A 115,343-nucleotide genomic window follows, 5' to 3' on the forward strand; every position below is an offset into this window, starting at 1 on the left:
GCGAACATGGACGAGAATTGTATTTCTTATCATCTCTTGCTTACTGCTTTTCGTGATCTCAGGATTTGTGTATGAGTGGATTGCATCCAAAAAGGATAAATCACAATACCCACCTCCGGGGGAATTGGTCGATGCCGGGGGCTATCGACTTCATATTCGTAAACTCGGTAACGGCTCTCCAACAATATTGCTTGAATCAGGGAGCGGGGAAAGTAGCCTGTCATGGAGAGATATTCCCGAAAAACTGTCATCATTCGCCACTGTTGTATCCTATGACCGGGCAGGCTATGCCTGGAGCGAGGAGGCTACTACTCCACGAACCGGGGAAAACATCGTTCGAGAGCTTCATGTCGCCTTAAAAAACGCAGACATCCAAGCTCCTTATATTCTGGTAGGCCATTCCCTTGGAGGGATGTACTCAAGACTGTACGCGCAGACATACAAAGACGAAGTGGCAGGATTGGTTCTAGTGGATGCCAGGCCTGAGAATGACGCTCGCCGGACAAATGAGATCTATGCCAAGGAACGGCCTAAGGTCAATCCCTCCCCGCTAATATCCATTCTCCTAGAAAAGTCAGGGGCTTTTCGCCTGTTTCCCAATTTAATGCTAACGGGTCGGGTCGAATATCAAGATAGAAAATCTTTTGTGAATATTGTCGCTTCCTCTAAATACTTTCGATCTGTTGCTGAGGAGGGTGATCTAGCGAGCACTACCGAAGATGCCATACGGGGACAGCATCTGGGTAACCTCCCTGTACGTGTAATTGCCCGGGGCATTCAACAAGATTTGACTCAGTTCGGTATTAGTAAACGCGGAAATGATCAGATCGAACAAAGCTGGCAAATGGGACAGCGCGAGATGCTTAACATCTCTACAAACAGCAAATTTATTGTTGCCAAGAAAAGCGAGCATATGATCATCCATGATCAACCGGAGCTTGTCATCCAAGTCATCCGTGAACTCATCACCGACACAAGACACTTTCAGTCAACCATCTCTAAAGCATACACAAATCATTAGGGACTTTATATGTTAAGGACAACATAAAAAAACAAAAGACGCCCGAGTTCCTTCTATATAAAGGAATCCGGGCGTCTTTGCTGCCTAACACTTATTATGCTTGATTGAGCTTAGGATAAAATGGGCTTGTTTTTAGGTAAGGTCTCTGTGACCTTGCCAAGTATCTGTCTCAGTACTTTAGCATTTTCCCCGACAAAACCGGAATCAAGCAACACATCATGCGTTCCGATGACTTCGTATTCTTTGTATTGGCCAAGTGTCGCCTGTTGCCATAACAATTTATCTAATGATGTATCCGGACCAATACTATCATCTTCTGCAATCAGAGCATGGATATTCGCATGAACTTCACCTGCGTTAATAAGCTCATCGCGGTAGGTAGAGTAAACCAGCATTTTATCCATGACTCGCTCCCTGTCCGCTGGATCTGCGAGGAATGCTTTGTACTGCTCTCTAATGCTGTCCAGCACCGTCTCGACAATCTCTTCAAGCTCCTCTGGTGTCGATTCATCCTTGGACATCTTTCTCATAGCATCTACCATAATAATGTCGCCAACATGGTGACCTCGGATTTCCATGGCTTTAGCTACCTCGAAAGCGAGATTTCCCCCAAGTGAGTATCCCAGGAATACATATGGGCCCTCTGCTTGAATATCCACGATGGCATCGATGTATCGATCCAGCATATCTTGACCCTGGAAACGGTCGCCGATAAATTCCATCCCGTATACCTCGCAAAGCCCATCCAGCTCCTTGGCCATCTCATAGTACCCCAGAGAGTGACCTACCCGAGGAGGGAAGCAAAATACTTTAAGCGTTCCTTTCCCTGGGAAGTGGATAATTTCCATTTCTTGTTCATCGGCAGCAGTTGTTGCCTGCAGCTTGAAAATTTCATGCGCCATTTCTTCCACAGTCGGCAGATTAAACACGGTCTGGAGTGGGAGATGGACGCCCATATTAGACGAAATCCTTTGGATCAAGCCCAATACTTTCAGGGAATGGCCCCCAAGGTCGAAGAAATGATCTTTGATCCCGATTTCCTGTACGCCGAGCACCTCGGACCAAATCTGAGCGAGCTCTACTTCTGTTTGCGTACGTGGCGCGATATACTCCGCCGTGCTCCGCAGAAGGGTTTCTGGTGCCGGTAGCGCTTTGCGATCCAATTTGCCATTCGGATTCAGCGGCATTTGTGCGAGCTGTACGAAAGCAGATGGAATCATATAGCTTGGCAGCTCGCTGCCCAGTGCCTCGCGTAGAACGCCGGCTGCGAGCCCTTCCTCGGCCACAAAGTATGCGCAAAGCTGAGTACTTCCGCTGGAGTCAGCCAGTGCTAGAACAACCGCTTCCTGCACCGACGGCACCCTCAGAATTTGTGCTTCCACTTCTCCCAGCTCAATGCGGTAACCGCGGATTTTTACCTGGTGATCGATCCGTCCCAAATACTCAATATTCCCGTCTGGCAACCACCGAGCCAAATCGCCTGTTCGGTAAATCCGTTCTCCCGGTTTGTACGGATGAGGAATGAACTTCTCTGCCGTCAGTTCCGGCTGATTGAAGTACCCCCTTGCTACCCCTTCGCCTGCAATGCAGAGTTCTCCCGGTATCCCCACAGGTGATACCTGAGAAGCGCTGTCCATCATCCATACTTGGACGTTAGCGTACGGTTTGCCGATAGGCACATGCGTTAGAGCTGCGGTCTCAGGACTCGTTGTATATCGAGTCGCATATACAGCCGCTTCCGTAGGACCGTAGATGTTTTCCAGTACTGCGTAAGGAGACACTTTATAGTACTCTTCCACAAGTTTGGCAGGCAGCGTCTCGCCGCAGGCAAACAGGTATTTCAGAGTAAGGAATCCTTGGGTGCCGCTTTCTTTCAAGTATTGAACGAGCACACTTAGCATCGACGGCACCAAATTGAGATGCGTAATACGGTTCGTATCCACGGCCTCTAGCAGTGCCATCGGGTCTTTGTCCACGCCTTGTGGCAGGATCACGAGAGTCCCTTGTCCAAAGAACCAGCAGAACAACTCCGGCACGGAGAAGTCAAAGGTGAATGTCGTTTTGAGCAGGAAACGGTCGCCTGCCAACATCGGATATTCAGCTTCCAACTGACTCAGCGTATGGACGGCAGCGCGATGTTCAATCATTACGCCCTTCGGCTTGCCGGTTGAACCTGACGTGTAGATGATATAAGCCAGATGCTCCGGCCCCGCAATTGGCTCCAGATTCGAGCTATCCGCATGATACGCCTGCGGATCATCAAGTGTCAGGATCGTGCCGGTGAACGGAAAACGATCTTTGAGATGGTTCTTCGTCAGTAGAAGCTTCGCTCCCGAATCCTCCAGCATGTGGCGAATACGATCTTCCGGGAACTCCGGATCAATCGGTACATAGGCCCCGCCAGCTTTTAGAATGGCATGAATGCCGATGATCATATCAAGCGAACGCTCGACCATGATGCCGACTGGTTGATCCGGTCTGACCCCTTGGGCACGCAGCGTACGTGCAAGGCGGTTCGCCTGCTGATGAAGTTCTCCATAGGTAAGCTCCGTTTCACCGTAAATAAGTGCTGTACGATCCGGTGTGAGCGCTGCTTTTTCCTCAAATATACCGTGAAGGGTCTGCTCACGCGGATAAGGAGCTGCTGTATCGCCCCACACCTCTATAATCTGCGATTTCTCTTCTGGCGTAATCAGCTCCAGCTCATCGATACGGATAGCAGGTTGAACAGCAACGCTTGTCAGAATTCTCGTCAAGTGTCCTTGAATCCGTTCCACGCTCTCCCGATCATAGACGCGGGCATTGTAACGGTACAAGAACTCCAGATTACGACCCGGCAGCACAATGAGGTTAAAATCATAATTCGTCTGTTCAAACATCTGAACATCCGTAATTTTGTATTCAGCCTCTTCACTGGCAATTTTCTCTTCCAAATGCTCTTCTACTGGGTAATTTTCGAACACCATAATATGAGAAATCAAATCTTGCTTTTGTTCGCTCTGTGCTTGAATCTCATAGAGCGGATAGGAATCATAAGCATGTCCTGCCAAATATAATTCCTGCTGTCTTTTCATCACATGGGAGAACGAATCGCTTCCCTCTGCCTGAACCCGAACCGGAACTGTATTAATGAAGAGACCGATCATGCTTTCGATACCCGGAATCTCGGCAGGTCTTCCCGATACCACACTTCCGAAGACGATATCCTGGCTTCTATTGTAGCGCTGCAACACGATTCCCCAGGCTGCTTGCATCAGCGTATTCATCGTCACCTGATGCTGCTTGGCCACCTGTTCCAGGCGATCGGTCAGTTCCGCATCCAACGTGAATACCAGTTTCTCCGACATGTAGGCTTCCGCTTTTGCCGATGGCTGTGTGATGGCCTGCGGCAGCTTCGTCTGCTGCTCGTATCCTTCCAGGTACCCTCTCCAGTAAGAGGATGCCTCTTCCTCGCCTTGCTTCTCCAACCATTGAATATACTGGCTGTACGATACAGCTGAAGGAAGCTCAGGTTCCCTTTGCTCACGCAGAACCCCGTACGTCTCAAACACTTCCTGGAGCACAAGCGGCATACACCATCCATCCAATATGATGTGATGAGAACTCCACAACAGATGGTAATGCTCTTTTGCAGTCCGTAGAATAGCAACACGCAGCAAGGCTTCATTCGTAAGATCAAAACCTCTCGCTTTGTCTTGTTCCATATAAGCTGCAAGACGCGCTTCTATTTCACCGGATTCCAGCTCATGCAAATCCTCGTATGCGAAATCGCATGCTCTTTCTTTGAACACAATCTGTATAGGGAAATCGCCCCATCCAGCATGGAAATTTGTTCTCAATATGGCATGCCGTTTCATCAGATGCTGTAAGCTGCGTTTGAAATCCTCAGGATAGAACACTCCCTGAATTTCAAATGTGGCCTGCTCAAAGTAGACCTCTGAATGAGGCTCCAGCAAGCTGTGGAACAACATTCCTTTTTGCATCGGTGTCAGTTTATACATATTTTCAATACTGCCGATATGTCGTGTCTGGTCTTCTAACTCCTCGATTTTTTCCAAGCTGATATCTTTGAGGAGTACATCGCTTGGTGTAAGTTCTGTTCTTTCCTTACTTACGCAATGTCCAATGACTTCACTGAGACGGTTCTTCAGAATGCCAACAAACTTAGCCACGGACTCCCCGTGGAACTGATGACGGTTATAGCTAACCGAAAGTTGAAGCTGTCCTTCGGCAATCAGTCCATTAATGTTCAACGCCTGATGCTGCACCATCTGCTCACTGACCTCAGGTCCTACTGAGTAAGGCGATACTTCCATCGTCCCTCCTGCAAGATCCTGGTCGAACTGTCCCAAGTAGTTGAAGGTAATCTCCGGTTCAGCCGAGAAGGAGGAGACATCGGAACCGTCGCTTAAATATTTCAAAATACCATATCCGACACCTTTGTTCGGGATACGACGCAAGCCTTCCTTGACGTGCTTGATTCTGGCGCCGATCTCCAATTCCCCTCCCATCTCAAGGGCGACAGGGTATTGACTTGTAAACCAGCCTATTGTACGAGTAATATCCAGTTCCGGCACAACAGGCTCCCGCCCATGTCCCTCCAGAAGGATGCCTACACGTTCGATTCCCGTCCACTCGTGAACAGCCATACCCAGAGCCGTCAGGAGTAGATCGTTGACCTCCGTATTGTAAGTGCGGTTCGCTTCTTTCAGGAATTGCTCTGTCTCTTCTGGTGACCAGCTCACCGTGACAGCCTCACTGTCTTTGATGAGAAGAGCGCCGTCTACCTTGTCTTTGGGAAGAGGGACAAAGCCATCTCCCTCTACCTCTGCCCAATAGCTGAGTTCTTGTTTAGCCGCCGGGCTGTTTGCAAATTGTGCGATTCCCTCAACCCATGCACGGTACGAATCCGTCTTCTGTGGAAGCTTGACCGCTTCTCCACGTACTGCCTGCTCGTAGCCTTCCTGCAGGTCCTCAAAGAGAATACGCCAGGATACGCCATCCACAGCCAGATGATGAATAACGATTAACAGATGTTCGCCTTCCGCACAGCGGAACAGACCCAGTTTAAAGAGAGGTCCATCCTCCAGAGAGATGCTGCGCTGAATGGCTTCCGCACCTGCTTCTATCGCTGAAGCCGGATCTGTTTCAGCCCGCAGGTCATGGATTTGGAGACTATAGAGTTCTCCCTCACCCACACTCCGGTTCCAGGCCTCGAACCCCTGCTCTCCTTGGCGGAGCACCAGTCGTAAAGCATCATGATGCTCTGCAATTTTCCAAACAACCTCGGCGAGCGCATCGGTATTGAAGCCATCCCGTCGGTACAACATGACCGACTGATTAAAGTGATGCAGATCCATAGACTGTTCATGGAAGAATCTGTGCTGGGCAGGCCCCAGTCTTACCACTCCGTGTACCTCGCTTTGATCCGCAATTCGACTGACCACACTAACGCGCTGTGCCAACTCTGCAATTGTCGGATAACCGAACAAATCCTTCATTTCAAGCTTATAGCCTGCTTGGAGAAGCCTTGAGGATACTTGAATGGATTTGATCGAGTCACCTCCAAGCTCAAAGAAATTATCATGTATGCCGACAAGCGGCACGCCGAGTACACCTTGCCAGATTGAAGCCAAAATGTTCTCCACATCCGTCCGCGGAGCGGTAAAGTCTGCTCCCGCCTTTATACCCGAGTTCGGTTCAGGCAGTGCCTTGCGATCCAGCTTGCCATTCGGTGTCAGAGGCATCACGTCCAGTTGGACGAAGTAAGACGGAATCATGTATGCAGGCAGTCCGGCAGACAGTTCGTTTCTCAGCTCGCTGACAGACATTTCGCGATCCGCTACGAAGTAAGCACACAGCGATTTCTGCCCATTAGCATCTGCCCACGCAACAACGAGAGCTTCCTCGACAAGTGGAATGTCCAGCAGCTTGGCCTCAATCTCACCAAGCTCAATACGATAGCCCCGTATTTTAACTTGATGGTCAATGCGTCCAATGTACTCAATGTCTCCATTAGGAAGGCGACGAGCCAAATCCCCGGTGCGGTACATATTTCCTTCCGAAGCGAATGGATTTCTAATGAATTTATCTGCGGTAAGATCAGGACGGTTCAGATATCCACGGGCTACCCCGTCCCCGGCGATGTACATTTCGCCCTCCACGCCTAACGGTACGAGACGAAGCTGATCATCCAGAATATGGATGTATATATTATCTGCCGACAATCCAATCGGTACAGATTCACGCGTATCCTTCGCAGGATTGTACAGGTGAATCATGCACCCAACGACTGTTTCGGTTGGTCCATATTCATTGTAGATTTTGATGTTGCCGCCAAAGAGATCTGTGATGGTTTTCGATAAATGTGTGGTCAGATTTTCTCCGCCCACAATGAGTTGCTGAATACGACTTTCCGCTGGAATGGTCATGTCTTTTATCAGACTGAGATGCGTTGGCGTCAGCTTGAGAATATCGACCGCATTTTCCCGCAAAATATGCTGAACAACCTCCGCTTTATCTATACCATCATAAATCCGTACTATTCCTCCGTTTATTAACGGAGTAAACATTGATGTCATCGTCAAGTCAAACGAAATGGATGAGTACAGCGGGAAATCGGTTGGCTCACCGGCACAATAGACCTTATTGGCCCACCAGATGTAGTTCACGATCCCTTTGTGGTTAATCATGGTTCCCTTCGGATTCCCTGTTGTACCCGAGGTATAGATTAAGTACACCAGATCGTTTCCTCCCACAGGAATATTGGGATTATCCACCTCGGTTCCATAGATGTGCGGCGAATCCAACTCCATAACCGTTCCCTCAAAAGAGGCCAACTCCGTCAGGTGGCTCTGTGTGAGCAGAATTTCAGCGCCAGAATCCTTCAGAATATACTGAATCCGCTCCTGCGGATATTCAGGATCAATAGGTACATAGGCTCCGCCCGCTTTGAGCACACCCATGATGGCGACAAGCAGCTCTACAGACCGATCTGCCAACAGACCTACCACTTGTTCACTCCGTAGTCCTTGGTCTATCAAGGTGGAAGCTAGTCTGTTCGCCTGCTCGTTCAGCTCCCGATACGTGATCTGAGTGTCCCCGTTTACAGCCGCAATCTTATCAGGCGTACGGACAACCTGTTCTTCAAACAAGGTATGCAGACCCTGATCACTTGGATAGGTATGGGCCTTGCCGCCCCAGTCAAGCAGATTCATCCGTTCCTCAGATGTTACAATCTCCAGTTCCTGTATCGTTGCCTGCGGACGAGCAGCCACCTGATCGAGCATCTGCAACAAGTGTCCTCCGATTCGTGCAATGCTTTCTTGCTCGTAAACCGAAGCATTATAGCGAATGCAAACCTTGATGTCTTCGCCTGGAATTACAACCAGGTTAAAGTCATAGTTAGTTTGTTCAAACATGGTGAAGTTGGCGACTTCGAGATTGTCCTCCGTTTGATTCCCCGATTGCTCCACCTGCTTGTCGAGCGGGTAATTTTCAAAGATCATAATATGAGAAATCAGGTCCTGCTTTTGGGTTGCTTTCCCCTGAATCTCATACAGTGGATAGGTGTCGTAGGCACGACCAGCCAATGACTGTGCCTGTGTACGCTTCATCACCTCGACAAAGGCTTCGTCTTTGGATGACTGTACACGGATAGGTACTGTATTAATGAACAGACCCACCATATTTTCGATCCCTGCAATCTCAGCAGGTCTACCCGACACAACGCCGCCGAAAACGACATCCGAGCTGGCATTATAACGTTGAAGAATCAGTCCCCAAGCTGTCTGCATGAGTGTGTTGACAGTCACGTGATTGCGCTTCGCGACAACATCCATTTTACCGGTCAAGGATGCACCCAGATGGAGAACATGCTCATTCAGAACATAGCCCGCCTCTTTGGCTTGAGATTTCGTCTTGCCTTCCGGCAATACGGTGTTCCCATCATAGTCTTCGAGGTATTGGCTCCAGTACGTTGAAGCTTCTTGATCATCCTGTGCATCAAGCCACTCGATATAACGACTATAGGGCTGAGCTGGCGGCAGGACAGGCTGTATTTGCTGTTTCTTGGCAGAATAATAATCGAACAGCTCCTGTGTAATGATCGGGATACACCAGCCATCCATGACAATATGGTGGAAGCTCCACAATACAAGGTAGCTTTGATCCTTCTGCAAAACGGTCACTCGCATCAGCGGATCTTCTGACAAGCTGAATCCCTTAACCATATCTTCAGCCGTGTAAGCCTTGATCCTTGCTTCTAGTTCCTGCATAGATGCGTCGCGCAAATCTACGTAGTGCAGAGGGATTAATCGTTGCTTAAAGACAACTTGCAGCGGTACATCAGCAATGTTGTTGTAAAAGCCGGTACGTAGTATGGCATGTCGTTGCACCAAAGCCTGGAAGCTCTCGAAGAAGGTATCTACATCGAAGCTGCCACGCAGCTCAAACGTTGCCTGTTCGAAGTATGAAGAGGAGCCCGGCTCCAGCAGGCTGTGAAACAGCATTCCCTTCTGCATTGGCGTTAGCTTGTACACATCCTCAATCTCTCCGATGTGAGCCGTCTGCGCCGTGAGTCGATCAAGCTGCTCCAATGTTAATCCTTGGAACAGAACATCACTTGGTGTAAGCTGTGAACGCTCCTGAGCCACACAATGACGGATGACCTCACTAAGGCTTGACTGTAATAATTCAGCAAAATGGCTCACCGTCTCCTTACGATACTGCCTGCTGCTGTACGTAATCGTCAGGGATAGCTGGCCTTCGGCAATCATGCCATTCACATCCAGAGCATATTGCTGAGGTGTGAGATCACTGAGCGCCTTACCAACTGAATGTGTGGATAGGCTAAGAGCATTACCCTCCAAATCCTGATCAAACTGCCCAAGATAATTGAAGGAAATCTCCGGCTCTACGCCGAATCCGACACTTTTCTCCGGTGCCATATACTTCAGAAGACCGTAGCCGATTCCTTTGTGCGGAACCTCTCGCAAATTCTCCTTGATGCGCTTGATTCGCGCAGATACTTCCTGTTTGCCTTGCAGGTTCAGCAGAACCGGATACTGGGTTGTGAACCAACCCACGGTACGGGTAATATCCAGGTCTGGTACGATCATTTCCCGTCCATGCCCTTCAAGATTGACCAAAATCTGCTCCATGCCTGTCCAGCGCTGAATGGCTGCCCCCAGAGCAGTCAAGAGCAAGTCGTTCGTCTCCGTATGATACGCCCGGTTCGCTTGTCGCAACAGCAGGTCAGTTTCTTGCGTAGACCACGTTACCGTAACCGATTCAGTATCCCGAATGGTGCCCGGCTTCTGATCCTCATCCTTCGGTAGTGGGGCCAGAATCGCCTCCTCAATCAGCTGCCAGTATGCACGCTCCTTGTCCAGAGCAGGCCCTGCTGCATACTTCGTCGCTTGCTCAGACCATACAAGATACGAATCGGTCTTTTGTGGAAGGACGATTGCTTGTCCATTCAATGCCTGCTCGTACCCCGCTGCAATGTCCTCAAACAGGATGCGCCAGGATACGCCGTCAACCAAGAGGTGATGAATGACAATCAACAAATGATCGCCATCGTCACAATGGAACAGGCCTAGCTTGAACAGTGGGCCACCTTCCAAGTCAAAGCTTGCCTGAATAGCATCGGCTTGGGCCTGAACCGCAGCTGTCTGGTCTTTTTCCTGCCTCATATCGGCAATGTCCAATGTGTAGAGTTCGCCTTCGTCCGTTCCCCGGTTCCAAGCTGCGTATCCAGCTTCTGTAGGCCGGAAAACCATGCGCAGCGCGTCATGATGGATCGCGATTTGGTCCATTGTCAACCGGAGTGCAGCCTCATCAAAGCCGTCTTTCCGATAGAGCATGACGGCATGATTATAATGGTGCGGCTCCGCTGTATGACGTTCAAAGAACCAACGCTGAATTGGCATTAACTCTGCTGCACCTTTAATTTCGCCCTGTTCCGCTGTTCGTCCGGCTGCCTGAAGATACGGGCTTAGCTCGGCAATTGTCGGATATTTAAAGAGATCCTTCATCTCTAATTTATATCCAGCTTGGAACAATCTCGAGGACACTTGGATCGCCTTGATGGAGTCACCACCCAGATCGAAGAAATGATCATGGATGCCGACCTGCTGCGCTCCCAGCACACCTTGCCATACGGAAGCCAAAGCTTCCTCAGCCTTCGTCCTTGGCGGTTCATAAACCGCTCCAGTCTGCACATTGGCCTCTGGAGCCGGAAGCGCTTTGCGATCCAGCTTGCCATTGGGTGTCAAAGGCATCTGTTCCAATTGCATAAAGTAAGATGGAATCATATAAGTCGGCAGTTCGGCAGCCAAAGCTTTTCTCAACTCGCCTACCGTCAGCATCTGATCGGCAGTGAAGTAGCCGACAAGCACTTTTTGTCCACTTCCATCCTCCCGGGCGAGCACAACGGCCTCCCTTACAGATGGAGCATGAAGTAGCTTCGCTTCCACTTCGCCCAGCTCGATACGGTAACCACGGATTTTAACCTGATGGTCAATCCGTCCCAAATACTCCATGCTGCCATCCGGCAACCAACGTGCCAAGTCACCTGAGCGGTACATGCGCTCGCCCGCTTCAAACGGATGAGCGACAAACTTCTCTTCCGTCAATTCCGGTCGGTTCAGATAACCTCGCGCCAGACCTACGCCCGCCACATAGAGTTCACCTGGAATGCCAATCGGCTGTGGACGAAGTTGTTCATCCAAAATGTACGCTCGCAGCGTCGGAATCGTGGTGCCGATATTGCTGCGGCCCTGTTCAATCTCCAGCTCTGTAATTTCCTTGTATGTTACATGCACGGTCGTTTCAGTAATGCCGTACATATTGATGAGCTGCACTTGCGGATACTTCATTCTCCAGTCCTTCAGCAGGGCCGGGGCTAGTGCCTCTCCACCGAAGATAATCATGCGGAGGCTCAGTTCTGCCGCCTGATGACCGAGCTCTTCCTGTAGCAACTGATAGAAGTACGTCGGTGTCTGGTTCAAAACGGTAACCTTCTGATCCTTAAGCAATTGCAAGAAACGATCTGGACTCTTCGCGGTAAGCGATGGAACGATGACCAACCGTCCTCCGTTCAGCAATGCTCCGTACATTTCCCATACAGAGAAGTCAAAACAGAATGAATGGAACAGTGTCCACGTATCCTGAGGACCAAAGTCAAACATATTTTTATCATTAAAGAGCAAGCGAACTACATTTTTATGCTCGATCAGCGTTCCCTTTGGCTTGCCTGTCGTGCCCGATGTGTAGATGACGTAGGCAAGATGCTCCGATCCGGCTGCAGGCTGCAGGTTTGAGACATCTTCCTTATAGGAAGCCGTTTTATCCAGACTTACGATGTCCCCAGCGAAGGAGACACGTTGCTCCAGATGCGCTTGTGTCAGCAGTAGCTTGGCTCCCGAGTCCTCAAGCATAAAGCGAATGCGGTCCTCTGGATATTCAGGGTCTACAGGGACATAGGCTCCGCCTGCCTTCAAGATGGCTAAAATCCCGACCACCATTTCAAGGGACCGATCCGCCATGATTCCAACCAAACCGTCTGGTTGTAAACCACGTTCCCTCAGCGTTCGGGCAAGTCCATTGGCCCGCTCGTTCAGCTCGCTGTAGGACAGGGCTGCATCTTCACATACGACTGCCACTGCATTCGGAGTACGTGCAGCCTGTTCCTCGAACAGCGCATGGATCGTCTTGTCACGAGGATAATCTGCCTTGGCTTCGTCCGGCGCTTTCATAAGCCTTGATTTTTCCTGAGGTGTCACGATATCAAGGGATGACAACGGCATTCCCGGATTGGCAATAGCCTCCCGAATAAGCTGTACAAAGTGGCCTGCCATCCGCTCAGCAGTCTCTTGCTTGTAGATCGCAGTCGCGTACTCAAGCGTGCAGTTCAATGCCCCGTCTACTTCACTCACGGTCAGCGTGAGATCGAACTTGGCAGCCGGATGTACATTATCGTAAGGAGTGAAGCGCAATCCTTCTATTTCTTGTTCTCCCTGCTCGATATTTTGCAGGACAAACATGGTATCAAATAGCGGGTTACGGCTCAAATCACGCTGAAGCTCCAGCTTTTCTACCAGCTCCTCGAACGGGTAATCCTGGTTTTCATAGGCCCGCAGCGCTGTTTCCCTCACTTCCTGCAGATAAGCCTCGAAAGGCTTTTCTCCTTCTGGATAAGTACGAAGTGCCACTGTGCCGACGAACATACCGATGAGGCCTTCGAGTGTCGCATGGGATCTTCCTGCCACAGGTGAACCGACAATGACATCTTCCTGACCTGTGTACTTGTGCAAGAGCGCTGTATAGGCTGCCAGCAGTACCATGAACAGAGTGGAACCCGTTCGGGTAGCCAGCTCCTGAAGTGAAGCACTCAGAGAAGATTCAATTTGGAAGTCGATTCGATCGCCCGCAAAGCTTCGCACCGCAGGACGAACTTCATCTCCTGGTAAATCCAGCACTGGCAAGCTTCCGCGGAAGGCATCTAGCCAGTAAGCTTCCTGGGCCTTAAGACGCTCGCTTCCGAGCTGCTCTTGCTGCCATACAGCATAGTCTGTGTACTGGATCTGTAGTTCAGGGAATACGTCCTCCTCTTGGTAGAAGCGGAGAAACTCTTCTATGAGAATATTCATAGAAACCCCATCTGAGACAATATGATGCATGTCAAACAATAGTAAATGGCGCTCATGTGCAATTCGAATGAGGCCAACCCGCAGCAATGGAGCTACACCTAGATCGAAAGGACGGACAAACTGCTGAAGGGTAGCTCCTGCCTCTTCCTCGCTCAACTCCGCATATTCCACAGTAAACGGGACATCCGTCAGGAGCTGCTGTACAGGTTCACCGTTCACGGTCACAAAACGAGTACGCAGCGAACCATGACGATGAATCAGACGACGGAATGCCTGCTCCAGCCGTTCCCGATCTAAAGCTCCCTCAACCGTAAGGATACCCGGCATATTGTAGCTCAGCTCTCCACCTTCCAGCTGACTTAGAATAAACAGTCGCTTTTGAGCCGAGGACAATGGGTAATGCTCTCTCGCTCCCACTGTAAGAATTTCTTCGAAATTCAGCGGTGTATAGCCCTCAATGGCACGAGCCAATCCTTCAATAGTAGGAGACTCGAACACTTCTCTGAGACTAATCTCGCGATTCATTTCCTTGCGAATTCGTGAGACTAACAGGGCTGCACGCAGTGAATGACCTCCAAAATGGAAGAAATTATCCTTCAATCCCGCGCTCTCTACACCCAGCACCTCTTGCCAGATTTCGGCTAATTGGATTTCCAAAGGTGTCCTTGGAGCCTCCGATGAAGCCGCTACCCATCCACGCTCGCCTTGCAGCGCTTTTCGATCGATTTTTCCGTTCGACGTGAGAGGCATATCCTCCAGTTGTATGAAGCGGGAAGGGATCATATATCCAGGTAACATCTCCGACAGGACGGCCCGAAGCTCGGATACCTCAAGTTTCTGAGCAGCTAAGAAATAAGCGACTAGATCTTTGTAGCCGTCATCGCCCTCTACAGCCATGGCCACGACTTCCTGAACGGACGGCACTCTGAGCATCTGTGCTTCTACCTCGCCTAGCTCGATACGGTAGCCACGGATTTTGACTTGATGATCTATTCGACCTAAGTACTCGATGGTTCCATTCGGTAACCAGCGAACCAGGTCACCCGTCCGATACATACGCTCTCCTGGAGCAAACGGATTGTCTACGAATTTCTCATCCATTAATTCAGGCTGGTTATGATACCCCCGTGCTAATCCGATACTCGAAATGCATAGTTCTCCAGCTACACCGACAGGTTGCAATCTAAAATGGTCATCCAAGATGTACACACTATGGTTAGCAATAGGTCGTCCAATAGATACAGTATCCGTTGCTTCCTCACTGTCCGGCGGGACAGACCAGATTGTGGTGCATACGGAGTCCTCCGTTGGGCCATAGCCATTAGAGTAACGTACATGCTTCCTCCACTCTTCGATCAACTCGACCGATGCGGCCGATCCAGCGGTTAGCAGGCACCGCAGTGTTGGCAAACGCTCTGGATCAAGGTGGATAGCGTAAGCGGGTGGCAAAGTCGCTACCGTAATTCCCTTATCGTTCATGAATTGCTCGAACAGGGCATGATCTAAAATATCTTGTGTAGAAGGGATGCACAGAACACCCCCGTGGCTCAGCGCCGTTAAAATTTCCGAAACCGATGCATCAAACGACAGGCTTGCAAACTGGACGATCCGATCCTGCGGTGTAACTTCGAAGTGTGCCCCATATACGTCTGAAAGATTTGATAGTCCCCGATGCTCGACTAATACGCCCTTAGGCTGACCCGTCGTACCTGAAGTATAGATCACGTAAGCTAGGTCATCCGGGCCAGCAGTATCCTCCAAATTCGAGGTGTCGGCATCATAGGTCGATGATTCATCCAGCAGCAAAACATTTTCCGTCCATCCGAGATGCTCCAAGAGATGGGCCTGTGTAAGGATTAGCTTCGCCCCGGAATCTTCAAGCATGTAACTGATTCGTTCTTTCGGATATTCTGGGTCGATTGGAACATAGGCACCCCCGGCTTTCATAATGCCGTAGATCCCAACGATCATTTCGAGCGACCGTTCAGCAATCAGTCCCACCAGATCTCCCGTCTTGATTCCCTGCGTACGGAGCCTTCTTGCCAGCCCATTGGCTTTTGCATTGAGCTCGGCATAGGTCAGACTCTCGTCCTCGAACCAAATGGCAGTCGCATCCGGCGTTCGTCCCGCCTGTTCCTCCAACAGCCCGTGGAACGTGTTACAGTGCTCGTAAATGCCTTTCGTATTTCCCCATACGTTCAGAATCTGTTCTCTCTCCTGCGGCGTGACTAATTCTAGAGCATCCACGGAAATAGCAGGGTTCTCTACAATTTGCTCCATAAGGTGAACCAGATGGCCCTTGATTTGCCCAATTGTCACTTGGTCATAAACAAGTGCATTGTACTGGAACAGCAATCTCATCTCTTCGCCAGGGAGGACAATTAAATTAAAATCATAATTCGTTTGCTCAAGAAGCTCCGCCTCCTCAATCTCAAAGGCAGCCTCGCCACCACCCAGACGCTCTACCTCCTCCTCCACAGGATAGTTCTCAAACACCATAATATGGGAGATTAGATCCTGCTTCTGATCCGTCTGAGCCTGAATCTCAAACAACGGGTAGGTGTCATACATATGAGAAGCCATATATTGTTCCTGCTGCTGCTTCATCAGAACGGTGAAGGGGAGATTCTCCTCTGTCTTCACACGAACGGGAATCGTATTGATGAACAAACCGATCATCCGGTCAATGCCCGGAATTTCTGCTGGTCTGCCTGATACTACGCTTCCATACACAACATCCCGGCTACCGTTATAGCGTTGAAGCGCAATGCCCCAGAGGGACTGCAGCAATATATTCATCGTGACATGAGCATCCCTGGCCACCTTTTCAAGGCGCTCAGTCAGTTCCCTGCTGAGAGGATAATTCAGCTTTTCTGCTACATAGCCTTCTCCCTTACTTGCTCCACCGACTTGAGGTAACAGCGTCTGCTGCTCGTAACCGGCCAGATATCGGCTCCAATAGTTGGACGCAGCTCCTTCATCCTGCTGTTCCAGCCATTCGATATATCGACTGTACGGATGGACCTCTGCCAGCTGCGGCTCTCTTCCTTCCAGGAGGGCAAAATAGTGTTCAAATACCTCCTGCGTAATTAACGGAACACACCAGCCATCCATGACGATGTGGTGAAAGCTCCATAAGAGACGGAAGCTCTCTTCATCTGTTTGTAAAATTGATACACGAAGAAGCTCGTCTTCAGCTAGGTTGAAGCCCTGTGCTTTGTCCTTCGCACCAAATGTCTTCAGGTAAGCTTCGCGCTGCGATGCATTCATCTCCCGCAGGTCTTCGTACACCAATTTAGCGCCTCTGTGCCGAAATACAACCTGTAAAGGCTCGCTGCTCCATCCGCTGTAAAAGTTCGTGCGCAGGATGGCATGACGCTCCACCACTGCATCCAGACTGTGTCCGAAGGCGGTCGGATCAAAGCTACCCTTAAAGTCAAAGGCAGCCTGCTCAAAATAAGCACCTGTATGCGGCTCAAACATATCATGGAACAGCATGCCCTTCTGCATCGGCGTCAGACTATATACATTCTCAATATCGCCTATGTGGCTGGTCTGCTTAGAAAGCTCCTCCAGATCGACAATGCTTAGACCCTTCGCAAGCACGTCACTTGGTGTCAATACGGTTTTTTCTTGGGTTACGCAATGCTGGAGAAGCCCCCGCAGGCTTTCTTCAATATATCCAGCGAGCTGTTCCATCGTAGATGACTTATACTGATTTCCGTTATAAGTAATCGTCAGAGTCAGGGCTCCGTCCGTCACCATGCCATTGATATCTAGCGTATAGGCCGGTTCCTCCAACAAGCTTTGGGCGCTTCCGGTCGGATAAGGAGAAATCTGCAACGAGCTTCCTTGCAAATCCTGATCAAATTGCCCCAAATAGTTAAAAGAAATCTCAGGCTGCAAGCCGAAGCTGTCTTCATCCAACTGACTTGCCATCGTTTTAAGCAACCCGTAGCCAATACCTTTGTTCGGAATTCGGCGCAGCCCTTCTTTCACTGACTTGATCAAGGAGGCCACTTCCGGGTTATCCCCCAAGTCTAAAATCACCGGATATTGACTTGTAAACCAGCCTACGGTACGGGTGATGTCGATATTCGGTATAATCGGCTCACGACCGTGTCCTTCCAGATTCACAGCAACCTTTCCGATGCCAGACCATTTGGATACCGCCATGCCCAGAGCAGTCAATAGCAGATCATTCGTCTCTGTTTGATAAGCACGATGGGCTTTTCTCAACAATTGGTCGGTTTCTTCTAGAGTCCATTGTGCTGTTACTACTTTGCTATCCTGTAAAAGAAGGCTTTCCACAGCCTCATCCTTCGGCAACTGTTCAAGTGGCTGATTCTCCAGCTCTCTCCAATACGCCCGATGAGTCTCCATTTCAGGACCTTCCGAATAACGAGCAAGGGCGCCTCCCCAGTCACGGAAGGAATCCGTCTTCTGCGGGAATGTCAGCGTCTGTCCTTGAATCACCTGCTCATAGCCTGCTGCAATATCCTCGAACAAAATCCGCCAGGATACTCCGTCCACCACCAAATGGTGGATCACGATCAGAAGATGGTCTCCATCCTGACAATGGAAAAGTCCTAACTTCAGCAGCGGACCTTCTGCCAGATTGATACTGCGCTGAATGTCATCCGACAGCGATGTAATGGCTGCAGCCGGATCGGATTCATTCCGTAAATCAGCGGTGAACAGGCTATAAAGCTCTCCTTCTTCAAGATCACGATTCCAAGCTTCGTATCCATGCTCTGTCTGACGGAAAACCATGCGAAGGGCGTCATGATGCTCAGCGAGTTTTCTTAGTACCTGATGCAAGGCCTTTTCCTCAAACCCTTGTTCACGATACAGCATAACCGCTTGATTGAAGTGATGAGGCTCTGCCTGCTTCCGTCCAAAGAACCACTGTTGGACTGGAGTCAGGCGAGTCGCTCCACGCACAACTCCCTGTTCAGCCATATGCACAGCCGTTTGTATTTCCGCGCCTAGCTCGGCAATGGTTGGCGATTTGAACAGCTGCTTCATCTCTAACCGATAGCCGGCCTGCAGTAACCGTGACGACACCTGAATGGCCTTGATGGAGTCTCCGCCCAATTCAAAGAAATTGTCATGGATACCCACCTGTTCGGCACCCAGTACCCCTTGCCAGACAGATGCCAAAGCTTCTTCAGCCGGTGTACGAGGAGCTGTATACTTCCGTCCTGTATGCGCGCCTACTTGAGGAGCCGGCAGAGACCTGCGGTCCACTTTTCCGTTTGATGTTAATGGCATACGGTCCATCTGGATAAAGTAGGATGGAATCATATAACCCGGAAGTACCTGCGATAGGGAAAGACGTACTTCGCCTGCCGTGAGCGTACGATCCGCCACATAATAAGCGCAAAGCTGCTTCTCTCCAAGCTCATCCGCTCGAACGACCACTACGGCGTCGATTACTGACTCCACCTTGGCCAGTTGGGCCTCGATTTCAGGGAGTTCGATACGGTAACCACGTATTTTGACCTGCTCATCAATTCTTCCTTTAAACTCCAAATTACCATCTGGAAGCCAGCGTACCAAATCCCCAGTTCGGTAGCAGGGTTCTCCGTCCTTCACAGGACTAGGAACAAATTTCTCTGCTGTGAGATCAGGACGATTGAGATATCCGCGTGCTACACCTTCACCGCCGACAATGAGTTCACCCCAAGCACCAATAGGCTGTAATTGCAGCGATCCATTGACCACATAAGCGGTCGAATTACTAATTGGGCGACCAATCGGTACGACCCCTTCGGCACGACCCAGAATCTTGTAGGTGGTGGAGAAGGTCGTATTCTCTGTCGGACCATAGCCATTGATAGGGACAAGATCAGGATTAGCCTCGATTACACGGTTCATATGAGATATGGACAGTACGTCACCGCCGACCAGCAATGTTTTTAGCCCTTTGAACAGGTACTCATCCTGCAGGGAAAGCTGATTGAAAAGCGGTGAAGTAAGCCACATTGTTGTAATCCCGTACTTGGTAATGGCCGCTTTGAGCCTATCGGCAATCAGGATATCGTCGTTCTCCACGAAATAGAGCTGCCCACCGTTGAGCAACGCTCCCCATATTTCGAATGTAGAAGCATCAAAGGCCACGGCTCCTGTTTGCAAAATTCGTGTGGATTCATTCAGCTCCACATAGTTGGTCTCTTTGACCAGACGGACCACGTTCCGGTGTTCAACCATAACGCCCTTCGGTCTACCCGTCGTACCCGATGTATAGATGACATAAGCAAGCCCCTGCGATCCCTGAACCGTCTCCGGCTGGGCAGATTCAGCAGCATAGGCCTCTTCACTGCTAAGATCGACAATCGGTATACCATAGTCTACACTTATAAGCTCGCCCTTTTGCACCAATAATAGCTTGGCGTCGGAATCATTAAGCATATAACGAACCCGATCTTCCGGGTAATCAGGATCAATCGGCACATAGGCTCCACCTGCCTGAAGCACCGCGAGCATACCAATGACCATCTCAATGCTTCGTCCGCCCATCACGGCCACAGGCTGCTCCCTCAACGTTCCCAAACGACGCAGTGTTTGGGCCAGTTGGCTCGCCTTGTTTTCCAATTCAAGGTACGTTAGCTGGACATCGCCGAATACAAGCGCCGTCTGCTCTGGTGTACGCTTGACTTGTTCTGCGAACAGCTCATGAATGGTCTTGTCCCTTGGATAAGGAGCCGATGTCGCGTTAAATACTTCAACGATCTGTACTTTCTCCTCCGGTGTGATCATTTCTATCTCGGCCAGTTGCAACTGAGGATTGGCCGAGACTGCGTGCAGAATCCGGAGCAAGTGCGTTGCAAGTCGCTCTACACTTTCACGCCGATATAAAGCCGTACTATACTCGAGGCCAAAGGCTAATTTTGATCCCTTCTCCTCTACATTGAGGGACAGGTCAAATTTGGCCGTGACAGTGTCCATCAAGTAAGGAGTAAAGTGCACTCCGTCCATATCCTGCTCTTCCTGCTCGGTATTTTGTAATACCAATAAGGTGTCAAAGAGCGGATTGCGGCTGACATCACGTCCTACGCCCAGCTTTTCGACCAATTTTTCAAAAGGGTAATCCTGGTGCTCAAACGCCTTGAGCGCCGTTTCCTTGATTTCCAGAAGATAATCCTGAAAGGTTTTATCTCCTGCCGGATAGCTGCGCAAGGCCAGTGTGTTGACAAACATTCCGATGATGCCCTCAAGCTCAGCCTGCGGTCTTCCGGCTACTGGGGAACCTACGACGATGTCCTCTTGTCCTGTATATTTGTGCAGCAGTACCGAATAAGCGGCCAGCAATACCATATACAGTGTAGTACCTGTACGGGATGCAAGCTCTTGTATCGCCTTATTTCCAGACTCATCCAATGTAAAATCAATTCGGCTACCCTCGAAGCTCCGAACCGAAGGTCGTTGGAAGTCTGTAGGCAAATCCAGTACCGGCAACTCTCCTTCAAAAGATTGCAGCCAATATTTCTCAAGATCTTGCCATTGATTCTCTGACTGTTCCCGTTGCCATACGGCATAGTCCTTGTATTGGATGTGCAGTTCTGGTAGCTGTTCTCCTTGATACAAATGAGTAAGTTCCTGTATCAATATTTGAATAGAAACCCCATCTGAAATAATGTGATGCATATCAAACAGCAACAGATGACGCTCCTCCTGGAGCTTCACCAAGCTAACACGCAGTAATGGAGCCTGGCTCAGATCAAAGGCACGAATAAAGCTGTGAATGAGCGTATCCGTCTCCTCCACCGAAGCCTCTGTGTAGTTCAACGCGAACGGCACATTCCTATGCACACGCTGAACAAGCTCTCCATCCTGCATATAAAAGCCGGTTCTCAGGGATTCATGACGCTGGATCAGTGCCTGGAACGCGGACTCCAGCCGCGTGCGATCCAACGGTCCATCCACTGTGAAGACCCCTGGCATATTGTAGCTAAGCTCTCCCCCATTCATCTGTCTCAGCACGTATAAGCGCTTTTGCGCTGAGGATACTGGGTAAGCTTCGCTTTTCGCTGCCTGTGGGATAGTTTGGTACATGGTCGGAATGTGTTTTTTCACAAGTTGCGCCAAGGATTCGACCGTAGGTGACTGAAACACCTCACGCAGCGAAATGCTACATCCCAATTCTTTGTGAATCCGTGAAACGAGCACTGTTGCCCGCAAAGAGTGACCACCAATTTCAAAGAAATTATCTCTGACACCGACGCGGGCAACTCCCAATATATCTTGCCAGATGAGTACCATCTGAGCTTCCACAGCAGTTCTCGGAGCTAAATAAGCCTCGCCGGATTGTACGCTGCTTTCAGGAGCCGGCAACGCACGGCGATCCAGTTTGCCATTTGGCGTAAGCGGCATTTGCTCCAGTCGGACAAAATAAGAAGGGATCATGTAAGCGGGGAGTTCCGCCGCCAGCTGAGACCGTAATTCCCCCGGCGAAAGATCACTGGAGGCTACATAGTAGGCGCACAGCAATTTTTGGCCCTGTTCGTCTTCCCGTGCCAGGACAATCGTTTCCCGCACGTTAGGAGCCTTGAGAATTTGGGCTTCTACCTCGCCAAGCTCAATTCGGTAGCCGCGAATTTTGACCTGATGGTCGATCCGCCCCAAATATTCAATATTGCCATCAGGCAACCAACGAGCAAGATCCCCAGTTCGGTACAGCCGCTCTCCCGCCCGATACGGATGCTCAACGAATTTCTCAGACGTCAAATCCGGCCGATTCAAATACCCACGGGCAAGACCGTCCCCTGCAATGTATAGCTCTCCCGGAACCCCAACAGGCTGCAGCCGTCTTTGCTCATCGAGAATATAAGCGCTAAGTGTGGGGATCGTTCTGCCAATATTGCTTTTCCCCGCTTCAATCTCATGTTCCGTGATTTCCTTATAGGTGACATGGACCGTTGTTTCCGTAATTCCGTACATATTAATCAGCTGCACATCAGGATACTTGACCCGCCAGTTTCTCAGAAGAGATGGACTTAAGGCCTCTCCACCAAAAATGATTTTTCTAAGGCCAAGCTCTGTCGAAGAGTGCGTTAACTCTTCCTGTAGCACCTGATAAAAATACGTCGGCGTCTGATTTAAAATGGTGACTTGGTTGTCTTTCAACAACTCCAGGAAAGATGCTGGGCTCTTGGCTGTGAGAGATGGAACAATCACCAATTTCCCTCCGTAAAGAAGCGCTCCGTACATCTCCCAAACGGAGAAATCGAAGCAGAACGAATGGAATAGCGTCCACGTGTCCTGAGAGTTGAAATCAAATAAATTTTTATCGTTAAAGAGCAGTCGAACTACATTTTTGTGTTCAATCAGCGTACCCTTCGGCTTGCCGGTCGTACCCGATGTGTAGATAACATAGGCTAGATGGCTTGGTCCCGAAATACTCTCCAGATTGGAAGCATCTCCTGTATACGTTGTAGCTTCGTCCAAACTCACAAGCTTTCCGTCAAAAGTGGTGCTCTCCCATAGATGACTTTGGGTGAGCAACAGACGGACCCCTGAATCTTCCAGCATATAATGGATACGTTCTTCGGGATAATCAGGGTCAATCGGTACATAGGCACCACCTGCTTTCAAAATGGCCAACATCCCGATGACCATCTCCAAGGAACGATCAGCCATAATCCCTACGAGCGTATCTGCTCCTACTCCCTCGGAGCGCAAATATCTCGCAAGCTGGTTAGCCTGCTCGTTTAGAGCTAGGTATGTAATGCTCTGCTCGTCCATCTGAACGGCTACGTGATCTGGCGTGCGCTCGGCTTGTTCCTCGAATAAGCCATGGATGGTCTTCTCACGTGGATAGTCGACTGCAGCGCCTTCCGAAAGAGCCAAAATGGATTGCTCTTCTGGTTCACCCAATAAGTTTACCTCTGCGATAGAAAGCTGAGGTGAATGAATGATCTGCTCGGCGATCGTAAGCAACTGGGAAACCATGTCCTTAACTTCACTGCGTTCAAACAGCTCCGTCCGATAATCGACATCCAGTACCAGTTCGCCTTCATCCAGGATCTCCACAATATGAAGCACGAAATCGTTCACTTCGTCCCCGCAGAAATCATAATCCGTCAAAATGCGCACATCATCCAAATCAACCCAATTGATAAGACGATATTCCATTGAAACGCCAAAAAGCCGCTGAATATCCTTGTTACCATGCATTTCTCTAAGATCCTGAATTAACTGATTGTATGGATACTTCTGATGCCGCAGGACTGACATCTGATCTCTGGCTACATCCTGCAGAAAGCTCAACACATCCATATCCTTTTTGACGTATGTTCTGGCAGCAGCGGTACTGACGAACATACCTATCTTTTGCTTCTCTTTTTTGTTCCCCCGGTTAGCGAACGAAGTGCCAATCACCACATCCGGCTGATTCGTCATTTTGTGTATGTAGATATACATCGCACCCATGAAGAACTGGAACAAAGAAATTCTGTTCTGTTGGCAAAATGCTTGCAGCTCGTGATATAGCACTTCTGGTACGGTAAAATGCTCCCGAACGGCGTGGGTGCTTAAAGATAACGGATTATATGACTTCCAACCCGTAAGCTCAGGCAAATCAGAAAATTTATCCAACCAGTATGCCTTATCCTTTTGGTATCTGTCAGAAAGTTCGTATGCATTCTCATCAGCAATATATTGAATATACGAGCAATCATCGCCCAGCTTCGGTTCATTTCCTTGAATTAACTCCATGTAAAATGCTGTAAGCTGATTGCCATAGACCACCATTGATATTCCGTCAGAAATAATATGGTGCATCTTGATATTAATCCAATACTCTTCCTCGCTAATCTTCACAATTAAAAACTGGAAGAGCTCAGAATCCAGCAGGGGCAAAGGTTTGCTTTTGTGTTGCTCAAGTAAGGCTTCCACCTCAGATACACTTTCATAGTGGCTAAGATCCAGACACTCCAGCTGTCTCTCTTCATAAGGAACGACGTACTGCTGAGGCACTCCATCCACTGAGGTAATACGGATGCGGAACGCATCATACTGTTTGATAATCAAATTAATGGACTGCATAAAGGCAGCAATATTGATGTGCCCCTTCATCTTAGCTGTACCGGAAAGCTGTGACACTGACGTATCTGGGTAGAGTAATTCGGTATACCATATACGCTTCTGCGCATTTGTTAAATCATATAATTGCATGTCATTCATCTCATTCACTCCTATTCCATGATGTGAATATCCTCCCGCTGCACCTGGCAGTCAGGAGGACAAAAGGACAGTTTAACGTGCGCTTCCACCCCGTCATTGATCCAGTGAAACAATTTCTTCCGCCTCAACCACCAATCGATCGCCTACGGAAGCCCGACCGCTTCCAAGAATATAGCCCCGCCGACGCTTGATCACTTCAAAATAGAGATCAATTCGGTCCCCAGGCTTGGCCAAGCTGTGGAATCGAATTCCATTGAGGTTAGTCAGGTATGAAATGCCTTTTTTATCAATCGCAGCGAATGCCGCTAATTGTGCAAGCGACTCCACAATCAACATAGGAGGCATGTATGGATTAGTGTCTGTAATGAACCACTCACTCCAGGTGACAAGCTTGTATCCCTTCGCCCATTGCGACGTTTCGTACCCGGTCACGCCATCCAACAGAAGAAATGGGTACCGGTGCGGAAGCACATCCGGGATATGGATTAGCTCTTCGCTCACAGGCTTATTCCCCTTCCCACTTGCGAACAGCAAGGCAGACGTTGTGCCCTCCGAAACCAAACGAATTGCTAATCGCCGCGCGGACCTCGCGTTCCTGATATACATGCGGCACAAAATTCAATTCAGGAGCTTCAGGATTGTCGCAATTGAGTGTTGGTGGTACTTTGCTGTGAATCATGCTCTGCACAGTCGCAATTAATTCGACTGCCCCTGCACCGCCCATTAAATGGCCAGTCATGGATTTAATAGACGATATCGCCAAATGGGGGGCATGCTCCCCGAATACTTTTTGAATAGCGTTAATCTCCATACGATCATTAAATGGCGTACTCGTACCGTGGGCATTGACATAGTCGATTTCCTGCGGTGTCAAGCCGCCATCCTGCAGTGCGATGTTGATCGCTTCTGCCGGACCGGAGCCAGAGGGATCTGGAGCCGTGATATGATACGCATCAGTTGTGCATCCGTAACCCACAACTTCGGCCAGAATGGTGGCTCCGCGGTTCAAAGCATACTCCAACTCCTCCAGCACCAAGACTCCTGCTCCTCCACCGATGACGAATCCATCGCGATCCACATCAAACGGACGACTGGCCTTCTGTGGCTCTTCATTACGTCTGGAGAGAGCATGGATATTCGCAAAAGATGCCAGATCAAGCTGACTAAAATTGGCTTCTGCTCCACCAGCAACCACAACATCAGCCGTGCCGTACTGAATCGTACGTAATGCCTCACCAATGGCATTACTTCCTGTGGCACAAGCCGTAACCACAGCAAAAGAAGGCCCCTTTGCTCCAATAGCAATGGAGATTTCACCAGGTGCTGAATTAATCATCATCGAGGAAACAAAATAAGGAGAAACTCTTTTGGGACCAAGCTTTGTTAATTTCCCATAGTTCTCCTCTATAACGTCGAGGCCGCCTGCTCCAGAGCCGACAATAACCCCCACGCGACTTGCATTCCGCTCATCAATCACCAATTTTGATTGCTCCACTGCCTGCCGGGCAGCCGCCAAAGCAAACTGAGTGAACTGTGCGACTTTATTAGCTTCCTTCTTGCTCATATATTGCAATGGGTCAAAGCCCGTAACCTGTGCACCGATCTTTGTCGGAATGTCCGCTGTATCGAAAGCAGTGACAGGTCCGATTCCGCTTTTTCCTTCCAACAGTGAATTCCAGAAATCCGTAAGATTAAGCCCGACCGGCGTTACGACTCCCTGTCCAGTCACTACAACACGTCTTCTCACTGTATCCACGTCCTTCGTTGAAATTAATTCTTGGAAGCCTGTTGCTCGTAGAGAGGAAAGTCGCCATACACATGACTGATTTTTTCATGCACATCCGCAAGATCAGCATATACCTCGACGACCACAAGCTTGTTCTCCTGATACTTTTGCCAAGCAAGCTGAAGCTGTTCCCGTGCCTCTCCCTTACTCCGAATTGCAAGGCTTTCCACAAACTCATACTGGGGAATTTGAATTCCTGTCTTGGCCGCCTCAGAAACAAACGGGAGGGACTGCCCTGTGAGATGTTTATAATTCATCTGATTCTGCAACCAACCATAGCCACCATTATTGAGTACGATATAGATTAACGGTATTTGATACTCCACCGCCGTCATAAAATCCGAACAGAAGAGATTGAACGCACCGTCACCTACGAGTGCTACTACTGGACGTTGTGTTGCCACGCTTGCTCCCAGAGCAGCCGCCGCACCGAATCCAAGACTCGTTTGATCACTAGGAACAATCGAAAGAGAACCGTGGGCAAAGCGAAAATATGGATAAAAATAGGACCACATATCCTGCAATCCATTCTCCTGAAGAAGCACCAGATTTTCAGGGAACTCCGTCTGAATCATGTCCAACAGCTCAGGAACGTGGATTCCAGGGGTCTTTTTCAGCTCTTCCAAATAAATAGCCCTGTGAGAAAAAGCCTCCTGTTTACAGCTCCTAATCGTTTCAAGCCACATTCCATCAGGCTCCTGCCCGCGCCGTTCAAGCCACTGCTCCACCGCTGCATATCCATCACCAAGCACCTTGATACCCCTGTACTCGTGTGAAAAATCTTCCAGATTTACATTGACTTGAATCAAAGGTGTATCCTGTAGCAAAATATCCCACTCAAAAGTAGCCGTTTCTTCCAATCGACTGCCCAGTGTGATTACCACATCAGATTCCTTCCAGATTTGTCTTAGGCTGAGATCCGTATAGAGTCCCGCAACACCACAGAAGAGTTCGTGGTCTTCATCAACTACACCCCGTCCCGAGGCGGTTGCGAACAAGGCCGCTCCATGTTGGTTAGCAAACCGCTCAATCACATCACCTGTACCTGACTTCATTCCGCCTCCGACTAGAATGAGTGGTCTGCGGGCATTCTCAATAATTCCCCACGATGCATCCAACTCCCGACGAGACGGAGAGCACGACAGCTTTTCTGGTGGGGTAAACTGAAGCCCTGTTGGCACAGGCTGGTCCATCAGGTTTTCAGGGAGTTCGATATAGACAGGACCCGGTGCTCCATTGATAGCCAAAAAGGCAGCCCGCTCCATCGCCCATACAAGCCGATCCACATGCTCCACACGATAAGCCCATTTTACGAGCGGCTTTACGAGTGAGATTTGATCCGCTTCCTGAAAGGATCGGGTACCCAGCTTGTCTCCTCCAGTGCCGAGCGCCAAAAGTAAAAGCGGAGCGCCCAGGTTCTTTGCTTCCAGTAGCCCTGTAAGTGTATTACTGAGTGCAGGGCCTTTTCCGACAACACATACGGACATCTGGTTGGTTGTGAGTGCATAACCTGCTGCCATGAACACAGCATTGCGTTGATCCTTGCACAGAATAAAATCCATACCGGATGAGGGGAGTGACGATACGATTTTGAGATCATCACTTGGTAATCCAAAGAGATGCTGAACCCCAGCCGATTTTAAGTAGCCAATGATGGCATCCCAAGGGAACAAACTCGCAGTCATACCAAACTCCTCTTTTCCGACAAATATTCTGCGACAATTTCTGAAATCAAGATCGGCTTCGAAATGAGCTTAAAATCGTAAAAAATATAGTTCGACATCGTGCCATAGCCACCAAAAGGCTTATTGCCTTGATCCACATCCTCAAGCGTCTGATTAATGGTCAGCGTGTGCTTCTTTCGCAGAACGTCCGCCAGGTGACTAGACCCGTATAAGCTGCAACCCATTGCTCGTTCACTGAAATAACTGGAGGAAATACGCTTGATCAGCTGCTCGTCGTCTCGGTAGCTAACCACGTTGAAGACCGGTGAAAAATACTCAATAATCTCCAAATCCTGATCTAGCTCGCTATATACAACCGTTGGCTCCATCTTTTTCGTACGGAAATCAATGCCACCGCCGTAGATAATAAACTTATCGTTCGTATTAAAATATTCAGAAACCGAGTTCAGCGCATCTTTATAGAAAATAGGGGAATAGTTTGCGTTCGGATCATCGTTGGCTCCAAACACAAGTTGGTCAAGCCGTTGAATCAGCAGATCTTTGAAATGCTCACTCACCTCTTGATGTACCAGAATGATGTCGGGTCCCAGGCAGTCCTGTCCTGAGTTGAACAGTCTCATTCGGATTACATCGGTAACCGCCAGTTCCAGATCGGCATCGGGTCCGATGACGAAAGGATTGATCCCTTGTCCATAGAAGATGTAGAGTTGGTCTTTTCGGATTTGTTTTTTGATCTTCTCCGCATTGACATAGCTCCCGGTGAACACCACAATATCAGCTGGCATAACCGAATTTTCCATAAAAACCCTTTGACTGACCTTACGAATATAGATGGGTAATCCGTGTACAGCCTGAAGCTTTTCATGCAGCATGTTGACGTACTCGTTTACGTGAGAAGAAGGGCGAAAGTCTATATTTTCAACGTACAGGGACGGAATCAGGAGGTATAATGCATAAGAGTACAAAATGACGTTGGAAGGCATAAATACAGCCATAGATCGTTGCCAGCTTGGCTGATAGGTCTGCACTTCTTGCAAAGCACCTTGAAGTGTGAGGATTGTGGAATCAATTTCTGCATTGGCAGCCCGATAGGATGAAAATTGTGTGAGAATATCCATCACTTCCTGCCGATTTTCAATCAAATAATTGAGGCACTTCAGGATCGATTCATGCCTTTCCAAAAACAGCGTGTTTTCTGCCAGCTCCGGATTCATACTCATGGCACATTCTCCCTTTCTCTCATTAAATTTTGGTAAAATTTTTCATTATGCTTTGCGAGAAGCAACTTTCTGCAGGGCGGTGCTCTCCATCTCCAGCCGATCTACTTTTCCATTGCGATTTAAAGGAAAATGGGCGAGCGGAAGCAAAAGATCGGGGAACATGTAGGAAGGAAGTACCCGATTCATCTCTTTGCGGAGCACAGGTAAAACCTGCGAGGATTCGCTTTCGATGAATGCAACCAGCAATGTCCCTTTAGCCTCATCCTCCAAGGTGATCACGCAGGATCGGTAACCAAGCGAACCAATCCGGTCCTCAATATAGACCGGAGATACCATGTAGCCCATCCGGTTGACCGTCTTACCGCTGCGACCAATAACATACAGCATTCCGTCATCCAGATAGCCCAGATCCCCCGTCTTGAACCAGCCGTCCTGTAGAACGGATTGCGTCAGGTCTGGACGATTTAGATAACCTTCCATGCATCCAGCACTGCGTATCCACACTTCGCCTACGATACCGTCCGCCTGCTGGTTGCCTGTAGAATCTAGTATTTTCAGATCCACACCAGGTAAGGGTAGGCCACAACCCTTCGGACACTCTAGCGTCCCCAGCGTAACGTTGCCCAGTTCAGAAAGGCCGTAACCATTCAGCAGAGGCTGTCCAAATATGTTGTTAAATTTCTCTTCGAGGTCTTGGGTAAGTGGGGAACCGCCTACGCACCACATGCGCACCGGAGCTTCCTTGACCATTTCCAGTTGTTCGGGTTTTCGGTTTAGCATACGCAACAAGGTGTAAAAAGCAGAGGGGTTAGCGTCTACGACCGTCGCCCGGTCTTTCGTAATACTTGCAATGACGCTCCAGAGGTTTTTGGGATTGCAGATGATGAGAGAACATGAGGTTAACCACCAGGAGAAGATAAGTGAGATTCCATAAAAATGAGAGAAAGGCACAACGGGGAGCATATGGTCAGACGGTAGGTAGTTCATGGCGTGTATGGAATGCCTGATATTCTCCATAAAAGCTGAACCAGCTTTCACGATCCCCTTGGGTTTTCCCGTCGTACCTGAAGAATACAGAATGAGCGCATCTGGCCTCTCGCACCACTTGTTAAAGTTGAGGGCTTCAAGCTTTGGCTCTCCCACCCAATCCGGGTGTACTGCTTCTTCTTGAATCAGATCTTGAATCAGAATAACGAGAGCATAAGGAAGTTCTAGATCGGAATCCGTAAGGATGCAACAGGCACCCGCTTCATCATAGATTTGGGCCACCTCATCGAGCACAGTCTGCTCGTCCACCACAGTCACCGAAACAGCGATATTGCACAGGGAAAACAGAGACACAACAAACCAATAGGAATTGGCCGCTTTCAGAATCACTCTACCGTCTTCGGGAATTCCTCTGAGCGTCAACATCCGGGAGAAGATCGTAACGTCTCGCTCCAGACGCTCCCTAGTCATAATTCCTTCAGGTGAGATAATACGGCAATCCGTATGCGTAATAAGCACAACGTTCCCTCCTTACATCCCCGTAATATGGTATCCAGCATCTACATGGATAACTTCACCCGTAATGCCTCTCGATAAATGGGAAAATAGGAATAACGCCGTATCTCCGACTTCCGACGTATCAACCGTCTTGCGTAGGGGCGTAGTTTCTTCAATATGTTTGAGCATTGTGTTAAAATCTTTAATGCCATAGGCAGCCAAGGTCCGTATCGGACCAGCGGAAATCGCATTTACACGAATGCCATATGTGCCCAGATCATTCGACAGATAGCGCATGCTGGCTTCCAGTGAAGCCTTCGCCACACCCATAACGTTGTAATTTTTGATCGCTCGTTCTGCGCCAATATACGTCATGGTGACGATACTTCCACCCTCTGTCATCAGTGGGTATACTCGACGGGAGACAGCAGCCAGAGAATAGGCACTGATTTCTTGTGCAACGGCGAATCCCTCACGAGAAGTGTCAACGAACAAGCCATCCAAATCCTCAGCCTTAGCATAGGCGACACTGTGAAAATAACCATGCAACACGCCTACTTTTTCTTTTAGAAAATCCGCCAATGCATCAAGCTCTTCATTGCTTTGAACATTACAAGGACAGACCAGTGCTCCCGGAATGGTTTCAACGAGCTTTAGTACCCGCTCTGCAACCCTCTCATTTTCGTAAGTAAAAATGAGCTGTGCTCCTTCAGCAGCTAAAGATTGAGCTGTCCCCCAGGCAATACTCCTGTTATTAGCCACGCCCATAATCAAAATGTTCTTACCGCTCAGTAGTACTGCCACAGAAACCACCTTTCTTTTTTTACATTTTTAAACAAAATAACAACTTAACTGCGTATGTCTACATTTATAGACATATGTAATCTTTCCTGGAATATTATCGCGTTAATTGCCAAACTTGGATAGGCGACGTTTTAGGCAAATCACAAAATTTATTTTAAAATTTGTGTAACACATCATGCATGCTTTCTGTCATCTCACAAAAAATAGTTGTTTGCTTCTGTTGGTCTGTGTTCAAATCGAAAGGAATACATGGGTGTGAAAAAAGGTAGCGAGGTAAAATAAGATGACTGTCAAAGCGAGTTGAACATAAAATCCTCATATTTTTGTAAATATTTACATTACGACAACGGACTCACCCCACTACCGGAAGTAACCACTTCATTTTCACCAACAATGAGTCTTCCGATTTGAACATCCTGAGTGACCAAGCCAGATTGTATCTAATCTAAGTGTAAAGCCTTAACCTCTATAGACTACGCTTTTGTTTTTTGGGAGCTAAAGTATAGCTAAAGGAGACAACAAAGTCGATTGCCAGAACGATCGCCCATGTTTGCATAATGCCCTCCAAAGACACCGTACGCTGCGGATCATCAACATACACAATGATGGCGAGCAACAAAGCATTACCAATAGCCCAGCCCAAAAGGTGAAGCAACCAACCTATCCGTTCCTCTTTTGCATGAGCAGCACCATACTTGCGTTCAGGCTTGGGTCCCTTACCAAACCAATGGGAGAACCGTACATCCGCCCACTTAATTAACCTATGACCAAATGCTACTGTAATACCAAAATAACAGGCCGCCAAGCCAGTAGCAGTCGTAATCTCCATGCCACTTTTCACCGTGATGAACACCGCAATCAGTAACAGGATATCAATAATGGGGGTAAATAGTAAAAGAAGACCGCCTAATTTCTTCAAGCCAAACATATACCTTGCGATCAAGCCTGCAACAACAAAAACCCAAAATAAAACTTCAGCACTAATAATAAATAAATACATAATAGATGATTCCTTTCAAATTAGAAATTGGTATTCACCTCAACTATCCCCCTTTCATGCCCACTATCATACAATATTATACATAATATTCCTAGTATTTTGTCTATAATTACATAAAAGGAAACAAATAGCCGTTTTTTTCTGAGAAAAACAGTATCTGTTCAGCCCATTTTGTCTTGTTCTCAAAATGGGCATTTTTCATGATATGCTCCCCATAAAGGATTATGATGATCTGAAATGAAAAAAGATGTACCTATGCTAATCAGCACGGGTACATCTTTTTTTACAGATACACTATCCAATTACAATATGCCCTTCGGGACGACGGTACAATGTCTTGGTCGAGCGTGGACGAATAGCATAGGCAATCGTAAGAGGACCAATCCGACCAATAAACATAGTCACACAAATAATCAGCTTGCCTGCGTCAGACAATCCGGGTGTCACTCCTACAGACAGCCCTACCGTTCCGATTGCGGAAGCAGCCTCAAATGCAAGGGAGAGAAATGGGGCATCCTCCGTCATTAAGAGCAGTATAACCACAATCGAGAATATAAATAGGGCCAGTACAATAATGGTCAGCGCCCGCATCATGATATCTTTGGGGACCCTATGGCGGAAAAACACAATTTCCTTCTGTCCTCGCATGACGGCGATTAGCGCACCAACCATAAGCAGAAACGTAGTCGTTTTAATTCCTCCTCCAGTGGAGCCCGGAGAAGCACCGATAATCATCAGCAACATAATAAAAAACTGACTTGCCTGCCTTAGCCCGCTGATATCGACTGTGCTCGTACCTGATGATCTCGTGGAGACCGATTGAAAGACAGCTCCATATACTTTGCCTTCCCAGTTCAGCGCGCCCAAGGTTCGTGCATTGGTAAATTCAAAAACAAATAAAACCAGCGCACCAATCACAATGAGCACTCCCGACACGCTTAGCACCATTTTGGAGTGTAGAGACAGTCTCCGGGTACGGCGAAAATCGAACAGATCGCTAAGTACAAGGAAACCCAAGCCTCCTGATATAACGAGCACAGATGCAATCATATTGAAAACAAAATCTCCAGCGTACTGTTGGAAGCTAGTCCCGAACAAATCGAATCCCCCGTTATTAAAGAGGGATACGGAATGGAATATTCCATAATATATCGCTTGTCCGACAGGCATCTCTCGCATCCACCGCAAAGCTAAGACGACGGCAGCTATCGCCTCAATGGTAAAAGAAAAGATCAACACCTTGCGAATAATACGCACGATCCCTTCCATGCTATCGGCATTAATAGCCTCTTTAAGCAGCAACCGATCCTTTAACGATAATCGCCGCCCCAACAACAGCGCAAACAAGGTCGCTAAGGTCATAAACCCCAACCCGCCTAGCTGCATCAGCACCAGAATGACGGTTTCGCCAAACATCGTATACGTTGAATCGACGTCAACAACGACCAGTCCTGTGACACAAGCGGCTGAGACGGACGTAAAAAGCGAATCAATCCAATGCGGAGCATGTCCACTATGATTGGCAACAGGAAGCATCAGTAACAAAGTACCTAATGCAATAATCAATAAATATCCGATGACCAATATAAAAGGAGGCGATGCGAACCGACTAAGCTTGACGCTGCGTTTCATTAGAGTATTCTCTCCATCCGTTCTTATGAAAAAGAGGAACAAGACACGGGAAGCCCGGCTGATCCTCTATATTCATAATGTTATGTTATTCTACTGTACGGTTACGCATATGCGGGAAAAGCAGCACATCGCGAATGGAAGGCGCATCTGTCAGCAACATGACCAAACGATCGATGCCGATGCCCAGTCCGCCTGTTGGCGGCATACCGTATTCCAAGGCGCGGATAAAGTCATCATCCATTTCATGTGCCTCGTCGTTACCGTGCTCACGTTCCAGCAATTGTGCTTCAAAACGTTGGCGCTGATCGATTGGATCATTCAGCTCAGTGAACGCATTCGCATGCTCACGAGCGACTACGAACAGCTCGAAGCGATCCGTAAAGCGTGGATCTTGTTCGTTTTTCTTGGCCAACGGCGAGATTTCAACTGGATGTCCCGTAATAAAGGTCGGCTGAATGAGCGTTTCCTCTACAAACTGCTCAAAGAATGCATTCAGGATATGACCAAATGTCATATGCGGCTCAACCGGAACCTTATGCTCTTTCGCAAGGCGATGAGCTTCTTCATTACTCATCTGCACGCTAAAGTCTACGCCTGTTACTTCTTTTACAGCATCGACCATGGAAACTCTGCGCCATTGCGGCGTCAGATCCACTTCCTGGCCTTGATATTGAATGTGCTGTGTGCCCAGTACTTCCTGCGCAATATGTGCAACCATGTTTTCCGTCAATTGCATGATATCTTTATAATCAGCATACGCTTCATACAGCTCAATCATCGTAAACTCAGGGTTATGGCGGGTCGAAATACCTTCATTACGGTAAACACGCCCGATCTCATATACTTTCTCCATTCCGCCGACAATTAGTCGTTTCAAATGGAGTTCAATAGCAATACGCATATAGAGCTGCATGTCCAATGCATTATGGTGCGTAACAAATGGCTTCGCTGCCGCCCCGCCAGCAATGGAATGCAATGTTGGAGTTTCAACTTCCAAATAGCCGAGCGAATCGAGATAACGACGCATGGATTGAATAATGCGGGACCGTGTAATGAACGTTTTTTGTACTTCAGGGTTCATAACCAGATCGACATACCGCTGACGGTAACGCAATTCAACATCCTTCAGACCATGATATTTCTCCGGTAATGGATACAAGGATTTGGACAAGACCTCAATATCCAGCACTTTGATTGTCGTTTCGCCTGTCTTGGTCTTAAAAAGCACACCCTTAACACCAACAATATCGCCCAGATCCAAAATACCAAATGCTTTATATTTGGATTCGGGTACCGTGTCTTGACGAACATAAATTTGAATACGTCCACTCAGATCCTGTATATGAGCAAAGCTGGCTTTTCCCATAACACGTTTAGCCATAATACGGCCTGCTATGCTAACTTCAATATTCTTTTCTTCCAGTTCTTCCTTAGTCAAACTGTCATACTTGCTCAGTAGTACGCCCGCTTCAGCCGTGCGTATGTATTTGCGTCCAAAAGGATCAATGCCCAATGAGCGAAGCTCGTCCAATTTGGCACGACGAATTTGCAATAATTCACTTAATTCCTCGCGATTTTCTTGTGTTTCCTGGTTAGTAGTTTCATCCGACATGGTGCTAAATCAGCTCCTTCAATATGAATAGACGGGCCGGGGTCCGTCCGGGTGTAGAGAAAAAAAGCTTCCACAAGGAAGCTTTTACATTAAATTCCAAAGTCCGTGTCTTATTTCTTGATATCCACGATTTTATATTGAATAACGCCTGCTGGAACGGTGACATCCACAACAGTTCCCTTTTTCTTACCGAGAATTGCCTTGCCAACCGGACTTTCATTCGAAATCTTATTCTGTAGCGGGTCGGATTCGGCAGAGCCTACGATAGCATACTCTGTAATATCTCCGAATTCCAAATCTTCAACGGTTACAGTTGCGCCTACTCCCACAACATCGGTGTCAATTTCATCACTATTGATAATGCGGGCATTGCGTAGCATCTTTTCCAACGTAATTACACGGCCTTCAATAAAGGCCTGTTCATTCTTCGCATCCTCATATTCGGAGTTTTCACTAATATCTCCGTATCCGATGGCTACCTTAATCCGTTCAGCCACTTCGCGGCGTTTGACAGACTTTAAGTTCTCAAGCTCATCTTCGAGCTTTCTAAGACCTTCCTGTGTCAGAATGACTTCTTTATCGCTCATCTTAACCGATTCTCCTGTCATGGGAAAAGTTTAAAAGTGCATCGGAATGCACGCTTTCAAAACATAATATGCCACTCTGAGGGAATGAGAACATTTCCTGCTGTTGTCTTGAGAGCTGCACACAATTTGTAGCATACATCAAGATTTTATACTGAACGATTATAGGGCAAGCAATTGGAAAAGTCAATCGCGTGCGCAGGCCGGAACAGTTTCCTTATTGCGCAACAGCAGCAGGAGAAGCAGCGCTTGTAGAAGGCTCATCGTTTTCTACCATGTGCAATTGAGATACAAATTGCTCCAAAATATGTACCATATCATCGCGCTTTGTTTCTTCCATAATGACATCCTTAATACGTGCAGAACCTTTAAACCCCTTGAGGTACCAAGCCAGATGCTTGCGCATTTCACGGACAGCTACCGCTTCACCCTTCAATGCAACCAGACGATCCATATGCAGAATGGCAATGCGGATTTTTTCTTCCGGTGCAGGATCGGGCAACAGCTCACCTGTTTGCAAGTACTCAATCGTACGGTAGAGCATCCATGGATTCCCCAGAGCACCGCGTCCGATCATAACGCCATCACAATTGGTCAAATCCAGCATACGGCGGGCATCTTCCGGTGATGCCACATCACCGTTTCCAATTACAGGAATGGAAACTGCTTCTTTAACTTCTTTTATAATATCCCAATTCGCATGTCCCGTATACAGTTGCTCCCGTGTACGGCCATGTACGCTGACGGCCTGACCTCCGGCACGTTCAACAGCGCGAGCGTTCTCTACGGCATAAATATGCTCGCTATCCCAACCAATACGCATTTTCACGGTAACCGGCTTGCTTACTGATTCCACTACCGCCGATACCATTTCATAAATCTTGTTTGGATCGAGCAGCCAACGAGCACCTGCATCACATTTGGTCACTTTGGGAACTGGGCAGCCCATATTGATGTCAATAATATCTGCATTCGTTTCCTGATCTACGACCTTCGCTGCTTCCACCAAAGATTCGCGGTCTCCCCCGAAAATTTGCAAGCTAAGCGGCTTCTCACGCTCATCTACAAACAGCATCTCGCGCGTACGCTTGTTGCCGTGAATGATCGCCTTATCACTAACCATTTCTGCGCACACCAGACCTGTACCGAATTCCTTGGCGATCAGGCGAAAAGCAGGGTTACACACGCCTGCCATCGGAGCCAGAACGACTTGATTTTTCATTTCAATATCGCCGATTTTCAACATATCTGTTCACCCCTTTATTCTTTCTTTTGTATCGTCACTTATCGTCATTCCGTCAGTTCCCGGACTTCAATTTCTAGCGTTTGGGCGATGATGTTCAGCATGTCTGGGTCTACTGTACGATTGCCTCGCTCCACAGCACCTAATACAGTCAAAGATATACCAGTACGTTCTGCCAACTCCTGCTGTGTGAACCCTTTTAGCTTCCGAAAGGCGCGGAGTCGTTGCGCCAGCTGCATGTTTTCCAAAGCTGTATGCCGTCCTTTCCATCCACAGAATTCAATGCAGTATGCACGATACTGTACAGACCGGACGGATCTTGGTTCGGAACGATATCAGCCAAAGGAACCAGCACAAAAGCACGCTCCAACATACGAGGGTGGGGAAGCTCCAAATCCGGTGTAGCCAGTTGCGCCGCTTCCATCCATAACAAATCCAGATCAATGGTTCGTGGCCCATTAGGAATATGTCTTACTCTCCCCAGACGACTCTCCACCTCCAGCATATATACCAGAAGCTCCTCTGGAGCAAGTGTTGTAGATACGGCTACCGTCATGTTCAAAAAAGAAGGTTGATCCAGATACCCAACAGGCTCTGTTTCGTACAGGCTGGAGCACCGAAGCACCCGTATACCCGGATGTTCGTCCAGCACCGTAATGGCTTCATACAGGGTATGCTCGCGCTCCCCCAAATTAGCCCCTAAAGCAATATAAGCCTCTGATGCCTCAGAGGTCGAATGTGCATTCATGTATCGTTCCTACTTTCTTGCGCGATAAAGCTCAACCGTCACGCCCTGAAAATGAATATCAAACGGCGGATGCGGCTTTGTGACTTTTACAGTCAGTGCATTGACACTAGTATAAGTGTCCAGTAGGGAAGATGCAATACGTTCGCCCAAAGCTTCAATCAATTGGTAAGATTCCTTTTCTACAATATCTTTAACGGTGTAATGCACCTCGGCGTAATTAACCGTTTTGTCCAAAGCATCCTGTTCACCTGCTTCACGCAGATCAAGCTCCAGTTCCAAATCAATGTAGAAACGCTGTCCCAGCTTACGTTCCTCTGGAAAAACGCCATGATATCCGTAATACTCCATACGATGCAAAACCATTTTATCCATCGTGGGTAGACCCCCTGTTTTTTATTAGATTTTTCTAAATAAGCTCAACTAAAGGTGTTATACGCGGCGCCACTTCGCGGCGGATGGTGCTTACCATCGCCACCGCCCCCAGATTTCTTGAATAAAACCTATAACCAAGGTAGAAATCCGGGGAAGTGATGCTTCCGAAGCGAGCTTTCCTACGGAAAGCTTTTAAAGCGACCGCTCTGCTTGTACAGCACCATTCTGCCTACTCCGTTTCAATGTGTATTTTTCGAGTTTAACTTATATAATAAATTTTTTCTAAAAATACAGTGACTTTATGCTGGTGGTAGCGTAATGAAGGATTTGAATTCGGAGAAGCGAAGCGCTCGCCTTTGCAACGGGATTCTAACAGTCATATGTTTACCAATTCAAAAGAATCCCGTTGCAACAGCGATCGTAGGATCAAATCATTCGTGGAGCGTCTACCAACCACCATAACTCAGTGCATTTTTAGACCCGTACACCATCGCATCACACATACGTACGGTGCGCTTGATTTGCGCAACATCGTGTACACGCACAATTTGGCACCCTTGAGCAATGCCAAAAGCAACAGTAGCCGCCGTGCCCTCCACCACATCATTCACAGGCAAATCCAGTGCTGTACGAATAAATCTTTTGCGTGACGTAGCCAATAACAGCGGAAAGCCCAGCTGACTCAATGTATCGAGAGAAGTCATGGCATGAATATTTTCATCGTAATCCTTGGCAAAACCGATACCTGGGTCTAAAATGATCTGTTCCTCACGTACCCCCGCATCCAGCGCTAATCGGATACTTTCTTTTAAATCGGACAGCATATCAGAAACCAAATCACTATAGTTACGGTCATGACGATTATGCATCAAAATGACCGGGCAATCGAATTCCGAAGCTACACGCGCCATATCGGGGTCTGCCTTAAACCCCCACACATCATTAATGATATGTGCGCCAGCCTCAAGTGCCTGTCTGGCTACCTCGGCTTTGTAAGTATCTACAGATAACGGAATGTGCGGTGCGATACGATGGATGGCCTGGACGACCGGAATGACCCGAGCCAGTTCCTCTTCCACACCTACCGGATCATGACCCGGGCGAGTAGACTCCCCACCAATGTCAATGATATCGGCTCCATCTTCCACCAGCTTCAATGCATGTAAAACAGCAATCTCGGGACTATAATGTAATCCTCCATCGGAAAATGAATCTGGGGTCACATTCAGTATACCCATGATCTGTGTGGAATGTCCGAGCGTAAGCTCGGCATCTCCCATTCGGTAACTACGTTGATAAAGGGTCGGTATGTTCACTTGATCCCTGCTTTCTGTCTATAATCGTGCAACAGCAAAGCTGTTATGGACCTGGGCTGCGTCAAGGAAACCGATAAATGGTTCGCTGCTCCTCCCGGCTCCAACAACAAATCCACGGGCCGTATTTCTTGTATAGAGTTGGTCATAAAAATTTCATCAGCCTGTTTCAGATCGTCCCAGCGGTACAGGCCTTGCTCACAAGGAATGTCTCGCAGATGCGCCAGCTCCAAAATGAACTCACGCGTAATGCCTGGCAGAATCCCTGTAGACAAGTCAGGGGTATACAACGTATTGTTCCGCACAAAGAACAGATTGCTGACCATTCCTTCTGCCAGAAAACCATCCGCCGTAAGCATCATTCCTTCAGCCTTATAACGGACAGCCTCGGCATACTGCTGAAGTTCCCGCTTTGCAAGAATATTATTCATATAATGGAGCGACTTTAAGCGAACCTCACCCTCTGGAGTGTTTCTGGGAGTTCGCAACAACTGAAGTGCCGATGAGGAAGTGGATTGACCGGTTTGTGTATTGGTAGAGGGCAACGTTTTAGCGAACAGAATATGATTAGGACGCGTATAGTTCCCCGTCGGCAATCCTAGCACCTCTTCGCCCGCTGATACAGTGTAACGGATATAGGCTTCATCCAGTCCATTCGCCACCATCAGATGTTGGATGTGTCTCGTAAGTTGCTCCTCATCCGGTTGAAAAGGAATGCCGAGCATTCGGCAACCTTCCTGCAGTCGATGCAGATGCCGATCCAGCAAGAATGGGACACCCTTGTAGGTGCGGAATGTTTCAAACAAACCCATTCCGTATAAAAAGCCGTGATCACTTACGTGAATCACGGCTTTTTCGGCTTCCGTGAGGACGCCATTGACTCCGATATATTTCATGAATCAGACGCCTACCTTGCGTTTTAGGAAATTGCGTAACAGTTGATGCCCATAATCCGTAATAATGGATTCTGGATGGAACTGAACTCCTTCTACGGCAAATTCTTTATGCCGCAAACCCATAATTTCACCTTCTGCGGTTTCAGCGGTAATCTCTAGACATTCAGGCAGACTCTCGCGCTCCACCAGCAATGAGTGATACCGGGTTGCTGTGAACGGAGAAGGCAAACCTTCAAATACTGACGTATTGTGATGAAGAATCGGTGATGTTTTACCGTGCATGAGTCGTTCAGCCCGGATAACCTTACCGCCGAAAGCCTGTCCAATGGCCTGGTGGCCGAGGCAAACGCCAAAAATCGGAATGCGACCTTTAAAATGGCTGATCACATCCAGTGATATCCCTGCCTCATTCGGCGTGCAGGGGCCCGGCGAGATCAAAATATGCTCTGGTGCCAGCTCTTCTATGCCTTTCACATCAATCTCATCGTTCCGTTTTACGGTTACTTCTTCGCCAAGTTCACCCAAATATTGAACAAGATTGTACGTAAACGAATCATAATTATCAATCACCAAAATCATACGACTCACCCTCCTGTGATACCGCCTCTGCTCAGAGCGGCTTCTTCTTCACCACATTGTACCGCCTTCATGACAGCTCTAGCCTTGTTCCGACATTCCCGGTATTCCCTGTACGGCTCTGAATCGATGACGATCCCCGCACCTGTCTGTAAATAGGCAGTGCTGCCTTTAACAGCTAATGTTCTTATTATAATATTTAATTCCATATTGCCGTTATAGTCAATCCATCCAAGGGACCCTGTATAAGGCCCCCGACGAACGGGCTCTAATTCTTCAATAATTTCCATGGTGCGCACCTTGGGTGCCCCGGTAATGGTTCCGCCTGGAAAGATAGCAGCAATTACATCTATAGCTGTACGACCTGGGGCTAATTTTCCCTCAACCTGAGAAACCAGGTGCATAACGTGCGAATAATATTCGACCGTCAGCAGTTCAGGCACATGCACCGATCCGTATTCGGCAATCCGTCCGATATCGTTACGCTCCAGATCGACGAGCATAATATGCTCGGCGCGTTCTTTTTCGCTTGATAGAAGCTCTGCTGCCATAGCGGCATCTTCATCCGGTGTTAGCCCTCTTCTTCTCGTACCTGCAATAGGTCGGGCGCTCACACGTCCATTCTCCAGCTTCACCAACAATTCCGGCGAGCCACTAACGATCCGTAAATCTGGCATACGCAGCATACCCATATAAGGGGAAGGATTCAGCAGACGAAGCCATTCATATATATTTTCAGGGGGGGCTGTAAGCGCACGTTGCTGACGAATCGACAAATTAACCTGGAACACATCCCCTTGGGCAATGTATTCCTGCACACGTTTCACGGCTTGTTCAAAATCCTGTTGGTTGAATGCCGCTGTCCAGCCTTCAGATTCAAGATGAGCGGCCTCTAACCCTTCTTCGGCGAGCCTAGCACAACGACGAGGGTACGCAGGATCAATCTCTCCTGCATTTATGATGTTATTCCACTGAGTCAGCATACGTTCTGCACGTTGGGCAGCTTCCGCGTAATGCTCGCAAAGTATAGGATTCGGCCCATCCAGCATAGCATGATTGGTCAAATCGGTATTATTGCTGACTTTATCGGAATGCGCAGGAGCGGGCATATGAACAGCACAATATATGCAGGATTTCTCGTGATCATAAATCCATAGCTCATCCACCCGCATCCATACATAATCAGGTATGCCCGTATCGTCTGCAGCTTGAGATGGCAAACGCTCCAACGAGCGAGCTACATCGTAGCCAAGATAACCCGCAAATCCTCCAGAGAAAAAAGGCATGCCAGGTACACGCGGCGCACGGTAAGGAGCGGTCCAGTTGCTCATGACTTTCAAAGGTTTACCATGCATTTCTCCATGTTTCCCGCTTTGCAAATCAGTCCAAACTGCATGTTCTCCCTTGCCCTCCAATATAGCAACCGGATTTAAGGCCAGATAGGTGTACCTCCCACCTTTAGCGCTCTCCAGCAAAAAGGCATATGGAGACGAATCCTCCCAAGCCTTTTGCCACGATGACGGTAGACCCCCCACGGGTAATGAGTACTCAGCAATATAGGGAAGTATGCTCCAGCCTTCCTCCTGCCAAACCTGCCACTGCGCCTCCGTCACTCTAGCTGTCGATTTCATCCGTGTGTGCTTCCCCTTCCCTACTTTTCAATAAGTCTATATTCTCTCCTTAAAAAGAAACCCCCACCCCCCTGCAACAGGGAAATGAGGGAATCCTTACGTATAGTATACACAATTACGACATAATTACAGCTCGAAATTGTATAGTGGTGTACTCAGGTAACGTTCTCCATTACTTGGAACAATGACAACGATCCGTTTACCCTTGCCCAATTGCTTAGCAAGTTTCAAAGCCGCATGAACAGCCGCGCCAGATGAAATACCGGACAAAATGCCCTCTTCCTTGGCCACTCTACGTGCTACCTCGAAAGCTTCATCGTTTTCTACATGAATAATTTCATCATAGATATCACGGTTTAAAATTTCAGGAATAAAGTTGGCACCCAGCCCTTGAATCTTGTGGGGTCCTGGCTTACCGCCTGCTAACAGCGGGGAAGAGGCAGGCTCTACAGCCACAACTTTAATATCAGGGAATTCTTTCTTAAGCACTTCTCCGGCACCAGAAATGGTTCCACCAGTACCTATTCCCGCTATAAAAGCGTCCAGAGTTCCGCCAATGGAACGAATGGCTTCCACAATCTCAGGACCGGTCGTTTCACGGTGAATTTTGATATTAGCTTTGTTTTTGAACTGCTCAGCAGCAAAATATTCCGGATTTTCACTCAGCAATTCTTCCATTTTCTTAACGGACCCGTTCATGCCTTCTGATCCTGGTGTTAACACAAGTTCGGCTCCATAAGCACGCAACAAATTACGACGCTCTATGCTCATCGTTTCTGGCATAACGATTACTGCCTTATAGCCCTTCGCAGCAGCAACCATAGCCAAGCCGATTCCTGTATTACCGCTAGTTGCTTCAATAATCGTACCGCCTGGCTTAAGCAAACCTTCACGTTCAGCTTCTTCTACCATGCTAATCGCAATACGATCTTTTACACTGGAGCCTGGGTTCTGATATTCCAGTTTCAAATAAATTTCGGCGCTATCTTCCGGTACGATCCGGTTGAGCCGAACGAGGGGAGTTTCCCCGATAAGTTCGGTGATGTTATTAACAACTTTAGCCATGATAATTCCTCCCTGACTGTAGATGATATATTAAAAATTGCGAAATCATATTGTAGATCAATCTTAGTCAATCACTTTAATTTTGTACCGTTCATTTAATTTCCGATAAAAATAGTGGGTTTTATACGCTAATCATAACAATCTTCAATTCCAATGTCAATACGAGTGAGTAAGCCGCGATGCTGTCAACCCGCGTTATCAGCATCGTGCTTCCTTCAAACCAATATTCTTTCACTACGTTACAAAGCAGCAGAGGATGCATCTTTTCCAGATAAAATACGCGCTCCATATTTATCACGTAGACTCTTCTCGACCTCTTCCAAAGGAGCGGCCTGTGCAAGCGCAAGAGATCGGCGAATTTGCTGCCGGATCTGCTGCTTATCCGGAGAACTCTTCAACCGGACATCCTGTACATAAATGACAGCATAGCCATCGTTAACAGAGATCGGACCTGCAACATCCCCGGAGCTTAGCTCTCTCGCCGCCTTCATGATCGCCTCCGGTTGCAATGGATCATTTTCATCCACCCATCCCAACTGCCCGCTACTATCCTTGCCAAAGGGCTTACCTGAGTACTCTTGAATCAGCACATCGAAGCTCTCCCCCTGCTTGACCCGATCTAGCAACGCTTCTGCTTCCTCCGCATTATCCACATAAAGAGCTGCCAATTGGATCTGCTTACCGAAGGCAAATTCCTCAGGGTGCTGTTCCCAATACTCGTCAATCTCAGCTTCCTGAACTTGAATACCCTGCGTGGCTATTTTCTCCAAACCAATCCGGTATTCCGCTTCATTCCGCAAGTCAACCGGATCTAAGCCAAACTGTCGCTGCATTTCATCAAAGTAGGCATGATCTGAGTCATACCCTTTACTATCCTGCTCCAGCACCTGCTGTAAATCCTCTTGGGTGATCTTGATACCAAGACGCTTGGTTTCAGCCTGCACGGCTTTACGATTCAACATTTGCAGCAGCGTATTGGTTCCATATCGCTTTTTCAGTTCCGCTACCCACTGTTCCTCCGATATGCCTTCCTGACCCATCTCCGCCACAGTATGATCGCCGTCATCCTTGCTTACATCACCCGGCTTTGACAGCCCCCGAAGCATGATAAGACCACCCAAGGCGGCGACGCTAACGGTCAGAATAATGACAGCTGTCCATAATCCTTTTTCCCGTGTAGTCATCGCTTGCACCGCCCATCCGGTTAGGATTTGGCTTGATCTAACAGATTTTGCAATTCATCCTTATTAAACTGATAAGCCTCATTACAAAAGTGACATACGACCTCAGCCTGTCCTTCTTCCTCAATTAACTGCTCTAATTCGCTTTCTCCCAAACTGATCAATGTTTTTTCCACGCGCTCACGTGAACACTCACATTGAAAATGGATATCCAATTCATCGAGAATCCGAACGTCCGGCAGCATCCAGCGCAGCATTTCATCAAGTTCCAACCCTTGATCCAGCAAAGCAGTAACGGGTGGAATGGAGCTGACTGCATTTTCGATCGCAGTAATCTCATCATCATTCAAGCCTGGAAGCAACTGAATAATAAATCCACCAGCCACAATAACCGAGTTATCAGTATCTACCAGCACACCCAAGCCCACCGCTGACGGGGTCTGTTCCGATTTGGCAAAATAATAGGTAAAGTCCTCACCCAGTTCACCGGAAATAATCGGAGTACTGCCGCGATACGGTTCTTTTAACCCCAAATCCTTGATGATATGAATGAACCCCTCTGTACCTACGGCACCCGCTACATCCAGTTTGCCCATACTATTGCTTGGCAAATGCACATGCGGTTCAGTAACATAACCTCGCACTTCTCCTACAGCATTGGCATCAACGATGATTTGCCCAATCGGTCCATCACCTTTAACTTGAATGGTCAATCGCTCTTTGCCTTTTAGCATAGAACCCATAATGGCACCTGCTGTGAGGGTTCGCCCCAAAGCAGCGGTAGCCGTTGGATACGTATCATGTCTTCTCCGCAATTCCTCTACCAATTGAGTTGTCCGAACAGCAAAAGCTCTAACCCTCCCATCCATGGCTGTGCCACGAATAAGTCGATCCTGCTTATTTTCCATAATGATATCCTCCCCTATTCACCAGGACAGCTATGCTGCTTATTTTCGTTAGTATTGCTCATCATTGAAGCATAATTTCCTACTATATAAACAACCTGCATCTACAGATCACGCGAATTGTTCAAAAACGTAACATATTTCAGTATAGACGAAAAACGCCGCTAATCCAAACCGATAAGATCATTCGGTTGGACTCAGCGGCAGCTTATATCCACTTTTTTATTCGGCGTTACGTTGGTAAATGATGCGTAATCCTTCGAGCGTCAACATCGGCAACACTTTCTGAATGCTCTCTGTCTCTGATGCGATTAGCTCTGCAAGACCTCCGGTAGCAATAACTGTAGGCTCCGCCTGCATTTCTTCCTTAATGCGCCGCACAATGCCATCCACTTGCCCAGCATAACCGAAGATAATCCCAGCTTGCATGGCATGAACCGTATTACGACCAATAACCTTTTTGGGTTTCTCCAACTCGATGCGGGGTAGCTTGGAAGCCCGTTGATACAGTGCCTCTGTCGAAATCCCGATACCCGGCACAATGACACCGCCCAAGTAGTTTCCCTTATCGTCAATACAATCAAACGTCGTCGCTGTCCCAAAATCCACCACAACCAGTGGCCCGCCGAACCGTTCGACTGCCGCAACAGCGTTCACGATCCGATCCGCGCCTACTTCACGTGGATTCTCATAACGCAGGTTAAGACCGGTCTTGATTCCCGGTCCGACGATTAACGGCGTTTTGCCTATGTATTTATCGCACATTTCTTCTAATACACGGACCAACGGCGGAACGACAGAGGAAATAATAACTCCCTGGATGTCATCCTTTAATACGCCACCCATACTAAAAAGATTATGTATGAGTACGCCGTATTCATCTGCGGTTGTCTGTCTGGAGGTACTGATCCGGTAATGGTGCAACAGCTCCCGCCCTTCGTATATCCCCAGAACAATATTGGTATTACCTACATCCACTACAAGAATCAATGGGTGTCACCTATCTTTCTTTGCGTTAAGGTCAAGGCTGATATCTAGGTTATGAAAAGAGTAAGTCAGCCTGCCTACAGAAATCACATCTACGCCGCTCTCAGCCATCTCACGCACTGTATCCAGCGATACATTGCCCGAGGCTTCTGTTTTGACATGTGGTGCCCGTTCCCGAATGAACCGAACGGCTTCCTTCATATCTGGGGCAGACATGTTATCCAGCATAATGATATCCGCCCCAGCTTCCAGGGCTTCCTGAACTTGTTTCATGTTTTCCGTCTCTACTTCAATCGTCATCGTATGCGGTATATTAGCGCGCGCTCGACTTACAGCCTGTTCAATCCCACCTGCACCCTTAATATGATTATCCTTAATCATAACAGCATCGTACAGGCCAAAGCGATGATTCGAGCCACCGCCTACACGCACAGCATACTTCTCCAGCAGCCGATGTCCCGGTGTTGTTTTACGTGTATCCACCAAGCGAGTGGACAGACCATGCAATTGATCTGTAAAAGCTCGAGTCCGCGTGGCAATGCCAGACATCCGTTGGAGCAGATTTAACGACAATCGCTCTCCGGTCAGAATTGCATGGGTACTCCCCGTCACTTCCGCCAAAACGCTTCCCTTTTCAATCCACTGTCCATCCGTCACCAGCGGAGTGAACGACAAGAAAGGGTCCACTACCTGAAATACAAGGGCAGCCACGGGTAAACCGGCAACCACGCCGCTCTCCTTGGCATGAATGACAGCCTTGGATTGGTGGCCCTGCTCAATCGTCCAGCGCGTGGTTACATCGCCAGAGCCCGTATCTTCTCGCAGCCAGCTGCGAATTTGTGCTGTCAGTTCTTCCTGATATCCACTAAACTCTCCATAAAGCTCGCTGTTAGATGTCATGAACGTACTCCTCCGTTATCCCTTGCTCACGTCTCTGCTGAACATGCTTTCGCCAGACGCTATCATCTGTCTCAGGAAAATCCTCGCGATAATGCGCTCCCCGGCTCTCCTCACGTAGCAGCGCACCATCTGTTACTAATAAAGCACAGGTGAGCAAATTGGCAAATTCGATCTCTTCCCGGCTGGCGATCACACCCTCAAAAATAGGCATTTGCCCTTGCAGCTCATCTAATGCTGCTTGCAACCCCTCGCCGTGCCGCCGAACTCCAGCATAACGAACCATTGCTTCTTGCAGCTTATGCCGCTGCTCCGCGACGGATGAAGCCGGGAACTCTGTACGGTTATCGCTATAAGATATCAACGTATGGCCGACCAGAGGTGGCAATGAATGCAGTCGCTCAATAATCCTGCTGGCGAATACAATAGCTTCAGATAACGAATTGCTTGCCAGACGATTAGCTCCATGAACACCTGTAGAAGAGGTCTCCCCGCAGGCGAACAAACGCGCAATGGAGCTTTCCCCGTGTAAATTGGTTTGAACACCACCCATCATATAATGAGCAGCAGGCGCAATGGGGATCCAGTCTGTCGTCATATCCAAACCAAATGACAGACATGTCCGATAAATGGTTGGAAAACGTTGCTTCACCCGCTCTGGCGGCTCGTGTGTAATATCCAGGTATACAAACGCAGCTTGGGTGCGTTCCATCTCATGAATGATAGCACGAGCTACGATATCTCTGGGTGCAAGCTCCTGCCGGGAATCATACTTGTCCATGAAGCGTTCTCCGTGAATACTGCGTAACACAGCTCCTTCTCCCCGTACAGCTTCAGAAATTAGAAACCTTGGAGCGCCCGGATGGCACAACGCCGTAGGATGAAACTGTATGAATTCCATATCCCGTACAATCGCCCCAGCACGATATGCCATAGCAATACCATCCCCGGTTGCAATATCCGGGTTGGTCGTATAACGGTATAATTGCCCGCTACCTCCTGAGCACAAAATCGTTGCATTAGCAGTTATATACGACCTTTCCCCACCTGGGTTTTGGACGAGTGCCCCAATACACTCACCATGCTCCGTCAGCAGATCAATTACCATGCACTCTTCCCACACTTCGATACCGGGATGGGCAGCAACCTGCTTTGACAACGCACGAACAATCTCATAACCCGTAGCATCTCCATTTGCATGCAAAATACGCCGATGACTATGTGCTCCTTCCCGTGTCAACGCTAGGTCACCATCCACACGATCAAAAGCCGTCCCCAAACGTATTAACTCTTGAATACCAACTGGACCTTCATGGACAAGCGTGCTGACCGCCTCACATTCACACAGACCTGCACCAGCAATCAGGGTATCTTCCATATGATAAGCTGGTGTATCCTCGTCCGATGTGACAGCAGCGATGCCGCCTTGAGCATAACGCGTGTTGCTTTCCATTAAAGCCTTCTTGGTAATCAGCAACACTTTCCGATTCTCCGCAGCCTTAATCGCCGTATATAAGCCCGCAATGCCCGAGCCGATTATTAACACGTCGGCCTTCAATCGGGTCAATTCCGCTACATCAAAATCAACTAGATATCTTGGAATCATGCCTTCACCTGATTTCACAGAAGAATAGCGCACACCATAGGTTCTACAGTATGCGCTCACGTATATGTTCAAAATGATAGAAAGTCGATTGCAGCGGCTGTTGGCTTTTATAAGCTAAGAAGACGACAGCCGTTTATTTAACAATAAATGTACACAACGTTCCGGTGTCTGTCAAATCACATTAGCGATAATCTTCCATTTAAAAAGCTCCGGAAAACCCATAATACCTGGTTCCCCGGAGCTTACATATACGCTTATTCAACTATCCATCGGATGATTAGGTCGTTGTCGGTGGAGTACTACCGGAGTTGCCCGAATTGTTATCATCCTCTGGCTTTTGCAGATTAGGGATATCATTCGGTTGATCCGTTGTATTCTTAGGCTCGTCATCCTTACCTTGAATACGTACACGGACGTCTCCAATGTTGTCGATCACAGGCTCACCATTTTCCGGTGTTCCTTCTCCCTCAGTCGTGCCACCATCCAAAGAACCTGTCTCGATCAAACGTTTGATTTGTTCAAGTTCCAAGGTTTCTTCTACCAGCAAGGTTTGAGCAATCAAATGAACCTCTTTGGAATACTTGGTCAGGAGTTCTCTAGCACGCTCATAAGATTCAGTGATGAAGCGATTCATCTCCTGGTCAATCTGATAAGCGATCTGATCACTGTAGTTCTGCTCATGACCGATATCGCGTCCAAGGAATACTTGGCCTTGTGAAGTACCGAACTGCATTGGACCAAGCTTCTCACTCATACCATATTCTACGATCATGCTGCGTGCAATGCTTGTCGCTTGCTGGAAGTCGCTATAGGCTCCCGTTCCGATCTCACCAATGAACAGTTCCTCGGATACGCGTCCACCCAACAATCCAGTGATTTTGTCCAGCAATTCCTGCTTGGTAGTCAGCATGCGGTCTTCCTTCGGAAGCATGATGACATATCCGCCTGCACGTCCACGTGGAATAATCGTTACCTTGTGAACCATGTCGGCATTTTCCAAGAAGAAACCAATAATCGTATGGCCTGCTTCATGATAAGCAACAATTCGTTTTTCGCGGTCACTGATTACGCGGCTGCGTTTTTCTGTACCTACGATAACACGGTCGATAGCTTCATCTACTTCTCGCATCGAAATATCTCTGCGGTTACGACGAGCCGCCAACAAGGCAGCTTCGTTCAACAGATTTTCCAGATCAGCGCCCGTAAAGCCTGTTGTACGTTTCGCAATTACGTCCAGTTTAACATCCTTCGTTAATGGCTTGTTGCGAGCATGTACATACAATACTGCTTCACGGCCTTTAACATCTGGACGGTCAACCGTAATTTGACGGTCAAAACGTCCTGGACGAAGCAACGCCGGGTCTAAAATATCCGGACGGTTTGTAGCCGCTACGATGATGATACCTTCGTTTGCGCCAAATCCATCCATCTCTACGAGCAATTGGTTGAGCGTCTGCTCACGTTCATCATGTCCGCCACCCAATCCGGCACCACGTTGACGTCCAACGGCATCAATCTCATCAATGAAAATGATACAAGGTGCGTTCTTCTTCGCGTTCTCGAACAAATCACGAACACGGGAAGCACCGACCCCGACAAACATTTCTACAAAATCAGAACCCGAGATGCTGAAAAACGGCACTCCGGCCTCGCCTGCAACAGCTCTCGCCAAGAGTGTTTTACCCGTACCTGGAGGGCCCACTAACAGGACACCTTTTGGAATACGAGCGCCCACAGCTGCAAACTTGCGTGGGTCCTTCAAGAATTCTACGACTTCGACAAGCTCCTGCTTCTCTTCGTCAGCCCCTGCCACGTCCTCGAACGTAACCTTCTTCTTCTCTTCGTTATACAGACGGGCTTTGCTCTTGCCGAAGTTCATAACTTTGCCGCCACCGCCCTGTGCCTGATTAAACAGGAAGAAGAACAACAGGAACATGATCACCAAAGGAATGATAGAAGTCAAAAACGTCAGCCAAATGCTTTCGCCTTCCATTTTCTTCTGCACGTATTCAAACCCGTTCGTTTCGCTGGCATTCACCAGTTCACTTAGTGCTTGATCCGTTGGTGGAACATATACGGAAAAATTGGTCGATTTAGCATTAGCCGGCTGCTTCTTATATGCACCGGTTACAAGATAGGCGTAACCGTCAAATTGGACCGTTACTTTAGAGATGTTATTAGCTTTAACCTCTTGCCGTAATTGGTCATATCTAGGGAGATCGGAGGCTTCGTTACTGTTGCTAACAAACTGAACGATACCCACCACAACTAAAAAAAGAATCAAATAAAAACCAGAATTCCGGATGAACCGATTCATCCCCTACCTCCTCTCGAGACACTTAAGTTATTTTACCATAGCCTGTAAGTCCTTCTCAACAAAGGGCCTTATTTAGTCCTAGGACTGGAGGCTGAGATTAGCTGGTGTAGATTTCCGGCTTTAAAATCCCTATGTATGGGAGGTTCCGGTAGTGCTCGGCATAGTCCAGACCGTAGCCGACAACAAACGCATCTGGAAGCGTAAATCCAGTATAATCTGCTTCAAGATTAACTGTCCGGCGTGCAGGCTTGTCGAACAAGGTTACGACACATACCGAATTGGCATTACGGTTCTTAAGCAATTCAATCAAATGCGTCAGCGTCAGGCCGCTGTCGATAATATCTTCGACAATCAGAACGTCGCGTCCTTCCACAGATGCGTCCAAATCTTTAATGATTTTGATGATACCTGAGGATTTTGTGGATGCTCCATAACTTGATACAGCCATGAAATCAAGCTCCAACGGCACTGTAATGGATTTAACCAAATCAGCCATAAAGATAAACGCACCTTTCAGCACGCAAATCACCAATGGATTTTTCCCTTCATATTTTACGCTGAGCTGTGCACCCAATTCCTTAATTTTACTCTGAATTTCTTCTTCGCTGATCAATATTTCCTGAATATCATTCTGCAACGGTGTAAACCTCCTAAGTTTATACTATGAAAGCCGTTCCTGCGCAATTACCGGTGCCCCGGACTCTCTCGTCTTTGCCATGACATATATATAACCGAAGACGTGTGCTTTTGCACCGCGGCATGTACAGAACGTCGTACGCCCGGAATCCAGAGAATAGCCCCAGAGTGGTCGCAGACGATGGGAATAACGGAACGCATTGAAGGAGGTATTTTTTCATCAATAAAAATATCTTTAACCTTTTTTCTTCCGTTTAATCCCATTACATACATGGTATCTCCAGGTAATCGCGAGCGTACAGTCAAAGGCAGACTCAATTGATCTGCGTCAAACCACGCTTCCTCCTTATTCGCCGGATGGTCCGCATCCGAATAGGAAGCCCTTCGCCACCGAAGTATACCACCTGCCTCAGGCAACTCTAGCTCACCGGAAATAGGCAATACACTTAGTCCATAGCACCATTCGCCCATAACGACTTGCGTACGGTCAAACAAAACCGCCTGGTCATATTCGCGGACTCCAACCGCACCGCCTCCCAAATCCAAACTCCATGTAGACGATGCCTCTTGGAGAAGTCTTAGTCGAACGGTCTCAATTTTACGAAAATCAAAATTTTCACTGTCCGAAGGCAGATAATTTAATATTAGTTTAATCAACCTCCGTTGTAAAGCAACGGATAGCTTACGGTATGAAGCGATGGGAAACATGTACCTGCCATTATCCAAGCGCACCATTTTCTCGTATGCCGACAGTGTGGATGCCTCCATAAAGTCATTTTCGTCAGCCATCGTTTCGGCCAGCCGGTTTAGGGACGGTGTCAGTCGCTCATTATATTGCCCCAAAAAAGGAAGCACATCCATGCGAATGGCGTTACGACGGTATTTGGAAGATGAATTAGTGCTGTCTATCACATAGGAAAGACCATAAAAGTTACAAAACTCAATCAGGTCAGCCTTGTACATACGTAGCAGCGGGCGAATGAGTTGCACATTTTTTTCCCTGCGCGCCAAACGCATACCCACCAAACCTGCTGGGCCGCTACCACGCAGCAAGTGCAAGAGAACCGTTTCGGCTTGATCGTCGCCGTGGTGGGCCATTGCAATATGCTGTGCTTCCCACTTTGTAGCCATATCATGTAAAAAGCTGTAGCGCAGCTCGCGGGCTGCTTCCTGTGGTCCCTTCCCGCTCTCCTTCATATAAGCGGGTACATCCACCCGAGTCATTTCAAATGGAAGTTCAAGCTTTCGGGCAATATTGCGTACCTCTTCAGCCTCCGCATCTGATTCCTCTGGTCTGAAGCCATGATGAACGTGAGCGCAGACGAGTTGTAAAGGCATATGTATAACGGATATTTCATGTAAAATGTGCAAAAGGGCCACCGAATCCGGCCCACCGGATACAGCAACCACAATGCGGTCTCCGGGGCTCCACAGTGAATGATCTCGCGCCAAGGCGAGCACTTCCTGTACAACACCGGTCGGTTTTGTTGTTCCCATTCACGACCCTCTTTTCTCCCGACCGTAAAAATGATGATCATCTGTTATCTTATGTAAGTCATGCTGCTACCTTAACGCAATCCAGAGCGCTCCGGCAAGCAGCAAAAGCGATACCGTAAAAGCATATCCCAGCCAGCGTGGGTTCCCTCTTTTGACCGACGATTGCCTGACATGTGCGGAAGCCAAACGTGACCAAGATCGGGCCGCTGCACGAGTATCGGAATATTCTCCACGCACTGCACCCAGTAGCCATTCGGCATAGGGGCGTAATACACGGCTGCGGCGAATGATGACCGTCAATTCTGCCGTATTACGCAACTGTGGCAGCCTGCTCGCAGCCGCCTTTAACGATTCGCTCTCCAATATATGAATCGTTAGAAGAGCGAAAGCAAATAGGTCATACTGGGAATCGGCATTTCGGCTGCCAGCATTCCAGAATCCCCTGTCATACCATTCTGTAAATTGTTTAACACTCCGACCAGCAAGAGATACCCCACCGTAGTCAATTAATTCAGCCTCTCCATAGGCATTGACCAAAATATTCTGCGGCTTCAGGTCGCCAAACACCCATCCTGCCTGATGGAGATCCGCCAGACGATTCAGTATACCGGTTCCAGCCACACCATACCATTCCGGCCCTTTGGCCGCCACAAAACGATGAAGCGGATCACCCTTAACATATCGCATAACATAAAAGGGGATTTCTCCGCTGCGTAACACTACATCATCCACCTCAAACAAAAAGGAAGGATTTCCATTTCGCTGAAGGGCGGCCTGAGTCCCCTGAGACTGCAATGTGGTTAGCACATTAATCTCTGATTGCAGATCAAGCGTGTTCTTCCCCATTTTCAGAGCAAATTGCCGATCGGCCTGTGCTTCTTTTACCAAATATACAGTTCCGTTCGCTCCCCGGCCCAGCAAGCGCTGGATGACATAGCTGCTCCGCTTCCACTTGCCCTTGATGACCGTTCCGGGTGCAAGAACGGGATCAGACGACGTAGTCACCGAGCATCCCTTCTCCTTTGCCATAGGATTCTTCCAGATCTTTCTGTTCTCCTAGTGTAACATATCGGTAATAATCAATCACTTGTAAAATGGCAGGACCTGTCGGTGTTGCCCCTTTCATCCGCAAGCGTCCAAATATCGATTTGATCTGGTTAAGCTCAGAGGTCCAACCGATATCCATGACTGCGTCTTCTCCCATTTTTCCGCCCGGAAAATGAAATACAGATATACGGCTGTGTCCACTTCTGGACTGTAAACTGAGCAGCAAATCACGAATGCTGTCCTCTACAGCAGGTAGCTTGGGCTTCATGCTCGCACTTGCATCAATGAGCAAAGCAATCTCCAGGGTGCTTGTTTCTGTCAGCTCATCCATCACCTCAACTACTTGGGCTCGTTTGGCCGGAGGAAGTTCGCCGATATGTTTAGCGCCACCCTCACCCAGAATGTGCGTTAACTCTCTATTAACCGCCTGCTGAATGGTTTGAACCACCGTCTTGCGCGTCATCATCTGCATGGTCTGCGCCAACTGTTTCGTCCCTACGATTTGGCTAAACCCTCCCCCTGCTTTAGCAATTTCTTGAATCTCCGCACTGCCAAGCTCGCCAATAGTTCCATAATCTATGACTCCGGCGACGTTCACTGTAATACCTTCCCGTAAAGCTTGGGCAGCCGCTATGACTGGACTAACACCTACATTCGAGCATCCGTCTGTAATGATCAAAATTTGCTTCATCGTTTTTTGACCTCCGCTTCCTCTTAATCTATCCCGATAGATTCTATCTTTGCCTAATCCGGAACGATTCAAACGAAGGATGCGGATTTTTAAAAACGAATAAGGAATTTCCCGGGCAATGTCGGATTAGCTCACCGTCCGTGGACGTTCCAACCACCTCATGCCAGGTACATGGAGAGTTGCCCACTCTGGGCGGAAGTGATCTATTTTACTAACGACTACTGTCATATCATCATAGATTTGATTTTGTTGGTATCGAATAACCCTTTCTAGTAAACAGTCGGCCAACTGCTGTGGATCTTCGCTTTCAATTTCCTGAATCATGCGTTTCATCCATATTTCCTTATTAACCGCATAACCCGGTGAGTCGTATATACCGTCTGTAATCATAATGAGAATATCACCCGGCTGGAGCTGCAGTGATACCAGATCAATTTCAATATCCTGTATAATGCCAATCGGCAAGTTGCTGGCAGATACAGGAATGACCTCCTCCCCTCTTTTAATAAAACTCGGCGTAGACCCAATCTTCATAAAGGTTGTCTGGGCCGTGTACTGATCAATCAGCGCCATATCGACCGTAGCATACATTTCCTCAGGTGATCGCAGCATCAGGACAGAGTTAACCGACTTGATCGCCAATTTTTCGTCCATACCCGATTGCAGTAATTCCTCCAAAATGTTAAGTGCTGCACTGCTCTCTTGCTGCGCGCGCTCTCCGTTCCCCATACCATCGCTTAAAGAGACTGCAAAAGTCCCGTTCCCTAGCTCCATCATGCTGTAGCTGTCTCCTGAGAAAAAATCGCCTCCTTTGGCGGCACTAGCTACTCCTGTAGCAATCTCATACGTTTTAGCAGAGCCGAACATGACTGTAGCCAAGCCTTGGCGGCGATCTGCCTCCGTTTCGCGCATCACAGCTATATGCTCGTCCAGTATGTCCGACAGAAGTGGAGCAATGATTTTCCGACATTCATCAAATCCCCTTGTATAGGCATGGACAATCTCAATTTCTACCTGACCTGCATCCAGGTTAATGATCTCAATGGATTGAATGGACAAGCCCAGTCTATCAAGAGCCTCCCGTATTTGCTCCTCCTGCCGATGCATGGTCTGCCCTTCCCGCTGAATTTCTCGCGCTAAATCCTCCATGATTTGTGATACACCCGATAGTTGGTCAGCAACAAGCTGACGACTATCGTATACTTGGCGCTTCCACTGCATATTATGTTGGTAGAGGCTATACTGCTGCTTCATCACTTGCAGGACAGCGCCCGTTTTAGCACATGCCTTGCTCCATTGCGGCGGTATCTGATCTGGTTCCAAATCCGGGTTATCCTCAATGGCGCTCATCATTTCCGTCATATACTGATGAGTTTGCATAAACTTGCCGTCCCAGCACTGCTCACACTTGAAGCAGGAGGCACATGTCCCTTCCGCCACCGCATTCATAAAGTGTTCGATTTCACCCTCCGACTTCGTACTCTCACTCGCAGATATCTGATGAAAGCTGCGGGATAGCTGACTGAATACACGGGAAAACTTCGTTACCCGCTCTGCGGTGAGATCGCGGACCCTTTTGGCATACTCATGCTGAGATTTGGCGTGGTCCTGCGTACCGGGAACATAGGTAGAAACCGCTTTAAAGAAACTTTTTGGGGTCATTAAGAATAATAGAATTGCCGCACAGCTCTCCCAGGTTGACGTCAGCACGTCTCCGGTCCCGTCCAAATAGATCGTCAGAATTGAGGAGCCTAGCAGCATCCCAAGCGCAACAGCACCTTTTTTCCCTTCACGCAGCATTCCTGCCAGCAAACCTGCAAAAGCGAGTAAACTCATCTGCACAATTGCAGACATATTGGCCAAGCTTAAAATTAAGCCAGTAATTACACCGACCGATGCACCGAGCGAAGCACCTCCCACCAAAGCAAACACCAAGACCAAATATCGCGACAGTACATGATCGACAGACAATGAATGAACAGTCCATCCTACTGCTCCCGTCATCACAGAGGCTAATAAAATAATAAGACATAAAATTTCCTCATTCTTGAGCTGGCTTGTCTTCTTGCGGTACGTAAACAACGGTATGGCCTGCGTGAACACCAGCGTAAGCATAAAGCTGAGAACCGCATCCGTTCCCACAATGATAAGTTCATACCATGTAAAAGTTGGAGCCATCACGGCGTTAAATAAATTGACCATAAACACAGACAAGAAAACCATAAGCGGGGCATAGGATAATTCCAGACGGTCGAAGGTTCGTAGCCCGCGATAGAGGAGATAAAATACCAGTAGCTCGCCACCAATCATAAATAACGATGGGTAAGGAGCTAACAGGCTGCCTAACACAACTGATACAGCTACAGGCAGCATCAGATCACGCCGAAGAAACGTTATGACCGCAAAATAAGCGAGGGCAAAGGGAGAAAGCTCGTCCAAAATAGTGGCGCGTCCCAGTAGAACTCCCATAGCTGACAATAGCAGCATCCATCTTTGCGCCGTTACCCATTGCACCACTTTATGTGATTCCAGCCGTTTCTTGAGTCTGGAAGACCAACCTTCCGTACGCTCTTTGGATTTGGACTTTCTAGATTTTAACCCCGGAAAATGTACCACGTTCCATTTCTCCATCATGCGTCAGGCACCCCATTCATCAATTTGATGTTCCCATCTTAAACCGGAACGATTGAGAAAGTTTGTCAGAACCTCACGTCTTATTCCAAGAAATTTCCGACAAAAAAACGTTCTGCGCGAAAGGACAGAGCACCACTCTGAACATCAAGCTACGCCCGTATGGAAGCTGATGGAAGAAGCGTCCCGCTCCTCCTTGCATGACCTCTCGATGTCGTCCATCCCGATGCCCAGACTAGCGATTTGCACAGAAGATAGACGGAAAACCGTTGGAGTTTGTCGGACGATTATGTCCTCACGACAAAAAAAACATCCACTTTTCAGCATCGTAGCTCTTATCTTCTTCGTCGAAATTGCGAATCTCATAAATGCCCGTACAACTAACCACTGGATTCAGCGCCGACAGCCGCTGCTTATCGCATCTGTTGTCGGTAGAACGCAAAAAAACCGTAGCAGTCTCTCGACTGTACGGTTTTCCGTGTATGATTGATACGGTTGTCAAAGTGAATTAAACACGCTTCGCGCCGCGTCCTCCGCGTTTACCTTCGGTGTTCTTTTTCAGCGACGAAATGCGTTCCTCACTATCTTTCAGGAAGCGTGACATTTTATCCTCAAATGAAGGTTTACCCGGTGCAGGCTTGAAAGAACGGCCTCCACGATCGCGGTTGAAACCACCGCCACCACCACCGCGTCCTTGACTTGGACCTGAACCTCCACCGCCGAAACGGTCGCCTCCGCCTGGTCCTCCTGTACGCTCCGGTCTTGGAGCTCTTGGGGGACGGGCTTCACTTGCCGGCTTGTCAATCGTTTGCTTAATGGAAAGTCCGATTTTGCCATCTTTGTCAACATTAATGACTTTCACCGTCACAACATCATTAATCTTCAGGTGGTCGTTAACATCCTTAACATAGTTATCGGCGATTTCCGAGATGTGAACGAGACCCGTGACACCTCCAGACAAATCCACAAATGCTCCAAAATGCGTGATGCCTGTCACTTTGCCCTCTAACTTGGTGCCCACTTCAATTGCCATAGAATAAAATGATCCTCCCTTAAAATATACAACCGATTTTTTTGCAAAAAAATCCCGCTGTGGTGATTTGATTATACAAAATGGCGGAACCAAGGTCAACTAAGCATTGGCCCGATAATGTTCCTATTTCTGATCTCCGATGATTGGCGTCTCTTCCGGTTTGTAAAGACCGTACTTGCTTCTGGCAATCTCGCCAATGTACTCAGGGTCCTTGAGACGATTCACTTCGGTTTGAAGCTGTTGTTCCGTTTGTGTAGCAGCTTGCTTCTGCTTTTCCTTCTGGGTGAGCTGTTCACTTCGATCGGCCATAATCATGCCTTGAGAAAAAAAGGTAAAAATTGCCCAACTACCAAAGGCGGCAAGCGATAGCAACCAAATCATGATTCGCCTGCGCCCGCCCGCGTTGGACTTGGACGTAGAAGATGAATGGCGATCTACAGACGAATTACGCATGATACTACCTCCTTCCAAACCATCTTTTCGCTGTGTTTTTCAGTCTGATACCCAGCTTCACAAGCAACAATGGAGTCTTCCAGCGCGCTTTAAGCGGACCGATCAGCCAAAGGATCGGCTTCCAAACCGGCATCAGGATGTATATCAGCATCCTTCCCAGGAACACAATAAGTGCCCATGTCCATCCGACCAGCTTGCGTAACAGCCGATACAGCGCTAACACCGGAAGAACAATCAGGATGCGCAGTATGCTGTTCACGATCAACGTCAGTCTGCGAACTATCTCTAATAACATTACCACAAAACGTTGGGTTGTAACACTAAAGGCCCAAAAATAGAGCCAAACCCCCAAAAGTAGTCCTAAAAAGACATAAAACCGCAGCTCACCGCGATTGCTCGCGTATAGCACACGGAAAATAAACAAAGCCGAGGCCACCCAGTACAGCACGTCCAACATATGAACGCTCCAGCGGGCAAAATGAAAGCGGATGGACAGCACCCGGTAGCTGTCAAACACCACTCCCATGGCTATGCCCGACAACAGCATCCACGTCAACGTCAGCCATTGCGTGTAAGGATTCATTTGAAGATCTTGCCGAATAGGCTTTTTCCGTTTTTGGCCGGGGCCCCGGGCTCCAGGTAGACGAGGGAAGTAATCAGACCTTCAATGGACAACAGCCCCTCTTCTAGACTGAGGTTTTTGATATGTAAATGTTGTCCGCGAATGGTGAGATGGCCCAGCTCGGTCTGAAGCAAAAATTCTTCACTGTCAAAGCTCTCCACATTGCTGACGCCTGAAATATCGAGCTGCTTGCGGCTTTGCATGCGCAGATCATGGTGCTTGGACTTCCCTTGTTCAATCATGGCATGTACCCCTCCTTCTGTTCTTAGCTTATGAAGGAGGCCGTATGATTTAGAACCGCTTTTGCTGTTAATCAGCATATGATGGACGAAACCTCGTCTTCTAAAGAAAAAAAGCACTCCTTCATAAAATAATGAAGGAATGCTTTCATGTACAGTTATGAGAAAATCAGATGTCTCTTACCAGTTCAAACCATTATCCCTGGCAATAGGCTCTTCCTTTACCAAAGTGTACATACTTGCAGCCTCGTCCTTGCGTGTAGTGTCGGCGAGCCGTTCCACTCGCACGGTCACCAGCTTCTGGCCAAACTGGACGGTAATTTCATCGCCTACTTTGACCGCACTGCTCGGCTTGGCTTCGCGTCCGTTCACCAGTACTCTCCCTTGTTCGGAGACGTCCTTGGCAACCGTACGCCGCTTAATCAGCCGCGAGACTTTCAAGAATTTATCAAGACGCATTAGTTAACGGCTTCTTTAAGCTTATTACCGGCTTTAAAAGCAGGAACGGTTGATTCTGGAATTTCAATCGTGTTGCCGGTTTGTGGATTGCGGCCTGTACGGCTGGAACGCTTGCGTGTTTCGAAAGTACCAAAGCCGATCAGTTGCACTTTGTCGCCGCTAGCGAGTGCATCTGTAATTTCACCAAGAACGCCATTCAATACAGCTTCAACGTCACGTTTGCTCAAACCGCTTTTGCTGGAAATATTGTTGATCAGATCTGTCTTGTTCATAAGATAAAAGCCTCCCAAATGTCAAAAAATAATCATCACGTTGCATGTCCATTTATGGAGCAGACGTGAGGTCCAACTGTGGCCGAAGCCCTCCTGAATGTCACTGTAACACGCTTAACTATAAGCTACAGTTATTTTCAGAATTACTACAAGTTATTCTGGCTTGTCCGTAAAAATCCTGCAATGACAGGCGTTTTTTTATTCGACCCCAGTTAAGCCAACATCCTACTACAAAACTCTGCCCATTGGCAAGTCTTCTCCAACTAGGCCTTCTTTCAACCCTGCATATGTCTCATTTTAATGGTCTGTACAGCCAAAAGCGAATATGTGGAATCACGCTTTGCCAAGGAGCTTTTTCGCTTCCTGCCAGTAAGTCTCCATTTCATCTACGCTGCTTTCTTCGGGACGACGCCCTTGCTCGCGTAATTTCTGCTCAATATACTGAAAACGGTCAACAAATTTGCGATTGGTAGCAGACAATGCCTCTTCCGGGTCTACTCCCATGAAGCGGGCTGCATTCACTGCAACAAATAACACATCGCCTAACTCCAGCAGCTGGGCTTCCACGGCATGCCCTTCACGAACCGCTTCCTTCAGCTCAGCCACTTCTTCGTCCAATTTATCGAATACGCCCTCAATGCTATCCCAGTTAAAGCCTACTTTAGCTGCTTTCTTCTGGAGCTTGTACGATTTCATAAGAGCAGGCAGATCACGTGGAACCCCATCCAGCACAGAAGGGTCTGCTGCCGTCGTGCCTTTAAGCCGTTTTTCCTCAGCCTTCATCTGCTCCCAGTTTTGCAGTGCCTCTTCCGCATCATTCGCTTGATTGTCACCAAATACATGTGGATGTCGGAAAATAAGCTTATCATTCAGCCCCTGGATTACATCATACACATTGAAGGTTCCGACTTCCTCTTCCATTTGGGCATGCAGCAAAATTTGCAACAACAGATCGCCCAGCTCTTCCTTCATATGCTCAGGGTCGTCCTCATCTATCGTTTCGATGACTTCATACGTTTCTTCGATCAGATTTTTGCGGATCGACTGATGTGTCTGTTCACGATCCCATGGACAGCCTTCCGGACTGCGTAAAATATCGACAATCTCGTGTAAACGGTCAAAAGAACGCCGTTTCAGCGCCTCATCTTCACTGCGAGGTATGTATACCAAGGATAGATTTCCGTAGCCCTCTACTCGATCCAGCTCGTACAGCGGCACCTTGTGCACCGCTTCCTCACCTTCCACCCCAAGAGCGTGACCGACGTACACCTCATAATCGTCAGGATACCGCTCCATCAGGCACAGCTTTACATCAGATGCTGTGAAGGTGTCATACACCTGTCCGATCAGCGTATGCAACTGAGGCTGGAGCCAGCTGGCATCCAGTGTACCTGCGTCTAACAGCTGGAAACCCTCAATCGGATCAAAACGAAGACGCACAAAAGCTTCATCCAGAAAACTTTCGCCACCCAGAATGTTCAGTTCAATCCCTTGCGCAGGACAACGCTCCTTAAGCAACTGCACCGCTGCTTCCGCCACCATCGGGTGACCGGGAACCGCATAGACGATTTCGCTTCCGTCTGCCGCCTTAGCAGCCATCGTAATCAATTGGCTGGTAATTTCCTCGTATACCTCTGGAAAAGACTCCTTTGTCTCATATACCTCGTCAAACGACTCAAAAGCCACTTCAAACTCATTCAGCACTTGAACCGCAGGATGCTCCTTGGTCCGCAGATACAGCGCTGAAGCGCCCCGCATTTTGTTCAATATCCCTATCGTAAGCTGATCCGGATCCCCCGAACCCAAACCTACGACCGTTAATGTTACGCTCATATTCAATCCTCCGTTTCGCAGAAACAAGGTTCATGCTCGAAAAAATATACGGCCTAACCCCGCTTCCGCTTCCTTTGCTTTGGGATTTACTATACCACAAAGTTGTATAGGCTCATAAAATGGCTGTGCCACTTTCGCGCCCTAAGCCCTATGCCTGGGCTAAGCCAGTACACGCAGCCTACGCAGCACGGCTGCCAGCGGGCGTCCGAGCTTGGGCACCGCCATAAGCTCGGACGCCGTGATCAGCCTCAAGCGTGCGAGGCCGATCACGAACACAACGGCGCCTACGGCTACGCCCAGCAGGCTCTCCGCGGCTGCCGTGGCGCGACCTCCGGCAGCCCATCCCAAGGCACCCAGCACAGCGCTGGTGCCCCACATCGCCGCCCCGGCCGCACCAGCCAGGGCGATAAGCAGTGCCGCCGGCTTGAGCACGCTGGCGGACCAGCTCCCACGCAGGCCTACCAAGCGAGCCAGCAGCACGATGTTGATCACCGCCGCCAGTAGATAGGCGACAGCCCCCGCGATGGCGGCTCCAGCCGTGCCTAGCTGCGGCACGAGCAGCCAGTTTAGCAGCGCCTTGGCTACTGCGGCCGCGAGCATCGCCAGAGCCGGCGCGCGAACCGCGCCGAGCCCTTGCAGCAGCGCAGCCGAGATGATGCTGAGCGTACCGCCAACGGCGGTTAGCGCCATCCAGCGTATGACCTCGCTGCCGGTGTCGTCCGCATAAAGCATCACATTGACGGGCACAGCCAGCACGATCAAGCCTGTCGCAGCGGCTAGTCCCAGCAACCAAAACCAGCGCAGCGATTGCTCGCACTGGCGACGTGCCAGCTCCGTACCGCCGGTCACCCGCGCCTCGGCCAGCGATGGAATGAATAATGCCGACAGTGTAGTGGCAAACATCATGACTAGCTGTACCAGCGGCAGACCTCGGTTATACACGCCAAAGGCCACCATAACCGCAGTATCGTCCAAACCCTCCTGCTTTAACAAGCGAGGTACGGTAAATGTGTCTACTAGGCTAATTAACGGAACGGCTAGCGCTCCAAGGCAAACAGGCAAGGCATAACGCAGCAGCGCCTTTAGCAAGGCACCGTTGCTTTCCGCCGGGTGTAGCTCTCCAGTTTGTGCTTGCACTGTCGCCATGACCGTCCCTTGCCTTCTAAGCCTCTTCCTGTGATTTCGCCAATATAGCAACATGACGACCAAGCCCGCTGCTCCACCTGCTGCTGAACCAAACACTGCTCCGGCGGCAATCATATCCGCCCCCGCTCCTTGTGACAGCATGAGTAGCAGCAGCATAATCATCACGCTTACCCGTATCGCCTGCTCCGTCACTTGGGAGATAGCAGTCGGAAGCATATTTTGCAAACCTTGAAAATATCCTCTCAGTCCCGCCATAACCGGCACGAACAAAAAGGCAAACGCCGCCGCCCTCACCGACGGAATGACGTGAGCATTGTCGATCCATTGACCAATGAGCGGCGCACACGTATACATCAGCACGCCCAGGATTAATCCAAAGACACCCAAGACAAGCGAAGATAGCCGTGCAACCCGTTGCCCTGCTGCCCGGTTTCCCACTGCCTCAAACTCAGCTACAAATTTGGATATTGCAGCCGGAAATCCAGCAGCTGCAATGGTAATGAACAGCGTATAAAAAGGATAAACCGTATTATAAATGCCAAACACGCCGTCGCCGCCGATATTCTGCAGCGGGATTTTTTGCACTGTGCCGATCAGCTTGCTCGCTACTGCTGCCAGTGTCAAAATGACAGCACCCCGTAGCAGCCGCGAAGCGGCGCGATTTTCCTGCATTCTCCGTCTCCACTCCCACCTGAAATATGCATCTTTCACGAGTCCTATTATACCGCCTCTTCTCCCGGAAAGAAAAAAAACCCTGTACAACGCAGGACGGCTTTCGCCATTCTGTACGTCATACAGGGGTGAAACGGGATGTTACTGTTCCATTTGTTTGCCCAGGAAGCCAGCGGCTGTTTCAGCCATTTTGATCTCCATTTCGGACATTTTTACGTTTTCGTCCTTGTTCAACAATACAACGGAACCAATGGGATCACCACCAGAAACAATGGGAGCCGCCACAAAGGACGAGAGTGTTTCTTCGTGGTCTCGCGTTAGCTCATAGGAGCCGCTGGCTGTCTCCAGCACAGTTTTGCGATTATCCATACTACCTTCGATAATGCTACCGATTGGCTTGTCCAGAAACTCTTTTTTAGAGCCTCCAGCCACCGTAATAATGGTGTCCCGATCGGTAATCATTGTAATATGGCCCGTGCTTTCAAACAGGGACTCAGCATATTCTTTGGCGAAATCACCAAGTTCACCAATAGGTGAATACTTTTTCAAAATGACTTCTCCGTCACGATCCACAAAAATCTCAAGCGGATCTCCTTCGCGAATTCTCAAGGTGCGGCGAATTTCCTTTGGAATAACTACCCGCCCAAGGTCATCAATACGGCGAACTATACCAGTAGCTTTCATTTCACATGTTGCCCCACTTTCTCAAGAAGAATTTAGTAAACTACTGACGGTATCGAAAGACGCTTCCACTCCCCCAGAAGCGGTCACGAAGAACGTCACGGTCATGGTGTTTATGGTGATATCTGACCATAGTATTCATCTGTTCCCAATTCCTTATGCATGTTCAGTTATTTACCTTCGTTTGTAGCTCCATCTTTGGCTGTTCCTGCTTTGGTATCGCCCGTACCGTTTGTTGTTGCGCCCGGTGTAGTTGTGCTACCAGCACCGGAAGTTGCACCGCTTTTCTCTTGCGTAGCTGGTACCTTCGGCAGATTGATTTTCAAATCAAGCTTCGTCAAATCATTTTCGGTAAAGTTTTGGATACTTTCCCCGGCCAATTTATTTTTCAGGGCAGCCTTTTCGTTATCTTTCAATTTATCAAACGTTGGCTCATTGCGGGACTCCACTTTGATCACGTGATATCCGTATTCCGTTTCCACTGGCTCACCGATTTTGTTAATCGGTTGAGTCTCAGCGGCCTCTTTAAAGGCAGGTACCCATTGCGCTACGGATGCATTCTCATACAGACCTCCGTTAGACGCAGAACCTGGGTCTTCTGAATACTTCTTGGCAATCGTTGCAAAATCGGCTCCTCCGTCCAGCTTCGCCTTCACTTCTTTAGCCAGCTTGAGGGCATCCTCTTTTTTGCGCTGTTTCTTCGTTTTAGGATCTTCGAAGTTAATTAATACATGACGCACGGTTGCTGTTGTGAATTGATCTTTATTTTTCTCAAATTCCTGTTTTAGCTGATCATCTGTTACTTTGTTGGTTTCGCTGTTGATTACCGTCATTACACGCGTGAAGTAATCTTTCACACCTTGTTCGGTCAGTTTTTTATCACTCAGAAATGTCTTGAACTTATCTTCTCCGACTGACTTTTTATACTGCTCCAGCTGTTCGTTCCCTTGTTTGGCACCCTGCTCCTTGGCTTTGTCGTCCGCTTTGGCCGCCAGAAGCTTGTACACCACTTCCTGCTTTACAATTTGCTCCCGTACCTGATCCGAAGCTAACGCAGACTCATATTCCGGGTAAAGGAATTTCATCATGCTAATTTCTTGGTTGAACTCATTTTCGGTAATGGTTCCACCCTTATAGGTCACGACAACCTTGCTGTTGTCCTTCGGTTCATCCTTGACCTTGTTCTCATCCGCTTGCTTCGTACATGCTGCCAGCACGGATATAGCTAGCAGCGCTGCCATTCCCAAGGAGAGCATTCTCCAAGGTTTTCTTTTATTTAGTTGTGGCATTTTGCAGTTCCTCCTTCAATGTGAATGCTTCTTTCAATGCACTCAAAAATTGTTCCAGCAGTTCTAGCAACTGTGGATCATCTAGACCTTTGCCCTTTATGCGTGCGCTCATAGAAGTGCCCTGTTCAAATTGTACACGTCTTTCAAAGCGATTGCCAATCTCGGCAAGTTTAGCAGTCTGTACCGCCTGCTGGCGCCCTTCATGGAATTTCAACACTATATTTTCATCGCGCTGCACTATGGACTCGATGCCATACATGCGTCCATATACCTTGAGACGAGCCACGGCTAGCAAATGAAGCACAGCCTCTGGCAGATCACCAAATCGGTCGACCAGTTCATCTTCCAGTTCGGAAGCCTCGTCAAAGGTGCTGACCGCTGCAACTTTTTTATAAATCTCAATCTTCTGGATGCTGTCATAAATATAGTCTCCTGGGAGGTAAGCATCGACGCCTAAATCAATCGACGTACTCCAATTCCGGTTGGACTGATCCTCTTCTCCAAGTACGCTGACTTTACGTTTATTAATTTCCTCAGCCAGCATCTGCGAGTAAAGATCAAAACCGACGGATGCGATGAATCCATGCTGCTCGGCGCCAAGCAAGTTACCCGCTCCGCGGATGGACAAATCGCGCATTGCAATCTTGAAGCCGGAGCCCAGCTCCGTAAATTCTTTAATCGACTGAAGGCGCTTCTCCGCCACTTCCGTGAGCACCTTATCCCGCTGGTACGTGAAGTAAGCATAGGCAATCCGATTGGAACGACCTACACGCCCACGCAGCTGATAAAGCTGGGATAGCCCCATTTTATCGGCATCATGCACAATGAGTGTATTCACATTTGGGATATCCACGCCGGTTTCGATTATGCTCGTACTGACCAGCACATCATATTCGCCATCCAGGAAATCCAAAATAGTTTTCTCCAGTTCGGTTTCGGACATCTGTCCGTGACCCACGCCCACCTTGGCCTCCGGTACGAGCGCATTGATCTCTGCTGCCATCTCCTGAATTCCCTGCACGCGATTATACAGATAGTACACCTGCCCTCCGCGTGCCATCTCGCGTTCAATGGCCTCACGAACTAGAGTCTGGCTGTGCTCAACCACATAGGTTTGCACTGGAAAACGGTTTTCCGGTGGCGTCTCAATGACTGACAAGTCACGTACACCCAGCATGGACATATGCAACGTACGCGGAATAGGTGTTGCCGTTAATGTCAGCACATCTACGTTCGTTTTCAGCTTCTTCAGCTTTTCCTTGTGGGTTACGCCAAATCGCTGTTCTTCATCGACAATCAGCATTCCCAAGTCCTTAAACACCAGATCCTGCGACAACAGACGATGGGTACCAATGACAATATCGACCGTGCCTTGCCGGACCCCTTTAATCGTCTCATTCTGCTCTTTGCGCGAGCGGAAACGGCTCAATACCTGAATATTGAACGGATACCCTGAAAAACGTTCACGGAACGTCTCATAGTGTTGTTGTGCCAAAATTGTCGTCGGTACCAGCACCGCTACTTGTTTGCCTTCAATAGCAGACTTAAAAGCAGCACGAATAGCAACTTCAGTTTTGCCGTAACCTACATCACCGCATAGCAAACGATCCATCGGGCGACTCTGCTCCATGTCCTTCTTAATCTCTTCAATGGCCCGAATCTGGTCACGTGTCTCATCATACGGGAACATATCCTCAAACTCTTGTTGCTCCGGTGAATCCTTTTCAAAAGCAAACCCTGGCGCCGACTGTCGTTCTGCATATAGCTTGATCAAGTCATCCGCAATATCCTGAACCGAGCTGCGCACCTTACTTTTAACCCGTGTCCACTCATTGCCACCCAGTTTATAAATCTTGGGTTCCTTGTCCTCTGAGCCGACATATTTCTGAATCAGATCAATTTGTTCAATCGGTACAGACAACTTATCTCCACCCGCATAGAGGACATGCATGTAATCCTTATGGATACCGCCAACCTCCAGCGTGCCGATCCCCATGTACTTCCCGATCCCGTGATTTTGGTGTACGACGTAGTCGCCCACCTTCAGCTCGCTATAGCTCTTAATCCGTTCTGCATTGTCCACATGCCGCCCCTGCTTACGTGCTTTCCGCTGCTTCTGGGAAAACATTTCACCCTCAGTGATGACTGCCAGATGAATAGACGGCATTTCAAAACCGCTTTGCAGATTGCCGATAGCCATCGTCGGCTCATCAATACCATAATCTTCAAGCACTCGGCGCATCCGATCCAGACGTTCATCTCCACTCGCCAGCATCATAACCTGTGTGCCCGCTTTGCGCCAACGATCCATCTCCGCCTTGAGCACATTCATTTGGCCATGGAAATCCTGCATGCCTCGGCAGATGAAGTTCAAAATATTTTGTGGCTGGGTATGAGGAACCTGACGGAGGAAAATCGACAGGAACAACGTCTGAAATCTCCGGTTGTACAGCAGATTGTCCGCGTCATCTGACAGTTCTAGCTGCGGTAACGTTTTACCGTTTTGAAGCAAATGCAGATTCCATTCCGACTCATCTCGTTCCAGTTGCTTGGCTGTTTCCAGCATACGTGCCGGTTCATCAATAATCAGAATCGTATCTTCCGGCATATAGTCTGCTAGGGTTTTACGTTCAGGATACAGCAGGGAGATATATTTATAGATTTCGTCAAAATACACATGCTCTCGCAGCAACTCAATTTCACGATGAATCTCTTCTTTCAGGTGCTGCTTAGCTTGACGATCCGTCATTTTGCCCAGCTGCTCCTCCAACAAAATAGCAGCGGCATCCGCCGCCTGGCCCATACGCTGGTTATTCGCAATAACTTCCTTACACGGTGTTACAGTAACGTCCTGAACCTTTTCCACCGAGCGCTGATCTTGCGGATCAAACTTACGGATCGAGTCAATTTCATCGTCAAACAGCTCCACACGATAGCCCCAACGGGTTGTCATTGGATAAAAATCAATAATTCCTCCGCGTACGCTCATCTCTCCACGTGATTCCACACGCTCTACACGCTGGTATCCCATCTCGACCATATGTAGCAAAAACGCTTCCAGCTGAATCGTTTCGCCTTCTTTCAGCTCAATACGAGCCTCACGCCATGTTTCCGGAATTGGCAGTAAACGTCGGACACCAGAAAACGGCACGACAACAATCCCACGAAAACCCTGGGCGCAGCGTATCAATACATCAATTCGTTGGGACAATGTCTCTGGACTAGATATTGCTGCTTCAGCAGCTACCAGCTCATTAGCAGGATACAATAAAACCTGATCAGGAGAAAGCGCTTCCTGTAAGTCATCTGCTATTTTTTGAGCGGCAAACATATTGTGCGTCATGACCATTAACGGTCGTCCGGTATCTTCGGCAAGCGCGGCCATCAGTACCTGTCGGGAAGAGCCTGATAAACCTGATATCAGTTGTTCCTTCATCCCTGATGATATGCCTGCTGCAATGGATGCATAATCAGCATCCTTCGTAAAAGCCTGAATAAGTGCTTGTAACAAAAAAGGCACCCCTTTATGCTTATAAATAGTTACATGTAAACCGAAAAAGAAGCCTCAGCAATGCTGCCAAGGCTCCATAAGCGGAATTGCCGCTTCACCTCTCAAGCTGGTACATCCTACCAGTTGAATACCTGTTATTGGAGCGGATTAACGAGCAGACTCAGCTCTGGATTATTCTCCAATGCCTGACTGCAATGCTCGCAAATGACTTTGACGGTCACTTCACCACCCGAATTATACGCTATTATATCTCTACGTTCGGCAGGGGTCAAGGAATGGAAGCCCAACCTTTCTTCGGTTATTGCTGCGGAATCAATTCGTCCCAAGAAAGTTCGACAATGTCTGCATACATAATTAACAATCATGTAATGTATATGCCTCCTGAAAGTTTTCTATACCTTTCAGTATGTCCAACAATCTTCCATTTAAGCCCGTCTGCCTACGTCTGAACTTACTTGTTGAATTCAGCCATCGTCCGTTCAAACGGATGACTCAAGCTATGCTCTAAGGCGTTGCACGTGTCCTCGATCATTCCGGCCAGTAATTCTTTTTCCTTCTTTGGAAAGGTACCCAGAACATAATCGACAATAGCATGTCCAGGCTCCGGGCGGGAAATGCCCATACGTATCCGATTGAAGGACTGCGTGCCGGTATGCTGAATGATCGATTTAATGCCGTTATGACCGCCTGCGCTACCTTGATAACGCAATCTTATTTTACCGACTTCTGTATCCAGATCATCGTACACGACAACCAGATCTTCCATATCGGCCTTATAGTAGTCCATATAAGCACGTAGAGACTCGCCTGATAGATTCATATAGGTCATTGGCTTAATCAGTACGGTTTTCACGCCACCAATGTGGCCCTCTCCAATCAATGCCTTGCATTTGCTTTGGTTAATCTGGATGTTATGACGCGAGGCAAGAGCATCCAATGCCATAAATCCGACATTATGTCTCGTTTTCTCGTATTGGGGACCGGGGTTGCCCAATCCTACAATCCACTTCATAACCTTGACACCCTCTTTCACAGTCTGGATTTTTTGGTAAAATAGTTGTATTGAGGATTTTGCAAAAATCTAATAAGCGACTTTCAATGAACAATATATAGATCGAAATGGTCTAGTTCGTCTATATATTGCACTTTAGAGCGACTGGAATCGAATTTTGCAAAGTCCTGGTATTGAATAGGAAGGTGCGTGCCGGTATGCTCAATCAAGGTGATATCCTCTTATATGACAGCCATTTTCTATATCATTTAAAACATTCCGTTCCTGTCCAGATATATGACGGGAATGTACATATTCAGATTGGCATCGTTGCGCGTTTTAATGAGCATTTCGTCGAAATAGAGGACACACTATACAATCGTCAACGCTTCACATTCATATCTCGCCCAGGCTTTTAGCCTGACATGCTGATAGGGGTTACCTTTTCCATATGGAAAAGGCAACCCCTTTTTTAATGAGCCAGCGCTTATTCGATTTCAAACAGTTTGCTGATCGACAATTCTTCATGCACACGGATGATAGCTTCTCCCATTAATGGAGCCACAGACAATACCTTCAGCTTGCTTGTCGGATTCGGGTGGACGATCGGGATCGTATCCGTCACAACCACCTCTTTTAATGGCGAATTCTCCAGTCTTTCCATAGCAGGACCGGAAAGCACAGCATGTGTACAACACGCATACACATCTTTTACGCCGCCTTCTTTAAGCGCATTTGCACCTAATACAATCGTTCCGGCTGTATCAATGATATCATCAATTAAAATAGCCGTTTTACCCTCAATGTTCCCGATGATGTTCATCACTTCACTGACATTTGGCTCTGGACGACGCTTATCAATAATAGCGAGCGGCGCACTCAGGAAGTCCGCCAGCTTACGAGCACGAACAACCCCACCATGATCGGGTGAAACGACAATCGGGTTCTCAATTTGCTTGGAACGGAAATATTGGGCCAGAATTGGCGCTCCCAGCATATGATCCACTGGAATATCAAAGAATCCCTGAATCTGCATCGCATGCAAATCCATGCTGATCACGCGGTGAGCTCCCGCTTTTTCAATCAAGTTAGCGACAAGTTTCGCTGTAATCGGATCGCGTGAACGAGCTTTACGATCCTGACGAGCGTAACCGTAATATGGCATAACGACATTGATACTTTTGGCAGAAGCGCGTTTAAGTGCATCAATCATAACCAATAACTCCATCAAGTTGTCGTTAACCGGCAGACAAGTTGACTGCACAATATACACATGGCAGCCGCGTACGCTTTCGGACAGCTTAACCTGGATTTCACCGTCACTAAACGATGTGGTATGGGATTCCCCCATTGGGATGCCGATGTAGTCCGCAATCTGGTGGGCTAACTTCGGATTGGAGTTACAAGTAAATATTTTGAGTTTGGAATCGCAATAAGTCATTAATAGAAACCCTCCGTGCTGGTTCATTCATTACAGATTCAACAGCTTGCTGATTAGGTCATTCCGATCTTTTCTTCTTCGCTTTGGCACGTGCGCGGATTTTGTCCGCATATCCGGCTTTGTTCTCTTGACGTGGTCTGGCAATGGCCAGATCGTTATCAGGGACAGCATGTGTTACAGTGGAGCCTGCTACAACATAAGCACCTTTTCCAATCTTAATCGGGGCGATCAGATTCACGTTGCTGCCAATAAAGGCATCGTCTTCAATTTCTGTAATGGATTTATTATATCCATCATAATTGACCGTTATTGCCCCGCAGCCAATATTTACGTTTGTACCCACCTTGGCATCACCGACATAGCTCAAATGAGACACCTTGGAATGATCTCCAATGGTCGCATTTTTCACCTCAACAAAATCACCAATTTTCACATGTTCGCCAAGCTTCGCGCCTGGACGCAGATAAGCAAACGGCCCCACAGATGTACTGCTTCCCACTTCCGCTTCGTTCAACACCGAATGTTTTACCGTTGCGCCTGAATGGATAATCGTATTCTGAATCTCAGCCTGCGGACCAATCACACAATCTTCTCCGATTTGTGTTTGACCATGCAGCCATGTGTTCGGGTACAGTACTGTATCGGAACCAATAACAACCTCGCTCCCGATATAGGTAGAAGACGGATCAATGACAGTGACACCATTCAGCATATGCTTGCGAACGATGCGCTCACGCATATAACCCTCAGCTACCGACAAAGCGACTCTGTCGTTAACACCGATGGATTCAGACACATCATCTGTCAAATACGCCTCAACCTGCTCACCTTCACCATGCAAAATACCAATGACATCTGTCAGGTAATATTCCTGCTGTGCATTGGTGTTCGTTACCTTGTCCAGCGCTGCAAACAGCTTGGCATTGTCAAAGCAGTACGTTCCCGTATTGATCTCCCGGACAGCATCTTCCTCAGGTGAACAATCTTTCTGTTCCACGATCTTGAGCACAGCCCCGGAAGCATCACGGATAACTCGTCCATATCCTTTCGGGTCGTCCAACTCAGCGGTCAGAATCGTCGCAGCCGCCCCACGGCTCTCGTGCAGTTGCACCAAGCCCTCTAGCGTTTCTGCTGTGATCAAAGGAGTATCCCCACAAATGACAATGGTTGTACCTTTTTCCTGAGCGAGCAAGTCCTTGGCTTGTTTGACAGCATGGCCCGTTCCCAACTGCTCTGCCTGAAGCGCATATTCTGCCGACGGCCCCAAATAAGACTGTACCTCCTCTGCCCCATGACCCACGACGACTACACTTCGGGACACACCGATTTCACGAACCGTGTCGAGCACATGCCCGACCATCGGTTTTCCGCACACCGGATGCAGAACTTTATATAATTTGGATTTCATACGTTTTCCCTGCCCTGCGGCAAGAATGACTGCCAACCTTTCCAACAAGTCCAACCTCCTATCCTGAAAATAACAGTTACCCCTTGGCTAAAACGTTAATTCCCAGATCAGATTTTGCTTAACTTTTCACAATCCTCCTGAAAAATAACGGCGAACCTTTGGTTAATGGCTATTTTTTCAGGCCAGCTTGTGCTGGACATACATCCCCGGGACGCATCGCTGCCTAGTCCCTGTCTTATGAAAAAGCCGCTTCGGCAGCCCGGATGGCTCCAAGTTGCCTTAAAACTGACTGTTAACTCACTAAAGAATATATCTCATTCCAGACAAAAAGAAAAGAGAGCCACAGTTAGTGGCTCTCTTTTTCTTTTGTACCCCAATCCTGCTTTAGGCGAATTAAGCGCCTTCTTCAATAGCAACTTCTTCATCCACAGCTGCACGTTCGTACTCAGTCAATACAGCAGCTTGGATCTTCTCACGGGTTCCTGAAGATATCGGGTGAGCGATATCGCGAAACTCTCCGTCTGGAGTTCGTTTGCTTGGCATAGCTACGAACATCCCGTTATTACCGTCGATAACTCGGATGTCATGAACAACAAACTCATTATCAATCGTAATGGATGCAATCGCCTTCATTCTTCCTTCTGAGTTCACTCGGCGGAGTCTAACATCCGTAATCTGCATGTGTGTTTCACCACCTTTTTCCAAATAGGACTTGGTGTATACATTCCACACAGCAGTTCGAAATCCTTCTTTTTTTCGGCAATTCGTATCCTAAATTCAGGTAATTTTTTTGAAAAGATTTCTTTTCGACATATTTAGGTATTTTATGATGGATTGTGACAATTTACTGCCCTGTTCACTCATCAAAATAATTGCCCAGCTTGACTGTAATTTGCTTGCTTCGAGAATCGACTGCGGTCAGATTCGCCAGTGAAATATAATCGTGCAGCAGGCGCTCTTCGTTCTCCACCTCGCCTGATTCTACCAGCACACCTACACCGGCCACCTCAGCATCGAACTCAGCCAACAAGTCGACCATTCCCTGAATCGTGCCACCGGCCTTCATAAAATCATCTACGATGAGCACACGCGATTTCTCACGCATCGCACGTCTGGATAAAGACATCGTATGCAGGCTCTTTTGTGATCCTGAAACATAATTAATACTTACAGCCGAGCCTTCTGTCACCTGATGATCACGCCGTACGAGAACGACTGGCAAATTCAGCTGTGCTCCGGTTGCATAGGCAAGTGGAATACCCTTGGTCTCCACCGTCATAACCACATCAATCTGACGATTGGCAAAAGCGGTCGCAAATATTTTACCAGCTTCGTTCATCATCGCAGGTTGGCCCAGCAAATCGGACAAATACAGGTATCCTCCCGGTAATATGCGGTCAGGTTGCTCCAGTTGCCCACATAGGTCGTTCGCAAACGCAAGCGCATGCTGCTTGGAAAGCCTCGGGATCAGTTTCACGCCCCCTGCCGCTCCCGCCAGCGTCAGAAGCTCGCCAGTACCCTCATCCTCAAATACTTCCTTGATGATGGCCAAATCCTCGCTTATGGACGACTTAGCTGCCCCGTAGCGATCCGCAAAATGAGTAAGAGGCACCAGCGTATGCGGCCGTGACAATAAAAATTGCGTCATTTCCACCAATCGTGAGCTTCTTTTAAGTTTTTTCACAACAATTCCTCGCGATCTATTCTCCTGCCGCCCGCTTTGTACAGTAAAGCACCGGCGGACTGGCCGGTTGCTGGCGGAATGTAAGTGATATAGTAAAATCCGAATATTTAATAGTAAATATATCATCTTCGTACGTATTTGTACAACAATTACCACTATAATAAGAAAAAATTATCTAAAATCAGGTCAAAAGTCGTACTGCGTACACATCTTTACAAAAACCTCTTAGTCCATTATAAATCCGTGGCACTTTGGCTTCCTTCGATACCAGTCCGAACACCGTAGGTCCACTACCTGACATCAGCACACCGTCTGCTCCTAAGCGGATCATGGAACTTTTAAGATGCTCTACCTCTGGATACAGCTTTAGTGTTACATCCTCAAGTACATTCCCCAGCGCGTTGCATACTTCGGTAAAAGAAGCGTTGCGGATTGCATGCTCCATCTGACGGGCAGACGGGTGGTGCGTAATCTGATCTGCTTTGACACGACCATATACTTCAGCCGTCGACACATTAATCGGCGGCTTCGCAAGGATCACCCAGCATTGTGGCGGATTCGGAAGTGGCTTGAGCAGTTCTCCGCGTCCGCTCGCTAAAGCTGTACCCCCTGTAATACAGAAAGGTACATCTGAGCCCAACTCAGCACCCAGCACCCTTAATTCTGCATCCGAGATGCCAAGCTTCCATAGCTTGTTCAGTCCACGCAGCGCTGCGGCAGCATCACTACTTCCACCCGCCAACCCTGCCGCCACCGGGATATGCTTATCCAGATGGATGTGGACGCCCGTAGACACGTTATAACGTTCTTTGATCAGACGCGCAGCCTGAAAAGCCAAGTTCTTTTCATCCAATGGTATGTACCCGGCTTGACTTGAAATAATAATGGTATCACGCGGTAACTCAGACATCGTCAATCGGTCAGACAGATCGACCATGGTCATAATCATCTCGACCTCGTGATAGCCATCGTCCCGCTTACGTAGAACATCAAGCATTAAATTGATTTTCGCCGGTGCTTTTTCATATATTTTCAAGGCGTTCACCCACCTTCAACTTTTCCCTCAAGACAGCTTAACATATTATATCAGACTCAGCGTGTCAAGTCATGAGGTTCAAAAAAGCGGAGATGACCCGGTCTAATCCCGGATATCCCCGCTTTTCATCAGCACCACCGATGGCTACGATTTGCGGGAAGCTGCCTGCTCGGCAAGTTGGATAGCCCGCTTGACCATATTGCCCGCATCCTTGGCTTTAATGCCTCCCCAGCCTTCTTCCTTGACCGTGTCGTAAAACCCAAGATCTTTGGCTAGCTCGTACTTTAGCTCCTCCGACATGACACTCCGTCTTCTTCGGCTCATACATACGCCTCCTTCGGCAATGGAATAAGGAAGATCATTCCCGGCTTAGTATGTGCAGAGATGTCATGCTTCATCCTGCTCTGTATATACAAAACGGCCCCGTCATTTGAAATGACGAAGCCGTCGTTAAACCTGCAAAGCTGGTATAAATCACGAAATCAATTAAGGTGTTTCAAAATATTCGACTACACTTGTATGGGAGTCGGGATCATATACGCTGACTTCCACCGACTCGGTAAGAATGTCAGCATAGCTGTAGGAGACACGTTTAAACGTCTGTTGCTCCTGATCCAGCTTGACGATAAAAACAGAAGGGTACGTTTCTTCCAAGACACCAGTTCGTTCGACGGTCTTACGGCGTCCGCCGTTAGCCCGCAGCAAAATTTTTTGCCCTACATGTGCGTCGAGACTGCGTTTGATTTCCAACAGCGTATTTTTAGCCATTGCCTAACGACCACCTCTTTCCTTGTCCATTATAACGAATTTTAGAGGGATTGTCAAATCAAGCTAAATATTATAGCAACACGAAAAATAAGTTGTCAATTTAATTTTTTGCGAACAGGAATAATTTATATAAAAAATGACAAAAAGCCTCTGAAAGCAGAGGCTTTTTGTTCAGATTAATCCTATTGGCACATTTGAATCCTAGATTGCGGAAGGCGTTACTTTAAGCGTAGACAAATTTTCAAGCTTCGGCAGGCCGATGCGATAGCTTCCCCTAGTTTCAATTCCACCCACTCCGCGACTGCCGCTGATTGTCTGGTGAAACAGGTCCCCCATGTTGACCGTATCACGGATCGAAGTAAAGGCCGCCTTGGCAGCCACGTAAACGGGGTCCAGCGCGTGAATCAGGATACGCCCTGGTGAGCTGGCGAAGTTCGCCCCCGCACGTAGCAGCGCCTCAAAATGGGACTGGCACGCCCCTGCTACAATCGTCAGCGAATCCAGATGACGTTCATATTGTCTTGCTACCTGAATCGCCGCCACAAAATTTTGCGAATTTTTATAACTTTTCAAGCTGTACAAATCGTAAGGCTGTGGCTGCTTCAGCACACCGTCATGTCCGGTAATGACTACGATATCTGGACGGATACGGGGAAGCAGTCGGTACAACGTGTCCGCCATTGCCGATTCGTGAACGTGATGTCCCTCTGCAGGAACACGGAGCTGTTCATATAAACTGAGACATTTTTTCAAATAGCCGGGATCTCCATCCAGATGAAGAACCTTTCCCGGCATTTCAAAATACGTTGACTCGACCGGATCACTCCAGTCCCCAACCAGAGCTGCCTGACTACGAGCAGCTTGCTGCTGACGTGCCCGTTGCAACAGATTAAGAGACTCACCAGCCTTAATGTGGGCCTGCTGAGTCTTACCACTAATCTGGTCTGCAGGCACTCTGACCAGATCGTTCACCGGGGAATCGGCCAGCAGCCGAAATTCTATTCCCTTAATGATCGCTTTATCCCGCTGGATGTCCTCAACACGAAACGTGACATCTCCGCCGTACGATTTCCGAACGACCAAGTCTCCTAAACTCATCACACTGTATCACCCCTCCTATATCGTATGGGTGAATGCACAGTTTGGTTCCAGCTTAGGATATACCTGCCTCCAACAGCACAGCGCTGAGACGCGCAAATTCCTCAATACTTAGCGTTTCTCCTCGACGCGAGGGTTCAATACCAGCTCGTTGCAACAACGGCTCCAGCGTGTCCCTGTTCTCTTTGGTGAAGAAACGGCTTTTTAAGTTATTGGAAATGGTTTTACGACGCTGGGCAAAAGCAGCATGAACCACTTCAAAGAAATGCTTCTCATCCACCACTTCCACTGGAGGGGCTTCCCGTACACGCAATCGGATGACTGCAGACTCCACATTCGGCTGGGGAATAAATACTGTATTCGGCACAATACAGACTAATTCAGGTTCGCTGTAATATTGCACTGCAATGCTCAGACTGCCGTAATCCTTCGTCCCAGGAGACGCAGCCATGCGCTCAGCCACTTCTTTTTGGATCATAACAACGATATTCTCCAAAGGGAGCTTGTCCTCCAGCAGCCTCATCAGAATCGGTGTAGTAACGTAGTACGGTAGATTAGCCACAACACTTACTTTGCTCACGTCTGCAAAATCGGCTGCGAACACCTCGCGCAAATCCAGCTTCAGCACGTCTCCATGACGTACCTTCACATGCTCGTAAGGGGCCAACACTTCTTCGAGAATTGGCAGCAGCCGCTGGTCAATCTCGACAGCGGTAACTGCCTTGGCCGATTGGGCCAGCTTCTCGGTCAAAGCACCAATCCCAGGACCGATTTCAAGTGCGCCCTTTGTCTCATCCAATCCGGCAGCATTTACAATCTTATTGAGAATATTCTGATCAATCAGGAAATTTTGTCCCAAACTCTTTTTGAACGAAAAACCGTGCCGTTGAATAATGTCCTTCGTACGCCGCGGTGTTGCTATATCTTGAATCCCTGTCATATAGATATCACAATCCTTCACTTTCAATTTGTGCCAGCGCCCCGGCAAATTCCTCGCGGCTGATCTGAAATACAGAGAGCCGTTTATGTAGCTGCTTTCCGTTACAATAACCAATACCCAGCACATTCCCTAAGGCCATACGGCGTGCAGCAGCATTGGGATGGGTGATGAGTCCAGCATCAATCAGGTCCGCCCACTCAATCAGCGGGTCGGCGCCTTCCACTGTCGTATGGACCCGTGCAAGAGCGTGTCTGATCGCTTCCGGTGAGGCATTCTCCACGCCAATATCTCCTTTGCGCGTCGCTTCTGCCTCGGGTATAAAGGCCTGCTTGCAGCCAGGCACCTTGGAAGCGATAATCTTACGGATGCGCTCCCCTGCATGATCAGGATCGGTTAAAATGATGACCCCCCGCCGCTCCTGCGCCAATGCAATTTTACGCAGCGTCATTTTATTAATGGCTGAGCCGCCAGTTTCTATCGTATCCGCTTCAACAGCGCGGCGAATGGCCACCGTATCATCCCGGCCCTCTACCACGATCACTTCCTTGATCATTTGCGTTTCCCTCCACTGCTACAAAGCAAGCTATATTTATCTTTCCCTGCTTTTGAAAACAAAATAAGAAGAGGATATCCTCTTCTTAGCATGGCATAACTATGTTGTTAATACTATCGCATTGCCCTCAACATACACAACCTGTTTTAGTTGATTTCAGGCTTTACGGGTCCGATAACATATACGGTTTTACCGTGCTTACGACCAAATTGGTTGGCTCGGCTTAAACTCTCATAATACACATCGATTTTGTGACCTTTAATCGCGCCACCGGTATCCTCCGCACGGCGGAAGCCCACCCCTTCGATATAGACCCACCAGCCGATTGGGATTACACTCGGATCGACAGCGATGGTGCGTCCTTCCGTGACACGTGCGCCGGATGCAGTACGTGTACCGATCCCTGGCTCCTGTGAGGAATACGCCGTCATGGAGACATTTTGTAAAACTTTGCTATATTTAAAATTTACGCCTGCTTTACGGACAGCACTGCCCGAACTAACCATTGTTGCCTTAACCGCATCATTGGGACCGACGGAAGCAGCAAGAACGACCGGTTTTTTCTTCGTTCCTACAGCAATGACCTTATCCACACGATTCTGTGCAACTTCCTTGTTTACCAGCTGTTTGGATACCAACTTTCCATCATGGTATACCTTTTGAACGTGCTGGACTACCACACCCGATTTGCCGCTTTGAATGACCCGATTATCGCCTTTATAAAGACTCGGATCGGCCGTTTTGATGACCTGATAAGGCACCTGTTTTTTCTGTTCGACCTGCTGTTTCTTCACACGGACGATTTTTATGTCCATGTTAGACGAAACAGAGGCATCCAACGCAGGATAAACTTTATCCGTTGAGGATAATTTATAGCCCGAGGTACGAATGGCACCTTCTACTGTATTTTCTGTTGTGTACAGCTTTTTCGTCTCATTGCCTGAAGATACTTTAACTTGATTGGCACGTTTAATGACTACGCGATCCCCATCCTGTACTGCTCCATTTAGCGGCATGGAAACTGTATCATGCGGCTGAAGTGAAATGGAATGCTCGCTCAGCAAATCTTGAAGCTTGGATTCCCGGGTTTCTACCGCAGATGCCTTGCCATCGATGACAAAAAAGACTTGTTTTTTAGATTGCGTGTACATCAGAATTGAAATCATAATCGTTAGCGCGATTAGAAAAATAGCAACCAAGGCAGCCTGGCGCACATTCTCTTGCTTCCAACGCAATACGTAAGACATGCTGGATGAGCGTGACTCATGGGTCTCCTCTTTTTGGAAAATGCCCATTTCCTCCGTCCTCCTTACATAGCCCGCCGTCTGGAGTAAGACATAGTTGAGATTTGACGTGACTATAACAGATTTTCTACAAGACAAGCCCAAACTGCGACTGTCCTGCACCATGTACCCGTCTTCGCGGCATGCTGTCCTCCCCTGTTTAACCACAGTATGATGACAGATTTTCTTTTATTCACAACAAAAAAAGCCAGAGAAAGAGACTAGAGAGCTCTTTCGTGGCTTCCGGCATGTGTGAATATGCGGGAAAACTCATGCACGAGATGGCTTCTCTCTTGTTACGCTTACGGGGTTAGCTGTCGGGTTCGGACGTAGAGAGTCGCCCTAGCTTGGGTCAACCGCTCATGGCGGTCGCCTTCACATTCACCCCGAAGACCCAGAAAGAAATCGAAATACGGCTCCTCCACCTATTCAATCCCATCCTGGAAAAGAATTTCGGTCGAGCCGGCTGGCGGAAGAGACGTTCCCTTCTTGCACATACGCCGGACGTACTGTAAGCCATATCGGTTCCCCCGTTCCCTGTAAAAGGGACTCAGCGAGACTGGTTCATGAAATGACTTGTTGATGTTTACATTCAAACAACAATTCACTGAAAAGATGATATCTTGTTTCTATGCATGTTGTAAAGCAGGTTTCAAGTACATTTTTTAAAATATTCGGTTAAAATATTGTAATATTCTCGAGTTTCCTGCAACAAATTCATGATTAGCTTCGTCTATCTCTTTATTTTGATCGATTTCTTCACTTTTTCATTGAATGTCAAATCGTTCCAAGGCATTTTGGGTCGTTATTGACACTAATTCCTCCACTGTAATTCCCTTGATTTGGGCTGCGGCCTCTGCTACCAGTCTCACATGTGCGGACTCATTTCGCTTCCCGCGGAACGGATGCGGCGTCAGGTAGGGAGCGTCCGTTTCAATGAGTAGACGATCCAGCGGCACCTGTGCGAGCACCTCTTTTGGCTGCTTGGCATTTTTGAACGTTATTGGACCACCGAAGGAAAGGTGAAATCCCATATCCAGCACCATTTTGGCAGTCTCCCAGCTACCCGAAAAGGAGTGCATGACTCCGCCAATCTCACTCGCTTTTTCCTCGCGCAAAATCCTAACAATATCTTCATGCGCATCCCGGTTATGGATAACAATGGGCATTTTGAGCTCACGAGCCAGACCAATTTGATTTCGAAACACCCGATGCTGAACATCCTTCGGTGAAGTATCCCAATAATAATCCAGACCGATCTCACCGATGGCTACAACCTTCTTATGACTGCATAACGATGCAATCCATTCTAGATCGCCCTCCTGCATTGTAATAGCATCCTGCGGATGCCATCCAACTGCCGCATAAATAAAATCATACGTCTCGGCCAATTTCATGGTGGATGGAATCGTCTCACGATTAAATCCGATATTGATCATCCGTGTTACTCCTGATTCGACAGCACGTGCTATAACTTCTTCACGATCTTCGTCAAATTGTGGCGCATCCAAGTGAGTATGAGTGTCGAATAAATCCAAGGTTTACATCTCCTTTTTTTACTTACATTTCTATATAGTTGTCTATTCTTTGACAAAATAATTCCTTATTTCGGCAGGAAGCCTGTCTTTTACCGCGTTCAATTTATTCTGGGGAAAATACATATGATATTTTCCTCGGTGAATACCACTTATTGAGCGCACAATTTCCGAAACTTCGGATATTTCACTCACCTCGCCCTGACGTCCAAGCAGTAAAATCTGGTTGTCCGTCGAGCCACCCTGCCGAAACACATCATAAGGAAGATCTGTCGGAAAATCAATTTCAAAATCATATTCAGGGTGCAAACCAGCCTCTTTCAAAGCTTCTCTAATACTGTCAATGGTATCTGTATCCATATTTTCAATCTCTACATATTTATACAATCTACGGTCCATAAAACGGCTGCTCAAATCGCTTAAAATATCGTCCTTTTCTCGTTTCCACTGGCTAAATACGGTCTGGATTAATGACTCGTCGAGCATCAGATATTGCTCTACTGTAAGCTCTCCTTTCAACAGATCCGGTAGCGGGTCCAGCAGAAAACCAAACTCATATCCGTTTTTAAACAATTCCTTTGCTCGCTTGAAAATTTTACGTAAAAGGATTTCCGAGCTGCGTGTTACAGGATGAAAATAAATTTGCCAATACATCTGATAGCGTGACATTAAATAATCTTCTACTGCATGCATGCCTGATTCCTTTACAACAATTCTACCATTATGAGGACGCAGCAGTCGTAAAATACGATCCAAATCAATCGTGCCGTAGTTGACACCTGTCGAATGAGCATCCCGCAACAAATAATCCATACGGTCAGCATCTAGCGGACTGGTTACCAAGTTGACAACAATCGGCTTATCATACGTTTTGGCTATAACCGCAGCCACCTTTTTTGGAAGCTTGTCGTCGACTTGCCGTAGCACAGCGTTGATCTTTGTGTCTCCCAGTACAATGCGGCATGTCCAATCCTCATGGTTCATATGAAAGGCTTCCTCAATTGAATGAGAAAATGGGCCATGCCCCACATCATGCAATAGAGCTGCACACAGCGCAACCAGCCTTTCCTCCTTCGGCCAATCTAGGAAATCTCCACGTTCAAATTGAGAAATAATACGTCTCGTAATCTCATATACGCCCAATGAATGTGAAAAACGGCTATGCTCCGCTCCATGAAACGTAAGATACGATGTGCCTAACTGCCGTATGCGCCGTAAACGTTGGAACTCCGGCGTGTTGATCAACCGCCATATCACAGTATCCTGAACATGGATGTAATTATGTACCGGGTCTTTAAAAACTTTTTCTTCACTGAGTGGCTGGTGCAAGATATCAGCTCCTTTAATATTCGGAATAATGGATTAAAATACAATAAAATCCTAAATGATTCCCCTCATTCGACATTCTTTGTCGCAATATGTCGAATTATAGTTTTTTGACATTTCCAAATCGACAAACTGAATAAATCATCAATAAGATAAGGCAATACACATGAGTAAAGCTCTTTAATCTAAATACTTTTGCATAATCAGACTGTTACTACATTTTTAAGGTTGACTGTTTTGGGAATCGTTGGTATAGTAAATATCAGAAAAGAGAAAATTTTGTCGAATCATGACACTTATATTATTTTAAACGGCGAGAGGAGCCTGATTTATTATGATGAAATCCACTGGTATTGTAAGAAAAGTTGACGAGCTCGGACGTGTTGTTATTCCAATCGAATTGCGCCGTACCCTGGGAATCGGAGAGAAAGACGCTTTGGAAATTTATGTTGATGGCGAACGCATCATGCTTAAAAAATACGAGCCTGCTTGTATCTTCTGCGGCAATGCTGAGAACGTAATTTACTTCAAAGGGAAAATTGTTTGCCAAGATTGCATTTCTGAAATCCCAACACCTGTGACAAACTGAGAATTTTAGTATATAATAGACTTATCAGATATTGTTAATTCTAACCTTTTCATATATACTCCTTGTTGCCTTCCACGGTTTGAACCCAACCGTTGGAAGGCCCTTTTTTGTTCAGACAGATATTCATAAGAGTGCGTTGTAAACATCTCTCTTGGAGATTGAACGATCTGTGGCTGTACGCTTCATTGCATCCTTGCGTGTAAGTCCCTCTGCCTCGTAATGTGCGACATGGGACTCCAAAGATAAGGACTGCCACCACGCCTGACGTTCCTTTTCCTCTTCCTCTTCGTCTTTTCCTTCAACCACCAGGCAATATTCACCAATCGGCGGATTCTCCTCTAGTTTAGCAAGACATTGCTCCACGGTTCCTCGCACCCATTCCTCATGCAGCTTGGTCAGCTCACGCGCAAGCACCACTTTGCGTGAACCTAATGTTTCCTTCAACACCATCAATGTCTTCACAATGCGATGAGGCGATTCATAAAAAATAATTGTGCCGTGAGATACCTGAAAAGATAGCAACAGCTTCTCTAGGTCCTTTTTCTCCCGTGGTGGAAAGCCAGCGAAGGTGAACCTTTCTGTATCCAGTCCTGAAGCAATCAAAGCCGATAGTGCCGCATTTGCTCCTGGGATAGGAATGACGCTAATTCCCGCTTCCAGTGCCAGTTTGACCAAATCCGAACCAGGGTCAGAAATGGCCGGTAGACCTGCATCGCTAACCAGTGCCAAATTTTTTCCTTCTATTATATAACGTATCAGTTCAGGCCCACTGGCAGCCTTATTATGTTCATGATAACTGAAGAGCATATCCGGTGTAATTTCGAAATGGGTGAGCAGTTTGCGTGTCTGCCGCGTATCTTCGGCAGCGATAATACTGCATGATTTCAAGGTGTTAATCGCCCTAAAGGTCATATCGTCCAGATTCCCAATGGGTGTTGCAACAAGATACAACTTTCCCCGTTCTTCTTCGCTGGTACTAAAGCTTTTTTGTACAGCTGCTTTCACACAGAATCCCCCTTGCTTACTTCTCCATAAATATCTCTTATTTCCTGAGTATAATTCCCATTTTCCTGATATACAATGAGCGGAGGCAACAGACGAACCTCCGGTTTGCCGTCACGTAATGCTTCGACCAGTACCATATTGGCTTCCATATGAACTCTTGGGTGAACAAAACGTATTCGTTTGGGTTCCAAACTGTTATTACGCATTAAGGTTATGATCTCACCCAATCGCTGCGGGCGATGAACCATGGATACTTTTCCCCCATTACGGACAAGCCGGGTGGATGCCTGAATGACTTCTTCCAGTGTACAGTTCACTTCATGACGGGCAATTGCCTGGTGAGGATTCAGCTTGATATCGCTACCATTTAGCGGCATATAGGGGGGATTCACGGTAATCGCATCATAAACACCATGTCCCGTGATGTGAACCAGCTCACGTAGGTCCCCTTCCCGAATCTGAATTGCTGCTTCTAATCCATTCAAGCTGACACTACGTCTAGCCATATCTGCCAAGCGTGGTTGAATCTCAATTCCTTCAATAGACGCTTTTGTTCGTGTCGTTAGCAACAACGGGACAACCCCATTGCCAGTACACAGATCCAGAATCTTTCCACGCTGCGGAATACCGGCAAAACGTGCCAGCAAGACCGCATCCATCGAGAAGCTGAATACTTCATCACTTTGGATAATGCGCAAATTATGTGAAAGCAAATCATCAATTCGTTCAGACTTCTTTTCATTTTCGTCCATAGTGCTCTCCCGTCTTTTATAACCAAAATCGCTTTTCACTCATACTTCCTTACAAAAAAGCCGTAGGCATCTTGCTCCTACGGCTTGTTTTTATTTATTCAAAAATGACAGACAGAAGAGGCAATCGCCTTCCGTTCGCAAATGTCCGTAATACACGTTGCATATATGAAATCCTTCATGATACAGCCTTGCTAGATTGTCGTAGCCTTCGCCGACGACCTCACCCGTTTGCCCTTCATCCTTAATGACGATCGGAGGAGGAAGCTTCGGCTTGTTTGCCGTCTTTTCTTCTCCAGAGGTTTCACGTTTGAGCATCTTGCGCACCTGTTCGTTTTCAATCGTTAGTCGTTGATTTTCCTCCAGCAGCTCTTTTACTGCCAGTTTCAATTCACCCAGATCGCTATGCAACTGTCCCATTTGGGTTTCCATTTCGTGAATACGCGCAAAAACATTTAATTTATCCAAGTTTCCACCCCGAAGCAACCTAATGGTTTACTTGACGACTACATCGTCCATTGGAAGTTCCTTGACCTTACTGATCTCAAACAGTTGAACATGCACCGTGCGATGACCTGCATTCACACCTACGACTTTACCTTCTCCCAAAGAGGTGATAACCATCTTACCCACCTGAGGTAGCTCTTCTCGCATGCTTTCGTAGTTATCATGTTCAAACTTGAGGCAGCACATCAATCTCCCGCACAACCCGGAAATCTTCGTCGGATTCAGCGACAAACTCTGATCCTTCGCCATCTTAATAGATACCGGCTCAAAATCCCCCAGCCATGAGGAGCAACACAGAATACGTCCACAAGGTCCGATTCCGCCAAGCATTTTAGCCTCATCCCGTACGCCGATCTGCCGCAGCTCGATCCGTGTACGAAAAATACTGGCCAAGTCCTTTACAAGCTCTCGAAAATCCACCCGACCCTCTGCCGTAAAATAAAAAATGATCTTATTGCGGTCAAATGTAAATTCTACATCTACCAGCTTCATTTTAAGGCCATGGTCTTTAATTTTATTTAAACACGTGCCGAATGCATCCTTGGCCGCCAATTTATTCTCTTCTACAACAAGAGCGTCATCATCCCCGGCAATACGAATGACTTTTTTTAAGGGCAGGACAACATCCGAATCATTTACCTCTTTTTTGCCCACTACAACCTTGCCATATTCAATACCGCGCGCGGTCTCTACAATGACGCAGTTTTCTTTCTCCACTGGAAGATCCAGCGGATCAAAATAATAAGTCTTGCCCGCCTTCTTGAAACGGACACCCACTACACTATACAAAAATTAACCCCCTTGTATGCCACTAAACCTCATTTGAAGCCGACATTGTACGAATGGCCGCAATTGAAGTCTCACTGTCGCACAAACCGGGAACCTGGCGTCGCGGATTGTGCAGAGTGGAACAAGCGCGCCTTCCTGTTAGCCGGTGATAGAACCGCTTGTATCGGACAACCCAATCAGAAGCTGCTCCACGCATAATTGCCCGTTGACGTGAAAACGGAGCTTCTTCCTGCAATTCGCGGCCAAATCCATATAAGAGACCCATTGTTCCGTGCTGCGGGTGATTGCCAATTTGGAGACGGACTCCAAATGATCTATGAAAACAATGCTTTCGTGCCTTCCGTAACGGAAATGAAGCATATCCTTAAACCACAAATGAAACAGATGAAACAGAATATCCAGGTGTTCAGAAAGTCCAGTTTTAAAAATCTTCTGTTGAGCCAGAATAATAGACGAGCTCCCCCGACTCATGGACTCCTTCACTAATTGTAACACTACGTTTCTAATTTCTGCAAACCAATTCTGCTGGAGAATTTCTCTACATGATTCCAGTCCTGAAGCAATATGAACGACTGACCGGACAAGCCCTGCCGTATAGCCTTCCCCAATTAACGCCTGCATCATCACTTCCGGCTGTAAAGCGTGGAAAGGAACCTGCTGCGTCCGTGATTGAATCGTAGGCAGCAACGCCTGTCCATTTTCAGAAATGAGTATGCCGACCACTGGAATCTGGGGCTCCTCTAGAAATTTAAGTAGGCTATTAGCAGCTTGCACTGTCATGGTATCCGCCTGCCGAATGATATATACCTTCGGATTGGAGCTTTCAGATTTGTAAGAAAATATACGTTGAAGCCCGCGAATCTGATCAATTTTAATCGTAGCTCCATCCGGCTCTACAATATGCAAATCTGGATGATTCCCGTGCTCTACCTTACGGCATGACAAGCACTCCCCACATGCATCATCCGTCTGTCGCTCACAAAATAAAGCCTTAGCAAAGATCTGCGCCATGTTCATCTGCCCGCTTCCCGGCGGCCCGCTAAAAACATAGGCATGGTTGACCGTATGATTCCGCAGTGCACTTTGCAGCATTTTTTTGGCTACATCCTGGCCCATTATATTTTGAAAAGACATATTTCCTCACTTTCTCCACTGAAAACAACTGTGATCCCTCAGCAAACCGTTGTTCTTCTGGGCAAACTTTGTTGCTATTTTCATGATTCCAACTTCAAATCCTTGTTTTTGGGGTAACAGCTGCTATTTCCGTATCACGTCTGCCCACATATACATAGTCAAAAATAATCTGCCAGCATGATCAGCAAGCAGATTATTTCTCGTGGCAACAGCCCGTCTGTATTCATTTATAACATAAGTCTGCATTAAAATGAGAGATTAATCAGCAATCCTCTGATCTCACCGACCCCTTGCAAAAGCTCAATCTTGCCTTGTTCGGTTTCGAGCAGCTCATCCGCCATTTTTAGCAATAGCTCATCCACTTCATCAATCAGCTTATAACGTTTGCTGCGTCCCCGGCGATCCCAGCCCTTTGTATCCTTCATGGACACGCCTCGCCGAACTGTATCTTCCAAAAACCGTTTAACCAGCATCTTATAAGCCTTCAGCTCACGAATCGTCATTGAACGTGCAAGACGATCTCCCTGCATTTGTATTTCCTTAAAGCGCCGATTCAATTCCTCCTGCGAAGCCTGCTCCCCATTTTGCTGCATAACGTCGGAGAAGCTCTTGGGCTGAATTGGCTTTGCACTCATTTCATTTGTAGACAATGTACTTTGTAAAGGGCGATAGCCCGGATTTATTTTCATATAAACCTGCTTTCTCCCCGGATGCTTCCACTTTCCCCCTTCATGAACAGTTCAAACTAGAACTCAGGGTTCCTTCGGCTTTCCGGGGACTGCGCTATAGCGCTGCCGTTTTAGTGGATCTGCCCTCACTCCCATCATGTGAGAAGATACAGGCGATTCCCCTATCATATCGGCAGAATAGGCCCTATTGTGTAGATTCAGAAATGCTCGAAACGGTCTACAGGCATCACGAATACCGTCGCTCCACCCACCTGCACTTCAACAGGTAACGGTAAATAGGAATCCGTCGTCCCGCTCATAGGGGTAACGGGTGTGACCAGCTGTTCACGAACCTTGCAACTGCTGCGAATGACGTTCATTAATGAGTCCACCTGATTGTCATCAACACCGATCATAAATGTCGTATTACCTGCACGCAGAAATCCTCCTGTGCTCGCCAATTTGGTAGCACGGAAATTAGCTTTCACCAGTCCGCTGGATAATCTATTACTGTCCTTATCCTGTACAATCGCAATAATCAGCTTCATCCTGTATTCCTCCTTCAAGTCATATTAGAGACAACCTTGTCCCTAGCTCAATTTTACCGTATATCCTTCGACAATTATATGCTAAAATTCTGAACAAACCGCTTTTTCAGCAAATCCTTCAATACTTGCTCCACCTGCTCTGGCGCCGGAGATGCATCAACAATTGTAATTCGCTCCGGAAATTTGCGAGCCAACTCCAAATATGCCTCTCGCACCTTATGGTGAAACGATATACTCTCCATGTCGAGGCGGTCCATTTCTGCTCCTCGTGACGCATTAATTCTTGCCAATCCCAATTCGGGCTCAATATCCAGATAAAATGTGGCGTCCGGCTCCCAATCATCCACCGCGAAGCGATTAATTGAAGCTACCTCTTCAATTCCGATCCCTCTTGCAAATCCTTGATAGACCAAGCTACTATCCACAAAACGATCACATAATACGATAGCTCCCTGTTCAATAGCCGGCTTTACCTTCTCCACCAAATGCTGACGCCGCGCTGCTGCGTATAAAAGTGCCTCTGTTCGAGCGTCCATACTGGTATGAGCAGGGTCCAAAATGATAGAGCGAATCTTTTCGGAAATTTCGATGCCACCCGGCTCCCTCGTCGTGATGACTGGATAGCCTTCTTCCTCCATAAACTTCGCCAGCCGTTGAATCATAGTTGTTTTACCGGAGCCGTCTCCCCCCTCTAGTGTGATAAAAATGCCTTTGCGATTCATGTTATTCCCTGCTTTCCTGCCTGAAAAATAAAAGTCACCCACAGGCTACGTATGCTTCTTTTATTCAGTCTTCTGTATTTGTTAAGTCTCTAGTATCTAATCTTTATTGTAAACGGAATACCCGAATTGTAAGCATACCTTCATCTGCTATCCCGTGCCACTTGGCTCCCAACTCACGTAGACGACTCATCCGCAGTGCAATCGCTTCTGTGATCGTTTCTCCTGTATATAACAGAGGAATACCTGGAGGATACGGGATAATCATTTCAGCCGCTACCCTGCCAGCGGATTCCTCTACAGGCACGGTCTCCATCTGATCCGGGCTAATCGGTCGAAGCCCAAACGGAACCGGACTAGAGTATCCCTTCATTCTATCATTGTTCCACGTGGAAAAATCTAATTCGAGTCTTTGCGGCTCTTTTTCCGTTGCCCCCGGCTCACCAGCCGTCTCCTTAAATCTTATATCATTATTTATATGCACAAGAGCCTGCAACAGGTGACTCGCATCCTTAGCTGTAGAGCCTAACGTAAACAATAAGACAACATGTTTTTCATCGCTCATCTCTGGAACACATCCGTAAGTCTCTAACTCATGCTTGAGTCCAAACCCATCCAGTATCCCCCATGTATCATACAGCACCAATTTAAAAGGATCCTGGGATGAATATCCGCTTATTCCCTCCTCAGCCCTTTCTAGGACCTCAGAGATTCCCCTGTGAGCGTCTCTCCCCTCTAGTTCCTGCTGTGGTTCTAGCAAGCGAAAGCGTGGGAGCTGCTCCAGGCCCTTTCTAAAAGCATCTGCAGCCGCTAAGCCCACTGTAAAAGCATCCTCTCCATACGCCTCTATATACCATCTTGCCAAATCCAGTGAAGCCATTAACGGATAAGAAGGGCTAGAGCTCTGCACCATCGCCAACCGCTGACGAAGCAGTTCCCGATGGATTCTCTCTCCCTGCACATGTAACATGGCCCCCATGGTCATGGCTGGAAGCATTTTATGTGTCGACTGGACCACTACATCTGCCCCGCAGGATAGCGCAGAGGCTGGCAAACGAGGATGCAACCCAAAATGGGCACCGTGTGCCTCATCTACCAATAGCGGCACATGGGCTGCATGACAGGCCTTAGCCGTTGCCGTCAGGTCATGCCCCATCCCATAGTAATTAGGTAGTGTAAGTAACACCCCTTTAGCCGAAGGATAGGCCTTCAGTGCAGCCTTTATTGTATCCGTCGTTGGGGCAACCGCCAGTCCGCTTAGTGTATCTATTTCCGGATCCAGGAATACCGCGTTAGCCCCTGACAGCATGAGACCGTTCAGGACAGATTTGTGTACATTTCTCTGTACCAGCAGCAGAGCTCCTGGCTCCGTACATACAGTTAAAATCATAGCCAAATTACCGACCGTGCTTCCTCCAATTAGCCAAAAGCTCTCTTCAGCACCAAAGCACTTTGCAGCCAGTCCCTGCCCTTCACGAATCACATCTTCTGGGTGATGCAAATCATCCAGTCCAGAAATTTCTGTCGCATCAATAGACATCACTTCTTGCAACAAAGACGCAATATTTTCATGCTCATATACTTGTCCATTTTTATGACCGGGTACATGGAAAGAAGCATTGCCCTGAGTCCGGTAACGTATTAGAGCTTCCATTAATGGTGCATGTACCGCCTTTTTCCCCATCATTCTGCAATCCTTCCAAACAAAGCTTTATATCTACCTTATTTTATCGTAAAATCAAGCGGAATCCTACTTTTACTCACAGAAAAAAAGGCCCGTATCGACAGACCTTGGAATGCCAATCCTTTAAAGACTAATTAGCAAAGGATATTATGCATTTTTCTGTACCCAGATTTGCTTTAATTGATCAATAAAAAAATGATATTTGGCATCAGTTGCATCCGTGTGCACCATTTCAGCTTCACACGTATCACAGATAAACTCGGAAACGATAAAAATGCCTTCATGCTTGTGCTGCCCGCATATAATACAGCGGTGGCCGCCTTGATCATGCATATCCATCCCACCTTGTTTCTTTTACTATTAGTATGGGGCACTTTCTACTATTTTAAACCTTTTCATAGCCCAGTTCGACGATATACTCTATATATATTCCTTTTGGGCCATTATGGTGTTTGTACCCCGTATGTTTAAAAAACAGCCGTCTATGCCGATATAATAAGAAAAGCTCTTATGTATGGATACCCTTTCATCGGAGCCCTTGAACACTTCATCAGTGATAGCTTTTCCAGTAATTATAGAGTAGGCTAGCTAACACTTGTTGTTGATCATTCTGTATTTCTACAAAAACGATTAAATGCTTATTTAAAGCGGCATGAGCGAAGTACCGTCCCTTTTTCCGGCTGTGGACGGGAAGCCACTTGTGATGCAGTAGATTAATGAAAGGACTGTTCGCATGACAGAGGAAACCGGAACCAAAGCTACCTACTATCACTACAAGCTCATTAAAAAAATCAGTATACCGCGTCAACTAATATGGAGTCACATCACATTACCTATTATTATGCTTCTCTTTCTGCTTCTTGCCTTTTCCTGGACTAGCGTGTTTTTGTTTGCTCTTGCCTTTTTCCTAACCCTATGGGTACACTTCGTAATCTCACGATCTGTCCTATACATCGGTGGCGGAACATCCTTCCGCAAACGCTGGGCATTCCATCGTAAATTACCTTGGCTAGGCTATATGACAGACCAGTACATAGGCTATAGCATCTTTCGTCGTGTGCACATACATACACTCTGGATCGGTGTCTGCTTGTCAGCCGTATTCATTCTCTGGTCTCCACCAGCCTTTACTGTATCCTTACTCTTCTGGCATCTATGGCTTATTGCACCGCGTCTATACATCCTCAGTCGGCTTACAGGCGAGAGAAAAGACGGCATGTTGAAGTTTACCGATGAAGATGCCTCATATTATCAACAGTAAATTTAACCACTCATATCCGTACAGATAGAAAATTCATGTCTGAACTAACCTACAACCATATAGACCGAAGCAATAAAAAAGGAGCAACCTCAACCGGTTACTCCTTTTTTGTGACTTAACAACTCTAATCGTTTTATTCTCTTATCTCATCAAGTAAACTTTTCCTCATCTTTATCCTCGTTATTCATGTAGAGCATTTGATCAACATGCAAATATATAAAAGGAAGTCACTCCCTACTCAACGGCAGTTCTGAGTGCTTCCCCATATCCGATCTCTTCATTCATCATTATACACAGCATACAATACGCTATGAGTTTACTAAAAATATGATCTACAATAAATCCTATGCTGCTTACTCGGTTGAAAACCGTGTCCCTAATTAAGATCCACGCTTTTGCTCTTCACAACAGCCTTTCTGTCTTTTGGAACCAATACAGTAAAAGAACCATCATGCACAGACAAATGCACCATGTGTTTATTTTTCTGAAACACCTTCTGATTCGAGGTGGATAAATTCGGTTCCTCAGTCCAGCCCCAAGCTGCAATCTCCTCTAGATAAGGAGCAGGTAGACTATCACTTTCCTTCAACGCTGGCAGTGCATAGCGAACATAGTCCATGTCCGAATTACTGCTGGCCCGATCGGTTTTACTAGCTTCTTTGGGAACCGGAAACGTCTTCTCGTTGGCAGCACCCTCAAACGATGTCCAAGAAGGCTCCTCCTCCACGCACCCGGTAAGAATCGCGACAGCGACACTGAATAGCACCAATAGAGCAAGCCATTTATTTCGCCGCATGATCTTCCCTCCTTACCAGCCTGATTGACTATACAAAATCCTATGTTGGAGTTTGCATAATTCTGCAATAATGCAGCGTGTGTGTATGGGATTCAATACCTATATTATACAGGGTTTACTCTTACATTCCGTAACAAAAATGTTACCTTCCTTTTGTAAGGATATTTCTAAAATATACGTATATGCAAAAAGAGGACCATAATCTCATTGAGATCATGGTCCTCTTTACTTGTTGCTTGGCGACGTCCTACTCTCCCAGGACCCTGCGGTCCAAGTACCATCGGCGCTGGAGGGCTTAACGGTCGTGTTCGGGATGGGTACGTGTGGAACCCCTCCGCTATCGCCACCAAACATGAATTTACAATGTAAATTCTACCGTATAGTTATTCGGTTCATCACTTATCGTGTGAATGAATAGCCATGCGCTTGTCGTATGTCACTTGTACATACCTTCAAGGTTACACCCTGAAAACTGGATCCGAAACTCATTTGCGTTTTATTTTTAGGATAAGCCCTCGACCGATTAGTATTGGTCAGCTCCATGCATTACTGCACTTCCACCCCCAACCTATCTACCTCGTCGTCTTCAAGGGGTCTTACTAATTGGGAAATCTCATCTTGAGGGGGGCTTCACGCTTAGATGCTTTCAGCGCTTATCCCTTCCGTACATAGCTACCCAGCGGTGCTCCTGGCGGAACAACTGGTACACCAGCGGTACGTCCATCCCGGTCCTCTCGTACTAAGGACAGCTCCTCTCAAATTTCCTACGCCCACGACAGATAGGGACCGAACTGTCTCACGACGTTCTGAACCCAGCTCGCGTACCGCTTTAATGGGCGAACAGCCCAACCCTTGGGACCTACTTCAGCCCCAGGATGCGATGAGCCGACATCGAGGTGCCAAACCTCCCCGTCGATGTGGACTCTTGGGGGAGATAAGCCTGTTATCCCCAGGGTAGCTTTTATCCGTTGAGCGATGGCCCTTCCATGCGGTACCACCGGATCACTAAGCCCGACTTTCGTCCCTGCTCGACTTGTAGGTCTCGCAGTCAAGCTCCCTTCTGCCTTTGCACTCTTCGAATGATTTCCAACCATTCTGAGGGAACCTTGGGGCGCCTCCGTTACTCTTTAGGAGGCGACCGCCCCAGTCAAACTGCCCACCTGACACTGTCCTCGCACCGGATTACGGTACCAAGTTAGAACCTAGATACGATCAGGGTGGTATCCCAAGGATGCCTCCTCTCAAGCTGGCGCTCAAGATTCAACGGCTCCCACCTATCCTGTACAGATCGTACCCAAATTCAATATCAAGCTGCAGTAAAGCTCCATGGGGTCTTTCCGTCTTGTCGCGGGTAACCTGCATCTTCACAGGTATTAAAATTTCACCGGATCTCTCGTTGAGACAGCGCCCAAGTCGTTACGCCATTCGTGCGGGTCAGAATTTACCTGACAAGGAATTTCGCTACCTTAGGACCGTTATAGTTACGGCCGCCGTTTACTGGGGCTTCGGTTCATAGCTTCGCCCCGAAGGGCTTACCACTCCCCTTAACCTTCCAGCACCGGGCAGGCGTCAGCCCGTATACTTCGCCTTGCGGCTTCGCACAGACCTGTGTTTTTGCTAAACAGTCGCTTGGGCCTTTTCACTGCGGCCCCCTCGGGCTATTCACCCTACCGAGGCACCCCTTCTCCCGAAGTTACGGGGTCATTTTGCCGAGTTCCTTAACGAGAGTTCTTCCGCGCGCCTTAGAATTCTCTTCTCGCCTACCTGTGTCGGTTTGCGGTACGGGCACCTTCTCCTGGCTAGAGGCTTTTCTTGGCAGTCTGAGATCATGACCTTCGCTACTACAATTTTCGCTCCCCATCACAGCCCAGCCTTAACGATGTGCGGATTTGCCTACACACCAGCCTCACTGCTTAGACGGACATCCATCAGTCCGCGTCACTACCCTACTGCGTCACCCCATTGCTCATAACGGATTACGGTGGTACAGGAATTTCGACCTGTTGTCCTTCGACTACGCCTATCGGCCTCGCCTTAGGTCCCGACTTACCCTGAGCGGACGAACCTTCCTCAGGAACCCTTAGGCTTTCGGCGGATCTGATTCTCACAGATCTTTTCGTTACTCATACCGGCATTCTCACTTGAATGCAGTCCAGCGCTCCTTACGGTACACCTTCAACCCGCATTCAACGCTCCCCTACCCCTGATGCAAGCATCAAGCCATAGCTTCGGTGGTGTGTTTAGCCCCGTTACATTTTCGGCGCAGAGTCACTCGACCAGTGAGCTATTACGCACTCTTTCAATGGTGGCTGCTTCTAAGCCAACATCCTGGTTGTCTGTGCAACTCCACATCCTTTCCCACTTAACACACACTTGGGGACCTTAGCTGATGGTCTGGGCTGTTTCCCTTTCGACAATGGATCTTAGCACTCACTGTCTGACTCCCGGAACTAAATCTATGGCATTCGGAGTTTGACTGAGCTTGGTAACCCTTGCGGGCCCCGCACCCAATCAGTGCTCTACCTCCACGATTCTTCTTTCCGAGGCTAGCCCTAAAGCTATTTCGGGGAGAACCAGCTATCTCCGGGTTCGATTGGAATTTCTCCGCTACCCCCACCTCATCCCCGCATTTTTCAACATGCGTGGGTTCGGGCCTCCAGTGCGTGTTACCGCACCTTCACCCTGGACAGGGGTAGATCACCCGGTTTCGGGTCTACGTCCACGTACTCAAGTCGCCCTATTCAGACTCGCTTTCGCTGCGGCTTCAGCTCTTCACCTTAACCTTGCACGGGAACGTAACTCGCCGGTTCATTCTACAAAAGGCACGCCATCACCCATAGATCGGGCTCTGACTTCTTGTAAGCACACGGTTTCAGGATCTATTTCACTCCCCTTCCGGGGTGCTTTTCACCTTTCCCTCACGGTACTGCTTCACTATCGGTCGCCAGGGAGTATTTAGCCTTGGCAGATGGTCCTGCCGGATTCATACGGAGTTTCACGTGCCCCGCACTACTCGGGATCCGTCTCGGAGAGAACAAGTTTTGAACTACAGGGCTTTTACCTTCTCTGGCGGGCCTTTCCAGACCTCTTCATCTAACCGGTTCCTTTGTAACTCCATGTGAGACGTCCCACAACCCCAAGGAGCAAGCTCCTTGGTTTGGGCTAATCCGCGTTCGCTCGCCGCTACTGACGGAATCACTATTGTTTTCTCTTCCTCAGGGTACTTAGATGTTTCAGTTCCCCTGGTCTGCCTCTATTCTGCCTATGTATTCAGCAGAAAGTGACTGTCGATGAAGACAGCCGGGTTTCCCCATTCGGACATCCCCGGATCAAAGCTTGCTTACAGCTCCCCGAGGCCTTATCGTTGTTCGCCACGTCCTTCGTCGGCTCCTGGCGCCTAGGCATCCTCCGTGTGCTCTTTGTAGCTTAACCTAGTATTTACATGGTAAATACGATTTGCTTTGAATCTCGGTTCAACACTTACGTGTGAATGAAATTCAACGCAGCTACCTTTATTTCACTTGTTTACACAAGATCAGCTTAAAGGAATATTCTAAAACGCAATTTCGTTTCGGTATCCAGTTTTCAAGGTGCAATTCGCTTCATCGAAGCGAAACCCGATGAATATTTCGGTTCCACACGGATGTGTAAATGAAACATTCGTCGAAGCTTGAGAGTTTGAGCTCTCAAAACTGAGCAACGAGTGAGTAGTTTTTGAAGCTTACGCTTCATATTTGAATGTTTCCGTTGCAGGAAACGATTCTCCATAGAAAGGAGGTGATCCAGCCGCACCTTCCGATACGGCTACCTTGTTACGACTTCACCCCAATCATCTACCCCACCTTCGGCGGCTGGCTCCCTTGCGGGTTACCCCACCGACTTCGGGTGTTGTAAACTCTCGTGGTGTGACGGGCGGTGTGTACAAGACCCGGGAACGTATTCACCGCGGCATGCTGATCCGCGATTACTAGCAATTCCGACTTCATGTAGGCGAGTTGCAGCCTACAATCCGAACTGAGACCGGCTTTTCTAGGATTGGCTCCACCTCGCGATTTCGCTTCCCGTTGTACCGGCCATTGTAGTACGTGTGTAGCCCAGGTCATAAGGGGCATGATGATTTGACGTCATCCCCACCTTCCTCCGGTTTGTCACCGGCAGTCTGCTTAGAGTGCCCAGCTTGACCTGCTGGCAACTAAGCATAAGGGTTGCGCTCGTTGCGGGACTTAACCCAACATCTCACGACACGAGCTGACGACAACCATGCACCACCTGTCTCCTCTGTCCCGAAGGAAAGGTCTATCTCTAGACCGGTCAGAGGGATGTCAAGACCTGGTAAGGTTCTTCGCGTTGCTTCGAATTAAACCACATACTCCACTGCTTGTGCGGGTCCCCGTCAATTCCTTTGAGTTTCAGTCTTGCGACCGTACTCCCCAGGCGGAATGCTTAATGTGTTAACTTCGGCACCAAGGGTATCGAAACCCCTAACACCTAGCATTCATCGTTTACGGCGTGGACTACCAGGGTATCTAATCCTGTTTGCTCCCCACGCTTTCGCGCCTCAGCGTCAGTTACAGCCCAGAGAGTCGCCTTCGCCACTGGTGTTCCTCCACATATCTACGCATTTCACCGCTACACGTGGAATTCCACTCTCCTCTTCTGCACTCAAGCTCCCCAGTTTCCAGTGCGACCCGAAGTTGAGCCTCGGGATTAAACACCAGACTTAAAGAGCCGCCTGCGCGCGCTTTACGCCCAATAATTCCGGACAACGCTTGCCCCCTACGTATTACCGCGGCTGCTGGCACGTAGTTAGCCGGGGCTTTCTTCTCAGGTACCGTCACTCTTGTAGCAGTTACTCTACAAGACGTTCTTCCCTGGCAACAGAGCTTTACGATCCGAAAACCTTCATCACTCACGCGGCGTTGCTCCGTCAGGCTTTCGCCCATTGCGGAAGATTCCCTACTGCTGCCTCCCGTAGGAGTCTGGGCCGTGTCTCAGTCCCAGTGTGGCCGATCACCCTCTCAGGTCGGCTACGCATCGTCGCCTTGGTAGGCCTTTACCCCACCAACTAGCTAATGCGCCGCAGGCCCATCCACAAGTGACAGATTGCTCCGTCTTTCCTCCTTCTCCCATGCAGAAAAAGGATGTATCGGGTATTAGCTACCGTTTCCGGTAGTTATCCCTGTCTTGTGGGCAGGTTGCCTACGTGTTACTCACCCGTCCGCCGCTAGGTTAATTAGAAGCAAGCTTCTAATTAACCCCGCTCGACTTGCATGTATTAGGCACGCCGCCAGCGTTCGTCCTGAGCCAGGATCAAACTCTCCATTAAAGACCAAACGAAGTTGGTTTATAGAAAGAGCGATAAGCTCATTTTGAAACTGACGAGATAAAAATATCTCTTGTTTGATTTTGCGAACAAAATCGTTTTACTCACTCGTTGTTCAGTTTTCAAAGATCAAACATTCAATGTCCGCCTCGGCGTTTCTCTCAACCCCTCAGCAACTTTTATAGTGTATCATATTTTCTAGAGTTATGTCAACACTTTTTTTCGAAAGTGTTTTTCGCTCTTCTTGATAACACTTGAAGCGACAAGAAATAATATATCATACTTCCCTTGCATTATGCAACTCTTTTTTTAAAATACTTAGTTAAGTAACAATACACTCGATATAAAGCTCTCTTTGCAGCATTAAGTTAATGATTTCCCCATCTACTTGAATCAACGGCCGAGTCGGATGATCTCGATCAGCGAAAATAATTTCCCCTGTACGGTTATCATTGAGGCGCACCTTGGTTCCATTATTGAATTGGGTTAACTTATGAATAAAAACTTGTACGACACTTGGGTCCAGCTTTCCAAATGATTCTGACTTGATTTGTTCTAGAACCAGATACGGTGATTGGGCAGGTCGGTATGTTTTCTCTAGAGTCATAGCATGGAATACATCAGCCACTCCAACGATTTTAGCGTAGATGTGGATTTGTTCCCCTTTAAGACGCAGTGGATATCCAGTACCGTCCACTTTCTCATGATGCTGAAGAGCTGCCAAACGCACACCTTCGTTAATAGCTTTCACATTTTTAAGCAACTGGTATCCCAGTGATGTATGGCGACGTATTTCTTCTTGCTCTTCCCACGTTAGTTTGGAGGGCTTGTACAGAATGACCGGGTCCATTTTAGCGTTCCCTATGTCATGAAGCAATCCAGCAAAAGCCACTTGCATCCAATCCTTTTGAGGTAATCCGATCCATTGTGCAATGGAGTAGGAAGTGAGGGAGGTTAGTACGGCGTTGTGATATATATAGTCCACTTCGATCATGGCGGGCGGAGTATAGGTCATTACATTATAGCGCTGAATGTGCACCAGTAAGGACTCCAATTGTCCCCGTAGTTCATATATAGATAAATTAGAGACGAGCACCGATTGAAATGCATTCTTAACGAGCATCACCATTTTGTCATACTCATCCTGAAATTGTTCAGATTCATCTCGTCCATCTAACGAAGGTCCTTGCGATTCAGATGTTCCAGATCGAACAGTCGTAGACTCGCTACTGGATTTTGTAAGATCATCCGTCCCTACCTCAACTTGCTGGATCAGGAACGCCTGTAAAATCTCCAAGTCACGCGGTAGCAGAATACGCCCTTTCGGTAGCAGCAAGCTGCCCATTTCTGTAAATACATCGCTTTGCAATCTAAGTCCTGCTTTTAATTCCGATACGGGTACAGTTGTCATGGTCAACCTCTCTGTTCTCACAACAGCTGCTCCAGCTGCCAGTTATGATGTCATTATATTACTTGGGAATGATCCTGTACATTCATTTTATGCCATTTAAAGCATACTTGTCTGAATTCGTTAGCCAGAAAAAGAAAAGGACTCCCCGACCAAATAGTCAGAGAGTCTCTTCCATCTAAAATTTAATAACTACTGTTGTTTCCATATTCAGGCTCTTATTCGCCCTCAGAAGATTCTGGGTTACCTTCCGCACCTTCTGTATTCGTTTCGAGAGTTGGTTCAACAGAAGATAGAGATGAGCCCTCTCCAGCTTCCCCACCCTCTAATAATTCTTCAAGCAGTTCATCCTGCTCCTCATTCTTGTTCGCTCGACAAACAGTTGCAACCGAATCATCATCGCGAATATTAATCAGCCTTACCCCTTGTGTATTCCGACCCATCGTGGAGATTTCCCCCATGCTAGTCCGAATCAAGGTGCCACTAGCTGTAATGATCATCAGATCCTCTTCGGTTTTTACAACCTTGAGACCGACAACCGGACCATTTTTATCCGTAACATTAATCGTCTTGATCCCCTTACCTCCACGGCTTTGGATACGATAATCCACAACAGGGGTACGCTTGCCATAACCTTTGGACGTTACAATCAGGATATCCAGGCTGGTATCCACGATGTCCATACCAATTACAGCATCACTCACATCAAGGTTGATCCCTTTAACCCCTGTAGCGCTACGGCCCATAGACCGTACATCACTTTCAGGGAAACGGATAGACATGCCTTGTGCTGTACCAATAATCATTTCCTGCTGTCCGTCGGTCAGCTTCACTTCGATCAGGGCGTCATCTTCACGCAAGTTAATGGCAATCAAGCCACCTTTGCGGATATTTGCATAGTCATCAAGTGGTGTCTTCTTTATGATTCCATGCTGGGTCGCAAAGAATAGATAGCTATCCTCCACAAATTCCTCGATTGGAATTACCGCATTGATCGACTCACCCTGTTCAATCTGAATCAGGTTAATAATCGGTGTCCCCCGGGCTGTCCGGCTAAGGTCAGGAATCTCATAGGCCTTAATCCGATATACCTTGCCCTTGTCGGTAAAGAATAACAAATGATGATGTGAATTCGTAATGAACAGATGCTCTACGAAATCCTCATCTTTGGTATCCATACCCACTACACCACGACCACCGCGTTTTTGACTGCGATAGGTAGTAACAGGAAGGCGTTTGATATATCCCGTATGGGTTACAGTAATAATAACATCTTCACGCGGAATGAGATCCTCATCCAGAATACTCTCTTCACCCACTGTAATTTCAGTGCGACGGTCATCAGCGAAACGTTCCTTAAGTTCATTCAGCTCTTCGCTAATGATGTTGAGTACCAGATGCTCGTTCGCCAAAATCTCACGGTATTCCGCAATCTTTTGTATTAGCTCGTTATATTCGTTCTCGATCTTCTCACGTTCCAAACCGGTTAAGCGTTGCAGACGCATATCGAGAATAGCCTGAGACTGCTCAAGAGTGAGCGAGAAACGCTCAATCAGTCCTTCACGAGCTGCTTCTGCAGTTTGGGAAGAACGAATCAAAGCAATAACTTCGTCCAGATGATCAAGGGCAATGCGCAAGCCTTCCAGAATGTGTGCTCTAGCTTCGGCTTTTTTCAGATCAAATTCTGTCCGGCGCCGAATAACCTCGACCTGATGTTTGAGATAATGATACAAGACATCCTTCAGGTTCAAAATCTTCGGTTCGTTGTTTACAATGGCAAGCATATTAATACCGAAATTCGACTGCATAGCCGTATGTTTAAACAAATTATTCAGAACGACGTTCGGGTTCACGTCCCTACGCAACTCGATAACGACACGCATACCCGTACGGTCCGATTCATCCCGAAGATCCGTAATGCCTTCAATACGTTTGTCACGTACTAATTCGGCAATTTTCTCAACCAGACGAGCCTTATTCACTTGGTAAGGCAGTTCATGCACAATAATCCGTGCTTTATTGCCAATCTCTTCTATGGTGGTCTTCGCACGCATGGTCACAGATCCGCGGCCAGTCTGATACGCCTGACGGATACCAGAGCGTCCCAAAATATAACCTGCTGTCGGGAAATCGGGCCCTTGAATATAATCCATAAGTTCCATCGGCGTAATGTCGGGGTTTTCGATCAATGCTTGTACACCATCGATAACCTCTCCCAAGTTATGCGGAGGAATATTGGTAGCCATTCCGACTGCAATTCCGCCGACGCCATTCACCAGCAAGTTAGGATAACGTGCAGGTAATACGACGGGCTCGCTCTCTTCACCATCATAGTTCGGCATAAAATCAACGGTCTCTTTGTTCAAATCACGTAGCATTTCCATGGCAATCTTGGACAACCGTGCTTCGGTGTAACGCATCGCAGCCGCCATATCTCCATCCACGGAGCCAAAGTTACCGTGTCCATCCACCAACATATAACGCAAAGAAAAATCCTGCGCCATCCGCACCATCGTATCATATACAGCCGTATCACCATGAGGGTGATATTTACCGATAACTTCGCCGACGATTCTTGCCGATTTTTTGTAAGGCTTATCTGGCGACATGCCTAGCTCGGACATCGCGTACAAAATACGACGGTGTACCGGCTTCAATCCGTCCCGCACATCAGGCAAGGCACGGCTAACAATAATACTCATGGCATAATCCATAAAGGATTCGCGCATTTCCACTCCGATATCCCTATTGATGATTTGCGAGTTATTTTGATCCGCCATGCTGGTCCTCCTTCTTATCCTTCAATACAATGCTCTCTATGTGAAAAGCCTAACAAGATACTGCCTATACACTCCGCTCTCTGCGCAGGATTTTGGCTGAAATCCTCATCTGTATAATTATATTACTTTCACAAAAAGAGCACAATTAAACGCATCTGTCCTCTTTACAGCGTAAATCCCTCGTCATTCTCTCTCTGCCTGTAGCAGATCGCTATTCTCTTGTACAACTCACAAGCCCTGATTATAACAAATTCCCCAGAGCTGGGGATTAGCCCCCACCCTAAGGGCCTTTTCCACATACAATACGTATACGGTCAGGGTTCACTTAGCAAAATTCCGAAAAACGCCGTATTTCTCTATTATATCATTGTTTTACGCACTTGTCCTTTAGTTTCCCTTGTTTTGTCAAAGTGTTGCGGATCCCAAGTACATGACTCATATTTCGAAAAGAAAGGGATGAGATTACTTGTCTATTCAGCGAGTATCCAGTAAGTGGACCAAAACAAATGCCATTCTCCCCAATCCGACATTGGCCGCTTATGTACCGGAAACACGGTTGTACACATTTGATCACTTGAACGAAATGTTGGCCGTGTATGGTACTGTCTATATTAAGCCTGATAACGGTACTTATGGAAAAGGGGTTATGCGGGCAGAGAGGCTGACAGAGCCGCTTCCGCCGACAGAAGAAGGAATCATCGAAGAGAGAACTTGGTATGTGCTTCGCTATGAAGTAGATACCTTCACCTTCGAAAGTCTAGAAGATCTGCATAGAGTGATTTCTTCCCGCATACGAAAACGTCCATATCTGATCCAGCGTGGAATTCCACTTCTTCAGCATGAAGCACGCCCCTTCGATTTGAGGGTATTAACCCAGATGAACTTGAGACACCAATGGGAAACAACGCTTATTGTAGGACGCGTAGCTGCTCCTGACAAAGTCGTCACCAATCATCACAGCGGTGGGACAACACGCTTTTTCAATGAGCTGGTCGCTCCATACATGGATGTAAAGGAATCTGTACGACTGGAGCAAAAATTATCAAAAATGGGCGAACGGGTAGCCTGGCAGTTGCAAAAAAGATACCCACGTTTAAGGGAAATAGGATTAGATGTGGGACTGGATCAGCAAAATTATCCGTGGATTCTGGAGGTTAATACGAGACCAGCAATCAAGGTGTTCTCTTCCCTTCCAAACAAAAGCCTCTATCATAAAATATTCAGATATGCAGTAGGCTACGGACGGTACTCTCCATCCACGGGTAAAGCCGTACGCTCTAAGAAAAAGGCCTAAAACAATGAGATTAAATATTCAAATACACCCGGGCTGGTTAATGACAAGAAAAGGGACGCCCATTTGGGCGCCCCTTGCGAACTCCTACAAAATACTACCTAATGAGCACGTAATACAGCCACTAGGAAAGAACATCACACATTAAAAATCGAGATTTTTCACGTACTTCGCATGTTCTTGGATAAAGTCACGACGAGGTTCTACATTATCACCCATCAAGGTATTGAACAGTGTATCAGCCAGCATCGCGTCACTGACAGTTACCTGAAGCATGGTACGACTCTCAGGGTCCATCGTAGTTTCCCAAAGTTGGGTCGCATTCATCTCACCCAAACCTTTATAGCGCTGTACATTGTACTTCGCGTTTTCTCCAAATTCCCTGATGATCTCATCACGTTCCGCCTCGGAGTTCGCATAACGTACAACTTTGTTACGCTCTACTTTGAATAGTGGTGGCTGAGCAATATAAATATAGCCTGCATCAATGATTTTACGCATGTACCGATAGAAGAACGTCAGCAACAACGTACGAATATGGGCACCATCGACATCCGCATCTGTCATGATAATGACCTTGTGATAACGGGCTTTGGCGATGTCAAAGTCGTCTCCGATCCCTGTACCCATTGCTGTTACCATGGACCGGATTTCATCACTGGACAAAATACGGTCCAAGCGTGCCTTTTCGACATTCAGGATTTTACCGCGAATCGGTAAAATAGCTTGAAAGTGACGATCACGACCCTGCTTAGCCGATCCCCCTGCTGAGTCACCTTCGACAATGTACAGTTCACTAATCGAAGCATCCTTAGAGGAGCAATCCGCCAGCTTGCCTGGGAGCGAACTGATTTCCAGCGCGCTTTTACGACGTGTAAGCTCACGCGCTTTACGCGCTGCTTCCCGGGCACGTGCTGCTTGTAATGATTTGTCAACCACACGGCGGGAAACAGACGGATTTTCCTCTAGGAATTCCTGGAGTTTCTCTGCGAATAGGGATTCGACAATCCCTCGCACCTCACTGTTCCCCAACTTTGTCTTGGTCTGACCCTCAAACTGTGGTTCTGGAATTTTGACGGAGATAATCGCCGTCAATCCCTCACGCACATCATCACCGGTCAAGTTGGCATTGTTGTCCTTAATCAAGCCATTTTTACGTGCATAATCGTTAATGATCCGGGTTAATGCACTCTTGAAGCCTGATTCGTGAGTTCCGCCCTCATGGGTATTGATGTTGTTAGCAAAAGAATAAATATTCTCGGTATAGCTGTCGTTATATTGCAAAGCAACTTCGACTTGAATCATATCACGCGAGCCTTCGACATAAATCGGCTGTTCATGTAACGCTTCTCTTTTTTGATTCAAGAATTGCACATATTCACTGATACCGCCCTCGTAATGGAATGTATCACTGGCTCCCGTCCGTTCATCAGTCAAGCTGATTGCAATGCCTTTGTTCAGGAAAGCCAACTCACGAATCCGCGTTTGGAGCGTATCATAATCATATACGGTCGTTTCTGTAAAGATTTGATCGTCCGGATAGAAGGTCGTTTGGGTACCCGTCTCGTCTGTATCCCCGATGACTCTGACATCATACTGCGGAGCACCACGGTGGTATTCCTGCTCATACAGATGTCCGTCCCGTTTAACATGAACGATCATTTTGCTGGAGAGAGCGTTCACTACCGATACACCAACCCCGTGCAGACCACCGGATACCTTGTACCCTCCGCCTCCGAATTTACCACCTGCGTGAAGTACAGTCATAACGACTTCCAGCGCAGATTTTTTCATTTTGGCGTGTTCGCTTACCGGAATACCGCGTCCGTTATCTGTAACGGTAACGCTGTTATCTTCGTGAACCACAACTTGAATGCTGTCACAATAACCCGCCAGCGCTTCGTCAATGCTGTTGTCCACAACTTCCCAGACCAGATGATGGAGACCTTTGGCGCTCGTGGAGCCAATATACATCCCGGGACGTTTCCGAACCGCTTCCAGGCCCTCGAGGACCTGAATCTCGCCCGCATCATAAGACGGTTGATTCATAGACATGCCTTTCACCTACTTCTATAGATTCTATGGTTAAGCATTGGCAACAAACTGGTTTGCCCGCTTTTTGAGTGTTGTTGAGGAGATGGGGGAATAATACACCGTATTCTGAGTCACTACGATGGACTTGGCTTCCTCTTCGCCAATCATCTCGACATGCTTTTGCTGTTGGGCGTGGTTCACGTATTGCTTGGAGATTTTAGAGGATTTTTCAATCGAGATATCGAAAATAGCCACAAGCTCTGACGAGCGGATGATTTTTTCTCCACCCAGATGAATATACATAGCGGTCACTCACTCCTTAGTGTTCCACATGCCCGTCGTGGACGTGATAAATATTGGCATCCTTGAGTCGTTCTGCGTTCAAAGTCTCAACCCCGGTTGCCGTGATAAAGGTCTGTACCTTGCTTTGGAAAGTCTCGATCAGCTGGGTCTGACGATAGGGGTCCAGCTCGGACAAAACATCATCCAGCAGCAAGACAGGATATTCACCAATTTCCTCATGAATTAACTCTATTTCGGCCAACTTCAAGGACAGGGCCGTCGTCCGCTGCTGCCCCTGAGAGCCATACGTATGCACTTCTCTGCCGTTAATGGCAAAGGCCAAATCGTCACGATGGGGTCCCGCCAAAGTCATGCCACGGCGGATTTCCTGTTCCCTCATTTGGGATAACTTTATCATAAATCGCTCCAATAAGACAGCTTCATCTTCTTCCTCTGGCTCACTGAAGGAGGGAACATAGGTTAATTTTAACTCTTCTGTCCCACCTGCGATCCCTTCATGAATGGCCTGAGCCCACTTTTGTAGCTTTGTTATAAATTGTTTCCGCTTTTTAACAATTTTAACACCATGCTCAACAAGTTGCTCATTCCATACCTCCAGCATCAGCTGCACTGACGCCATATCCTTACCCCAAGCTTGCTTGAGCAGGTTGTTTCGCTGAACCAATACTTTCTGATATTGCTGCAAATGATACAGATATCCTGGCGCAACCTGTCCGATTTCCATGTCAAGAAACCGGCGGCGAACCCCCGGTGTTCCTTTCACAATTTCCAGATCCTCAGGTGCAAACATGACCACATTTAACGAACCGATAAAATCGCTCAGTTTGCGCTGCTCCAGTCCGTTGATCTTTGCTTTTTTACCTTGTGTGGATAACGCGAGATCCAGTCTGATTTTCCCGTATTTTTTATCCACATCCGCAGCTAGGTGAGTGGAAGTAGCCCCGAAAGAGATTAACTCCTTGTCGCGGGACGTTCGATGACTTTTGGTTAAAGCCAGTACAAAAATCGCCTCTACCAGATTCGTTTTGCCCTGCGCATTTTGTCCGATCAGCAAATTAACGGGCCCAAATTCATTCAGCTCCAGCTGTTCATAGTTCCGGTACTGCTGCAAAACAATGTTGTTCACAAACACATAGGGTCCCCCTTGTTACTCCGTGCCTAAAAGGAGTCCTTGCCACCCAGGCGATCATGCTCCTGCTGTAACTTCGAAACTTCCGTTGTCCTCTACTTCTACGGTATCACCCGGGTACAGTTTTCTTCCACGACGTTCTTCCGGTTCACCATTAACACGGACTTGTCCCTCTTGCAGCAGGGCTTTAGCCATGCCTCCTGTGGATACACAATCGGCTAATTTTAAAAATTGATCGAGCTTAATGTATTCGGTTTGTATAGATATCTGTTTCAAGGCTTGTTCATCCTTTCGCTTGTCCTCGGGTGGGTTAACGCTAAACGTCAGTTGGTTGTGCGATATGGCAGGATGATATACAGCGCATTGCTGGAATCTGCCGGTTTTAAAATAATAGGGCTCATAATGCCGGTAAAAGCAATCGTCAGCTGCTCGCTGTCAATCACCTTCAGCACGTCGAGCATGTATTTAGAGTTGAACGAAATTTTGAGCGGCTCTCCCTCAAATTTGGACACAGTTACTTCCTCACGCACTTTGCCAAGCTCAGAGGAACTAGAGGAAATCTCCAAACCGCAATTTTCCAGCGACTGCATTTTTACAATATTCGTTTTTTCCTCACGGGACAGCAAATAAGCACGGTCAATTGACTCACTTAAACTTTTTGTATCCACAATCAGTTCTGTTTTGTAGGAGGTCGGAATAATTCTAGAAGTATCAGGATAGGTGCCGTCCAAGATGCGGGAATAAAATAGCACCCGATCTACTTTGAATAATACCTGATTGTCCGCTACTACGATATCCACAAGCATATTTTGATCTGGAATAATTCTGCTCAGCTCATTCAGCGTTTTGCCCGCAATGACAACATTGCTAAAACGCAAGCCTTCAGACGTCTCCAGATGAGCGCTACGGGTGGCAAGGCGGTGGCGGTCCGTTGCCACAAACTTCAATTCACCCTCAGCCAGATTCCACAACACGCCAGTTAAAATCGGTGTCGTTTCGTGGGTGGAGATGGAGAATACCGTCTGTTTAATCATATTTTTGAGTAAATCTCCTGGTACAGAGATGACTTGATTTTCTTCAATGTTGGGAAGTACCGGGAATTCTTCAGGATCCAAGCCAACAATCTGAATTTCAGTTGCACCAGACGAGATAAAGGTTTGAAATTGGTCTTTTACCTCCATATGGATCTCCTGCGACGGCAACTTTTTGATAATTTCGACAAAGAATTTGGCAGGCAGTACCACACTGCCGGGTTGTTCGACCTGAACAACAGTTTGGTCACCATCCTCCATCGGAATAAAGGATTGAATGGAGATGTCTGTATCGCTGGCGGTCAGCGTTACTCCTTGGTGATTCACATCCAGCTTAATACCACTCAGAATTGGAATCGTAGTCCGACTTGATATCGCTTTGGATACATGTTGTATAGCCTCGTTCAAAACGTTTTTCAGAATGCTGATCTTCATAAGTTCCTCCTACGGGTTTTAATCCTTCAAGCACGCGTTGACGCGGGCCTTATTTAGGTGATGTATATCTTTAAAATATATTAGTAATAGTAATAGGCGCACTGAATATGTGGATAAGTCACTGTAACCCTAATAAAATCAAGCCTATCCACATGTGTATAAATTGTGTATAGGCTCTGAACTTATTCAGGTTGGATTTTTGATTTTTTCTATTAGGCTGTTGATAACTTTAAACAGATCCTGATCCACTTGAATGGATTTGGAGATTTTTTCGTGCGCATGAATGACAGTCGTATGATCACGCCCACCGAAAGCTTCGCCGATTTTTGGCAAAGAATAGTCGGTTAGCTCACGAGACAGGTACATGGCAATCTGTCGTGGAAAAGCTACAGCCTTTGTCCGCTTACGCGCTTTAAAATCCTCCAACCGTAGATTGTAAAATTCCCCGACTTGATGCTGTATATCCTGAATCGTGATCATTTTTGGACGACTGGACGGGATAATATCTTTCAACGCCTCAGCTGCGAGATGACTTGTGACATCCTGATTGGTTAAGGAGGAATAAGCGACAACGCGAATAAGCGCCCCTTCCAGCTCACGGATGTTTGTATCAATTTGATTAGCGATATACATCATGGCCTCATTAGGAATATCCAGGTTTTCCGCCCGCGCCTTTTTCCGAAGAATAGCAATTCTCGTCTCCAGATCTGGCGGTTGAATATCCGTAATAAGTCCCCACTCGAAGCGAGAGCGCAGCCGTTCTTCCAGCGTTGGAATTTCTTTAGGCGGCCGATCGCTTGAGATTATAATCTGCTTGCGTTCCTCATGAAGCGCATTGAACGTGTGGAAAAATTCCTCCTGCGTCGATTCCTTGCCCGCAATGAATTGAATATCATCAATGAGCAAAATATCAATGTTGCGATATTTATTCCGGAAACTTTCCCCGCGGTTGTCCCGGATGGCATTAATGAATTCATTCGTAAACTTCTCCGACGATAAATAAACGACCTTGCTGGTCGGATTGTGCTCCAAAATATAGTGTCCGATAGCGTGCATCAGATGCGTTTTCCCCAGCCCCACACCACCGTATAAAAACAGCGGATTGTAAGCTTTTGCCGGCGCCTCGGCGACGGCCAGCGATGCCGCATGGGCAAAACGGTTCCCCGATCCGATGACGAATGTATCGAATGTATATTTGGGATTCAGCATATGGGACACAGCTTCTTCATGAACGACCGGCTGCTGCTGAGGTTGTTGCTGAAGGTCGACCTCAGCGGGCTTGTTCTCTTCAATAACGAACTTGACCTCTAGTTGTTTGCCCAAAATTTCATAAACGGTTGCTCCGACTAGCTTGGTATAGCGGCTTTCAAGCCATTCCACGGCAAAAGTTGTCGGTGCAGAAATCACAATGGAGTGGTCATTTAGTTTCGCTGCCTTGGTAGCCTTAAACCAAGTGTCATAACTCGGCTTACTCAGCTTGGTTTGTATGATGGATAGAATTTGCTGCCATAGTTCAGAGGTATGGCTGTCCACAGACGTCACTCCTTTTAAATCCTGACATTTTACCGAATTAAGCTGCAGAGAGCTGCTCTCGGCGCTTCGGCAAAACGCCTAAAATCCCAAAAATGTTGTTGAAGGCCATAAAAAGACATACCGCCGCCTAAATCATGCGGCAGTGTGGTGAGAGAACGCAGCACAAAATGACCCTGAAAAATAGCTAATGGAAATTCCGCTGCTGATCAGCAGAAGAAAGGCGATATTTCTCAGGAGGGAATGTGCGGCACGATCCGTTCTCTTGATCCCGCAGGCCAAAACGGGACTGCAATATGTCGAAATCAAATGAAAAATGTAGAATATATCCCCAGAATCCCGAATCCGCACAAAAATAAAAAGATGGATAAATTGAACTTGTTCACAACTTTATCCACAGGGTGTTGATAATATGGAGGGTAAAACAACATATTCACATTCAAAAGTAATATCATCATAGCAAAAGAAGCCTTGTATTTCAATGACTCGTGGTTATTTATCCACAAATTCAATCTGTTGTGTACAATTTTTATTCACAACACAAGATATTGTTTATAATTTGTTCAGTTTTCGACAATAACTCTTTTTTACTCTAAAATGTTATGCACAGGTTATGACCAATTAAATCACAATTCAGTTCTTTTTGTGGATCTGTGCATAACAGCCGTTGCCTTTTGGTCACAGAGGCTTATTTTTCTGTTGAAAATTTCCGGTAACGTTTCCGACATTATTTTTGAACGAACCTGATAACGTCGATATGAAAATAGGATGGATTCAAGTTATAGAATGAATAAATGTAAAAAACAGTTTTTGGAGGAGCGAAAACGACAAATAGAATGCTGATGATGGAGGAGAAGTGAAAGAAATTTTATGAAGTAAGGGAATAAAAGAGTGAAGTGAGTGAGCGGGGGGAGGGGGGGAGGCTTCCTGAATGCAAAAAGAGGGAGAGGATTCACAAGTACATTGACTTTGGCCGCTATTTGTGGTTAAATGTACAAAGGTGTTTTTTGTGGAGATTGCTACGTTAGGTATATTCCATATAAAACGTATTCCTTGTAAGGAGGTGCAGCACAATGAGACCGACTTTCAGACCGAATGTCAGCAAACGTAAAAAAGTTCACGGCTTCCGTAAAAGAATGAGCACGAAGAATGGCCGTAAAGTTTTGGCAGCTCGTCGCCAAAAAGGTAGAAAAGTATTGAGTGCGTAATGCGTGCATAAAGACCACTACGGTGGTCTTTTTTTTCATAATTGAGGTATTCAGGGATCGGATTCCTTCTTTTATTGTTGTAAAAATGTAGTGAAAGAAGAGGGGGAAGTCCAGCATCCTGTCCTATATTAGATGAAGCTTTTGAAAACGGATATAAAATAAGCGAGATTACCATGTTGGAATGTTGTCCATACTTCTTACTATATAAAAGGTAAAGGTTAGCTTACCGACATGTGTAAATGAGATGAGCAAGGAGAAGCGCCGTGCAAAAAAAATTGCGTCTACGAAACCGGGCGGACTTTGGGCGCGTATACCGCCATGGCAAATCTTTTGCCAACCATCAGTTTGTGGTGTACTGGTTCCGCCGCAGAGAGGTAGAGCAGTTCCGCGTCGGAATTTCGGCCAGCAAGAAGATCGGCAATGCAGTAGTTCGCAACCGGATGCGCAGAATCGTTAAGGAAATTGTGCGCCATCATGAGCATGAATTGGTGGAGCAGATTGACCTGATTTTTATCGTTCGTAAGGGTGCGGTTACAATGTCGTATCAAGAGCTGGAGAAAAGCGTGCTGCACGTTCTACGCAAAGCCTCGCTGCTCAAGTCTTCACGCCGATAGTCAGTATCTTTGTCCTACAGGATATGGTATGATTTACGTTGGAATGGATTGGTTAAGAAAGGGGTTATGAAGTGTCGCGTTTGAAGACTCAACGGGGAAAATGGTTCCTCCTGATTGCCTTATTGGCACTTGTTGCTGTGCTGTCCGGATGTGCTCAGACGGCCCACAATTCTTACACGACGGCAGACTTGGCCAATGGATCGTTTTGGCAAAGATATGTCGTTTACTGGTTTTCGTATGCGTTAGATACATTTGCCCAATGGTTTTCTGGAGAGTATGGCCTGGCCGTACTGATTCTGGTGATTATCGTGCGAACCATTATTTTGCCGCTTACACTCAAGCAAGTACGTAGTTCCAAAGCTATGCAGGCCATTCAGCCGCAATTAAAAGAAATTCAAGCGAAGTACAAGGATACGCCTGAAAAAGTCCAGCAAGAGACGATGAAGTTGTTCCAGGAAAATAAGGTCAACCCGATGGCTGGCTGTCTTCCTTTGGTAGTACAGATGCCAATTTTCATCGCGCTTTATAATGCCATTTATTATAACTCGGCATTGCGGGATCATGACTTCTTGTGGCTCCAGTTAGGTAAACCGGATCACTTGTTTATCCTGCCGATTTTGGCAGCGA

The 115,343-nt window shown here is 47.6% G+C and carries 84 protein-coding genes, 3 rRNA genes and 1 riboswitch (2 of these 88 only partly in view); of the genes, 8 read left to right on the forward strand and 79 right to left on the reverse strand.

Annotation, left to right across the window (positions count from 1 at the left end; all coding sequences use genetic code 11):
- Nucleotides 1-1,021 carry the 3' portion of an alpha/beta hydrolase gene (locus tag ACQW03_RS10765; RefSeq protein WP_025721681.1) on the forward strand. The gene continues 14 nt to the left of window position 1, outside the view, so only the last 1,021 of its 1,035 coding nucleotides appear in the window; its start codon lies off the left edge, out of view; it ends in the stop codon at nt 1,019-1,021.
- Nucleotides 1,022-1,131: 110 nt separating this feature from the next.
- On the opposite strand, the gene ACQW03_RS10770 is transcribed toward ACQW03_RS10765, so the two are convergent.
- The 44 genes from ACQW03_RS10770 to pth form a co-directional block, all read right to left on the reverse strand.
- Nucleotides 1,132-24,861 carry a non-ribosomal peptide synthase/polyketide synthase gene (locus ACQW03_RS10770; protein ID WP_441949647.1) on the reverse strand — a complete coding sequence of 7,910 codons (23,730 nt, stop codon included), beginning with the start codon at nt 24,859-24,861 and terminating at the stop codon, nt 1,132-1,134.
- A gap of 93 nt (nt 24,862-24,954) precedes the next feature.
- Nucleotides 24,955-25,362: a 3-hydroxyacyl-ACP dehydratase FabZ family protein gene (locus ACQW03_RS10775; protein WP_025721676.1), complete on the reverse strand. Its 408-nt coding sequence runs from the start codon at nt 25,360-25,362 to the stop codon at nt 24,955-24,957.
- A 4-nt stretch (nt 25,363-25,366) separates the two neighbouring features.
- Nucleotides 25,367-26,608, reverse strand: a complete 1,242-nt coding sequence (fabF, locus tag ACQW03_RS10780; protein WP_025721666.1) for a beta-ketoacyl-ACP synthase II — start codon at nt 26,606-26,608, stop codon at nt 25,367-25,369.
- Between the two features lie 23 nt (nt 26,609-26,631).
- The gene (locus ACQW03_RS10785) at nt 26,632-28,332 is read right to left on the reverse strand and encodes a thiamine pyrophosphate-binding protein (RefSeq protein ID WP_071639030.1); all 1,701 of its coding nucleotides are present in this window, start codon (nt 28,330-28,332) and stop codon (nt 26,632-26,634) included.
- Entirely contained in the window at nt 28,329-29,552 is a 1,224-nt protein-coding gene (locus ACQW03_RS10790) for an aldehyde dehydrogenase family protein (protein ID WP_071639029.1), read from the reverse strand. The genes ACQW03_RS10785 and ACQW03_RS10790 overlap by 4 nt, the downstream gene beginning before the upstream one ends.
- Nucleotides 29,553-29,597: 45 nt before the next feature.
- The gene (locus tag ACQW03_RS10795; RefSeq protein WP_071639028.1) at nt 29,598-31,058 is read right to left on the reverse strand and encodes a class I adenylate-forming enzyme family protein; all 1,461 of its coding nucleotides are present in this window, start codon (nt 31,056-31,058) and stop codon (nt 29,598-29,600) included.
- Nucleotides 31,059-31,070: 12 nt separating this feature from the next.
- Complete coding sequence (gene fabI / locus ACQW03_RS10800) at nt 31,071-31,841, reverse strand: enoyl-ACP reductase FabI (RefSeq protein ID WP_013308164.1); 771 nt, start codon at nt 31,839-31,841, stop codon at nt 31,071-31,073.
- Between the two features lie 466 nt (nt 31,842-32,307).
- Nucleotides 32,308-32,841: a hypothetical protein gene (locus ACQW03_RS10805; protein ID WP_025719307.1), complete on the reverse strand. Its 534-nt coding sequence runs from the start codon at nt 32,839-32,841 to the stop codon at nt 32,308-32,310.
- 294 nt (nt 32,842-33,135) lie between these two features.
- Nucleotides 33,136-34,473 carry a TrkH family potassium uptake protein gene (locus ACQW03_RS10810; protein WP_071639027.1) on the reverse strand — a complete coding sequence of 446 codons (1,338 nt, stop codon included), beginning with the start codon at nt 34,471-34,473 and terminating at the stop codon, nt 33,136-33,138.
- A gap of 85 nt (nt 34,474-34,558) precedes the next feature.
- On the reverse strand, nt 34,559-36,085 hold the full coding sequence (lysS, locus tag ACQW03_RS10815) for a lysine--tRNA ligase (RefSeq protein WP_029514639.1): 1,527 nt from the start codon (nt 36,083-36,085) through the stop codon (nt 34,559-34,561).
- A 110-nt stretch (nt 36,086-36,195) separates the two neighbouring features.
- A complete protein-coding gene (gene greA / locus ACQW03_RS10820; protein WP_013308160.1) occupies nt 36,196-36,672 on the reverse strand; it encodes a transcription elongation factor GreA in 477 nt (158 codons plus the stop codon).
- A gap of 214 nt (nt 36,673-36,886) precedes the next feature.
- Entirely contained in the window at nt 36,887-37,915 is a 1,029-nt protein-coding gene (gene dusB, locus ACQW03_RS10825; RefSeq protein ID WP_441949652.1) for a tRNA dihydrouridine synthase DusB, read from the reverse strand.
- Between the two features lie 44 nt (nt 37,916-37,959).
- Nucleotides 37,960-38,160 (reverse strand): helix-turn-helix domain-containing protein, encoded by a 201-nt coding sequence (locus ACQW03_RS10830; RefSeq protein WP_025719314.1) that lies wholly within the window; start codon nt 38,158-38,160, stop codon nt 37,960-37,962.
- Nucleotides 38,112-38,660, reverse strand: a complete 549-nt coding sequence (gene folK / locus ACQW03_RS10835; RefSeq protein WP_076294556.1) for a 2-amino-4-hydroxy-6-hydroxymethyldihydropteridine diphosphokinase — start codon at nt 38,658-38,660, stop codon at nt 38,112-38,114. The genes ACQW03_RS10830 and folK overlap by 49 nt, the downstream gene beginning before the upstream one ends.
- A 9-nt stretch (nt 38,661-38,669) precedes the next feature.
- Nucleotides 38,670-39,032, reverse strand: coding sequence for a dihydroneopterin aldolase (folB, locus tag ACQW03_RS10840; RefSeq protein ID WP_023986457.1), 363 nt, complete (start codon nt 39,030-39,032; stop codon nt 38,670-38,672).
- Between the two features lie 446 nt (nt 39,033-39,478).
- Entirely contained in the window at nt 39,479-40,348 is an 870-nt protein-coding gene (gene folP, locus ACQW03_RS10845) for a dihydropteroate synthase (protein WP_071639023.1), read from the reverse strand.
- Nucleotides 40,345-41,241, reverse strand: a complete 897-nt coding sequence (locus ACQW03_RS10850) for an aminotransferase class IV (RefSeq protein ID WP_441949656.1) — start codon at nt 41,239-41,241, stop codon at nt 40,345-40,347. Before ACQW03_RS10850 ends, folP begins: the two co-directional genes overlap by 4 nt.
- 3 nt (nt 41,242-41,244) lie before the next feature.
- Complete coding sequence (pabA, locus tag ACQW03_RS10855; RefSeq protein ID WP_013308153.1) at nt 41,245-41,820, reverse strand: aminodeoxychorismate/anthranilate synthase component II; 576 nt, start codon at nt 41,818-41,820, stop codon at nt 41,245-41,247.
- Nucleotides 41,821-41,825: 5 nt separating this feature from the next.
- Nucleotides 41,826-43,448, reverse strand: coding sequence for an anthranilate synthase component I family protein (locus ACQW03_RS10860; protein ID WP_441949658.1), 1,623 nt, complete (start codon nt 43,446-43,448; stop codon nt 41,826-41,828).
- 126 nt (nt 43,449-43,574) lie between these two features.
- Nucleotides 43,575-44,513, reverse strand: a complete 939-nt coding sequence (cysK, locus tag ACQW03_RS10865; protein WP_028542507.1) for a cysteine synthase A — start codon at nt 44,511-44,513, stop codon at nt 43,575-43,577.
- A gap of 239 nt (nt 44,514-44,752) precedes the next feature.
- Complete coding sequence (locus ACQW03_RS10870) at nt 44,753-45,697, reverse strand: peptidyl-prolyl cis-trans isomerase (RefSeq protein WP_441949660.1); 945 nt, start codon at nt 45,695-45,697, stop codon at nt 44,753-44,755.
- A gap of 20 nt (nt 45,698-45,717) precedes the next feature.
- The gene (gene hslO / locus ACQW03_RS10875) at nt 45,718-46,602 is read right to left on the reverse strand and encodes an Hsp33 family molecular chaperone HslO (RefSeq protein ID WP_071639019.1); all 885 of its coding nucleotides are present in this window, start codon (nt 46,600-46,602) and stop codon (nt 45,718-45,720) included.
- Nucleotides 46,603-46,821: 219 nt separating this feature from the next.
- Nucleotides 46,822-47,589 carry a type III pantothenate kinase gene (locus ACQW03_RS10880; protein ID WP_071639018.1) on the reverse strand — a complete coding sequence of 256 codons (768 nt, stop codon included), beginning with the start codon at nt 47,587-47,589 and terminating at the stop codon, nt 46,822-46,824.
- A gap of 6 nt (nt 47,590-47,595) precedes the next feature.
- On the reverse strand, nt 47,596-48,486 hold the full coding sequence (gene nadC / locus ACQW03_RS10885) for a carboxylating nicotinate-nucleotide diphosphorylase (protein ID WP_076294549.1): 891 nt from the start codon (nt 48,484-48,486) through the stop codon (nt 47,596-47,598).
- Nucleotides 48,476-50,089: an L-aspartate oxidase gene (gene nadB / locus ACQW03_RS10890; RefSeq protein ID WP_441949663.1), complete on the reverse strand. Its 1,614-nt coding sequence runs from the start codon at nt 50,087-50,089 to the stop codon at nt 48,476-48,478. The genes nadC and nadB overlap by 11 nt, the downstream gene beginning before the upstream one ends.
- Nucleotides 50,090-50,366: 277 nt before the next feature.
- Nucleotides 50,367-52,406, reverse strand: coding sequence for an ATP-dependent zinc metalloprotease FtsH (gene ftsH / locus ACQW03_RS10895; RefSeq protein ID WP_441949665.1), 2,040 nt, complete (start codon nt 52,404-52,406; stop codon nt 50,367-50,369).
- Between the two features lie 97 nt (nt 52,407-52,503).
- The gene (hpt, locus tag ACQW03_RS10900; RefSeq protein WP_023986447.1) at nt 52,504-53,043 is read right to left on the reverse strand and encodes a hypoxanthine phosphoribosyltransferase; all 540 of its coding nucleotides are present in this window, start codon (nt 53,041-53,043) and stop codon (nt 52,504-52,506) included.
- Nucleotides 53,044-53,090: 47 nt separating this feature from the next.
- Entirely contained in the window at nt 53,091-54,539 is a 1,449-nt protein-coding gene (gene tilS, locus ACQW03_RS10905) for a tRNA lysidine(34) synthetase TilS (protein WP_441949668.1), read from the reverse strand.
- A 66-nt stretch (nt 54,540-54,605) separates the two neighbouring features.
- Nucleotides 54,606-55,544 carry a protein kinase domain-containing protein gene (locus ACQW03_RS10910; protein WP_023986445.1) on the reverse strand — a complete coding sequence of 313 codons (939 nt, stop codon included), beginning with the start codon at nt 55,542-55,544 and terminating at the stop codon, nt 54,606-54,608.
- The gene (locus ACQW03_RS10915) at nt 55,528-56,277 is read right to left on the reverse strand and encodes a hypothetical protein (protein WP_441949670.1); all 750 of its coding nucleotides are present in this window, start codon (nt 56,275-56,277) and stop codon (nt 55,528-55,530) included. Before ACQW03_RS10915 ends, ACQW03_RS10910 begins: the two co-directional genes overlap by 17 nt.
- A 126-nt stretch (nt 56,278-56,403) precedes the next feature.
- A complete protein-coding gene (gene spoIIE / locus ACQW03_RS10920) occupies nt 56,404-58,911 on the reverse strand; it encodes a stage II sporulation protein E (RefSeq protein ID WP_441949672.1) in 2,508 nt (835 codons plus the stop codon).
- Nucleotides 58,912-59,416: 505 nt separating this feature from the next.
- A complete protein-coding gene (locus ACQW03_RS10925; RefSeq protein ID WP_014279051.1) occupies nt 59,417-59,941 on the reverse strand; it encodes a S1 domain-containing RNA-binding protein in 525 nt (174 codons plus the stop codon).
- A 123-nt stretch (nt 59,942-60,064) separates the two neighbouring features.
- Nucleotides 60,065-60,394 carry an FtsB family cell division protein gene (locus ACQW03_RS10930; protein WP_013308137.1) on the reverse strand — a complete coding sequence of 110 codons (330 nt, stop codon included), beginning with the start codon at nt 60,392-60,394 and terminating at the stop codon, nt 60,065-60,067.
- Nucleotides 60,395-60,398: 4 nt separating this feature from the next.
- A complete protein-coding gene (gene yabQ / locus ACQW03_RS10935) occupies nt 60,399-60,977 on the reverse strand; it encodes a spore cortex biosynthesis protein YabQ (RefSeq protein ID WP_220030530.1) in 579 nt (192 codons plus the stop codon).
- Nucleotides 60,974-61,258: a sporulation protein YabP gene (gene yabP / locus ACQW03_RS10940; protein WP_025721693.1), complete on the reverse strand. Its 285-nt coding sequence runs from the start codon at nt 61,256-61,258 to the stop codon at nt 60,974-60,976. The genes yabQ and yabP overlap by 4 nt, the downstream gene beginning before the upstream one ends.
- Before the next feature lie 177 nt (nt 61,259-61,435).
- Nucleotides 61,436-61,714 (reverse strand): RNA-binding S4 domain-containing protein, encoded by a 279-nt coding sequence (locus ACQW03_RS10945; RefSeq protein WP_016818913.1) that lies wholly within the window; start codon nt 61,712-61,714, stop codon nt 61,436-61,438.
- Nucleotides 61,714-61,986, reverse strand: coding sequence for an HU family DNA-binding protein (locus ACQW03_RS10950; RefSeq protein ID WP_007428028.1), 273 nt, complete (start codon nt 61,984-61,986; stop codon nt 61,714-61,716). Before ACQW03_RS10950 ends, ACQW03_RS10945 begins: the two co-directional genes overlap by 1 nt.
- A 333-nt stretch (nt 61,987-62,319) precedes the next feature.
- Nucleotides 62,320-63,819 (reverse strand): nucleoside triphosphate pyrophosphohydrolase, encoded by a 1,500-nt coding sequence (mazG, locus tag ACQW03_RS10955; RefSeq protein WP_441949676.1) that lies wholly within the window; start codon nt 63,817-63,819, stop codon nt 62,320-62,322.
- A gap of 159 nt (nt 63,820-63,978) precedes the next feature.
- The gene (locus ACQW03_RS10960; protein WP_076294545.1) at nt 63,979-65,637 is read right to left on the reverse strand and encodes a putative polysaccharide biosynthesis protein; all 1,659 of its coding nucleotides are present in this window, start codon (nt 65,635-65,637) and stop codon (nt 63,979-63,981) included.
- A gap of 141 nt (nt 65,638-65,778) precedes the next feature.
- Nucleotides 65,779-66,321, reverse strand: a complete 543-nt coding sequence (spoVT, locus tag ACQW03_RS10965; protein ID WP_023986438.1) for a stage V sporulation protein T — start codon at nt 66,319-66,321, stop codon at nt 65,779-65,781.
- Nucleotides 66,322-66,488: 167 nt separating this feature from the next.
- Entirely contained in the window at nt 66,489-67,607 is a 1,119-nt protein-coding gene (locus ACQW03_RS10970) for a peptidylprolyl isomerase (RefSeq protein WP_071639011.1), read from the reverse strand.
- Complete coding sequence (gene mfd / locus ACQW03_RS10975) at nt 67,591-71,118, reverse strand: transcription-repair coupling factor (protein WP_441949679.1); 3,528 nt, start codon at nt 71,116-71,118, stop codon at nt 67,591-67,593. Before mfd ends, ACQW03_RS10970 begins: the two co-directional genes overlap by 17 nt.
- A gap of 134 nt (nt 71,119-71,252) precedes the next feature.
- Entirely contained in the window at nt 71,253-71,483 is a 231-nt protein-coding gene (locus ACQW03_RS10980) for an anti-sigma-F factor Fin family protein (RefSeq protein ID WP_013308128.1), read from the reverse strand.
- 86 nt (nt 71,484-71,569) lie between these two features.
- Nucleotides 71,570-72,130 (reverse strand): aminoacyl-tRNA hydrolase, encoded by a 561-nt coding sequence (pth, locus tag ACQW03_RS10985; protein WP_023986435.1) that lies wholly within the window; start codon nt 72,128-72,130, stop codon nt 71,570-71,572.
- Between the two features lie 197 nt (nt 72,131-72,327).
- Here pth and ACQW03_RS10990 point away from each other — a divergent pair, with 197 nt between their 5' ends.
- On the forward strand, nt 72,328-72,528 hold the full coding sequence (locus ACQW03_RS10990) for a hypothetical protein (protein ID WP_023986434.1): 201 nt from the start codon (nt 72,328-72,330) through the stop codon (nt 72,526-72,528).
- Between the two features lie 68 nt (nt 72,529-72,596).
- On the opposite strand, the gene ACQW03_RS10995 is transcribed toward ACQW03_RS10990, so the two are convergent.
- The 13 genes from ACQW03_RS10995 to ACQW03_RS11055 form a co-directional block, all read right to left on the reverse strand.
- Entirely contained in the window at nt 72,597-73,550 is a 954-nt protein-coding gene (locus ACQW03_RS10995) for a ribose-phosphate diphosphokinase (protein WP_013308125.1), read from the reverse strand.
- Nucleotides 73,551-73,608: 58 nt separating this feature from the next.
- Nucleotides 73,609-75,006, reverse strand: a complete 1,398-nt coding sequence (gene glmU, locus ACQW03_RS11000) for a bifunctional UDP-N-acetylglucosamine diphosphorylase/glucosamine-1-phosphate N-acetyltransferase GlmU (RefSeq protein WP_220030529.1) — start codon at nt 75,004-75,006, stop codon at nt 73,609-73,611.
- 345 nt (nt 75,007-75,351) lie between these two features.
- Nucleotides 75,352-75,639 (reverse strand): septation regulator SpoVG, encoded by a 288-nt coding sequence (gene spoVG, locus ACQW03_RS11005; protein WP_007428016.1) that lies wholly within the window; start codon nt 75,637-75,639, stop codon nt 75,352-75,354.
- Between the two features lie 175 nt (nt 75,640-75,814).
- The gene (gene purR / locus ACQW03_RS11010) at nt 75,815-76,642 is read right to left on the reverse strand and encodes a pur operon repressor (protein WP_071639009.1); all 828 of its coding nucleotides are present in this window, start codon (nt 76,640-76,642) and stop codon (nt 75,815-75,817) included.
- A gap of 181 nt (nt 76,643-76,823) precedes the next feature.
- Nucleotides 76,824-77,678 carry a 4-(cytidine 5'-diphospho)-2-C-methyl-D-erythritol kinase gene (ispE, locus tag ACQW03_RS11015; protein WP_025723213.1) on the reverse strand — a complete coding sequence of 285 codons (855 nt, stop codon included), beginning with the start codon at nt 77,676-77,678 and terminating at the stop codon, nt 76,824-76,826.
- A 144-nt stretch (nt 77,679-77,822) separates the two neighbouring features.
- Complete coding sequence (locus ACQW03_RS11020; RefSeq protein WP_007428013.1) at nt 77,823-78,002, reverse strand: small, acid-soluble spore protein, alpha/beta type; 180 nt, start codon at nt 78,000-78,002, stop codon at nt 77,823-77,825.
- Between the two features lie 162 nt (nt 78,003-78,164).
- On the reverse strand, nt 78,165-78,446 hold the full coding sequence (gene veg, locus ACQW03_RS11025) for a biofilm formation stimulator Veg (protein WP_013308120.1): 282 nt from the start codon (nt 78,444-78,446) through the stop codon (nt 78,165-78,167).
- Between the two features lie 201 nt (nt 78,447-78,647).
- Entirely contained in the window at nt 78,648-79,544 is an 897-nt protein-coding gene (gene yabG / locus ACQW03_RS11030) for a sporulation peptidase YabG (protein WP_023986432.1), read from the reverse strand.
- A gap of 55 nt (nt 79,545-79,599) precedes the next feature.
- Entirely contained in the window at nt 79,600-80,484 is an 885-nt protein-coding gene (gene rsmA, locus ACQW03_RS11035; protein ID WP_071639008.1) for a 16S rRNA (adenine(1518)-N(6)/adenine(1519)-N(6))-dimethyltransferase RsmA, read from the reverse strand.
- A 7-nt stretch (nt 80,485-80,491) separates the two neighbouring features.
- Entirely contained in the window at nt 80,492-81,037 is a 546-nt protein-coding gene (gene rnmV / locus ACQW03_RS11040) for a ribonuclease M5 (RefSeq protein ID WP_013308117.1), read from the reverse strand.
- Nucleotides 81,038-81,183: 146 nt separating this feature from the next.
- Nucleotides 81,184-82,332, reverse strand: a complete 1,149-nt coding sequence (locus ACQW03_RS11045; protein ID WP_220030528.1) for a 3D domain-containing protein — start codon at nt 82,330-82,332, stop codon at nt 81,184-81,186.
- 271 nt (nt 82,333-82,603) lie between these two features.
- Nucleotides 82,604-82,886, reverse strand: a riboswitch (cyclic di-AMP (ydaO/yuaA leader).
- A 201-nt stretch (nt 82,887-83,087) separates the two neighbouring features.
- Nucleotides 83,088-83,858 carry a TatD family hydrolase gene (locus tag ACQW03_RS11050; protein ID WP_068938706.1) on the reverse strand — a complete coding sequence of 257 codons (771 nt, stop codon included), beginning with the start codon at nt 83,856-83,858 and terminating at the stop codon, nt 83,088-83,090.
- Nucleotides 83,859-83,900: 42 nt separating this feature from the next.
- A complete protein-coding gene (locus ACQW03_RS11055) occupies nt 83,901-85,184 on the reverse strand; it encodes an HD domain-containing protein (protein WP_441949686.1) in 1,284 nt (427 codons plus the stop codon).
- A 331-nt stretch (nt 85,185-85,515) separates the two neighbouring features.
- Here ACQW03_RS11055 and ACQW03_RS11060 point away from each other — a divergent pair, with 331 nt between their 5' ends.
- Nucleotides 85,516-85,770, forward strand: coding sequence for an AbrB/MazE/SpoVT family DNA-binding domain-containing protein (locus ACQW03_RS11060; protein ID WP_007428005.1), 255 nt, complete (start codon nt 85,516-85,518; stop codon nt 85,768-85,770).
- A gap of 123 nt (nt 85,771-85,893) precedes the next feature.
- Here ACQW03_RS11060 and rsmI read toward each other — a convergent pair whose 3' ends face one another.
- From rsmI to ACQW03_RS11110, 10 genes are all read right to left on the reverse strand, one after another.
- Nucleotides 85,894-86,775: a 16S rRNA (cytidine(1402)-2'-O)-methyltransferase gene (gene rsmI, locus ACQW03_RS11065; RefSeq protein WP_076294541.1), complete on the reverse strand. Its 882-nt coding sequence runs from the start codon at nt 86,773-86,775 to the stop codon at nt 85,894-85,896.
- Nucleotides 86,772-87,527: a tRNA1(Val) (adenine(37)-N6)-methyltransferase gene (locus tag ACQW03_RS11070; protein WP_071639004.1), complete on the reverse strand. Its 756-nt coding sequence runs from the start codon at nt 87,525-87,527 to the stop codon at nt 86,772-86,774. The genes rsmI and ACQW03_RS11070 overlap by 4 nt, the downstream gene beginning before the upstream one ends.
- Before the next feature lie 90 nt (nt 87,528-87,617).
- Nucleotides 87,618-87,992: a DNA replication initiation control protein YabA gene (yabA, locus tag ACQW03_RS11075; RefSeq protein WP_025722558.1), complete on the reverse strand. Its 375-nt coding sequence runs from the start codon at nt 87,990-87,992 to the stop codon at nt 87,618-87,620.
- 27 nt (nt 87,993-88,019) lie between these two features.
- Nucleotides 88,020-88,820 (reverse strand): PSP1 domain-containing protein, encoded by an 801-nt coding sequence (locus ACQW03_RS11080; RefSeq protein WP_013308110.1) that lies wholly within the window; start codon nt 88,818-88,820, stop codon nt 88,020-88,022.
- A 138-nt stretch (nt 88,821-88,958) separates the two neighbouring features.
- The gene (gene holB, locus ACQW03_RS11085) at nt 88,959-89,954 is read right to left on the reverse strand and encodes a DNA polymerase III subunit delta' (protein WP_071639002.1); all 996 of its coding nucleotides are present in this window, start codon (nt 89,952-89,954) and stop codon (nt 88,959-88,961) included.
- A gap of 245 nt (nt 89,955-90,199) precedes the next feature.
- Nucleotides 90,200-90,643, reverse strand: a complete 444-nt coding sequence (locus ACQW03_RS11090) for a YaaR family protein (protein WP_013308108.1) — start codon at nt 90,641-90,643, stop codon at nt 90,200-90,202.
- A gap of 197 nt (nt 90,644-90,840) precedes the next feature.
- On the reverse strand, nt 90,841-91,170 hold the full coding sequence (locus tag ACQW03_RS11095) for a cyclic-di-AMP receptor (RefSeq protein WP_007427998.1): 330 nt from the start codon (nt 91,168-91,170) through the stop codon (nt 90,841-90,843).
- Between the two features lie 74 nt (nt 91,171-91,244).
- Complete coding sequence (gene tmk, locus ACQW03_RS11100; protein ID WP_013308107.1) at nt 91,245-91,892, reverse strand: dTMP kinase; 648 nt, start codon at nt 91,890-91,892, stop codon at nt 91,245-91,247.
- Nucleotides 91,893-91,995: 103 nt separating this feature from the next.
- Nucleotides 91,996-93,576: an aminotransferase class I/II-fold pyridoxal phosphate-dependent enzyme gene (locus ACQW03_RS11105; RefSeq protein ID WP_441949691.1), complete on the reverse strand. Its 1,581-nt coding sequence runs from the start codon at nt 93,574-93,576 to the stop codon at nt 91,996-91,998.
- Between the two features lie 144 nt (nt 93,577-93,720).
- Nucleotides 93,721-93,906 (reverse strand): sigma factor G inhibitor Gin, encoded by a 186-nt coding sequence (locus ACQW03_RS11110; protein WP_023986422.1) that lies wholly within the window; start codon nt 93,904-93,906, stop codon nt 93,721-93,723.
- A 400-nt stretch (nt 93,907-94,306) separates the two neighbouring features.
- Between ACQW03_RS11110 and ACQW03_RS11115 the strand changes: the two genes are divergently transcribed.
- A complete protein-coding gene (locus ACQW03_RS11115) occupies nt 94,307-94,834 on the forward strand; it encodes a hypothetical protein (protein ID WP_025720154.1) in 528 nt (175 codons plus the stop codon).
- A gap of 376 nt (nt 94,835-95,210) precedes the next feature.
- On the opposite strand, the gene ACQW03_RS11120 is transcribed toward ACQW03_RS11115, so the two are convergent.
- From ACQW03_RS11120 to gyrA, 6 genes are all read right to left on the reverse strand, one after another.
- Complete coding sequence (locus tag ACQW03_RS11120; RefSeq protein WP_013308104.1) at nt 95,211-95,630, reverse strand: hypothetical protein; 420 nt, start codon at nt 95,628-95,630, stop codon at nt 95,211-95,213.
- Between the two features lie 234 nt (nt 95,631-95,864).
- Nucleotides 95,865-95,981, reverse strand: a 5S ribosomal RNA gene (gene rrf, locus ACQW03_RS11125).
- A gap of 152 nt (nt 95,982-96,133) precedes the next feature.
- Nucleotides 96,134-99,062 (reverse strand): 23S ribosomal RNA (locus tag ACQW03_RS11130).
- 338 nt (nt 99,063-99,400) lie between these two features.
- Nucleotides 99,401-100,956, reverse strand: a 16S ribosomal RNA gene (locus tag ACQW03_RS11135).
- The 16S, 23S and 5S rRNA genes sit together here, the layout of an rRNA operon.
- 319 nt (nt 100,957-101,275) lie before the next feature.
- Entirely contained in the window at nt 101,276-102,364 is a 1,089-nt protein-coding gene (locus ACQW03_RS11140) for an HD-GYP domain-containing protein (protein WP_071639000.1), read from the reverse strand.
- Between the two features lie 215 nt (nt 102,365-102,579).
- Entirely contained in the window at nt 102,580-105,141 is a 2,562-nt protein-coding gene (gene gyrA, locus ACQW03_RS11145) for a DNA gyrase subunit A (protein WP_441949694.1), read from the reverse strand.
- Nucleotides 105,142-105,607: 466 nt separating this feature from the next.
- Here gyrA and ACQW03_RS11150 point away from each other — a divergent pair, with 466 nt between their 5' ends.
- Nucleotides 105,608-106,435, forward strand: a complete 828-nt coding sequence (locus tag ACQW03_RS11150; RefSeq protein WP_071638999.1) for a YheC/YheD family protein — start codon at nt 105,608-105,610, stop codon at nt 106,433-106,435.
- Nucleotides 106,436-106,576: 141 nt separating this feature from the next.
- On the opposite strand, the gene gyrB is transcribed toward ACQW03_RS11150, so the two are convergent.
- The 6 genes from gyrB to dnaA all read right to left on the reverse strand — a co-directional run bounded on the left by gyrB (nt 106,577) and on the right by dnaA (nt 112,897).
- On the reverse strand, nt 106,577-108,487 hold the full coding sequence (gyrB, locus tag ACQW03_RS11155; protein WP_013308100.1) for a DNA topoisomerase (ATP-hydrolyzing) subunit B: 1,911 nt from the start codon (nt 108,485-108,487) through the stop codon (nt 106,577-106,579).
- A 30-nt stretch (nt 108,488-108,517) separates the two neighbouring features.
- On the reverse strand, nt 108,518-108,769 hold the full coding sequence (gene remB, locus ACQW03_RS11160) for an extracellular matrix regulator RemB (protein ID WP_007433255.1): 252 nt from the start codon (nt 108,767-108,769) through the stop codon (nt 108,518-108,520).
- Between the two features lie 16 nt (nt 108,770-108,785).
- Nucleotides 108,786-109,901, reverse strand: a complete 1,116-nt coding sequence (recF, locus tag ACQW03_RS11165) for a DNA replication/repair protein RecF (RefSeq protein WP_013308098.1) — start codon at nt 109,899-109,901, stop codon at nt 108,786-108,788.
- A 54-nt stretch (nt 109,902-109,955) separates the two neighbouring features.
- Entirely contained in the window at nt 109,956-110,174 is a 219-nt protein-coding gene (gene yaaA, locus ACQW03_RS11170; protein WP_023986416.1) for a S4 domain-containing protein YaaA, read from the reverse strand.
- Between the two features lie 47 nt (nt 110,175-110,221).
- Nucleotides 110,222-111,364 carry a DNA polymerase III subunit beta gene (gene dnaN / locus ACQW03_RS11175; RefSeq protein WP_441949698.1) on the reverse strand — a complete coding sequence of 381 codons (1,143 nt, stop codon included), beginning with the start codon at nt 111,362-111,364 and terminating at the stop codon, nt 110,222-110,224.
- Between the two features lie 186 nt (nt 111,365-111,550).
- Entirely contained in the window at nt 111,551-112,897 is a 1,347-nt protein-coding gene (gene dnaA, locus ACQW03_RS11180) for a chromosomal replication initiator protein DnaA (protein ID WP_023986414.1), read from the reverse strand.
- A 1,070-nt stretch (nt 112,898-113,967) separates the two neighbouring features.
- Between dnaA and rpmH the strand changes: the two genes are divergently transcribed.
- The 3 genes from rpmH to ACQW03_RS11195 form a co-directional block, all read left to right on the forward strand.
- Nucleotides 113,968-114,102, forward strand: a complete 135-nt coding sequence (gene rpmH / locus ACQW03_RS11185) for a 50S ribosomal protein L34 (RefSeq protein WP_007433250.1) — start codon at nt 113,968-113,970, stop codon at nt 114,100-114,102.
- 263 nt (nt 114,103-114,365) lie between these two features.
- Complete coding sequence (gene rnpA / locus ACQW03_RS11190; RefSeq protein WP_013312817.1) at nt 114,366-114,716, forward strand: ribonuclease P protein component; 351 nt, start codon at nt 114,366-114,368, stop codon at nt 114,714-114,716.
- 71 nt (nt 114,717-114,787) lie between these two features.
- Nucleotides 114,788-115,343, forward strand: partial view of a YidC/Oxa1 family membrane protein insertase gene (locus tag ACQW03_RS11195; protein ID WP_013312816.1) — the 5' portion only. Its footprint extends 311 nt past the window's final position; only the first 556 of its 867 coding nucleotides appear in the window; it begins with the start codon at nt 114,788-114,790; its stop codon lies beyond the right edge, outside the window.

This window comes from Paenibacillus sp. DRB1-1 (assembly GCF_052119485.1).
Taxonomy (GTDB): domain Bacteria; phylum Bacillota; class Bacilli; order Paenibacillales; family Paenibacillaceae; genus Paenibacillus; species Paenibacillus polymyxa_B.

Bases quoted from the DNA above. Each gene is read 5' to 3' on its own strand.
- ftsH (WP_441949665.1), bottom strand. From the start codon at position 52,406: ATGAATCGGTTCATCCGGAATTCTGGTTTTTATTTGATTCTTTTTTTA.
- folK (WP_076294556.1), bottom strand. From the start codon at position 38,660: ATGAATGCACATTCGACCTCTGAGGCATCAGAGGCTTATATTGCTTTA.
- ACQW03_RS10860 (WP_441949658.1), bottom strand. From the start codon at position 43,448: ATGAAATCGACAGCTAGAGTGACGGAGGCGCAGTGGCAGGTTTGGCAG.
- ACQW03_RS11045 (WP_220030528.1), bottom strand. From the start codon at position 82,332: ATGGGCATTTTCCAAAAAGAGGAGACCCATGAGTCACGCTCATCCAGC.
- ACQW03_RS10970 (WP_071639011.1), bottom strand. From the start codon at position 67,607: ATGCCACAACTAAATAAAAGAAAACCTTGGAGAATGCTCTCCTTGGGA.
- ACQW03_RS10850 (WP_441949656.1), bottom strand. From the start codon at position 41,241: ATGAAATATATCGGAGTCAATGGCGTCCTCACGGAAGCCGAAAAAGCC.
- ACQW03_RS10980 (WP_013308128.1), bottom strand. From the start codon at position 71,483: ATGATTGTTAATTATGTATGCAGACATTGTCGAACTTTCTTGGGACGA.
- greA (WP_013308160.1), bottom strand. From the start codon at position 36,672: ATGAGCGATAAAGAAGTCATTCTGACACAGGAAGGTCTTAGAAAGCTC.
- ACQW03_RS11105 (WP_441949691.1), bottom strand. From the start codon at position 93,576: ATGATGGGGAAAAAGGCGGTACATGCACCATTAATGGAAGCTCTAATA.
- rnmV (WP_013308117.1), bottom strand. From the start codon at position 81,037: ATGATCAAGGAAGTGATCGTGGTAGAGGGCCGGGATGATACGGTGGCC.
- ACQW03_RS10925 (WP_014279051.1), bottom strand. From the start codon at position 59,941: ATGGCAATTGAAGTGGGCACCAAGTTAGAGGGCAAAGTGACAGGCATC.
- ACQW03_RS11110 (WP_023986422.1), bottom strand. From the start codon at position 93,906: ATGCATGATCAAGGCGGCCACCGCTGTATTATATGCGGGCAGCACAAG.
- ACQW03_RS10995 (WP_013308125.1), bottom strand. From the start codon at position 73,550: ATGACTTATTGCGATTCCAAACTCAAAATATTTACTTGTAACTCCAAT.
- pth (WP_023986435.1), bottom strand. From the start codon at position 72,130: ATGAAGTGGATTGTAGGATTGGGCAACCCCGGTCCCCAATACGAGAAA.
- remB (WP_007433255.1), bottom strand. From the start codon at position 108,769: ATGTATATTCATCTGGGTGGAGAAAAAATCATCCGCTCGTCAGAGCTT.
- rsmA (WP_071639008.1), bottom strand. From the start codon at position 80,484: ATGACAGGGATTCAAGATATAGCAACACCGCGGCGTACGAAGGACATT.
- ACQW03_RS10990 (WP_023986434.1), top strand. From the start codon at position 72,328: ATGCTCAATCAAGGTGATATCCTCTTATATGACAGCCATTTTCTATAT.
- ACQW03_RS10785 (WP_071639030.1), bottom strand. From the start codon at position 28,332: ATGACTGCGAGTTTGTTCCCTTGGGATGCCATCATTGGCTACTTAAAA.
- nadC (WP_076294549.1), bottom strand. From the start codon at position 48,486: ATGACATCTAACAGCGAGCTTTATGGAGAGTTTAGTGGATATCAGGAA.
- folB (WP_023986457.1), bottom strand. From the start codon at position 39,032: ATGGATAAAATGGTTTTGCATCGTATGGAGTATTACGGATATCATGGC.
- yabQ (WP_220030530.1), bottom strand. From the start codon at position 60,977: ATGAATCCTTACACGCAATGGCTGACGTTGACGTGGATGCTGTTGTCG.
- mazG (WP_441949676.1), bottom strand. From the start codon at position 63,819: ATGAGCGTAACATTAACGGTCGTAGGTTTGGGTTCGGGGGATCCGGAT.
- ACQW03_RS11115 (WP_025720154.1), top strand. From the start codon at position 94,307: ATGACAGAGGAAACCGGAACCAAAGCTACCTACTATCACTACAAGCTC.
- rpmH (WP_007433250.1), top strand. From the start codon at position 113,968: ATGAGACCGACTTTCAGACCGAATGTCAGCAAACGTAAAAAAGTTCAC.
- ACQW03_RS11090 (WP_013308108.1), bottom strand. From the start codon at position 90,643: ATGAAAATAAATCCGGGCTATCGCCCTTTACAAAGTACATTGTCTACA.
- ACQW03_RS10790 (WP_071639029.1), bottom strand. From the start codon at position 29,552: ATGAGTATGAATCCGGAGCTGGCAGAAAACACGCTGTTTTTGGAAAGG.
- ACQW03_RS10930 (WP_013308137.1), bottom strand. From the start codon at position 60,394: ATGCGTAATTCGTCTGTAGATCGCCATTCATCTTCTACGTCCAAGTCC.
- spoVG (WP_007428016.1), bottom strand. From the start codon at position 75,639: ATGCAGATTACGGATGTTAGACTCCGCCGAGTGAACTCAGAAGGAAGA.
- spoVT (WP_023986438.1), bottom strand. From the start codon at position 66,321: ATGAAAGCTACTGGTATAGTTCGCCGTATTGATGACCTTGGGCGGGTA.
- ACQW03_RS10770 (WP_441949647.1), bottom strand. From the start codon at position 24,861: ATGAATGACATGCAATTATATGATTTAACAAATGCGCAGAAGCGTATA.
- veg (WP_013308120.1), bottom strand. From the start codon at position 78,446: ATGGCTAAAAATACGCTGTTGGAAATCAAACGCAGTCTCGACGCACAT.
- dusB (WP_441949652.1), bottom strand. From the start codon at position 37,915: ATGTTGAAAATCGGCGATATTGAAATGAAAAATCAAGTCGTTCTGGCT.
- ACQW03_RS11070 (WP_071639004.1), bottom strand. From the start codon at position 87,527: ATGGACGAAAATGAAAAGAAGTCTGAACGAATTGATGATTTGCTTTCA.
- gyrB (WP_013308100.1), bottom strand. From the start codon at position 108,487: ATGTCTATGAATCAACCGTCTTATGATGCGGGCGAGATTCAGGTCCTC.
- cysK (WP_028542507.1), bottom strand. From the start codon at position 44,513: ATGGCTAAAGTTGTTAATAACATCACCGAACTTATCGGGGAAACTCCC.
- yabG (WP_023986432.1), bottom strand. From the start codon at position 79,544: ATGAGTTTAGGAGACTTGGTCGTTCGGAAATCGTACGGCGGAGATGTC.
- yabP (WP_025721693.1), bottom strand. From the start codon at position 61,258: ATGATTGAACAAGGGAAGTCCAAGCACCATGATCTGCGCATGCAAAGC.
- ACQW03_RS11120 (WP_013308104.1), bottom strand. From the start codon at position 95,630: ATGCGGCGAAATAAATGGCTTGCTCTATTGGTGCTATTCAGTGTCGCT.
- ACQW03_RS10810 (WP_071639027.1), bottom strand. From the start codon at position 34,473: ATGAAACGCAGCGTCAAGCTTAGTCGGTTCGCATCGCCTCCTTTTATA.
- ACQW03_RS10915 (WP_441949670.1), bottom strand. From the start codon at position 56,277: ATGAAGCAAATTTTGATCATTACAGACGGATGCTCGAATGTAGGTGTT.
- ACQW03_RS11020 (WP_007428013.1), bottom strand. From the start codon at position 78,002: ATGAGCCGAAGAAGACGGAGTGTCATGTCGGAGGAGCTAAAGTACGAG.
- gyrA (WP_441949694.1), bottom strand. From the start codon at position 105,141: ATGGCGGATCAAAATAACTCGCAAATCATCAATAGGGATATCGGAGTG.
- ACQW03_RS10950 (WP_007428028.1), bottom strand. From the start codon at position 61,986: ATGAACAAGACAGATCTGATCAACAATATTTCCAGCAAAAGCGGTTTG.
- tmk (WP_013308107.1), bottom strand. From the start codon at position 91,892: ATGAATCGCAAAGGCATTTTTATCACACTAGAGGGGGGAGACGGCTCC.
- ACQW03_RS10945 (WP_016818913.1), bottom strand. From the start codon at position 61,714: ATGCGTCTTGATAAATTCTTGAAAGTCTCGCGGCTGATTAAGCGGCGT.
- tilS (WP_441949668.1), bottom strand. From the start codon at position 54,539: ATGGGAACAACAAAACCGACCGGTGTTGTACAGGAAGTGCTCGCCTTG.
- pabA (WP_013308153.1), bottom strand. From the start codon at position 41,820: ATGATTTTGGTGATTGATAATTATGATTCGTTTACGTACAATCTTGTT.
- ACQW03_RS10960 (WP_076294545.1), bottom strand. From the start codon at position 65,637: ATGCAGGAAAATCGCGCCGCTTCGCGGCTGCTACGGGGTGCTGTCATT.
- spoIIE (WP_441949672.1), bottom strand. From the start codon at position 58,911: ATGATGGAGAAATGGAACGTGGTACATTTTCCGGGGTTAAAATCTAGA.
- dnaN (WP_441949698.1), bottom strand. From the start codon at position 111,364: ATGAAGATCAGCATTCTGAAAAACGTTTTGAACGAGGCTATACAACAT.
- ACQW03_RS11140 (WP_071639000.1), bottom strand. From the start codon at position 102,364: ATGACAACTGTACCCGTATCGGAATTAAAAGCAGGACTTAGATTGCAA.
- lysS (WP_029514639.1), bottom strand. From the start codon at position 36,085: ATGTCGGATGAAACTACTAACCAGGAAACACAAGAAAATCGCGAGGAA.
- hslO (WP_071639019.1), bottom strand. From the start codon at position 46,602: ATGGAAAATAAGCAGGATCGACTTATTCGTGGCACAGCCATGGATGGG.
- ACQW03_RS10805 (WP_025719307.1), bottom strand. From the start codon at position 32,841: ATGTATTTATTTATTATTAGTGCTGAAGTTTTATTTTGGGTTTTTGTT.
- ACQW03_RS10870 (WP_441949660.1), bottom strand. From the start codon at position 45,697: ATGACTACACGGGAAAAAGGATTATGGACAGCTGTCATTATTCTGACC.
- nadB (WP_441949663.1), bottom strand. From the start codon at position 50,089: ATGATTCCAAGATATCTAGTTGATTTTGATGTAGCGGAATTGACCCGA.
- ACQW03_RS11095 (WP_007427998.1), bottom strand. From the start codon at position 91,170: ATGAAGCTGATTATTGCGATTGTACAGGATAAGGACAGTAATAGATTA.
- holB (WP_071639002.1), bottom strand. From the start codon at position 89,954: ATGTCTTTTCAAAATATAATGGGCCAGGATGTAGCCAAAAAAATGCTG.
- ACQW03_RS11060 (WP_007428005.1), top strand. From the start codon at position 85,516: ATGATGAAATCCACTGGTATTGTAAGAAAAGTTGACGAGCTCGGACGT.